This window comes from Streptomyces flavofungini (genome assembly GCF_030388665.1).
GTDB lineage: Bacteria > Actinomycetota > Actinomycetes > Streptomycetales > Streptomycetaceae > Streptomyces > Streptomyces flavofungini_A.
Map to the genome: position 1 here is coordinate 6,666,981 of NZ_CP128846.1, position 113,794 is coordinate 6,780,774.

Sequence of the window (113,794 nt, forward strand, 5' to 3'; positions counted from 1 at the left end):
CAGGGCGAGGCCCTCCTTCGCGGGCATGAAGCCCTTCGCGGCCTCGAAGGCGTCGAGAACGTCGGGACCGGGCTCGGCGGCCAAGGGTTCCTCCTCGGGGCGGGCGCGTGGAGGCCCGCGGGGTGCGCGTGGTGAACGGGCCCGCGTGTACGGACGCCCTGGGCGCCCGCTCACGGACATGGGGGCGCCCCATCGTGCACCACACCCCCGTCATGGGGGTGACGGGGGCGCGGTGGTCCGTGGGGTGGCCGGGTCGGCCCCGGCCGGGGCCTCCCCCTCAGGCCAGGACCTCGCTCTCGCCCGGCAGGGCCAGGTCGACCTCCACCGGCCGCTCCCCGCCGGGGTGCGCGGCGGACGCGGCGTGCGGGGCGTGTCCCGCGGCCGTCGCGGCGAGGACGTAGGGGCCGTCGGCCGGGACCTCCAGGGCGTAGCGCCCCTCGCCGTCCGTCAGCGCGGCGCCCGCCTGCCTGCCCCGGTGGTCGATCAGCGTGACCTTGGCCCGTGCGACCGGCGCCCCGGAGGCGGCGAGGACCCGGCCCTGGAAGCCGCCGAGGGCCCGCACGGCCCGCGCGGCCCGTTCGATGCCCGCGTCCTCCTCGCTGCTGGCCCGCAGCTGCGGCTTCTCCTGGGCGGGCGCGCGCCCCCGTCCCGGCAGGAACAGGGCGAGCAGCAGCCCGATGGCGACGGCGCCGGTGGCGATGAGGAAGGAGGTGCGGAAGCCCTCCATGGTGGGTATGTCGACCGGCCCCGCGTGGGTCGCGGTGTTGGCGAGCACCATGCCGATGACGGCGCTCGACACGGACGTGCCGATGGACCGCATCAGGGTGTTGAGGCCGTTGGCCGCGCCCGTCTCGGACGGGTCGACGGCGCCGATGATGAGGGCGGGAAGCGAGGAGTAGGCGAGGCCGATGCCCGCGCCCACGATCACCGAGATGACGATGGTCTGCCAGGCGGCGCTCATCAGGCCGAGGCCCGCTCCGTAGCCGACCGCGATGATCAGCAGGCCGAGGATGAGGGTGACCTTCGGGCCGTACTTCGCCGAGAGGCGCGCGTACACCGGAGCGGTGAACATCATCGTCAGGCCGAGCGGTGCCACGCACAGGCCCGCGACGACCATGGACTGGCCGAGGCCGTACCCGGTGGACGTGGGCAGTTGGAGGAGCTGGGGCAGGACGAGCGAGATGGCGTAGAAGGCGACGCCGACCATGATCGAGGCGAGGTTGGTGAGCAGCACCTCGCGGCGGGCGGTGGTGCGCAGGTCCACCAGCGGTGCCTGCAGGCGCAGTTCCATCACGCCCCACAGGAGCAGGACGGCGGCCGAGGCCCCGAAGAGCCCGAGGGTCAGGCCCGAACTCCAGCCCCAGTCGCTGCCCTTGGTGATGGGCAGCAGGAAGAGCACGAGTCCGGCGGACAGGCCGAGGGCGCCGGCCACGTCGAAGGTGCCCTCGGCGCGCAGCGGGCTCTCCGGCACCAGGAAGAAGATGAGCAGCATCGCGAGGACGCCGAGGCCCGCGGCCCCGAAGAACAGCGCGTGCCAGTCGGTGTGCTGGGCGACGAGGGCGGCGGCGGGCAGGGCGAGGCCGCCGCCGACGCCGATGGACGAACTCATCAGGGCCATCGCGGAGCCGAGCTTCTCGCGCGGCAGCTCGTCGCGCATCAGGCCGATGCCGAGCGGTATCGCGCCCATCGCGAAGCCCTGCAGGGCCCGGCCGACGATCATCACGAGCAGGTCGTCGGTGAACGCGCAGACCAGGGAGCCGACGACCATCACGGCGAGGCTGGTGAGCAGCATCCGGCGCTTGCCGAAGAGGTCGCCGAGGCGGCCCATGATCGGCGTGGAGACGGCGCCCGCGAGCAGGGTCGAGGTCATGACCCAGGTGGCGTTGGAGGGCTCGGTGCCGAGCAGCGTCGGCAGGTCCTTGATGACGGGGACGAGCAGCGTCTGCATGACGGCGACGACGATGCCCGCGAAGGCGAGGACGGGGACGACACCGCCGGTTCCGCGCGTGGCGCGGTCACCGCGGGGGTGGGTCGTCGCGTGGGACATGGGCGTGCGGCCTCCGGCAGGAAGAGTGGCGGTGGGTGGGGCACCCGCAGGTATATGCAGGATGAACCTGTATCCCTGGGCGACTATTCCGACGGATGTCGAACCAAGGGAAGTCTTGACCCGTCATTGACCGGTTCTGTACGCGAGGAGGGCCGTCGCCCTTCCGGTGAACTGAAACGTGTTCTAGTCTTGCCGCCCGCTCTCGGAAGGAGCCCCAGCGGTGCAGAGCTACATCGTCGGCGTCGGCATGACGAAGTTCGAGAAGCCCGAGACCCGCGACTGGCAGTACTGGGACATGGCGAAGGAGGCGGGCACCGCCGCGCTCGCCGACGCCCGGATCACCTACGAGCAAGTGGAGCAGGTCGTCGCCGGATACTGCTTCCAGGCGTCGACGGCGGGCCAGCGGGCGGCATACGAGCTGGGCCTGACCGGAGTGCCGGTCTACAACGTCAACAACAACTGCGCCACGGGCTCCACGGCCCTCATGATGGCCCGGCAGTTCGTGGCGGGCGGGCAGAGCGAGTGCGTCCTCGCGCTCGGCTTCGAGAAGATGAAGCGCGGCTCGCTCGGCGGCGGCAGCGACGGCGACTTCGCGACATCCCCGGTGGCCCGGCACTACGGCGTCATGGCGGCCCGGCACGGCTTCGAGGCCTCGCCGCCCACGGCCCAGCTCTTCGGCAACGCGGCACGCGAGCACATGGAGCGGTACGGCACCACGCCCGCGCAGCTCGCGGCGGTCGCCGCGAAGAACCACCGGCACTCCGTCAACAACCCCAACGCCCAGTTCCAGGACGCGTACACGACCGAGGAGATCCTCGCCGCGCGGACCGTGCACGCCCCGCTCACCAAGCTCCAGTGCTCCCCGACGTCGGACGGCGCCGCCGCCGTGGTCGTGGCGTCCGAGGCGTTCGTGGACCGGCACGGGCTCGGGGACCGCGCCGTCGAGATCACGGCCCAGGCCATGACGACCGACACCGCGGAGTCCTTCGCCTCCGGCAGCTGCCTCGACGTCGTCGGCACCCCGATGGCCCGCGCGGCCGCCCGCAAGGTGTACGACGCCTCGGGGCTCGGCCCCGACGACCTCGACGTCATCGAGCTGCACGACTGCTTCTCCGTCAACGAACTCCTCACCTACGAGGCCCTCGGCCTCTGCGAGGAGGGCGAATCCGGCAAGCTCGTGGAGTCCGGCGCGACGACGTACGGCGGCCGCTGGGTGGTGAACCCCTCCGGCGGCCTCATCTCCAAGGGCCACCCCCTGGGCGCGACCGGCCTGGCCCAGGCCACCGAACTCAGCTGGCAGCTGCGGGGCGAGGCGGGACCGCGCCAGGTCCCCGGGGCGCGGACGGCACTCGCGCACAACGTCGGCCTCGGCGGGGCGGCGATGGTGACGCTCCTCACGCGACCGCGGCTGTAGCGCCCGGGGTGAGACTGCTCACGCGGTGGTGGCCGCGACCGCGGCGGCCGCCCCGCGTTCGCCGCCCCGCGCAAGGACCTAGGACTCCCGACCCAGACCCCCTGCCCCCTATTTCCGATGTACGGGCCACACGCCCAGCTGTCAGCATGAGGGCCATGCTCCAGACCCCCGCCGACACCCCGACCTCCCGCATATCGGGTCGCCCCACTCCGCCCACCTGGCTCGTCGTGGCCGCCGCGTGCGCCGGACAGTTCCTCGTCGTCCTCGACGTGTCCGTCGTGAACGTGGCGCTGCCGTCGATGCGGACCGATCTCGGCCTGAGCGCCACGGGGTTGCAGTGGGTCGTGAACGCGTACTCCATCGCGTTCGCCGGGTTCATGCTGCTCGGCGGGCGGGCCGGTGACCTCTTCGGGCGCAAGCGGATGTTCCTGGTGGGCCTCGGGCTCTTCACGCTGGCCTCGCTCGCGGGCGGGCTCGCCCAGGAGGGCTGGCAACTGCTGCTCGCGCGGGCCGTGCAGGGCCTCGGCGCCGCCGTGCTCGCCCCCTCGACGCTGACGATCCTCACCTCCGCCGTGCCGGAGGGGCCCGCCCGGGTGCGGGCCATCGCCACCTGGTCCGCGGTCGGGGCGGGCGGCGGCGCCGCGGGCGGACTCGTCGGCGGCCTGCTCACCGACGGCCTGTCCTGGCGCTGGACGCTGCTCGTCAACGTGCCCGTCGGCGTCCTCGTCCTCGCCGCCGCGCTGCGCTGGATCAGCGAGAGCCGCGCGAGCGGCGCGCGCCGCCTCGACCTGCCCGGGGCCGTGCTCGTGACCGGCGGCATCGCCACCCTCGCGTACGGCATCGTGCAGACCGAGGTGGAGGGCTGGACCGCCGCCGCCACCGTGGTGCCGCTGGCCCTCGGGCTCGCCCTGATCGGCGCCTTCCTCGCCGTCGAGGCCCGCGCCAAGGCGCCCCTGATGCCGCTCGCGCTGTTCCGGGTGCGGTCCGTGTCGGCCGCCAACGCCACGATGTTCGTCTGCGGCATGGGCATGTTCGCCATGTGGTTCTTCATGACCCTCTACGCCCAGAACGTCCTCGGCTACACGCCGCTGGAGGCCGGGCTCGCCCTGATCCCCAGCTCGGTCAGCGTCGTCGTCGGCTCCAAGGTCGCCCCCCGCCTGATGCGCGTCCTCGGCGCCCGCAGCGTCACGGTCATCGGTGTCCTCGTCGCCGCCGTGGGCTTCCTCTGGCAGTGGCGGGCCCTCGACGCCGACGGGGCGTACGTCACCTCGATCATGCTCCCCGGCATCCTGATGATGCTCGGCGCCGGACTCGCGGGCACGCCCCTCGCCTCCCTCGCCACGAGCGGCGCCGACCCCGGCGACGCGGGCCTCGTCGCCGGACTCATCAACACCTCCCGCACCATGGGCGGCTCCCTCGGCCTCGCGGTCCTCTCCACCATCGCCGCGTCCCGCACCGGCGACCGCCCCGGCACCCACGCCCTGGCCGAGGGCTACGCCCAGGCGTTCCTGTGGGGAGCGGTGTTCCTGACGGCGGCGGTGGTGCTCGTGCTGGTGGCGATGCCGAAGCCGGACAGATCGAGCCCGTCCGGCGATTGAGGACGAGGCGCGGAGCGCCGACAGCGGGGGTCCCGGGGGCTGCAGCCCCCGGGGCAACCCCGCCCCACGGCGAGGAAGCGCCTACAGCCACCCCTCACGCCGAGCGACGCGAACCGCCTCCATCCGATTGCGGCTCCCCGTCTTGCCGATCGCCGCGGAGAGATAGTTCCGCACCGTCGACTCCGACAGACGCAGCGCCGCCGCGATGTCCGCGACCGTCGCACCGTCGACGGAGGCGTTGAGCACCTCGGCCTCCCGGGCCGTCAGCGGATTGGGCCCGGCCCCGAGCGCGGCCGCGGCGAGCACCGGGTCGACCACGGTCTCCCCGCGCAGCACGGCGCGAATCGCCTCGGCCAACTCCTCCACGGGCCCGTCCTTCACGAGGAACCCCGCGGCGCCCGCGTCCATGGCGCGGCGCAGATAGCCGGGCCTGCCGAAGGTGGTGAGGATCAGGACCCGGCAGTCGGGGACCTCCGTGCGCAGGTCAGCCGCCGCGTCGAGCCCGCTGCGCCCCGGCAGCTCGATGTCGAGCAGGGCCACGTCGGGACGTGCGGTGAGCGCGGTGTGCACGATGTCGTCGCCCGCCGCGACCTGCGCGACGACCTCGATGTCCTCCTCCATCCCGAGCAGCAGGGCCAGTGCGCCGCGCATCATGCCCTGGTCCTCGGCGAGCAGGACTCTGATCATCGAACGCGCTCCTCGTGGGCGCCCGCACGCGCGGGCGCCGCGTCGGTGACGTGGCCGGCGGCGGTGGCATCGTGGTCCTCGGTGACCGGCAGCACCGCCGTGACCCGGAAGCCACCGCGCGGCTCGGGCCCCGACTCCAGTGCGCCGCCCACCGCCGTGAGGCGTTCGGCCAGGCCCTTCAGCCCGCTGCCGGGCGTGGTCGAGCCTACGCCGCGGCCGTCGTCCGTGATCGTCAGCCGGGTCTGTTCGGAGGTCGCGGCGACCTCGATCTCGCACCGGCGGGCCCGCGCGTGCCGTACGACGTTGGTGGCGGCCTCCCGCACCACCCAGCCGAGCAGCGCCTCCGCCCGGGGGCCGAGCGGCGGCCCCGACTGCCGTACGACCGCCTCGACGCCGGCCGCGTCGAGCAGTTCGCGGGCCCGGTCCAGCTCGGCGGCCAGCGCCGCGTCCCGGTAGCCGGTGACGGCCTCGCGGATCTCGGTGAGCGCCTGGCGGCCCACGGACTCGATGTCGGTGATCTGCGCCAGGGCGGCGTCCATGCTCCGCGGGGCGAGGCGGCGCGCGGCCTCCGACTTCACGACGATCAGCGAGAGCGTGTGGCCGAGCAGGTCGTGCAGGTCGCGGGAGAAGCGCAGCCGCTCCTCGGCCACGGCCCGCCGCGCCAGCTCCTCACGGGCGGCGCGCAGGTCGCGCACCGCCTCCGACAGGGACAGGATCGCGGCCGTGACCATCGTGGACAGGAACGTGCCGTACGCGATGTTGATGCCGTCCCAGCCCTCCCGGAACCCGGCGACGGCGCCCGCGAGCGCGCTCAGCGAGAGGGCCACGGGACCGAGGCCGCGGCCCCGCAGGACGGCGCCCACGGCCAGGCCGAACAGCGGGAAGTACATCAGCCAGTTGCCGCCGTACCCGGCGGCGAGGCCCACGGTGAGCGCGCCCATCACGACCAGCATGGCCAGCGTCGTGCGCGACTCCCGGGCCCGCTTGTCGAAGGCGCGGAAGGCCACGCCGATGTAGAGGGAGTTGAAGACGAACAGGCCGATGCCGCCGATCCACGGGTTCGGGGTCTTGCCCTGGAGGAGGTGCGAGAAGGCGCCGAGGCCCATCAGGAGCCACGGGAGGAGCGCGAAGCCGTTGGGCGGTCCCGACTGCACGAGGGCGTCCTGATCACCCGCCCGCTTCCGCTCCCGCCAGTCGGCCTTCTGCTCCCGCCAGGAGTCCCGCTGCCCCCGCAGGCCGTGCAGTCGGCAGGTCACCCTGTGCTTCCAGGACATGTCTCGCTCCCCGATCGGGCGGGCCCGCGTCCCCCGCGGTCCCCGTGCCCTCGACAGTACGGAGCGGGGGTGCCGCCGCGGCAGTGAGGTCCGTACCGAGTCCGCCGGGACAAATGTCACCGCCGGCGGCCCCGGGCGGGCCCGCCCCGCCTTATCTGACGTGACGTCAGCACTCTTCCCAACCGTGGGGCGCTGGGCTATACATGGGGCCATCGGCCTAGAACGCGTTCTAGAACGACCGGCGGACCGGTGGACCAGCAGATCGGCGGACCGGCGACCGGGACGCCTTGGCCGCCGCAGACGACCTCGGTGCGGCCGACGGTGCGGACGGACGCACCGAGGTCTTCCCCGGAGCACACGGCACCACCGCCCGCACACCGCACGCGCCGCAGGACCGTCACCCGCAGCCCGCGAGGAGCCGTCACCCCATGCCCATCGATGCCGCGCAGGCCCTGGCCGCGAAGCCCCGCAGCGCCGAGATCACCTGGGACCACAAGGACATCCAGCTCTACCACCTGGGCCTCGGCGCGGGCGCCAACCCGGACCTCGCCGACCCCGCGACCGACCCCGACGAGCTCCGCTACACCCTGGAGTCCCGGCTGCACGTCCTGCCCAGCTTCGCCACCGTGGCGGGCGCGGGCATGGGCATGATGGGCGGCCTCGCCGCACCCGGCATCGACGTGGACCTCGCCGCCGTGCTGCACGGCGGCCAGAGCGTCGAACTGCACCGCCCGATCCCCGTCAAGGGCCGGGCCACCACGAGCTCCAAGGTCGCCGCCGTCTACGACAAGGGCAAGGCGGCCGTCCTCGTGCTGCGCTCCGAGGCCGCGGACGACGAGGGCCCGCTGTGGACCAGCGACGCGCAGATCTTCGTGCGCGGCGAGGGCGGGTTCGGCGGCGAGCGCGGCCCGTCCGGCAGCCCCGAGGCGCCGGAGGGCCCCTTCGACCACGTCGTCGAACGCCCGGTCCGCCCCGACCAGGCCCTGCTCTACCGCCTGTCCGGCGACTGGAACCCGCTGCACGCCGACCCCGAGTTCGCGAAGCTCGCCGGTTTCGACCGGCCGATCCTGCACGGCCTGTGCACGTACGGCATGACGCTCAAGGCCGTCGTCGACACCGTCCTCGGCGGCGACGTGAGCCGGGTACGGGCCTATCGCACGCGCTTCGCCGGGGTCGTCCTGCCCGGCGAGACGCTGCGCATCGGCATGTGGGAGTCGGAGAGCCGGGTGCGGGTCGCCGTCACGGTCGTCGAACGGCAGGACGCGCCGGTCCTCACGGACACGGTCGTGGAGCTGAACTGACGGGCGGAGCCGGACCGCTGACGGGTGGAGCCGAACTGACGTCACGTACCGGCGGTCACGCGCCGCCGGGATGAGAGGAGCCGCACAGCCATGCGCGCAGCCGTACTGCACGAGACAGGCCAGGACAAGCTCGATGTGCTCGACGACGTCGAGGCGGTGGGCTTCGGCCCGGGCAGGGCCAGGATCCGGGTGCGGGCCACCGGCCTGTGCCACTCCGACGTGTCCGCCATGAACGGCGTGCTGCCGCAGCCCGCGCCGTTCGTCCCCGGCCACGAGGGCGCGGGCGAGGTCCTGGAGGTCGGCGACGGCGTCGGCAACGTCAAACCGGGCGACCGGGTCCTGGTGTGCTGGCTCCCGGCGTGCGGGCAGTGCCCGGCGTGCCGCCGCGGCCAGACCCAGCTGTGCCTGGCCGGTTTCATGAACGCCGGAACCCCCAACTTCCGCCGTTCCGGGGACCGCTCGGACGTCTTCGGCTTCGCGGGCACGGGCACCTTCGCCGAGGAGATCGTCGTCGACGCGTCCTGCGCCGTGCCCATACCGGACGACGTGCCCTTCGACATCGCCGCGCTCATCGGCTGCGGCGTCACGACGGGGCTCGGCGCCGCCATCAACACCGCCGACGTGGCGGCCGGTTCGTCCGTCGCCGTCATCGGCTGCGGCGGCGTCGGCGTCTCCGCGATCCAGGGCGCGCGGCTCAAGGGCGCCGCGGAGATCATCGCCGTCGACCCGGTCGCGTCCCGGCGCGAGGCCGCGCTCCGCTTCGGCGCGACCCAGGCCGTCGCCCCCGACGAACTGTCCGACGCCCGCCAGCGCGTGACCGCGGGCGAGGGCTTCGACTACGTCTTCGAGGTCGTCGGCAAGTCCGCGACGACCCGCACCGCGTACGAGATGACCCGGCGCGGCGGCACCCTCTGCGTCGTCGGCGCGGGCGCCATGGACGACCAGGTGCAGTTCAACATGTTCGAGCTGTTCTTCGACGAGAAGCGGATCCTGCCCTCGCTGTACGGCGGCGGGGACGTGCTCCGGTCGTACGAGCGGGCCATCGCCCTGTGGCGCGCGGGGCGCGTCGACCTGGAGGGGATGATCACGCACCGGGTGCGCCTGGCCGAGATCAACGAGGCGCTGGAGCAGATGCGGTCGGGGACGGCGCTGCGGACGTGCATCGAGATCTGAGGCGTGCGTCGGCGGGAGCGGTCCGTGAAGTCAGGTGAGAGGAGCACGTACCCGTATGTCACTGCCACTTGAAGGTCTCGCCGCCGTCGTCACCGGGGCGGGCCGCGGGCTCGGCCGGGCCGAGGCGCTGGAACTCGCCCGGCTCGGCGCGAGCGTCGTCGTCAACGACTTCGGGCAGCCGGGCCGCGACGGCTCCGGCGAGGCGTCGGCCGCGCCCGCCGAGGAGGTCGCGGCACAGATCCGGGAGTCCGGCGGGAAGGCCGTGGCCCACACCGGGGACGTCGCCGACCTGCAACAGGCACGCGCCCTCGTCGAGTCGGCCGTCGACACGTACGGCAAACTCGACATCCTGGTCAACAACGCGGGCATCCTGCGGGACCGGATGATCTTCTCCATGTCGGAGGACGAGTGGGACTCGGTGATCCGCGTCCACCTCAAGGGTCACTTCAACACCATCCGGTTCGCCTCCGCCCACTGGCGCGAGCGCTCCAAGGAGGCCGGTGGGCCCGTGTACGGGCGCATCGTCAACACCTCGTCCGAGGCGTTCCTCGCCGGGTCCGCCGGGCAGCCCAACTACGCGGCGGCCAAGGGCGGGATCGTGGGGCTCACGACCTCCACGGCCCTTGCTCTCGCCAAGTACGGCGTCACCACCAACGCCATCTGTCCGCGGGCGCGGACCCGGATGACCTCAGACGTCTTCGCCGGGTTCGCCGAGCCCGGGGAGGGGGAGCTGGATCCGTTGGCGCCGGAGCATGTCGCTCCGCTGGTGGGGTATCTGGCTTCGCCCGCTGCGCGGCGGGTCAACGGGCAGGTGCTCGTCGTCCACGGCGGGATGGTCGCCGTCGTCGAACGGCCGCGGGTCGCGGCGCAGTTCGACTCCGCCGGCGGGGTGTTCGGCTTCGCCGAGCTGGACGAGGCGCTCTCGCCGTACTTCGCCTCCCGGCCGGAGGGGGAGACGTTCGGGGCGGCGGAGGTGCTGGGGTTGCGGCGGGGGTGAGGTGGGGCCCTGCGGGGCTTTCCCCGATCCCGCCCCTTCCCGAAACCGGGGGCTGCCGCCCCCGGACCCCCGCTGATCGGCGCTTCGCGCCTCGTCCTCAATCGCCGGACGGGCCAGAACCAGCCAGCCCGTCCGGCGATTGAGGAGGGGGGTCTGGGGCGGAGCCCCCACGCGGCGGAGCCGCACATTGACGCAGCCGGGAAGGGGCGGGACCGGGGAGCCCCCGGCGAGGCCCCGCCTCAGCCCCTGCCCGCCTCCCGGCGATGCCGCCCCCGAGGCGCGGTCTCCTCATCGTGCTCGGCCACCGGCCCCCGATGCCGCCCGGCCCCGCCGACCTCCGCGCTCCCGGAGAGCGAGACCCCCTCCCGAGGATCCACAACGCCCTCCTGCCGCGGCTCGGCAGCCACCTTCTCGGTCTTCATCAAACTCACCCCGTAGCAAAGATCGTTCGTACAGCCGGGCGAGTCTAACCGCCCACCCCCCGCCCGCCGAGAGGCGCCTGCTGCAACGGCACGGGCCGAGCCGCCCGCACACCCCCGACCACCCCCGTGACCTGCTCGGACGCCTCACTGTCCGGCTGCGGGGCGGGCACCGGCGAGGGCACCTGGACCCGGGCCATGCCGCAGGGGACGGTCCCCGTGACGTAGGGCAACTCAAGGACCCCGTCACGGGTGCACCGTCCGGAGCCGGACAACCACCCCTCGGGCGCGGTGAGTTGGTGGACCCGCCGCTCGGAGGGGCGCCAACCGCACAGCCGGGGCGAGGAGTCGCCGGACCCGTCGTCCACCCGGAGGGCCACCGTGCAGCTCTCCGGCATGAGCACCTGCCCGGGCTGGATCGCGAACGGCGTCACCGCCCGGCCGGGCATCCGCAGGCATTCGGGGAAGCGCACGGGCCGGGTGCTGCCGAGGACGCCCCAGCCGAGGCGGGTCTCGCCGGGCGCGTCGGAGCGGATGAGGAGCAGCCCGCTGTCGGCGTCGGCGAGGAGCAGCCGGTCGTCGCTGTCGGCGGCGATCTGGAGCAGGGGGGTGACCTCGCCGCCCCGTTCCAGATCGACGGCCACCGTCTTGGTGGGGCCGTCCAGTTCGCGGTCGAGGGCCAGCATGCGGTTGGTGCGGTCGAGCCAGACGCCGCCGGTGCAGCGGCCGGGGATCTCGGCGAGGTGCTCGGGCCCGAAGGAGCCGCCGGCGACCATCCACACGGCGGTGGAGCGGGCCCCGACGGCGAGGGCGTAGGCGTAGGCGCCGCGCGGGGCGGGCGGCAGCAGCGTCAGGTCGGCGCCCTCGCACTCCACGCCGCCGAGCGCGACCTCGCCGGTGCTCGGCCCGGTGGGGTACAGCAGGGAGAAGAGGTGCCGCCCGGCCGCGCGCCGGTGGACGAGCACCCGCCCGTCGGCCATCGGCAGCACCCGCGTACCGGGTTCCTCGGGCTGGTGCGAGGGCAGCGGCACCGCGTACGGCTCGGCGGTGTCCAGCGTCCACCGCTCCGGGAACCAGCACCCGCCGCGATGTGCGAGCCGGGCCGCGTAGGCGCCGTCGGCGGTGATGGCGGGGGGTGGGGGGCTGAGGGCGGGTGCGGGCGCGGGGGTCCGGCCGGGGGTGGCTGGTGGGCCCGGGGCGGCAGGGGGAGCGGGGGCGCTTGCCGCACCGGAGGGTGCCGGGCCGCGCTTCGCCCGCCCGGCACCCTCGCTCCGCGACGGCGCCGACGCCTCGGAGCCAGGGGCGGGCTCTGCCGGTACCGGTGCTGATCCGGGGGCGGGGGCGGGGCCGGGGCCGGGGGGCTGGACGACGGGGCCGGGGGCCTGTGTTCGGACAGGCACCTGGACCGAGGTCAGCCCCGTCACGCAAGCCGGGCCCGAAGCCGGGGCCCACGCGGGCGCCGAGCCCGGGACCGGCGTCGGAGCCGGACCTGACGCGGGAGCCGGACCTGACGCCGGGCCCGGAATCGACGCCGGACCCGGACCCGGAATCGACGCCGGACCCGGACCCGACGTCGATGCGGGGCCCGGGGCAGGGCCCGGTGTCGGAGCCGGACCCGGACCCGCCACCGGAGCGGACGCCGCCTCCGCCCCGGCCGTGCGCTCTGGTCGGATTCCGGCCGCGCCCCCGCTCCCCGGCAGGGCGGACGGCATGGGTGAGGGCTCGGCCACAGGGGCTGTCATCTGGGGTCACCTCCGTCCGCGACGCTAGTTTTCGCACGCTCTGGCGTGGCAGACGAGCCCCCCGGCTTCACGCGTACGTGTGGCGAAGTGACGATTCGCCTGAGAGGGAGGGGGCGACTGTGCTGGCTGGAAAACGGCGCTTATGGTTAGGCGAACCTAAGTTCTCCCGGACGGGATCCGTGTGCGGACCCACGCCCGGATCCGAGCCGGAGCCCGGTGCCGCTCGCCCCTCCCGGGGACGGACGGCACCCCCCGTACAGCCCCTGGAGCACCGATGTCCCCACGCCACCTGCCTCACCGCCCCCACAGAGGAGCTGCCGCCGTCGCGCTCGCCGTCGTCGGTGCGCTCGCCCTGTCCGCCTGCGGGTCGGGCGACGACGGCTCCGGCAAGTCCGACCGTGGCTCCGGCAGCAAGGCCGTCGCGCAGGGCGGCGACGACTTCGCCAAGGCGGCCGAGAAGACGGCGAAGATGGGCACGGGCGCCAAGCCGGGCCAGTTCCCGCGCACCATCGAGCACGCGCTGGGCAAGACGGAGCTGAAGCGGGCGCCGAAGCGGGTCGTGGTCCTGGACGTCGGCGAGCTGGACAACGTCGTGTCCCTCGGTGTGAAGCCCGTCGGCTACGCCCCCACCGAGGGCGACGACGGCATCCCCTCGTACCTGAAGAAGGACGCGGGCAGCCCGAAGAACGTCGGCACGATCAACGCGCTCAACCTGGAGGCGATCGCGAACCTCAAGCCCGACCTGATCCTCGGCAGCGAGCTGCGCGCCGCCAAGCTCTACCCGCAGCTCGCCAAGATCGCCCCGACCGTCTTCTCCGTGCGCCCCGGCTTCACCTGGAAGGAGAACTACCTCCTCAACGCCGCCGCGCTCGACAGGACCGCCGCCGCCGAGGCCAAGCTGGGCGCGTACGAGAAGAAGGCCAAGGCCCTGGACAAGGACCTCGGCGCCGACAAGCCCACCGTCACGATGCTGCGCTACATGCCCGACCGCATCCGGCTCTACGCCAAGGCGTCGTTCGTCGGCACCATCCTCCAGGACGCCGGCCTGCCGCGGCCCAAGAACCAGCAGGTCAACGACCTCGCCGTGGAGATCAGCCCGGAGAAGATCGACGAGGCCGACGCCGACTGGATCTTCACCGGCGTCTACGGCGACGCCAAGAAGACCGGCCGCTCCGGCGCCGAGAAGAACCCGCTGTGGAAGAAGCTCGACGCGGTCGGGAACGGCCGGGCCAAGGACGTCCCTGACGAGACCTGGTACCTGGGCCTCGGTGTGACGGCGGCGGACAAGGTCCTCGACGACCTCCGCGGCCACCTCGTCAAGTAGCCCGACGAAACGTACGTAGCCCCTTGTCACGGCACTTCAGCTGTACGTGACCCATGGCCTGCGGGGCGCGGCGGGAAGGTAGCCTTTCCCCGTGCCCCGTCTGTCTGAAGTCATCGCCGCTCTCGACGCCCTGTGGCCCGCGGAGCGGGCCGAGCAGTGGGACGCCGTCGGCACCGTGTGCGGTGATCCCGAGGCCGAGGTCTCGCGGGTCCTGTTCGCCGTCGACCCCGTCCGGGAGATCGCCGACGAGGCGGTACGCCTCGGCGCGGACCTGCTGGTCACGCACCACCCGCTGTACCTGCGGGGTACGACGACGGTCGCGGCCTCGACGTTCAAGGGCCGCGTCGTGCACGACCTGATCAAGCACGACGTCGCCCTGCACGTCGCCCACACGAACGCCGACTCCGCCGACCCGGGGGTGAGCGACGCCCTCGCGGGCGCCCTCGGCCTGCGCGTCGTGGGGCCGCTCGTGCCGGACCCGTCGGACGCCGCCGGACGCCGCGGCCTCGGCCGGGTCTGCGAGCTCGAACACCCGCTGCCGCTCGCCGAGTTCGCCGAGCTGGCCGCCGCCCGCCTGCCCGCCACCGCGCAGGGCGTCCGAGTCGCGGGGGACCCCGGGCAGACCGTCCGCAGGGTCGCTGTCAGCGGCGGCTCCGGCGACAGCCTCTTCGACGCCGTGCGGGCCGCGGGCGTGGACGCCTTCCTCACCGCCGACCTGCGCCACCACCCGGTGTCGGAGGCCCGCGCACAGGCGCCGCTCGCGCTGCTCGACGCCGCGCACTGGGCCACCGAGTGGCCGTGGTGCGAGCTGGCCGCGGCGCAGCTCGACGAGATCTCCGACCGGCACGGCTGGGGACTGCGCGTCCACGTGTCGAAGACCGTCACCGACCCCTGGACCGCCCACGCGGCGTCGTCCACCACCACCCTCGCAGCGAGCGCTACGCGCGCGCCTTCCGACCCCGATCCCCTTGGAGCCCCCAACTGAACGCCGCGCCCGCCGACCAGATCCGCCTTCTCGACCTCCAGGACCTGGACGTACGCCTCGCGCAGCTCGCGCACAAGCGCGCCTCGCTGCCCGAGCACGCCGAGATCGAGTCCCTGACGAAGGACCTCACGCAACTGCGCGACCTGCTCGTCGCCGCGACGACGGAGGAGAGCGACTGCGCCCGCGAGCAGACCAAGGCCGAGCAGGACGTGGACCAGGTGCGCCAGCGCGCCGCCCGCGACCAGAAGCGCCTGGACTCCGGTGCGATCAGCTCCCCGAAGGACCTGGAGAACCTCCAGAAGGAGATCGCCTCCCTCGCCAAGCGCCAGGGTGACCTGGAGGACGTCGTCCTGGAGGTCATGGAGCGCCGTGAGTCCGCGCAGGAGCGCGTGAGCGAGCTGACCGAGCGCGTCGGCTCGATCCAGTCGAAGATCGACGACGCGACGGGCCGCCGGGACGCCGCCACCGGCGAGTTCGACCGCGAGGCCGCGAACGTCACCAAGGAGCGCGAGGTCGTCGCCGGGTCCGTCCCCGCCGACCTGCTCGCCCTCTACGACAAGGTGCGCGCGAAGCAGGGCGGCATCGGCGCCGCCAAGCTCCACCAGCGGCGTTGCGAGGGCTGCCGCCTGGAGCTCGACATCACCGAGGTGAACGACATCAAGGCGGCGTCGCCCGACAAGGTCGTGCGCTGCGAGAACTGCAGCCGCATCCTGGTGCGCACCGCCGAGTCCGGCCTGTAAGGGGCGGGCGCGGTGCGGGAGTTCATCGTCGAGGCCGACGGCGGCTCCCGGGGCAACCCGGGACCCGCGGGCTACGGCGCGGTCGTCATCGACGCGGAGTCCGGGGAGACCCTGGCCGAGGCCGCGGAGTACATCGGCGTCGCGACGAACAACGTCGCCGAGTACAAGGGCCTGGTCGCCGGCCTCAAGGCGGCCCACGCGCTCGACCCGGAGGCGAGCGTGCACGTGCGCATGGACTCCAAGCTTGTCGTCGAGCAGATGTCGGGCCGCTGGAAGATCAAGCACCCCGACATGAAGCCCCTCGCCGCCGAGGCCGCGCGGGTGCTCCCCGGGGACCGGGTGACGTACGAGTGGATCCCGCGCGAGAAGAACAAGCACGCCGACCGGCTCGCCAACGAGGCCATGGACGCGGGCAAGCGCGGCGAGCAGTGGTCGCCGTCGGCGTCGACGGCCGAGCTCGACCGGCCCGCGCGCACGGCCGGCGCCACCGCGCCCGCCGGGCCGCCCGGGGACGCGGCCGCGGGCGCGGCGAAGGCGCGGGCCGCGCTGGCGGGAGCCTCCGCCGGGCGCGGTACGGGGGCCGGGGGCGGCGGCGAGGCCGGGTTCACGGCGAGTGCGCTCGGTGCCTCGGCCACGGTGGCCCGGGGCGGCGGTGCGGACGTGACCGAGACGGCCGGGGCGGCCGAGGTGGCCGACGTGCGGGCCGCCCGGTCCGTGGCCGCCGGTGGCGGTGACGGTGCCGCACTCGGGAGTACGACGGGTGGGGGCGCCGTCGCGGCGGACGCACCCGGTACGGCGGTTCCGCCCGTCGGCTGGGCCGCGCCCGCCGACCTGGGCGCCCCCGCCACCTTCGTCCTGCTGCGGCACGGCGAGACCCCGCTGACGCCCCAGAAGCGCTTCTCCGGCAGCGGCGGGAGCAACCCCTCCCTCTCCGACGTCGGCCGGGAGCAGGCCGTCCGCGTCGCCGCCGCGCTCGCCGCGCGCGGCACCGTCCAGGCCGTCGTCTCCTCACCGCTCCTGCGCTGCCAGGAGACCGCCCGTACCGTCGCCGCCCGGCTCGGCCTCGACGTGCACCTCGAAGAAGGCCTGCGCGAGACGGACTTCGGGGACTGGGAGGGGCTGACCTTCGCGGAGGTGCGCGAGCGGCAGCCCGACGAGCTGACCGCGTGGCTGGCATCGCCGGACGTCGCGCCGCCGGGCGGCGAGTCGTTCGCCGAGGTCACGACCCGCGTCGAGGCCGCCCGCGAGCGCCTCCTCGCCGCGTACGCGGGCCGCACCGTGCTGCTCGTCACGCACGTCACGCCCATCAAGACCCTCGTCCGGCTCGCCCTCGGCGCGCCGCCCGAGTCCCTGTTCCGGATGGAACTGTCGGCGGCCTCGCTGTCGGCGGTGGCGTACTACGGCGACGGCAACGCGAGCCTGCGGCTGCTGAACGACACGGGGCATCTGCGCTGAGGCAGGCGGTGGGGCGGGACGGCTGCGCGCGCTCGCGCGGCCGGGCCGACCCCGTCCGCTCCGGGCCGCCCCCGTCCGCTCCGGAGCCGCGCCCCGTCCGCTGTTGTATGCGTCCGAGCCGTGCCCGGTCCGCCGCCGCGCGCTCGTACGCGGCCTCAGCGCAGGGCCGCCGCCTCGCGGGCCAGGGACTCCACCCGTGTCCAGTCCTTCGCCGCCACCGCGTCCGCCGGGAGCATCCAACTGCCGCCCACGCAGCCCACGTTCCGCAACGCCAGGTAGGCCGGGGCGGACGCCGCAGTGATGCCGCCCGTCGGGCAGAAGCGGGCCTGGGGGAGCGGGCCCCCGAGGGACTTCAGATACGGCGTCCCGCCCGCCGCCTCCGCCGGGAAGAACTTCATCTCCTCGACGCCGCGCTCAAGGAGCGCCACGACCTCCGACGTCGTCGAGACGCCCGGCAGGAACGGCAGCCCCGACGCCGCCATCGCGTCGAGCAGCGTCGGCGTCCAGCCCGGGCTCACCAGGAAACGGGCGCCCGCGTCGGCCGCGGCCGTGACGTTCGCCGCCGAGACGATCGTCCCCGCGCCGACCACCGCGTCCGGGACGCCGGCCGCGATGGCCCGGATCGCGTCCAGGGCGACGGGCGTCCGCAGGGTCACCTCGATCGCCGGGAGGCCGCCCGCGACCAGGGCTCGCGCCAGGGGAAGCGCGTCCGCGGGGTCGTCGATGACGACTACGGGGATGACCGGGGCGAGGTCCAGCACGGAGGCCTTGGCGGCGGCAGCGGGGTTCATGAGGTCATCGTGCCCCCGGGTACGCGCCCTGCGCAAAGCCCGTTGCGCACGCCGCAACGCGCCCCGGGGTCGCCCCCGCAATCGGCGCTCCGCGCCTCGTCCTCAAACGCCGGACGGGCTCTCTCCCACCCACCAGCCCCCGCAATCACCTCGACCGGGGCCGTCCGCACTGCCTGCCCGGAACACCTTCAGTCCGCGACGCCGCATCCGACTCGGCCCGCAGCACCCCAGCCCGCCCCGGGGCACTTCCAGCCTGCCCCGGGGCCACCTTTCCAGCTCCGGTGATCGAGGACGAGGCGCGGAGCGCCGATTCGAGGGAGGACCCTCCCACTCGCCACGGGACACCCACCCCCGGGGCCCGGGGCGAAGCCCCGGTTTCGGGAAAGGGGTGGGACTGGGGCGCCCCCGGCAGGGCAACCGGCCCGCACCCTCAATGAATCTCCCGCACCACCACATCCAGCCCCCAGGCCCGCCCCGCCCGCGAGGGCGCCTCCGCCTCCACGACGTACCCGAGGTCCCGCAGCGCGACGACGAGCTCGGCGGGGGAGCCGGGAGAGATCCCCGCGGCGAGCAGAGCCCGCACGATCCTCCCCTTCGTGGCCTTGTTGAAGTGGGAGACGACGGACCGCCGCTCCACCCCGTCGACGACCTGCGCGTGCAGCACGCGCACCGTGGCGGTGCGCCCGGCCACCTCCCCCTTGGGCTTCCACGCGGAGGCGTACGCGGCGGACCGCAGGTCGAGGACGAGCCCGTCCCCCGCGGCGGCGGGCAGCACGTCCGCCATGGGCCCGCGCCAGTACGCGCCGAGCGCCCCGAGCCCGGGCAGCTTGACGCCCATGGAGCAGCGGTAGGAAGGGATCCGGTCGGTGACGCCGACGGCCCCCCAGAGGCCGGAGAAGACGAGGAGGGAGCGCGCGGCACGCCGCTTGGCGGCGGCGTCGAGGGAGGCGAGGTCGAGGGCGTCGTAGAGGACGCCGGTGTAGATCTCCCCGGCGGGCCGCGCCCCGGCGGTCCGCAGCTCGGCGTTCTTGGCGACCTCCCCGCGAAGCCCCTCACTGAGCCCGAGCACGGCCCGCGCCTTGTCCTCGTCGGCCGCGCACAGCTCGACGAGCTCGTCGAGGACGGCGGCGCGCGCGTCGGCGAGCCCGGGCAGGGACAGCGACTCCGGCTTCAGCGGCGCCCCCCGTCCGGACGGGGCCTTGCCTTCGGACGGCGGCAACAGGACGAGCACGATCGCTTCTCCGTTTTCGTTTCGGCCGGGTACGGGTCGTCGCCGGCCGGGGTGCGTTCAGGGGGTGCGGCCCCCGCGAAAGCGTACGGGGTGCCGACCCCCCGCCCCCGCCATACGCTCGGTGCATGCCCCGCCGCCACCTGCATGTGACCGGCGCAGCCGAGGCTCCGCTGCGGGCCGCGCTGCGCGACCTGCGCGCCGAGCTCGGCGTACCGGAGACGTTCCCGGCCGACGTGCTCGCGGAGGCCGAGCGCGCCGCGGCGGCCCCCCGCCTCCCGGACGAGGACGCGACCGGCGTCCCCTTCTTCACCGTCGACCCGCCGACGTCCGTGGACCTGGACCAGGCGATGCACCTGTCGCGGCGGCGGAGCGGCGGCTACCGGGTGCGGTACGCGATCGCGGACGTGGCCGCCTACGTCACCCCCGGCGGACCGCTGGACGCACAGGCGCACCACCGCGTCACCACCCTCTACTTCCCCGACGGGAAGGTCCCCCTGCACCCCACCCCGCTCAGCGAGGGCGCGGCCAGCCTGCTCCCCGACCAGACCTGCCCGGCCGTCCTGTGGACCCTCGACCTGGACGCGGGCGGCCGCACCGAACGGACCGACGTACGCCGCGCCCTGGTCCGCAGCCGCGCCAAACTCGACTACGAGGGCGTGCAGCGCGCCATCGACGCGGGCACCGCCGAGGAGCCGCTCGCGCTGCTCGCCGAGGTGGGACGGCTGCGCGAGCAACTGGAGGTCGAGCGCGGCGGCATCTCCCTGAACGTGCCCGAGCAGGAGATCACCGAGAAGGACGGCACGTACGAACTCGGCTTCCGCGCCCCGCTGCCCGCCGACGGCTGGAACGCCCAGATCTCCCTGCTCACCGGCATGGCCGCCGCCGACCTCATGATCGCCTCCGGCGCCGGCGTGCTGCGCACCCTGCCGCTCGCCCCCGACGGCGCCGTCGCCCGCCTGCGCCACACCGCGAAGGCCCTCGGCGTCGACTGGCCGCACCACGTCCCGTACGCCCGCCTCGTCCGCTCCCTCGACCCGCGCGACCCGCGTCACGCGGCGTTCCTGCAGGAGTGCACGACGCTGCTCCGCGGCGCCGGGTACACGGTGTTCAGCGGCGGCGAGGTGCCGGAGCTGACGACGCACGCGGCGGTGGCCGCCCCGTACGCGCACTGCACCGCACCCCTGCGCCGCCTCGTCGACCGCTACGCCGCCGAGCTCTGCCTCGCCGCGTGCGCGGGCGCCGGGCCGCCGGACTGGGTGCTCGCCGCCCTGCCCGAGCTGCCCCGGGAGATGGCCGAGGGCACGCGGCGCGCCAACTCCGTGGAGCGCGGCAGCGTGGACATCGTCGAGGCGGCCCTCCTGAAGGACCGGGTGGGCGAGGTGTTCGACGGGGTGGTGGTCGACGTGAAGGAGCGTGAACCGACCGTGGGGACCGTGCAGTTGGCGGAGCCCGCGGTCGTCGCCCGGATCGAGGCCGGGCCGGGCGGGGCGGGTGGCGCTGACGGGCAGCGCGGGCTGCCGCTGGGGGAGCGGCTGCGGGTGCGGCTCACACAGGCCGATCCGGGGCGGGCGGCGGTGCTGTTCACTCCGGCGTGAGGGGGTGCGGCGCGGTGTCGTCCGTGGCCGTGCGGGGGCCCGGGGCGGCGCCTGACGTGCGGGGGTCCGGTGCGGTGTCCGCGGCGGCGGGCCGCGTGAGCGCGTCGACCAGGGCGCGCGGGTCGTCGGCGTGCAGCCGCACTACGCGGGCCTCGCCGGGCAGCCCCAGCGGTCGTACGAAGGCGACGGGCCTGGCGAGTTCGACGGTGACGGTGGTCTGGTTGCCGACGGCGACGTCGAGGGTGCCGTCCTCGTGCGCCTGGACGGTGCGCCCCTCGGGGTAGCGCCGCTCCACCCGTACCCGCGCGATGTCGGCCGCCGCGATCCGCAGATCGAGGAACTGCCCGTACCGCACCCGCAACGACCCGTCCGCGCCCACCACATGAGGCCGCGTCACGGACGCCGCGTGCAGCGCGAGGATCTGCAGGACCGTGTAGACGTCCACGAACAGCAGCGCCGAGTGCACGAGCGGCCACGGCACGATGAGCGCCAGGACGACGGTCTCCACCACCGCCACGAACGCGAAGCCGAAGAGCATCGCGGTCTGCGGCCCGGTGTACGCGGCCGGGCGCGCCCCCGCCCCGAGCCCGTGCCGCCGCCGCGCCACCCACAGGGCGAGGCTGTGGAACCCCCGCAGCTCGTGCACGGTGAGCCGCCGCACGACCCGGACCAGGCGCTTCACGGCGTCCACCCCGTCCGGTCGCCGAGGTGCCTCAGCATGACGCGCACGGCGGCGGCCTGGGCGGGCGCGAAGTCGTCGAGGAAGGCCTCCCCGAAGGCGTCGCCGTGCGCGGGCCGCCCCGCGCCCTCCCCGCCTTCCGGGCCCTCGCCCTCCCGGGTGAGGGCGGCGAGGAAGTCCTCCGGGACGACGGCCGCGAGATCCCGGCCGAGCGGCTCGACCCGGGGGTCGTCCGGCGGGGCGTCGGCGAGTTCGTCGAGGCGGGCGTACAACGCGCGCATGCGGGCGGCGAGTTCGGTGTCGTCGGCGAGCCGGCGCAGGGCGCCGTAGACGACGTCACGGCGGGCCGGGTCGAGGGTGGCGTCGAAGAGGGCCAGGTGTTCGAGGTCCTTGGCGGCGGTGGGCGACCCGGCAGCGGCGGGCCCGAACCGCCCGAACAGCTCCGCGAGCCCCGCCGAGACCGGCCCTTCCCCGGTCAGGAGCCCCTCGTCGGCCAGCCGCAGCAACTCGGCGAGCCGGGCCCGCCGCGCCTTGATGTCCGCCTCCTGCCTGGCCAGGTCGTCGTCCAGCTCGGCGAGCACCTCGGTGAGCTCGCGCCCCGCGTCGTCCGCGAGCACGTCCCGCACCTCGTCGAGGCCGAGCCCCAGCTCGGTGAGCCGTTTGACGCGGGCGAGCACGATGGCCTCGCGGAGCCCGTAGTCCCGGTAGCCGTTGGGCCGCCGCGCGGGCTCGGGCAGCAGCCCGAGGTGGTGGTAGTGCCTGATGGCGCGCGTCGTGAGCCCGACGGCGGCGGCGATCTCTCCGATGCGCATGCCCTCAGTAGAAACGTTGACGCTGCGGCAAGGTCAAGCGGACACGGGTGGGGGCACCGGCACGGGTGAGGTGAGCGGACCCGGCGGGCGGACCCGGCGCGCGGGGGCATGAAACGCGGGCGGGCGAGCGTTCAACGAGAGCGAGACGAACTGCCGTGGGCGCGTACCCAGGCCAGGCACGGAAGAGGGGCCCATGGAGGAGAACCGCACCGACCCGCCGCACGGCACCTCGCCCGGCGAGCGCGCCCTGTGGACCCGGGCCGCCCTGGGCGGCGGCACCGCCCTCGACCTCCTGACCGCCCGCTTCGACCGCCACCGCTACGCGCCCCACGCCCACGAGGAGTTCACCGTGGGCGTCTGCGTCGGCGGCACCGAGATCATCGACTACCGGGGCGGCCGCCTCGACATAGGCCCCGGCTCCATCGTCGTCCTGGCCCCCGGCGAACCGCACACCGGCCGCCCCGGCACCGGCGGCGGCTACGCGTACCGCTCGATGTACCCCTCCCCGGACCTGTTCGCCGACGGCGCCCGCACCACGCCGCACTTCCGCGACGCGGTCCTCGACGACCCCCGGCTCGCGGCGGCGCTGCGGGCCGCCCACACCGGCCTGAGCGCGGCCGCCCGGACCCCGGGCCCGCGGGACCGGCTCGCCACGCTCACCGCCGAGAGCCGCCTGACCGGCCTGTTCACCGCCCTGGCCGACCGCTACGGCAGCACACGCCCCGCGCCCGACCCGGCCGCCCCCGTCCCCGGCGCGACCACCATCGCCCTCGCCGTCCGCGACCGCCTCGCCGACGAGGTCCTCACGCCCCCCACCCTCGCCCAACTCGCCGCGGAACTGGACCTGTCCCGCTACCAACTGCTCCGCGCCTTCCGTACGACGATGGGGATGCCCCCGTACGCCTGGCTGGCGCAGCACCGCGTCACCCGGGCCCGCGCGCTCCTGGAGAGCGGACTGCGCCCGGCGGCGGTGGCGGGCCGGGTGGGCTTCGCCGACCAGGCGCATCTGACGCGCTGGTTCCGGCGGGTGGTCGGGGTGACGCCGGCGGCGTACCGGAAGAGCGTGCGGGCGGGGGAGCGTGCGGGTGAGGCCGCCCGGGAGTAGTCGAGGCCGGGATCGAGGCCGGGGCCGCAACAACGTTCAAGACACGGCCCTCCCCCCTGTCCGAAACTCCCCCCATGACCGCACGAGGCTGGCTTCTCTTCTCTCTCATGGGCGTCCTGTGGGGCATCCCGTACCTCATGATCAAAGTGGCGGTGGACAGCGATCTGACACCGTCGATGGTGGTGTTCACGCGCTGTGCGCTGGGCGCCGCGCTCCTGCTCCCCTTCGCAATACGCCAGGGCGGCATGCCCGCCGTGCTGCGCACGCACTGGCGTCCGATGCTGGTCTTCGCCTGCGTGGAGATCCTCGGCCCGTGGTGGACCCTGACGGACGCGGAACGCCACCTCTCCAGCTCCACGGCGGGCCTCCTCATCGCCGCGGTCCCGATCATCGGGGCGCTCCTGGCCCGCTTCTTCGGCGACACGGAACGCCTGGGCCCGCGCCGGGTGACGGGTCTGGCGCTCGGCTTCGCCGGGGTCGCGGTGCTCACGGTCCCGCACCTGACGGGAGGCGACGCCTGGTCCCTGACGGAGGTCCTGCTCACGGCCCTCGGCTACGCCATCGCCCCCTTGATCGTGGCCCGCCACCTCAAGGACGTACCGACCCTGCAACTCATCGCGCCCTGCCTGACCCTGGCCGCCCTGGTCTACGCCCCCGCGGCCGCGGTGACCTGGCCCGACACCCTCCCGGACGGAAAGACCCTGGCGGCACTCGCGGGCCTGGGCGTCATCTGCACGGCCCTCGCCTTCATCGTCTTCCTCGAACTGATCCGCGAGGCGGGCCCGACGCGGGCGGTGGTCTTCACCTACATCAACCCCGCCGTCGCCGCCGCCGCGGGCTTCGCCTTCCTCTCCGAATCCCTCACCGCGACCTTCGCCGCCGCCTTCACCCTGATCCTCGCCGGCTCCTTCCTGGCCACGGCCGCCACCGGCGCCCGGCCCGCGCCCCGACGGGTACCATGGTCGACACGGCAGACGAGCCGGGCGGACGGCCGCGTGGAGGTCCTGGTGGACCTTCCCGAGGAACGTCCGGGCTCCACAGGGCAAGGTGGTGGCTAACGGCCACCCGGGGTGACCCGCGGGACAGTGCCACAGAGAACAGACCGCCGGGGACCTCGGTCCTCGGTAAGGGTGAAACGGTGGTGTAAGAGACCACCAGCGCCTGAGGTGACTCAGGCGGCTAGGTAAACCCCACCTGGAGCAAGGTCAAAAGGAGCGCCGTGAAACGCGCTCTGCGCGGACGACCGAGGGCTGCCCGCCCGAGTCCGCGGGTAGACCGCACGAGGCCTGCGGCAACGCAGGCCCTAGATGGATGGCCGTCTCCCCGGCCGCCGCGAGGCGACCGGGCGACAGAACCCGGCGTACAGCCCGACTCGTCTGCCGGTCGGCTGAGGAAAGGGCCCCTGCCCAGGCGTTTCGCCCGGGCGGGGGCCCTTCTCGTCGCACCGCCACCCAGCCCGGGCGGAGTCTCCGGCTTCTTCGTGGGGGGGGGGGAGGCTTTGGGAGGAGGGTGACCGGAGTCTGCGGCGGCTGTCCGACGGTCACAGTCGCATTCCGGCCGCTGCCCGGAATTCGGGGTGCTGGGGCCTGTGACCTGTTGGGACAGAGAAGTTCCGGGACGTGGATGTCCGGGGGTGAGGCCTTCGGTCAACTGCGCAGTCGGCCGACCGCGACGGCTCCGAACCGGCCTGACGCATCCGTTCTGTCTCGGCGGGCCCTGATGTCTGTCTCGGCAGGCGCTGATGCGGTCAGGTGCTGACCTGGTCAGGCGTTGATGCGGTTCTCGGTCACTTGTTCCCGATTCGACTTTCCGGTCCGTCTCGGGGGACGGGCGTGCCCACAATGGCGTTCACCGGCAGGAGGTGCCGCCGTGTGGAGTCGTCGTGGAGCCAGCTCACCCCCGAGGAGCGTCGTGCGCGAGCTTGTCTATCTGTCCGACCGGAAGTTGCGGCAGTTCATGCCGGACAGGCCCCGGCGCCTGGTCCGTGGCGGGTGGCAGGTGACCACTCCGGTGGGCGGTGTGGGGCTCGATCCGGAGGTGCCGGACGCCGAGCGGGAGCGTGGGGAGCGGCTGCGGCGGATCGTGCGGCATGTGTCGGCCGCCGCGGGGTGGTTCGCGGAACCGGGGCTCAGGGCCGGGAGCTGGGTGCAGTTCGAGGCGCCGCTGAACTTCCGCGCGCTGCGGGGTGCGGCGCCGGGGATGGTGCTGTTCGTCGATCCGCCGCGGGGCGTGGAGGGGTACGAGACCGGGGGCGCCGTGCGGCTGCTCCTGCACGGGTCCGTGGAGCATCTGGCGGGCGGCCGCGTGCCGGTCGTCGCCGAGCCGCCCGCCCTGTCGGAGACGGTGCACCACGCGGGCGGGTGGGACTGCAGCGGTGGCGACTGGGTCGAACTCCTCACGACCCAGGCTTCGGTGCTCCTCGGCTCCCTCACCAGTCAGCCCGACGCCACCAGTGAGGACGAAGCCCAGGAGCCCGTCAGCCCGGTGACCCTCCTCGAAGGCACCCGGCAGCTCCTGGCCGCCCTCGACCGGCAGCTGCCCGTGGAGACGGCCGCGTGGATGCGGGGGTACGCCCGTGTCACCGCGGCCCTCGAGTGCGGCGACGTGCGGTACGTCGTCGCGACTCCGTTGTACGTGGAGTACGTCGCCGAGTAGCGCAGGTGGGTACGTCGTCCGGCGTCGGGCCGACGCCGCACACCCGTCCGCCTCAGATCAGCGGCGGGCGCCCCAGCCGCGTCATCCGCCACACCGTCGCCCACCGCATCGGCTTCCGTTCGCCCCCGGACGTGCGGCAGCCCTCGACGAAGCCGCCCGCCCAGGCCTTCAGGCCGCCGAGGGAGCGGGTGCGGGCCACGGTCAGGAGCGTCCAGACGGTCAGGTAGAGGGGGATGAGGGGGAGGGGCAGGCGGCGGCGGGCGAGCCAGACGCGGTTGCGGGCCGTCATGCGGTGGTAGACGGCGTGCCGGGCGGGGGACGTCTTCGGGTGCTGGAGCAGCAGCGAGGGTTCGTACAGGACCTTCCAGTCCGCGTCGAGCGCGCGCCAGGCCAGGTCCGTCTCCTCGTGTGTGAAGAAGAAGTCCGCGGGCCAGTCGCCGGTCTCCGCCAGCATCTCCATCGAGAAGGCGTGCGCGCCGCCGAGGAAGGACGTGACGAGGCCGCCGCGCATCGGGTCCTTGGCGCGCAGCCGCGGTACGTGGCGGCGCTGCGTCTCGCCGTGCTCGTCGGCGATGCGGAAGCCGACGATGCCGAGCCGCGGGTCCTCGGCGAACAGGCGCTGGACCGTGCGGAAGACGTCCGGGTCGACGAGCAGGCCGTCGTCGTCCAGCTCGATCGCCACGTCCACGTCGCCGAACTCGCGCAGGCGGCGCAGGGCGACGTTGCGGCCGCCGGGGCAGCCCAGGTTCTCGTCGAGCTCGATCGTCGTGACCTCGCCGGGGTAGGCGGGGAAGTCCGGCAGCGGGGTGCCGTTGCCGACGATGACCAGGCGGGTCGGCGCGACGTCCTGCTTGGCCACGGCCGCGAGCAGGGCGTCGACGTCCTTCGGGCGGTTGCCCATGGTCACGATGGCCACACCCAGGCGCGGTTCGGACAAGGCGGGCCTCCAGGGCGGGTCGGGCCGGGGCGCGCGGGTCGGTCCCGGGGCCGGCGCACGAGTGGTGCGGCGGCGCGGTCATATGGTCTGACGTTCGCGATGGTAGCCGTTCACTGATGCGTTTCATCCGGGACGTGGCTCGTTCATGTCAGGGGATGTGGCGGGGTTCACCCCGGCGGCGTCGCGGGCATGGCCAGAATTGGCCGTGACATGTCAAAAATCATGAGGATGTGTCTTGTTCTCTCAAGGGTCCTGTGCCTCAATGACCCCAACCCAAATCGCTGACTGACCGTCAGTACTGGCGGGCGCGTCGCCCCTCGGGCAAGCGGGCGGCGGGCAGCCGGGCACCGGTGGCCGTCGGCGAGGCAGGCACCCCACACTCCCCCCATTGAAGGCAGGCCCCCATGAGGCATGGCAGATTCGTCCTCGGTTCGGCCGTCGGCGCCGGCGCGCTCGCCGTGAGCGCCCTGGTCCTCGCCCCGACCGCGGGCGCGGTGGAGCCGCAGGAGGCGACCATCGGCTTCGAGTGCGGTTCGTTCGGCTCGGGTTCGGCGACGCTCAAGGCGACGCAGAACGGCACCGCGGCCACCATCGAGGTGTCGACGTCGGCGATCACCGCGCCGATCGACGTCGGCGCCGGTGCGGTCAACTCCACGCTCACGCTCACCAAGAACGGCTCCGGCACCACGACGTTCAGCGGCAACTCCAACCCGGCGATACCCGCGGGCAGCCCCGTCTCCACCGGCCCCCTCGCCGGCACCGTCGCCGCGGGCGACAGCCTGGAGGCCGCCTCCCTGAAGATCGTCGTCTTCGGCATCACGGTGAACTGCACCGCCACATCGGCGCAGTCACCGGGCCCGTTCAAGTTCTGATCAAGTCCCGGCCCGGGTCCCGGGCGCTTACGTACGGTGTCGAGGGTGTCGCGGTCCGGACGGCGGACCGCGACACCTTTCCGCGTGGCGGCCTGGAGGCCGCGCCCCGCACCGGGAACCGGCTCCGCACCGGAGGCCGCGCCCCGCACCGGGAACCGGCTCCGCGCCGGGAACCGGCTCCGCCCCGGACGAAATCGCGTTGCCGCCCCACCCCCGGCCGCCTACCGTCCCGATCATGCTGCCCCCCGTGGACACCGACGAGGAGTGGGACGCCGTCGTCCCCGACGAAGCCGTCATGCGGCCCGCCGTCGAGGACCTGAGCGCCCGGCTCGGCCTCGCGGGCGCGCCCCTCGCGCGCTACGGCGAGGGCTCGCAGCCCGTGTACGCGGTGGGGGAGCGCCACGTCCTCAAGCTCTTCCCCGGCGCCGCGGCGGACGACGGCGCCACCGAGGCCCGGGTACTCGGCCACGTGCAAGGGCAACTCCCCGTCCCCACCCCGGAGTTGTACGACTTCGGGGCGTACGTCAACGGGTGGAGCTACGTCCTGATGTCCCGCCTCCCCGGCGAGGGCCTGCACCTCGCCTGGCCCCGGATCCCGGCGGCCGACCGGGAGCGCGTCGTGGCGCGGGCGGGCGAGGCGCTCGCCGCGCTGCACGCGCTCGGGCACGCGCCGCTCGCCGATGTCCTCGGGCCGGGCGACTGGCGGGAGTTCACCGCCCGGCAGCGCGCGGGCGCCCCCGACCGGCAGCGCGGGTGCGGGCTCCCGGAGAGCTGGGCCGAGCAGATCCCCGCCTTCCTGGACGCCGTCCCGCTGCCCGCCGCGCCCCGGACGGCGCTGCTGCACACGGAGTTCATGCGCCAGCACCTCCTTGTGGACCCGGACGACGGCCACCGCCTCACCGGCCTGTTCGACTTCGAACCCGCGATGATCGGCGACCCCGCCTACGACTTCGTGGGCGTCGGCCTCTTCGTCACGCGCGCGGAACCCCGGCTGCTCGCCCGGTTCATGGCCGCGTACGGCCGCACCTTCGAGCCGCGCCTGCTCCTCGCGTACACCCTGCTGCACGTGTACAGCAATCTGCCCTGGTACCTGCGCGAACTGCCCGCGCCGCCCGAACCGACGCTCGACGCGCTGGCCGAGGCGTGGTTCGGGCACTGAACCCCGCGCCGGGTGCGCCGCTCAGTGCGCGGCCACCGGGACCAGGGTGAGGTACGCGAAACCCAGCAGCCGGCGATATCCGCGCAGGAAGGTGGCGCGGTGCCGGTCGGCGCGCTCGCGCAGCTCCGCGGCCCGCGGGTGGCCGGGGTGCGCGGCCAGCCACTCCTCGGTGTCGGCGAGATACGCGGACTCGAACTCCTCCCACTCCTCCTCGCCCGCCGTCTCCACCCACAGCGGGCGGAACCCGGCGGCGACCGCCGCTTCGGCCAGGCCGCCCAGGTCGAGATGCTCGTCGGCGCGGGCGTCCGGCCACAGCGCGGCGAGGTCCGCGGCCGTGGGCGTGCGCTGCCAGAAGCTCTCGCCGAGCACGACTCGTCCGCCCGGCGCGACCAGGCCGCGCAGGGCGCGCAGGGCGTCGGCGGTGTACGGGGGCGGGGTGTCGGCCGGACACAGGGCATGCGCCGAGCCGAGGCACAGGACGACGTCGGCGGGGCCGCGCGCGGTGTCCGTGGCCGACTCCGCGGCGAACTCGACCCGTGCGCCGAGCCCGCGCGCCCGTGCGGAGGCGCGGCCCCGCGCCAGGTCCTCGTCGTTGAGGTCGACGCCGACGCCCGTGGCCCCGGGGGCCGCCTGCAGGACACGCAGCAGCATCTCGCCCCAGCCGCAGCCGAGGTCGAGGACGCTGCCGCCACCGGCACGCACCAGCGGCTCGGCGGCCCGCCGGACGACGCGGTCGGCGCGCGCCTGGGACAGGGGGCCGTGGAAGGCGAGGCGGGTGAGGCGGGGCGGGGCGGCGTCGGGGTCGGTGACGTGGGAGCCGGTGGTGTCGGTGTCCGGGGCGGTGCCGGTGGGGCCGGCTGTGGTGGTGCCCGTGTTCGCGCTGGTCCTTGAGTTCATGGCGGGTGACGCTAACCCGTCAGGTGCCGGGGCGCTCCTGGATTTCGGGCTCGGGGCGTACGGCAGCGGCGGGAGCGGGCTCCGGTGAGTGGGGTGAGTGGGGCGAGTGGGGTGACGACGTGGCCGCCGCCGACGTGGCCACCGCCGACGTGGCCGCCGACGGCGTGGAGCGGGCCGCGACCGTCCGCAGCCGGGCGGCGAGCGCGCGCTCCGGGTCCGGGGTGAGGGTGCGCAGGGCCACGAGGGCCGTGATGACCACGTCGCACAGCTCCGACTCCACGTCGTCCCAGGTGTGCGTGGTGCCCTTGCGCGGGTTCTGCCCGGTGGCGCCGACGACGGCCTGCGCCACCTCGCCGACCTCCTCCGACAGCTTCAGCATCCGAAGGAGCAGGGTCTCGCGGGCGGGGTGCCTGGTGTGGGACTCCAGCCAGCCGTGCAGATCGTCGACGGTCTCCCACAGGTCGGGTGCGGTCAGGGGCGGCGCGGGCGTCGGGTCGGACATGGGGTGCAGCCTGCCACGGTCACAGGGGCGGGGGTTCCCGGGTGGCGGGGCGGCGGGCCCGGTGCGAGCGTGGGCGCATGAGCATTCAGACAAACCGCCTCAGCGACCCCACGGTCCGGGCCTTCGTCACCGCGGTGAACTCCCACGACCAGGCCGCCTTCCAGGCCCTGCTCACGCCCGGCGCGACCATGTCCGACGACGGCTCCGACCGGGACATCGCCGAGTGGACCGACCGGGAGATCTTCTCCTCCAACGGCCACATGGACGTCGAGTCGGAGGCGGACGGCGGGCGCGCGCTCGTGGTCAGCTACCGCAACGACACTTGGGGCGAGATGCGCACGAAGTGGCAGTTCACGGTGGAGGGTGGGAAGGTGTCCCGGTTCGAGACGGGCCAGGCCTGACGCCGGTCCGCCGGAGGACCGCCGCTCCGGGGCGCGCGCGGTGCGCCCCGGGGCCCTCTGCGTCCCTCACTCCGGGATGCGCACCGCCGTCCCCGACACCCGCACCCGCGCGTCCCCGTCCCGCAGCGTCACCGTGAGCAGCCCGGGGCGCCCCATGTCCGCGCCCTGGTGGAGGGTCAGTTCGGCGGTGGCGGGGACCAGGCCCAGTTCGCGGGCGTACGCGCCGAAGGCGGCCGCCGCCGCGCCCGTCGCCGGGTCCTCGACGACGCCGCCGACCGGGAACGGGTCGCGGGCGTGGAAGACCGTCGCGCTCTGGCGCCACACCAGCTGGACGGTCGTCAGGTCGAGCCGGACCATCAGGGCCTTCAGCCGGTCGAAGTCGTAGTCGAGGTCGGCGAGGCGGGCGCGCGTCGCGGCGGCGAGGACCAGGTGGCGGGCGCCCGCGAAGGCGATGCGGGGCGGCAGGCCGGGGTCGAGTTCGTCGGCGCGCCAGCCGAGCGCGGCGAGCGCCTCCTCGACGTCGGCCGCCGCGGCCTCCTCTATGTGCGGCTCCACGCTGGTCAGGGTCGCCCGCAGCGCGCCGTCGGACTCGGTGACGCGCACCGGCACGGCTCCGACGCGGGTGGCGAACACCAGGTCACCCGGACCGTCGCGCTCCGCGAGGGCGACCGACGTCGCGACGGTGGCGTGCCCGCAGAAGGGGACCTCGGCCTGCGGGCTGAAGTAGCGCACGGTGAAGGAGCGGGTCCCGTCGTCGGGCACGGCCGGGCCGGGGGTGAGGAACGCCGTCTCGCTGTAGCCGAGTTCGGCGGCGACGGCGAGCATGGCCGCGTCGTCCATGCCGCGTGCGTCGAGGACGACACCGGCGGGGTTGCCGCCCGCGGGATCGGTGGCGAAGGCGGTGTAACGCAGCACGTCAGGGCGGTCCGGGGTGGGTTCACTGTTGCTCATGCCGGACGACAACCGCCGCGCGGCCGGGTCCATTCCCGGTCGCGCGGCGGCTGTCACCTCGTGTTTCTCAGTGGCAGTTCTTGGTCCCGCGGTCCCGGGTCGTCCAGGAGCAGGAGTCGAGCTGCGCGCCGCTCGGCTTGAGCAGCCGGGCCTTGTCGCTGGTGTTGTTCCACACGTACGAGCCCCGGCCCCAGTAGCGCACGCCCGAGGCGTTGGTGCCCTTGCCGGTGCGGACCTTCACGGTCTTGCCCGCGCCGATCTTGTAGCTGCCGAAGGTGTACGTGAAGCCGGTGTTGTCCTTCAGCTTGTAGCCCTTGAGCTGGATGGTGCTGCGGGTGTTGTTGTGGATGTTCACCCACTCCGCGTTGAGGGAGCTGTTGGAGCCGGTGTCACGGCCCGGGCTGTCGTACTGGATGTAGCCGAGGTGCAGGCCGCCCTGGTGGGGCGCGGCGGTCGCGGGCGCGGCGACGAGCAGCGGGGCCGTGACGGCGGTGGCGGCGAGGACGGCGGTGGCCATCGAACGTATGCGCAACGTGTGCTCCGTATGTGAAGTTCCCGTGGAGAGCAGTGAGCTTAGTCCGTCGTTCTACGACATCGGAGGCCGCTCCGGGCATATGACTGGAACTCAGCCCTCGTCGCCGTACTGCAATCGGCCCGGCCCGGCCTACGCACGGCCCGCGCCGCACGTCCGGGGAACGCGTCGTCAGCCGCGGCCGACGTACGGCATCGTCGTGGCCAGCACCGTCGCGAACTGCACGTTCGCCTCCAGCGGCAGCTCCGCCATGTGCCGCACGGTGCGGGCCACGTCCGCCGCGTCCATCACCGGTTCCACCGCGAGCTGCCCGTTGGCCTGGAGGATCCCCGAGCGCATGCGGTCGGTCATGTCGGTGGCGGCGTTGCCGATGTCGATCTGTCCGACGGCGATGCAGTACGGGCGCCCGTCCAGGGACAGGGACTTGGTCAGGCCGGTCAGCGCGTGCTTCGTGGTGGTGTACGCGACGGAGTGCGGGCGCGGGACGTGCGCGGAGATCGAGCCGTTGTTGATGATGCGGCCACCCTGCGGCCGCTGCTCCCGCAACTGCCGGAACGCCGCCTGGGCGCACAGGAACGCGCCGTTGAGGTTGGTGTCGACGACCTGGCGCCACTCGGCGTAGTCGAGGTCCTCGACGGGCGTACCGCGGGGGCCGAACGTACCGGCGTTGTTGAAGAGCAGGTCGAGGCGGCCGAAGCGGTCGGCCGTGGCGGCGAAGAGGGCCGCCACGTCGTCGGGGGACGTGACGTCCGTGCGCAGGCACAGGGTGCGGGCGGCGGGGACGGCGGCCAGGTCCGCGGTCTCGCGCAGGGTCTCCTCGCGGCGGCCCGCGAGCGCCACCGACCAGCCCGCGCCGAGGAGTTCGAGGGCGACGGCGCGGCCGATGCCGGAGCCCGCCCCGGTGACCACGGCGTTCTTCGACGGTGTCGTTGGCTCAGCGTTCATGGCCCCGCAGCGTACGGGAGGGTCCGCCACTCGGACCTCATCTGCCCGCCATATGGCTGTTGTGTACGTGACAGACGGGTGTCGTCCCCGACCACTCCAATGCATCTTGCAACCATCTCCAGGGGAGGGGCACATGACACCCGTAGGACAGCACGCACCCGAACTCCGCGCCGCCGCACGCCACTTGGGACGCCGTCGGTTCCTCACCGGCACCGGCGCGGCCGCCGCCCTGGCCTTCGCCACCAACCTGCCCACCGCCGGTGTCGCGGGCGCCGCCGAGATGGACGCCGCCCGCGTCCCCGCCGACCCCTTCACCCTCGGCGTGGCCTCCGGCGACCCGCAGCCGAACTCCGTGCTCCTGTGGACCCGGCTCGCCCCCGAGCCCTTCGAGCAGAACGGCGGCCTGCCCGCCCGGCGCATGACCGTCCAGTGGGAGCTGGCCCGTGACCCGCGCTTCCGGCGCGTCGTCAGACGCGGCACGGCCCCCGCGCACCCGGAGTTCAACCACTCCGTCCACGTCCAGGCCGACCACCTCGACGCCGACCGGACGTACTACTTCCGCTTCCGTGCCGGGAAGTGGCTCAGCGAGACCGGCCGCACCCGCACCGCACCGCCCGCCTCCAGCCGGGCCGGACTCACCCTCGCCGCCGTCTCCTGCCAGGCCTACCGCGACGGCTACTTCACCGCGTACAGACACCTCGCGGAGGACGATGTCGACGTCGTCTTCCACCTCGGCGACTACCTCTACGAGTACGCCGTGAACTCCGTCGGCGGCGCCCGCAAGTACACCGACCGCGTGCTGCCCGACGTCTTCAACCGCGAGACGCAGACCCTCGACGACTACCGCCGCCGGTACGCGCTCTACAAGTCCGACCCCGACCTGCGCGCCGCGCACGCCGCCCACCCCTTCGTCGTCACCTGGGACGACCACGAGGTCGAGAACAACTACGCCGACGACATCGACGAGAACGGCAACCCGCCCGAGGAGTTCCTGCTGCGCCGCGCCTCCGCGTACCGCGCGTACTGGGAGAACCAGCCGCTGCGCCGCCCGCAGCGGCCCACCGGCTCCGACATGCGGCTCTACCGCCGCCTCGGCTGGGGCCGCCTCGCCCAGTTCGACATCCTCGACACCCGCCAGTACCGCTCCGACCAGGCCTACGGCGACAAGGCGCACGTGCCCGGGCCCGAGTCCCTCGACCCCAAGCGCACCATCACCGGCGCCAGCCAGGAGCGGTGGCTCGTCGACGGGTGGCGCCGCTCGCGCGCCGTCTGGAACGTCGTCCCGCAGCAGGTCGTCTTCTCCCAGCGCAAGCTCGACCTGAACCCCGCCGCCAAGGTCAGCATGGACGCCTGGGACGGCTACGCCGCCTCGCGCGAGCGGGTGCTCGCCGGGGCCGAGTCCGCCGGTGTCGACAACCTCATGGTGCTCACCGGGGACGTGCACGTCGGGTACGCCTTCGACATCAAGGAGGACTTCGACGACCCCTCGTCCGACGTCGTCGGGACCGAGATCGTCGCCACCTCCATCGCCAGCGGCAAGGACGGTGCCGAGCGGCCCGCCAACTGGGAGACGTACCTGAAGGCCAACCCGCACCTGAAGTTCTACAACGGGCGCCGCGGCTATGTGACCGTCGCTCTCGACCGGCGGCAGGCCCGGGCCGACTTCAAGACCGTGTCGGCGGTCACCACTCCGGGGGCGCCGATCACCACGGCGGCCTCGTTCGTGGTGGAGGCGGGCTCGCCGGGGCTGAAGCCCGCCTGATCCACCGGACCGGGGAGGTCTCCGGCCGGGCTAGGCCCCGGCCGGCGGCCACGCGTCGCCCCAGGCCGCGTCCCGGGCCTCGCGGTACAGCGCCCCGTGCCGCTTCGTCACCGTCTCCCGGCGCAGCGCACCCCCCGCGTCGCACAGGTCGAGCAGGACCAGCCCCTTGCGGATCTGCGGCTTGCGGACGACACGGCCGGGCGAGGGGTCGGCCGCGACGGCGGCGGGGCGGACGGCGGCGACGTAGGAGAACTTCTCGTCCTCGTACGCGAGGGAGCCGCCCTTGACCTGCCGGTGCAGGGAGGAGCGGGCGACGCGGACGGAGAAGTGGCACCAGTCCTCACCGGGCACGATGGGGCAGGCGTCGCTGTGGGGGCAGGGCGCGGCGACCCGGAACCCGGCGCCGAGCAGCCGCTCGCGGGCGGCGAGGACACGGGCGTACCCGTCGGGTGTGCCGGGTTCCACGACGACGACGGCGTCCGTTGCGGCAGCGGCGGCGGCGTCGACGACGGCGGCACGGTCCTCGCCGGTCAGCTCACCGAGGACGTAGGAGACGGTGACGAGGGCGGCGGGCGGTACGTCGAGGGCGGCGCCGATGCGGGCGCGCTGCCACCGGGCGGGGGCCAGCTCCGGGTTGGCGGCGGCGATCTCCCGGCCGAGCGCGAGGGCGGGCTCGGCCCAGTCGAGGACGGTGACGGGCCGCTCACCGGGCCAGGTCGCGTTGACGGCCCAGGTGGCGGCGCCGGTGCCGCCACCGATGTCGGTGTGCCCGGCGGGGCTCCAGTCGGCGGGCACGGCGGCGGCGAGCGCGTCGAGGGCGGAGCGGGCGGCTTCGAAGGTCGCGGGCATGCGGTACGCGGCGTAGGCGCTGACGTCGGCGCGGTCCCGCAGGACGGGCGCGCCCGTGGGGGTGGCGCCCCGGTAGTTCGCGATCAGCCGGTCCACGGCCTGGGCGGCAGCCTTGGGAGGCAGGTCCTCCAGGAGGCCCGCGAGGGCGGTACGGAGGGTCTCTGCGGGGGAAGCTTGGTCGCGCACCCCGTGAGTTTAGTGGCCCGCGGGGCCGGAGGGCCGCCGGGCGGTCCCGGGTGACGGCCCGGCCGCCACCGCCCGCGCCAGCGTCGTGGCCGCGCGGACCCGGGGGCCGTTGTCCGGGGGCTGCCGCCGGGGGTGGACGGTGTTGGCGAGGAGCACGAGGAACGTGTCCGTGGCGGGGTCCAGGACGAGGGACGTCCCCGTGAAGCCGGTGTGTCCGGCCGCGCCCCGGCCCGCCAGCTCCCCCATGAACCACGCCTGGTCCACGCCGAAGCCGAGGCCGGGTGCGGTCAGCATCAGGCGGACGTGGTCGGGGCCGAGGATCCGGGCGGTGCCGTACGCACCGCCGTTCAGCAGGGTCCGGCACAGCACGGCCAGGTCGCGGGCGGTGCCGAAGAGCCCGGCGTGCCCGGCGACGCCCCCGAGCGCCCACGCGTTCTCGTCGTGCACCTCGCCCCGCAGCATCCCCCGGTCCGCCTTGGCCCAGGGCCGCCGCTGGTCCTCGGTCGCGGCGGCGCCGGGGCACGGCCCGAACCCGGTGGCGGTCATGCCGAGCGGCCGGGTGATCCCGTCCCGGATCAGCAGGTCGAGGCAGCGGCCCGTGACCCGCTGCAGGACCTGCTGGAGGAGCAGCATGTTCAGGTCCGAGTAGGCGTACGCGCCCACCTCGCCGGACGGCACCTCGGCCCACAGCGCCCGCAGCCGCGCCCGCACGTCGGGCAGTTCGTACAGCGGGAGTTCGGGCCGCAGCCCCGAGGTGTGCGTGAGCAGCTGCCGCACCGTGACGCCGTGCGCGGCGGCCCCCGTGCACTCCGGTGCGTACCGGGCGACCGGCGCGTCGAGGGCGAGGGCGCCGCGCTCCAGCTGCTGGACGGCGGCGACGGTGGTGCAGAGCTTGGTGAGGGAGGCGAGGTCGAAGGGGGTGCCGACGCGCATGGGGACGCGGTCGGCGGGGGGCAGGTCGACGGGGGTGGTGTCGGTGCTCCCGCCCGGCGCGGTGCTTCCGCCCGATCCGGCGTACCGCACGGCCCACCCCGTCGCCTCCTCCACCGCGATCACCGAGCCGCGCCCGGCGAGGACGACGGCACCGGCGCACCACGGGTGGGGCCCCTCGGGCAGGGCCCGTACGTCGTGGACGAGCCGGCGCAGTTCGTCCGGGTCGAGTCCGGCGCTCTCCGGGGAGCCGGGACGGAGCACCGGCGAGGCGGTCAGTGGTCCGGCTTCCGGGGCGGGGGCACGGCTCCGGTCCCTTCCCCCGCCACTGACGGCGTGCCGCCCTCCACCGGTGAGGGGGTGCCCGGCGCCGCCTCCGACGGAGTGCCCGTGCCCGGCCCCGTCAGCCGCGCGTTCTGACTCTGCTGCCACGGGCGGCACAGTCCCACGAAGCAGGCGACGGCCGCCAGCGCGCACGACAGCTGGACGACGGCCATCGGCACGGCTGTCCGCTCGCCCGCGATGCCGACCAGGGGCGAGGCGATCGCGCCGATGAGGAAGGACGACGTACCGAGCAGCGCGGACGCGGAACCGGCGGCGTGCCGGGTGCGCATCAGGGCGAGGGCGTTGGTGTTGGGCATGGCCAGACCCATCGCCGACATCAGCACGAACAGGCCGACGGCGACCGGGGCGAGCCCGACGTCGCCGAAGACGCCGCTGGTCATCAGGAGCAGCGCGGTCGCCGCGAGCGTGATGACCGCGAGCCCGAAGCCGAGGGCCTTGTCGAGGCTGACGCGGCCCACGAGCAGCTTGCCGTTGATCTGGCCGACGACGATCAGGCCGACCGAGTTCACGCCGAAGAGCAGGCTGAACGTCTGCGGCGACGCGCCGTAGATCTCCTGGATCACGAACGGCGACGCCGAGATGTACGCGAACAGCGCGGCGAAGGCGAAGCCGCCCGCGACCATGTAGCCCGCGAACACGCGGTCCGCGAGCAGTCCGCGCATCGTGCGCAGCGCCTCGACGGTGCCGCCGTCGTGGCGGTCCGCCGGTGCCAGGGTCTCCGGCAGGCAGCGCCACACGAGGGCGGTCAGCGCGATCCCGATGACCGTCAGGACGACGAAGATGCCGCGCCAGTCCGTCAGGCGCAGGACCTGGCCGCCGATCAGCGGCGCGACGATCGGGGCGACACCGGAGATCAGCATGAGCGTGGAGAAGAACTTGGCCATCTCCACTCCGTCGTAGAGGTCGCGGACCACCGCCCGCGCGATCACGATCGCCGCGGCGCCCGCGAGGCCCTGCAGGAGGCGGAAGGCGATGAGGAGTTCGGCGGTGGGGGCGAGCGCGCAGATCGCGGTGGCCAGGATGTAGACGAGGAGGCCCACGAGGAGGGGGCGGCGGCGGCCCCACTTGTCGCTCATCGGGCCGACGACGAGTTGGCCGAGGGCCATGCCGGTGAGGCAGGCCGTGAGGGTCAGCTGGATCGTGGCGGCGGGGGCGTGCAGGGCGTCCGTGACCTCAGGCAGGGCCGGGAGGTACATGTCCATGGACAGCGGGGGCATGGCGGTGAGGCCGCCGAGGATCAGGGTGACCAGGGCGCCTGTGGCCACGCGGAGGGCGGCGGGGTCCTTGGCTCCTGCGGGCCCCGCCGCCCCCGGTATCCGTCCCTCGGTCTGTCTCTCCGCCGCCTGCCCGCGCTTCGGCATCGCGCCCCTCCCTGGTAGTTGGTAGTGCCCTCTATCGTCTCAGGGCGCAACCCATGCTCTTGTCTCGCGTGGGCGCGTTCTGGGACGGGGGTGCCCCCCGCTTCCCGGCCCCCCGCTTCCCGGCCCCCCGCTTCCCGGCGCTCCGCGCCTCGTCCTCAGACGTCGGACGGGCTGTCTCCCACCCGCCCGCCCGGACTTGCACCGGCGTGCCCGACGGCCCGGCACCCTCAGCCCCGCCGGGGTCGCCCCCGGATCGCGCTGCGCGCTCGTCCTCAAGCGCCGGACGGGCTGTCTCCCACCCGCCCGCCCAGCCTTCTCCCGGGCCTGCCCGACAGCCCGGCACCTCAGCCCCGCCCGGGTTGCCCCCGCTGTCGGCGCTCCGCGCCTCGTCCTCAAGCGCCGGACTGGCTTTCTCCCGCCCGCCCGGACTTGGACGGGCTGGGCGACAGCTCGGCACCTTCGTCCCGCGCGGGTGTGTCTTCTGCCCGCCCCGCCGGGCACTCTCAGCCCGCTCGCAGTTCGTTTCAGCTCGCCTCGGGGAAGTTTCAGCCTGTCGTGGGGGTCCCCCCTGCTCCTTAAGAGCTTGGGGGAGTTTGAGGACGAGGCGCGGAGCGCCGATATCGGGGGCGTCCCCGGCCCACTTGGAGGGGAGGCTTGCCCCCCGGGGTCCAGGGGCGGAGCCCCGGTTTCGGGAAGGGGCGGGATTGGGGAGCACCCGGCAGGGCCCCGCACCCTGCCACCTCTTAGAAGCCTCTTAACCCCACCCACTATCCAATCCCCATGCCCGCCAAGCGAACCCTCGCCCTCGCCCTGGCCGTCGCGACGGCCGCCACCCTCACCACCGCGGCCGCCCCCGGAGCGGCCCCCGCCCCCCGAGTGACCCTCGCCGTGCGCGGCGGCACAGCGCTCATCGACCCCGCGACCCTCGCGGTCAGCGCCCGCACGGACGACGGCCGCACCCACCGCCTGACGGCCCCCGCGGCCACGCGGCTCGGCCGCCCCGGGCCCGTGCGCCGCGCGGGCGAGGGCGGGACGCGGTGGAGCTACCCGGAGAGGGGGCTGACGGCCACCGCGTACACGGACCACGGCCGCCTGGCCCTCACCCTCACCGCCGACCGGGACACCCGGCTCGACTGGCCCGTGACGGGGGCGAGGGGAAGTCTCCAACTCCCGCGCGGGGAGGGCCTGGACATCCCCACGGCCGACCCGTTCTGGACCTCCGGCGAGCAGCAGCTCACGGGCACCACGGCCGACGTGAGCGCGGACCTGACCCTGCCCCTGTGGGGGTACTCGGCGGGACGGCACGGCGTCAGCTATCTGATACCGACGGATATCGGGACGGAGCTCACGTTCGGCAAGGGCCCTGACGGCCACCTGCGGACCACCGCGGCCCACACCTTCGACAAGGGCGAAGGGACCCGCGCGTACACCGTCACCTTCGCCCTCACCGACGGCACCCCCGTGGCCCCGGCCGCCGACTACCGCGCGTACCTCTCCGAACGCGGCCGCCTCGGCAGCCTGAAGGAGAAGATCCGCCGCAACCCGGCGACGAAGCGGCTCCTCGGCGCCTCGCACGCGTACGTGTGGGGCGAGGCCCGCACCCCGGCGGGCATCCGGCGGCTGCGCGCCCTCGGCGTGGACGGCATGTGGCTCGGCTACGACGCCGGGCCCGACCCGATGGGGAAGGCGGCCGTCGCGGCGGCGAAGAAGGCGGGGTACCTCGTCGGCCCGTACGACACGTTCGCCAACGGGCAGGACCCGAAGACCGCCGACAGCCCCACGTCGGTATGGCCCGGCACCGTCTACCCGGACTTCTGCGTCCGCGACGCCGACGGCAGCCCCCGCACCGGATTCGGCGGCCGCGGCTGCTACTTGAGCTCGGCGGCCTTCGAGCGCGCCGAGCCCACCCGGCACCTCCTCGCGCACCGCACCCGCGCGATGGTGCGCAACGGAGCCGACAGCTACTTCCTGGACGTCGACGCCACCGGTGAGCTGTTCCGCGATCACGCGGCCGCGCACCCGATGACGAAGTCCGGCGACCGCGCCCACCGCCTCGCCCGGATGCGCCGCATCGCCGCCTCCGGCCTGGTGCTCGGCTCCGAGTCGGCCCAGGCCTGGGCCAACGAGGCGGTCGCCTTCGACCACGGCAGCGCCACCCCCGTCGCCGACGGGCTGTGGGCCCTGCAGAAGGACCGGGAGAAGTGGGGCGGCTACTACCCGGAGGGCGCCCCCGGCATCTTCTTCAAGCCGGTCCGGCTCCCGGCCTCGCTCTCCAAGGCCATGTACGACCCGCGCTACCGCGTCCCGTTGTACGGGACAGCCCTGCACGGGGCGACCGTGAGCGCCGAGCGCTGGGAGCTGTCGTACGAGAAGCTGCCCGCCGAGAAGACCCGCCGCGCGCTGCTCGCGATGCTCTACGACCGGCCGCTCAACCACGTCCTCGACGGGCCGACGCTCGCCCGGCACGGGCGTCAGATCGCGGCGCTGCAGAAGTACTTCGCGCCGCTGCACCGGGCCGCCGGGACCGAACGCCTCACGTCCTTCCGGTTCCTGAGCGAGGACCGGCAGGTCCAGCGGACGGTCTTCGGCGACGGCAGGCTGACGGTCACCGCGAACTTCGGCACGGCGGCCCGCGACGGGCTGCCCGGCGGGTGCGTGGACGCCCGGCTGCGCGGAGACGACCGGCCGCGGCGCCTCTGTCCGGGCGACCTCCGCTGACGCACGGGCCCACACGGGGGCCGACGCGCGCCCGGCCTGGAGACGCGAGAGGTGCGGGCGGTCCGTGACCGCCCGCACCTTGCTCGTGCCATGGGTGCCGTGCGCTACGCGGCGCGCAGCTCCTGCGTGCAGCACTTCACGCTGCCGCCGCCCTTGAGCAGTTCGCCCAGGTCCATGCCGATCGGCTCGTAGCCCCGCTCGCGCAGCGGCTCGAAGAGGCCGACGGCGGCCTGCGGGAGCAGCACGTGCAGGCCGTCGGAGACCGCGTTCAGGCCGAGGGCGAGGGCGTCCTCCTCCGTGGCGATCAGCGCGTCCGGGAACAGCCGGCGCAGGACCGCCTGGCTGCCGGGCGAGAACGCGCCGGGGTAGTACATGACGTCGTCCGTGGCGTCGTCGAGGACCGCGAGCGCCGTGTCCAGGTGGTAGTAGCGCGGGTCGATGAGGTCCAGGCCGATCACCGGGCGGCCGAAGACCTCCTGGGCCTCGCCGTGCGAGAGCGGGCTGGCCCTGAAGCCCCGGCCCGCGAGGACGTAGCCGGAGGTGACGGCGAAGTCGCCCTCGCCCTCGTTGATGTGGGTCGGCTCCTGGATCTCGGTGAAGCCGTTGGCCCGGAACCACTCCAGGTGCGCGGCCGCCTCGGGCTGCCGCTCGGGGTGGACGAAGCTCGCGCCCAGGACGCGGCCGTCGACGACGGTCGCGCCGTTCGCAGCGAAGACCATGTCCGGCAGGTCCGGGTGCGGCGTCAGCTCCTCGACGGTGTGGCCGAGCGAGCGGTAGCGGTCGCGCAGAATCTCCCACTGGGCGACGGCGAGCGGGACGTCGACGGGTTTGGTGGGGTCCATCCAGGGATTGATGGAGTACGTGACCTTGAAGTGTGCGGGTGCGCACATCAGGTAGCGCCGGGGTGTGGCGCGCCGGGCGACTCGATGCAACGAAGGCTCCTCACGGACCGCAGGGGCTGTTGCTGCCCATGGTGCGGTCTGAGGAGCCTTCGTGCAGCGGTCTGAGCCCTATCTGCTGCGATCTGGGTGGGTATTTGCTCATGAACCGGGTGCTTTTGGGGCTCTGAGTTGTATTTCGACCGGTGCTCGCGAGGGCGTGGGCCGCCCGCGGGGCGGGTGCTCGGCCCTCATGACGCGTTCTTCGCCGCCCGGCCTTCCTGGAGCCTGCGCAGCAGTTCGCGCTTCTGCTCCTGCGGGCTGAGGCCGCCGCCGACCCGTTCGGAGCCGCGGCCGCCGCGCAGCGCCTTGCGGGAGAGGTTGGTGCGCGTACCGCCGACGCCGAGCATTCCGGATCCGCCTCGTGACATGTCGTACCTCCAGGAGAGAGTTGCGGACGAGTGGCGAGACGTATCGTCTCGTCTTGGGTCGAGCTTAAGCGAGACGTGCCGTCTTGTCGAGTGGTTTTACTTGGGGTCGGGACGCTGGTGAGACGCTGCGTCTCGTGGCGCTGCTACATTCGTTGTCATGGCTCAGAAAACCGCCCCTGACTCCACGCGCCGCAGCGAGCGCTCCCGCCGCGCGATCTACGAGGCCGCCCTCTCCCTGGTCGGCGAGGTCGGCTACGGCAAGATGACGATCGAGGCCATCGCCGCTCGCGCCGGCGTCGGCAAGCAGACCATCTACCGCTGGTGGCCCTCCAAGAGCGCCGTCCTCCTCGACGCCTTCCTCGACCTGTCCGAGCAGGCCTCGGCCGAACTGAGCGCGAAGGCGGGACTCGACGAGGTCGCGACCGCCATCCCCGACACCGGGGACCTGGAGGCCGACCTCAAGTACGTCCTGCGCGCCACCGTCGACGAGATGACCAACCCCAAGTTCGACGCCCCGGCCCGCGCCCTGGCCGCCGAGGGCGTCGTCAACGAGGCGCTCGGCGCCGAATTCGTCGAGAAACTGCTCGAACCCCAGCTCCAGCTCTACGTCGACCGGCTGCGCGCCGCCCAGGAGCGCGGCCAGGTCGCCCCGCACGTCGACCCGCGCATCGCCCTCGAACTCTGGACCGGCCCGCTCGCCCAGCGCTGGCTCCAGCGCACCGCCCCACTCGGCTACGAGTACACCGACACCCTCGTCGAGTACGCCCTGTACGGCATCGCGCCGCGCTGAGCCGCCGCGGACGGCGCCCCGGCCCGCTCCGCCTTCGCCCGGTTCCTGACCGGCGTGCGCGAGAGCAGCCCGGGCGCGTCCGTGATCACGCCGCCGCAGCCGAGCCGGAGCACCCGGTCGCGCTGGCGCGGCGTGGTCACGGTGTGCGCCCACACCCGGGGGACGCCGGAGTTGACGGCCCGCAGCAGGTCCGCGTCCCGCGCCTTGTAGTCCACGTCGAGGACGTCCACGAACGACGCCCACTCCCGCGGCCGGTCGGTGCGCAGCTGCGTCCGGGAGCGCCACAGCTGGGCGAGCAGGCCCAGGTGGTGGGCGCGGCGGGCCACCCAGGGCTTGTTGGTGTTCACGAACACCGAGCGGGCGAGCCCCCGCGCGTGGATCATCGAGCCGAGCCGGGTCAGGCTCTGCGGGTCCTTGGCCTCCAGCATCAGCACCACGCGGCCGCCGAAGCGGTCGAGGACCTCCGCCACCGTCGGCGGCCGCTCGGCCCGCCAGCGGCCCGGTACGCCCTTCGGCGGCCGCAGTCGCACCCGCTGCCAGTCCCGCAGGGTCAGGTCGCGCACCGGCCCCCGCGAGAACGTGGTGCGGTCCAGGGTCGCGTCGTGCATCACCACCGGCGTGCCGTCGCGCAGCATCCTGGTGTCCACGTCGATGACCTGCGCCGTGCGCCGCTCGAAGGCGGCCATCAGGCCGGACATGCTGTTCTCCGGGACCTCCAGGGCGCCGCCCCGGTGCGCGGTGTAGACGATCCGGGGGAGCGCGTCGACGGTGAGCGGGCCGCCGCCCCACTCCAGGGGAGTCAGGAAACCGGCCGGGCCCGCGAGGGCGAGGGCGGTGAGTCCCGTCAGCACAGTCCTAGTGACCATGTCGAACACCGTAGGTGCGCGATTCGCCGCACAGCGTGAAATGACGCGTTATGTCACCCAGCGGCTGGCATCACCCCAGGTACCCCGGATGTGGACTACGGCCACCCGGGGCGCAGGATGGTGGGACCATAGGTCATGCTGTTCCGCACAATGGCGAGGTGAGGGGATAGATGGGCGCAGAGTTCGGCCGGACGTCCGGCGCGCAGGGCAGGATCTCCCAGTGGCTCCGTCGGCGTGCGCGTTCCGGCGCCGACGCGAGCGCGGGCGCGGAGAGCGCCCGCCGCGAGGACCTGCTGCTCGCCGTCGCCGCCGCGGGGCTGCCGCTGGCCCCCGCCGCCCACCCCGCCGGGTACCGATGTTCCTGCGACCGCATCGGCTGTCCCACCCCCGCCCGGCACCCCGTGTCCTTCGCCTGGCAGACGCAGTCCACCACCGACCGTGCCCAGATCGAGCGCTGGGCCAGGCACCAGCCGGGGGCCAACTTCATCACCGCGACCGGCATGGTGCACGACGTCCTCGACGTCCCCCTCGACGCGGGACGCGCCGCCCTCGTGCGGCTGCTCGCCGCCGATGTGGAGGTCGGCCCCGTCGCGGAGTCCGAGGGCACGGGCGACCAGGGCCGGATGCTGTTCTTCACGGCGACCCGCGGCACCCCCGAGGACGAGGACGAGTGGTGGCCGTGCGAGCTGGACTGCCACCCGGAGACGATGGACGAGCACCCCGGCCTGCGCTGGCACTGCCGCGGGTCGTACGTCCTGGTGCCGCCCGCGCGGCTGCCCGGTGACCTCGCCGTCGGCTGGGTCAGGGGACCGGAGTTCGCGCTGCCCGACCCGCTGACGCTCCTGGAGATCCTCACCGACGAGTGCGCGCGGTACGCCCAGGAGCCCGATGACGACACCGACGACACGGCGGGCGCGGGCGCCTGGCGGCTGCGGGGCTAGGGCGGGCCGACCCCGGGCCCGTCCTGGCGTCGCGTCATTCGCCCTTCGCCCCGACGAGGCCCTGCATCCGGCTGAGGATCCGCACCTTGCCCGTGCCCTTGGGATCGAGGGCCAACTGGTTCGAGACGCGCTCCAGCATCACGGACTGCTTCGCCTCGCCCTTCATCAGGGCCTTCACGTCCGCGTCCACGGTGACGTTGAGCCCCTTGGACGCGGTCTGCTTCTCGTAGTGGTGGGTGGCGAAGAACACCAGCGCGCCGCCGTCCTTCGTGCGCAGGCCGAGCGGGGCGAACGAGCCGCTGTCGCGCGGCTCGTCGATGTACTGCACGGCGAGGCCGAGGCGCCGCTTGTTGCGGTCGCGGGCCTCCTTCCACTGCGTGGTGTGCGGGCCGGGCCGGAAGGTGTCGCCGCCCGACTTCAGGAACGCGGTGTACTCCCCGCCGAGCCGCCGCGGCGCCACCGCGAGGCCCCCACCGCCCACGTCGACCGGCTCGACGTGGCCGTCCTCGTCCTTCTTCAGCTCGGGCAGCCGGTCGGGCTGCACCAGGTTCAGGTACGTCGCCTCCCACAGGGAGTCCGCGTCCGCGCGGGTGAAGGCGAGCAGCCAGCGGTAGCCGTGCGGCTTGCGGTTGGCCTCCGCGTCGACGACGAACCACCGCGGCCAGCCGGCCTTCTTGGGGATGGAGTACGTCACATCCGTCAGCTCCAGCGGCACGTACCGGGAGTTGCCGTCCGGGTTCTGCACGTGCCGTGCCTTCAGGCCCGCCTGGTTGATGGCGCCGAGCGGCCCGGTGACGCGGGAGGCGTTCAGCGCCGGGTCGTACGCCTTGTCCGCCTTGTTGTACGCGGTGAGGAAGTCCTTCAGCGCGCGGGCGGCCTCGGCCCTGGTGGCCGTGCGCACGACCTCACGCTCGCCGTGCACCGTCACGCATCCGCTCGCCGTCAGCGAGAGGACCGCCACCGCCGCCGCGTACGAGACCGGCCGGCCGAGCCTGCGAACCCTGCTCATCGGATACCTTCACCTACCCCTTCCCGGGCCCGAACCCTATCGGGGCCGCGAAGGCGCCGGACGCCGGGCTCCGGCAGCGCGGCACACGTCCTCAAGAGCCCGCGGTGTCCGCACTGGTCGCGGTGTCCGCACTGGCCCGATTCGCCGGTTCCGGGGCGGGCGTGCGCGGCCGGGCGGGGGCCAGGAACAGCGCGAGCACCGGCACCAGATACAGCGCCCACACCACGACCTGGACGACCGTCGGGTTCGGCTGGAAGTTGAACACGCCCTTCAGGAGCGTGCCGTACCAGCTGTCCGGCGGGATCGCCGTGCTGATGTCGAACGCCTTGTTCCGCAGGCCGCCGATGAACTCCGCCTCCTGCAGGTCGTGCACGCCGTACGCGAGCACGCCCGCCGCCACCACGACCAGCATCGCGCCGGTCCAGGTGAAGAACCTCGCCAGGTTGACGCGGACCGCGCCGCGGTAGAACAGCCAGCCGAGGACGACCGCGGTGAGCAGGCCGAGGAGCACACCGGCCAGCGGCGCGTGCGTGCCGTCGTTGGACGCCCGCACCGAGGCCCACACGAAGAGCGCGGTCTCCAGGCCCTCGCGTCCCACCGCGAGGAACGCCGTGGCGACCAGGGCCGCCGTGCCCATCCGGAGCGCCGCGTCGAGCTTGCCGTGCAGGTCGGCCCTGAGGTGGCGGGCGGTGCGCCGCATCCAGAAGACCATCCACGTCACCAGGGCCACCGCGACGATCGACAGCGAACCGCCCAGCGCCTCCTGCGCCTTGAACGTCAGCTCCTGGGAGCCGAACGTCAGCGCGCAGCCGAAGCCGAGCGAGATCCCCGCCGCGACCCCGACACCGGTCCACACCGGGACCAGCGCGTCCCGCCGCTCGGTCTTGACCAGGTAGGCGATGAGGATGCACACGACCAGGCTGGCTTCCAGGCCCTCGCGCAGACCGATCAGATAGTTGCCGAACATCGCCTCAGGCCTCCCCGGTGAACAGCGCGCGGCCCCACCAGTCGTTCTCGTCCCGCACCCCGGGCGGGATCGCGAAGACCGCCGAACCCACGTGCTGGATGTACTCGTTGAGCGCGTCCGACGCCGCGAGGGAGCGCTGCACCGGGATGAAGCCCTTGCGGACGTCGCGCTGGTAGGCCAGGAAGAACAGGCCCGCGTCGAGGCGGCCCAGGCCGTCGGTGCCGTCGGTGAAGGAGTAGCCGCGGCGCAGGATCGTCGCGCCGCCGTTGGTCCTCGGGTGCGCGAGCCGCACGTGCGCGTCCGGCTTCATCGCCCGCAGGAACGGCTCGTCGTGCTCCTTGGCCTTGCCGACGGCGGCACCCTCGCCCTTGTCGCGGCCGAAGATGTCCTCCTGCTCCTGGAGCGAGGTGCGGTCCCAGGTCTCGATGTTCATGCGGATGCGGCGGGCGACCAGGTAGGAGCCGCCGACCAGCCAGTCGGGACCGTCCTTCGCGCCGACCCACACATGCTCGGCGAGCGCCTTCTCGTCGGTGCCCGAGATGTTGCGGGTGCCGTCCTTGAAGCCCATCAGGTTGCGGGGGGTCTGGGCCTCGGGCGTCGTCGACGACGTCTTGCCGAAGCCCAGCTGCGACCAGCGGACGGCGACCTTGCCGAAGCCGATGCGGGCGAGGTTGCGGATCGCGTGCACCGCGACCTGCGGGTCGTCGGAGCACGCCTGGACGCACAGGTCGCCGCCGCTGCGGGCCCGGTCCAGATTGTCGCCGGGGAACTTCGGCAGGTCGACCAGGGCGTCGGGCCGCTCGCCGGTCAGGCCGAACGCCTTCCCGTGCTTCTCGAACAGGGACGGGCCGAAGCCGATCGTGAGGGTGAGGCGTGCGGGCTTCAGGCCGAGGGCCTCGCCGGTGTCGTCCGGCGGCGCCTCGGCGAGCCCGCCGAACGCGCCCTCGCCGACCGCGTGCCCGGCGGTGAGCCGCGCCGCCGCCCGCGTCCACTCCTTCAGGAGCGCCACGAACTCCTCGCGGTCGGTCGTCTTCACGTCGAACGCCGCGAAGTGCAGCCGGTCCTGGACCGGGGTCGCGATGCCCGCCTGATGCGTGCCGTGGAAGCCGACCGCGGCGCCGGTCGCGCCCGCGGGCACCACGTCGTCGCCGGAGTCCGAGCGTGCCATCGCCACCGCGCCGCCCGCCGCCGCGGCGCCGAGCGCGAGCCCGGCCCCGCCCCAGCCGAGCAGCGCGCGCCGCGAAGGGGCGCCGGAGCCGACGGTAGTGGTGGTGCGGTCGGCGGGCTCGGCGCGGTCGGCGGAATCGGTGGTGCCGGCGGTCCCGGCGGTGTTCTCTCGCTCAGCCATGGTGGTGCCTCCCCGAAGTGCGGCCGCGCCTCACTTGGACTTCTTGACCACGGCGGCGGCCAGCTTCGACAGCGGCTCCGCGAGCGCGTTCACGCCGTCCTGCAGCTCCTTGCGGTCCGCCTTGCCGACCGTGTCGTAGGAGACGAAGGCGTACGGCCCGTCGGTGGCATCGCCGCCCTTGTCCTCGCGGTGCTTGTCGAGCAGCTTGTCCAGGGCGGCGAACTGCTTGTCCAGCTCCTTGGCCAGGGCCGGGTCGTTCTCGGCGGCGACGGGCCTCAGGAGCGCGTACGCCTTCTCGGCGCCCTCGACGTTGGCCTTGAAGTCGACCAGGTCGGTGTGGGAGTAGCGCTCCTCCTCGCCGGTGACCTTGCCGGTGGCGACCTCGTCGAGGAGTTCCTTGGCGCCGTTGGCCATGGAGGTCGGCGTGATCTCGGCCTTGCCGACGCGCTTCTGCCAGTCCGTGAGGTCCTTGTCGAGCCGCGTCGCGAGGTCCTTCTCGCGCTGCCCGATCTTCTTGTCCTGCCACAGCGCCCGCTCCAGGCGGTGCCAGCCCGTCCAGTCCTTCTCGACGTCCTGACCCTCCTCCAAGCCGTCCTCACGCACGTCGACCTTCGGGTCGATGTCGCCGAAGGACTCCGCGACCGGCTCGGTGCGCTCCCAGCCGATGCGGGAGGGCGCGTACGCCTTCTTGGCGGCCACCAGGTCGCCCTTGCGCACGGCGTCGGTGAACACCTTCACCTTGGGCAGCGTCTCGTCGGCCTGCGCCTGGCTGTACGCGCGGTACTCGGCGACGGCCTTGTCCAGGCGCGGGTCGCGCTCGGCGAGCTTGCCGCCGCCGGTGGCCCTGACGTCCTGGCGGATGCCCTTGCCCTTCATGCCGGGCACACAGGCGATGCGGTACGCGCCCGCCTTCACCTCGGCGGTCAGGTTCTGCTTGGTGCCGGGGCCGATGTTCTCCCGCTCGGTGACGATGCGGTCGTCCGGGAACAGGATGTACACCTCGGTGACCTTGGAGCCCTTGTTCTCCACGGCCAGCTCGACGTGGCCGGCCGGGAACTCCTTCTTCGACACCTCGCACTTGTTGTCGCTCGCGGTGACCTTGACCGCGTCGTCGCCCGCCTTGCTCTTCTCCGTGCAGCCCGTGACGGCGGCCAGCGCCGCCGCCGTCGTGACAGCGGTGAGGGCGGTGAGACGGGCGCGGCGCACGGGAACTCCAAGGGGGGAACTGGCACGAAGGCACACAGAAGAACTGGCGTGTCGGGCCAGTGAGGTGGGCCTAACTTAACCGACCCTTACTTCGGACTTATTCATGGAGAGGTAAAGCGCAGGTCAAGTGATGGTGCGCAGCGGGGTGACCAGTGGTACCCCGGTCCGCGGGTGCGGGAGCACCTCGATGGGCTGCCGGTACACGTCCGAGAGCAGCCCGTCCTCGAAGACGTCGGCGGGCGCCCCGTCGGCCGCGACGACCCCGCCGTCGAGGATCACCACGCGGTCGGCGTAGGCCGCCGCGAGACCCAGGTCGTGCAGGACGACCACCACCGCGTCGCCCGCGGCGGCCCGTTCCCGGCAGACGCGCAGGACCAGCTCCTGGTGGCGCAGGTCGAGCGCGGCCGTCGGCTCGTCGAGCAGCAGCAGCGGGGCGCGCTGGGCGAGCACCCGGGCGAGGGCCACCCGCGCCCGCTCGCCCCCGCTGAGCGCGGAGAACGGCCGGTCCGCGAATGCGCCCACCTCGGTCGCCGCCATCGCCTCGCGCACGATCCGGTCGTCGTCGTCCGCGAGACGCGTCCCGGCCCAGGGTGCCCGGCCCATCCGGACGACGTCCTCGACCGGGAAGGGGAAGGAGAGGGCGGCCGACTGCGGCAGGACGGCCCGGCGCAGGGCGAGTTCGCGCGCGGGCCAGTTCGGGGCCGGGCGGCCGCAGACGGACACGGTGCCCCCGTCGGCGGACAGGTCGGCGGCGAGCGCGGCCAACAGGGTGGACTTGCCCGCCCCGTTGGGGCCGACGAGGGCGAGCACCTCGCCCGCGTGGGCCGCCACGCTCACGCCCCGCAGCACCTCGCGGCCGCCGAGCCGCACCCGCAGGTCCGCCGTCTCGGCGAGCACCTCGCCCGGCTCGACGGGGCCGGGCAGGACCCGGTCGCGTACCCCGAAGATCCGCTTGCTGAGTGCCGCGATCATGCCCAGCCCCCTTGCTTGCGGCGGGTCCTGCGCAGCAGCCAGAAGAAGAAGGGGCTGCCGAAGAGCGCGGTGAGTACGCCGAGCGGCAATTCGGCGGGCGCGGCGACCGTGCGCGCCGCCAGGTCCGCGCCGACCAGGACGACGGCCCCGCCGAGCGCGCTGCCCGGCACCAGGAACCGGTGCCCAGGACCCGCCGCCATCCGCAGCAGATGCGGCACGAGCAGCCCCACGAACGTGATGATCCCCGCGACCGCGACGGCCGCGGCCGTGAGCAGCGCCACCACGAGCACCAGCACCATCCGCAGCCGCTCCACGTCCACGCCCAGGTGGCGCGCGGGCCGCTCCCCGAGGGCGAGCAGGTCCAGCTTGCGGGCGTACAGCGGCGCGAGGAGGAGTCCGGCCGCCGCGCACGGGAGCACGGCGAGCACCTTCGGCCAGGTGGCCTGCGCCAGCGAGCCGAGCTGCCAGAACGTGATCTGGGTGACCTGCGCGTTGTCGGCGAAGAAGAGGAAGAGGCCGATGAGGGCACCCGCGAAGGCGTTCACGGCGATGCCGGTGAGGATGAGGGTGACGACTTCCGTGCGGCCTTTGTCGCGCGACAGGACGTACACGAGCAGCACCGTCGCGAGTCCGGCGACGAACGCGCAGACGGTGACGGTCCAGTTGCCGAAGAAGCTGAACCCGAGGGCGATGGAGGCGACCGCGCCGACGGCCGCGCCCGAGGAGATGCCGATGACGCCCGGCTCGGCCAGCGGATTGCCGAACACGCCCTGCATCAGGGCGCCCGCGCACCCGAGGGACGCGCCCACGAGCAGCGCGAGGACCACCCGCGGGAGCCGCACGTTCCACAGCACGCTCTCGCCGACCCGGTCCAGGGTGTGTCCGCCGAGGCCGACGCGGTGCTGGACGGAGGCGAGTACGTCGCCGAGGGGGATGTCGTACGCGCCGATCCCGGCGGAGAGCAGGGCGAGGAACAGGAGCGCGGCGGCGAGGGCGGTGGTGAGGAGGAAGGGGGCGCCGCGGCGGGCGGGGCGCGGGCCGGGGGAGGGTGCTTCGGCGGCCGTGCCCGGGGCCGGGTCCGTGTCCGTGGGGCCGGTCGTGGCGCGGGCCGGGTCGGTTTTCGGCCCGGTGTCCGAGCCCGCGCCCGGTCGTGCGGCGAGCGTCACTTGGCGTCCTTGTGGAGCTGGTCCACCAGGGACTTGAGGACCTGGTCGGTGCGGGGGCCGTAGTTGAGCAGGACGCCGTCCTCGATGGACACCACCCGGCGGTCCATGCCCGCGGGCGTCTCGGCCACGCCGGGGATCTTCACCAGGCCGTCGAGCCCGCCCACGGAGTCCAGGCCCTTCGACATCACCAGGACGGCGTCCGGCGCGGCTTTGGCAAGGGCCTCGCTGGTGATGGCCGTGAAGTCCTTCTTCAGGCCCGACGCCTTGCCCGCGTCCACCGCGCCCGCCGCCTCCAGGAGCGAGCCCGCGCCGGACTCGCGCCCGCCGAGCAGATAGACGGACGCGGAGCCGCGCAGGTAGAGGAAGGCGACCCGGGGCTTCTTCGACTGCTTCGGAACGGTCGCGCGCACCTTCGCGATGCGGTCCTCGGTACGGGACTTGAGCGCGGCGCCCGCCTTCTCGACGCCGAGGGCGCGGGCCACCGCCTCGATGCGGGGGCCCACGTCGGCGAGGCTCTTGGCCGGTTCGAGGACCACGAGGGGGACGCCCGCCGCGCGGATCTGGTCGATGGCCTCGGCGGGGCCCGTGGTGGTGTCCGCGAGGACGACCGTCGGCTTCAGGGAGAGGACGCTCTCCGCCGAGACGTCGTGGGCGCGCGTCACCACCGGCAGTTTCTTCGCCTGGTCGAAGGTGGCGGTGATGTCGCGCGCCACCACGTTCTCGCCGAGCCCGAGCGTGAACACGATCTCGTTCAGGCTGCCGGTCAGCGGCACGATCCGGCGAGTGTCCTCGACGGTGACCCGCTTGCCGTCGGCGGACTTCACGGTCGCGGGCAGCTTCGGCGTCGCCCTGGCCGCGAGCGGTTCGACGCGGTCGGCCGGCGCGGCCTTGGCCCGCGTACCGCCGTCCCCCGTGCCGCCGTCGCCGCCGGACGAGCCGCACCCGGCGAGGGTGAGCGCGAGCGCGGCGGTCACCGCGCTGACGAGACCACCGATACGGAGCGAGCGCGGCTTGCGCACCGAAGTCCACCGTCCTGTCGTGCTGTTGGGGGCCGAGGCACGCGCGGTGTCCCGAACGGCCGGGGTGGCTGTGGCGTGGGGTTCCGCGCCACGATGATCGTAGTTTAGGTTAGCCTTACCTTATTGGCCAGACCGGGAGGGGACCGATGCCGTCGCCCAGACAGCCGCGCACGCGCCGCGGCGCACGCGTGGGAGCCGTGGCCGTCCTGGCCGCGCTCCTGGGAGCGCTGCTCCCGATGACCGCCGCGCACGCGAAGCCGCGCACCGTGCAGGGCGGCAGGCTCGACTGGGGCATCAAGTCCTCCTTCCAGAGCTATGTCACCGGGCCCATCGCCCAGGGCAGTTGGAACCTCAAGGGCGGCGCGGCCACGGTCGGCGGCAGCCAGTTCCGCTTCCACTCCGCCAAGGGCTCCTACGACCCCGACACCGGCGCGTTCACCGCCGCCTTCTCGGGGGGAGTGCACTTCACCGGCCATAAGAAGGGCGGCTCGTACGCCCTCGACCTGACCATCAGCCGCCCCACAATCAAGGTCTCCGGCGGCTCCGGCACGCTCTACGCCGACATGGTCAGCAAGGAGAAGGGCACCGGCAAGGTCACCTCGACCGCCCAGGTGCCCCTGGCCGACCTGAACGTCTCGGGCATCGGCATGAAGGGCGGCACGGGTCCCATCGCCCTCACCGACCTGCCCGCCACGCTCACCTCGCGGGGTGCCAAGGCCTTCGCCGGCTACTACACGGCCGGCACCCGGCTCGACCCGGTGAGCCTGTCCACGGACCTGGTCACGGGCTCCGGCGGCGCCGACAAGCCCGGCGGGTCCGACGCGTCCGACGACAAGCCGTCGAAGAAGCCCGGCGAGAAGAAGTCCGGGGCCGACGGGAAGAAGGACCGGGCCGTCGGGCGCATCGAGGACGCCGCCGTCGACTGGGGCGTGCGCCGCACCTTCCGCGAGTACGTCTCCGGGACCATCGCCAAGGGCAAGTGGACGCTGTCGTCCGGTGCCGAGGACGGCGGCGCGCTGTTCCGCTTCCCCGCGGGCGAGGGCTCGTACGACAAGAAGAAGCACACCCTGGCCGCGGACTTCGCCGGTGCCGTCCGCTTCACCGGCGAGCACGGGCTCGACATCCGGCTGAGCGAGGTCGCCGTCGCCGTGAAGGGCGGCGAGGGCACGCTGTACGCCGACGTCGACGGCGGGAAGTTCCGGAAGAAGAAGGCCCCGCTCGTCACCTTCGCGGCCGCGGAGCTGAAGGAACTCAAGCCGCGCGACGGCCTCATCGCCGTCACCGAGGCCCCCGCGAAACTCACCGCCGACGGCGCCGAGGCGTTCGGCTCCCTGTACGAGCCGGGCACCGCCATGGACCCCGTCTCGCTGGCCGTGGCCGTCGACGACAAGGCGAAGCTGCCCGCGCTGCCGGACCTCGGTTCCGACCCGGCCCCGAAGAACGCCGCGTCCGACGGCGAGCAGAAGATGGCGGCGAAGCCGGAATCCGCCGACTCCGAGGACTCCGACGGCTCGTCCAAGGCGCTGCCCGTCACGCTCGCCGCGGTCGCGGCGCTGCTCGTCGCGGCGGCGTTCGCGTTCCGCTTCGAACGCCGCCGCCGGGCCGCGAGGGCGGCGGCTGCCGAGTCCGCCGAGTCCGCCGGGTCCGCCGAGTCCGCCGGGGGTGACGGAGGCGACGCTTCCGCAGGCCCCGGGGCCCCGACCGGCTGAGCGCCGCCGCCGCTCCCTCGCCCACCCGCTTCCCCGTCCCCACCCATCCCCTCCGCGACTCCCCGCCCCCGCTCCCTGTTCTCCCCACCCCCCACTCCCTGTTCTCCCTGCCCCCACTCCCTGTTCCCCTTATCCCTCCCCGAGGAGCACACAGACCATGGCAGTCACCCGTCGCCCCATAGCCCGCGCGGCCGCCGTCGCGACGGCCGTCGCCCTGGGCACCGCCGCGCTGGCCCTGCCCGCCGTCGCCGCCGACGCGCCCTCGGAGGCCGCGTCCGGCACGCCCCGCACGGCCGCCGAGCAGAAGGCGCCCCCGGCCTTCACGATCACGGACGGCACCCTGGACTGGGGCCTGAAGGAGTCCTTCCGGAAGTACGTCACGGGCATGGCGCACGGCAAGATCACGGCCGACGGCGGTGCCGAGCAGGCGCCGGACAACGGGGTGTTCACCTTCACCGGCGGCAAGGGCACGTACGAACTGGCCGACCACGCCCTGAAGGCCGGCTTCAAGGGCGCTGTGCGCTTCACCTCGACGCAGCACAAGTTCGACATCAGCATCGCCGACGTCAAGGTGCACACCAAGGGCAAGACGGGGGCCATCCAGGCCGACGTCACCCTCAACGGCGCCAAGCAGAACGACATCGACCTCGCGACCCTCGACCTCAGCGAGGTCAGGCCCGGTCAGGGCGCGGGCGGCGCGATGACGTTCAAGGACATCCCGACGGCGCTCACCGCCAAGGGCGCCAAGGCGTTCAACGGCATGTACCAGGAGGGCCAGGCGCTCGACCCGGCCACCCTGACGGTGAAGACCGGCGGCCCCGCCCCGCAGCCGACCCCCAAGCCCACGCCGACGAAGCCGACGTCCAAGCCGACGAAGCCGACCGCCAAGCCCACGCCCACGAAGCCGACGTCGAAGCCGTCGTCCGGCACGGGCGGCAAGGTCGTCGGCGGCAAGCTGTCCTGGGGCCTGAAGGAGTCCTTCCGCCGCTACATCTCCACGGGCGGCAGCGTGCAGACGTCCGGCGGCGCCAAGAAGACCTCGGCCGGGTACGCCTTCCCGCACTCCAAGGCGACCTGGAACGCCGGGGCCAAGAAGGTCGACGCGTCCTTCGGTGGCAGCGTGCGGTTCCTGTACAAGGGCCACGGCATCGACATGAAGTTCAGCGACTTCAAGGTCAAGGCACGCGGCAAGACCGGCACACTCACCGTGGACGTGAAGGCCCAGGGCCGCACGAGCGACGACGTGAAGTTCGCGACCCTCGACCTTTCCCGCGCCTCGTACAAGGCGAAGAACGACGTCGTCCAGCTCAGCAAGGTGCCCACGCGGCTCACGGCGGCGGGTGCCGAGCAGTTCGAGAGCGAGGAGGGCGGGGCGCCGTACAAGAAGGGCGACAAGTTCGACCCGCTGACGGTCGCGCTCACCCTGTCCGCCGGGGCCAACATCCCCGCTCCCGCGGGCGGATCCGGTGACGTTGCCGACTCGGGCGCGGGCGCCGACAGCGCGGCCGCCGGGGGCGGTTCGGTCGGCGGTTCGGTCGGCGACGACGGGTCGCTCGCCGCGACGGGGGCGAGCACGCCGTCGGGTGCGCTGCTCGGTGCCGCGGGCGCGGTGGTCGTGGCCGGGGCCGGGGTCGTGTACGCGGCGCGGCGTCGCCACGACGTCCAGCCGGGCCGCCACGCGTGAGCGGCACGGCGGGTCTGAGGGCCTGAGAGGTCTGAGGGGTCCGAGAGGTCCGAGAGGCAGCACGGTCCGTACCGGCTGAACTGACGGCGGGCACCCGGCGCTTGGGGCGCGGGGTGCCCGCCGTCGGGCGTGTGCGCGGGTGGGGCGCATGGGGCGCATGATGCTTCAATGCCCGGGTGAACGCAGCGAACGAACACGGCACGCGCGAGCAGCACGGCCCGCCGGACGGGTCCGGTGGACCGGAAGGACCCGGTGGACCGGGTGAGCCGGACGGACCGGGTGGGTCGGGCAGGTCGGGCAGTTCGGACAAGCCGGTGGCGTGGGACGTGACGGGCGCGTGGGGCGGGCCGGACACGCGGGACACGGCGGGCCTGCCCGACGTCCACCACGGCATCGACGTCCTGCGGGTCTTCTGCGCCCCGGACGGCCGGTACGGCAACGAGCTCGGCGTCGTACGGGACGGCTCACGGGTGCCCGAGCGCGCGGACCGGCAGGCGCTCGCCGCCAAACTCGGCTTCAGCGAGACGGTGTTCGTCGACGACCCCGAGCGCGGGGCCATCGACATCTACACACCCTCGACGCGGCTTCCGTTCGCCGGGTACCCGTGCGTCGGCGCGGCCTGGCTGCTCGACGTGCCCGAGATCGTCACCGCCGCCGGGGTCGTCGAGGCCCACCAGGACGGCGAGTTCAGCTGGATCGTGGCGCGGGCCGACTGGGTGCCGGAGCGGACCCTGCGGCGGTACGCGTCCGCGGCCGAGGTGGAGGCGCTCGCCGTGCCGCCCGCGGGGGTGGGGGCACCTCCCACGCCGTCAGGGCAGTGGGGGAGGATCTACGCGTGGGCGTGGGAGGACGAGGCGGCGGGGCGCGTGCGCGCGCGGGGCTTTCCCGGGCGGGGTGACGGCATCACCGAGGACGAGGCCACCGGGGCGGCGGCGCTGCTGCTCACCCGCGAGCTCGGCCGCGCCCTGAACATCACCCAGGGCCGCGGCTCCCAGCTGCTCACGGCCCCGGGCCCCGACGACTTCATCGAACTGGGCGGCCGGGTGACGTTCCCCCGGCAGCCGGATCTGATCTGATGCGCATGACCGCATACGTCGGGATACGTCGGGCGGGCGCCTGGAGCCTGTCCGCCGCTTGAGGACGCGCGCCCAGCGCGAGCCGTCCATCGGCAGGGGGCAGGGGGCAGGGGCGGGCGGTCAGGCGGTCAGGCCGACAGCGGGAACTCGGCCCCCAGCTCCCGGAAGACCGCCGTGTTCAGGGCGAACGCCCGCTTGCACTCGTCCACGATCCGCTGCTTCTCCAGCTCGTCCGGCACGACCACGTCGAGGCCGTCGAGCAGTTCGCGGTAACTCCGCTTGAAGGCGGCGGGGTTGGCGATGCCCTCGAAGACGTAGAACCGCACGCCGTCGCCCTTGCGGTCGAAGCCCCAGGTCTTCTCGGCCTTGCCGCGGATGATCTGCCCGCCGGACAGGTCCCCGAGATAGCGCGTGTAGTGGTGGGCGACATAGCCGCCGGGCCACGTGCGCGCGCACTCCTCGACCCGTGCCGCGTACGCCGCCGTGGCGGGCAGGGCCGTGAGGCCCGCGCGCCAGTCGGGGCCCCGGAGATGGGCGAGGTCACGCTCCAGCTCGGCCACCCGCGCCAGCTCGGGCCGTATGAACGGTCCCGCCACCGGGTCGTCGGCGAGGCCGGCGGCGCCGTCCTCCAGCGCGCGGTACACGAACCACAGCTGTTCCGTGTACCGCGCGTACGCGCTCACGTCGAGGCGGCCGCCGAGCAGGTCGCTCATGAACGTCGACGACTCCGCCTCGGTGTGCTGTTCGTGGGACGCGGTGCGGATGAGCGTCGAGAACGTGGGGGGCTGAGTGATCGCCGTGTCCATGGGACCTCCGGAGCCGAGGAAGGGCGGGAAAGCGGTGTGGCCAGGACCGATCATCCAAGGTTAGGCTTACCTAAGTCAACTGGTTCCCGACATCCTGTCGGTAAAAACGCTACCCCGTTCCCCGTCGGGGATGCGTAAACGATCAAAAAGGGGCCGCTCCGGGCGGCGGACCAGAACGTTCTGGTCCGCCGCCCGGAGCGGCCCCGGCCATGGCCTTCTTCGGCGCGCGCTCACGCGCACGCTCGTGGCTCACGGCAGCGTGAGGATCTCCGCGCCGGTCTCCGTCACCACCAGCGTGTGCTCGAACTGCGCCGTCCGCTTGCGGTCCTTGGTCACCACGGTCCAGCCGTCGTCCCACATGTCGTACTCGTGCGTGCCGAGCGTCAGCATCGGCTCGATCGTGAACGTCATGCCGGGCTGGATGACCGTCGTCGCGTGCGGGCTGTCGTAGTGCGGGACGATCAGGCCGGAGTGGAACGACGTGTTGATGCCGTGGCCGGTGAAGTCGCGCACGACCCCGTAGCCGAAGCGCTTGGCGTACGACTCGATGACCCGGCCGATGATGTTGATCTGGCGGCCGGGCTTGACCGCCTTGATCGCGCGGTTCAGGGACTCCTGGGTGCGCTCGACGAGGAGCCGCGACTCCTCGTCCACGTCGCCGACGAGGTACGTCGCGTTGTTGTCGCCGTGCACGCCGCCGATGTACGCCGTGACGTCCAGGTTGATGATGTCGCCGTCCTTCAGGACGGTGGAGTCGGGGATGCCGTGGCAGATGACCTCGTTGACGGACGAGCACAGCGACTTCGGGAAGCCGCGGTAGCCGAGCGTCGACGGGTAGGCGCCGTGGTCGCACATGTACGCGTGTGCGATACGGTCCAGCTCGTCGGTGGTCACGCCGGGCGCGATCGCCTTCGCGGCCTCCGCCATCGCGCGCGCGGCGATGCGGCCCGCGGTCCGCATCAGCTCGATGGTCTCCGGGGTCTGCACCTCCGGTCCGCTGTACGGAGTCGGCGCGGGCTTGCCGACGTACTCCGGGCGCCTGATGTTTCCGGGCACGGGGCGGGCGGGAGAGAGCTCCCCTGGTACGAGCAGTGACTGGCCAGACATGTCAGCGAGTCTAACGAGCGCCCGTGGGGCAGCATGGCGGGAGAGAGAGGAGCCGGACATGGCCCTGTTCAAGAAGCGGACCGTCGGCAAGCCGGGTGAGTGGTACTACTGCCTGGAGCACAAGAAGGTCGAGGAGGGGCCGGACTGTCCCGGCAAGGACCGCTTCGGTCCCTACGCCTCCCGGGATGAGGCCGTCCGTGCGATGGAGACCGCCGCTGAGCGGAACCTCGAATGGGACACCGATCCGCGCTGGCACGATTCCGCCGCGCGGGGCGAGGAGGACTGAGGCTCGCCGGCGGCGCGCCGGGGGTTTCCTGTCCCGCCGCCACCGCGGCGGGCATCTCCCACCCCTCCCCCCCAAGCTCTTGAAGAGCAGGGGGACCCCCCACCCCGTTGCCACCCGGCCGCACGGTGAACGCAGCCTGCGGGGGTTGCCCGCCGTCGGCGGCTGCGGGTTGGATTCCCGCTGCCGCCAGCGGCGTCGGTGCGGCTCGTCACCGTGGAATGCCGGGGGCGCCCCAGTCGGCCTAGGCGGCCGCCGCCTCCGTGGCCTCCCTGCGGCGGCGGGCGTCGGCGTCCGTCGACGCGTCGTACCGCAGGAGGGACGGCAAGGCGGCGGACAGGGCTGCCACCGCGCCGACGCAGACGAGGCCGCCGGACCAGATCGCCGGGCGCGTGCCGGTCCAGCCCGCCGCTGCGCCTGCGCGGACCTGGCCGAGCTGGGGGCCGACGCTGTAGGACAGGACCTCGATCCCGGCGAGACGCCCCCGCAGCTCGTCGGGGATCGTCTGGTTCCAGATCGTGGAGCGGGCCAGGCCGCTCAGCATGTCCCCGGCCCCGGCGAGAGCCAGACACAACAGGACCAGCCACACATTGCCGAGCACCCCGGCCAGGGTGATGGCGAGCCCCCACCCCGCGGCGCCGCACACGACGAGCACCCCGTGCCGCCGCACCCGGGACGTCCACCCACTGGTGAGGCTGAGGAGCAGCGACCCGACGGCCCCGGCGGCGTACATCAGCCCGAGCGACCACTCGGCGTCCAGATCGTCCGCGAGGAACGGGAAGATCGTGTTCGGGAAGGCGAACAGCATCGCGACCCCGTCGATGGCGTACGTACCGAGCAGCACGGGCCGCGACCACGCGTACCGCGCCCCCTCCGCGAGCCCTCGAAGGGACGGCTTCTGCGCCCCGTGCGTAGCGGGCGCGGGCGAGAGCCGGGTGCACAAAAGCACGGAGACGGCGAAGCCGACGACGGTCACCGCGTACGCCGACGCGTGCCCGGCGTAGGCGACGACGACACCCGCGAGCGCCGGACCGGCGATCGCGCCGACGTTCCAGCGCAGCGAGTTCAGCGCGGCGGCGGCCGTGAGCTGGTCGTGCGGCACGATCCGGGCCATCAGCGAGTCGAGCGCCGGCCGCTGGAGCCCGGCGAGGCCCGAGACCCCGGCCGCGACGACGTACAGCGGCCACAGCATCGGCTCCGGCAGCAGCGCGTTCACGAACAGGATCAGCGCCAGGAAACCGAGCGCCGCCTCGGTCAGCAGGATCACCTTGCGCCGGTCCACCGCGTCCGCGAGCGCCCCGCCGTACAGCCCGCAGACGATCAGCGGAATCAGCTCGACGGCCCCCATCGCACCGACAGCGAGCGGCGAGTCGGTGAGGTGCTTGATCTGGAGCGGCAGGGCGATCATCGCCATGAAGCTGCCGAAGTAGGTGACCAGGCCCTGCACCCAGAGGAGCCGGAAGTCGCGGGTGGAGTGCCACGGGGAGAGGTCGGGCAGGATCGCGGCGAAACGTTTCACGAAGGGACATGTTCAACGGGGGAGCGGGCACGGAGCAAACGAATTGTTCCAGGGCGGAGCCGGGCCGGGGCTCTGGCCAGGGGCCAGGACGCACACGCACTCGCCGACGGTGGGCAACCCCGCAGGCGGCGTTCCCTGCGCGGCCGGGTGGAAACGGGATGGGGGTCCCCTGCTCTTCAAGAGCTTGGGGGAGGGGTGGGAGATGTCCGCCGCGGTAGTGGCGGGACAGGGCCGGCCCCACCGGACCGCACCCGAAACGGCCGCGCTACCAACGCGCGGGCGGCGCCACCGTCAGCTGGTCCGCGAGCCGCGAGAGCCGGTCGCGGAACCGGCGCCGCCCCCGCGGCGCGGGCAGACTGTTCTCGCCCGCCGCCGCACTCACCAGGTGCTGGACGGTGTCCAGATCGAGGCCCGCCGCCTCCGGCACCGTCAGCGACTCATGGGCGAGCCCGCCCAGATCGCCGTCCCGCTCCCCGAGCGCGAACACCGCCGCCCCCGCCCGCCGCGCGTCGTGCACCCGCGACAGCAGCCCCGCCGGAGGCGCGGTCGGCGCCACCACCAGCAGCGTCTCCCCGCGCCGCGCCGCCTCGATCCTGCCGAGGCCCACCGACAGCTGCGCGGGCGCGTCCGGCCGCGGCCGGTGCCGCACGAGCGTGGGCGTCAGCTCCGGCGTGCCGGACCAGGCGGCCTCGTCCACGAGGTGCGCCGCCAGGTGCCACGGCTCGTACTCCCGCGTGCCCACGAGCAGCAGACCACCGCCGTGCGGCACGACGCTGGCCCGCAGCGCGCCCGCGAAGCGGCGGGTGGCGCCCGGCCATTCGGTCCCGGCGAGAACTTCGCGCAGCAGCGCGACGCGTACGGCGTCCACGGGGGCGCATACTGCCCCAACGGGAGATTCGTCAGCGGGAATTCACCCCGAATTCCCCCGTGTCGGGGAAGGGATACGCATGCCAGTGGAGACAGCTGAGACAACCGAGACCGTCGAGACGTCCGTCCCCTTCCGCGCCGGCCGCGAGGGGTACGCGAGCTTCCGTATCCCCGCCGTGGTCGTGACGCAGGCCGGTACGGTCCTCGCCTTCTGCGAGGGCCGCGTCGGCTCGCAGGAGGACTTCGGGAACATCGACGTGGTCCTGAAGCGGTCCGTCGACGGCGGCCGCACCTGGGGCCCCCTCCAGGTCGTCGGCGCCAACGGCACCGACCTCGCCGGGAACCCGGCCCCCGTCGTCCTCGACACCGGCCGGATCCTCCTCGTACACGTCAGGAACGCCGCCGCGGCCACCGAGGACGCCATCCGGCGCGGCCGGGTGAGCGCCGCCGACGGCCGCCGCGTCTGGGTGCGCCACAGCGACGACGACGGCCTCACCTGGTCCGCCGCCCGCGAGATCACCAAGCAGACGAAGAAGACCTCCTGGCGCTGGTACGCCACCACCCCCGGCCACGCCATCCAGCTCCGCGGCGGCCGCGTCGTCGTCCCCGCCAACCACTCCCTGCCGCCCACCGGCACCGACAACGGCACCGAGGGCAAGTACAACGGCGGACACTGCCTCCTCAGCGACGACCGCGGCCAGAACTGGCGCATCGGCTACGTCGACGACAACACCAACGGCTACATCAACGTCAACGAGACCACCGCCGCCGAACTCCCCGACGGCCGCGTCTACTTCAACACCCGCAACGACTCACCCGCCCCCGGCACCCGCGCCGACGCCCACTCCCACGACGGCGGCCAGAGCCTCGTCAAGCCCTTCCGGCCCCAGTCCTGCCTCACCGGCCCCGTCGTCGAGGCCAGCGTGCTGCAGCTCGTCGACCCCGACCTGCTGCTGTACTCCGGACCCGCCGACCCCGGCTTCCGCGCCCAGATGAGCATCCGCAAGAGCTACGACGGCGGCACCACCTGGCACCCCGCCCACACCGTCGACGGCCTGCCCGCCGCCTACTCCGACCTCGCCCGCCTCGACGAGGACGCCGTCGGGCTCCTGTACGAGACGGGGGACTTCAGCGCCTACGAGACCGTCACCTTCCGGCGTGTGCCGCTCCACTGGCTGGACTGAGCGCCGTCGGCCGGGCGGGGTGAGCGCGGTCGGCCGGGCGGGGTGAGTGCGGTCGGCCGGGCGGAGTGAGCGCGGTCGGTCCGGGTGGGTGCGGTCGGTCCGGGCGGTGCGGTGGTGCGGACGTAAGGTCTCACCATGACTTCCACGGAAAGTGTGCAGAAGGCGCCCGCCAAGGACCCCTGGGACCTGCCCGACGTGTCGGGGCTCGTCGTCGGCGTGCTCGGCGGCACCGGCGACCAGGGCCGCGGGCTCGCCTACCGCCTCGCCCGCGCCGGCCAGAAGGTGATCATCGGCTCGCGCGCCGCCGAGCGCGCCGCGTCCGCCGCCGGTGAACTCGGCCTCGGCATCGAAGGCCTGGACAACGCCGAGTGCGCGCGGCGCAGCGACATCGTCATCGTCGCCGTGCCGTGGGACGGGCACGCCAAGACCCTCGAAGCGCTGCGCGCCGACCTCGCGGGCAAGCTCGTCGTCGACTGCGTCAACCCGCTCGGCTTCGACAAGAAGGGCGCGTACGCCCTGAAGCCCGAGGAGGGCAGCGCCGCCGAGCAGGCCGCCGCCCTTCTGCCCGAGTCGCGCGTCACCGCCGCCTTCCACCACCTGTCCGCCGTGCTCCTCCAGGACGAGTCCATCGACGAGATCGACACGGATGTGATGGTGCTCGGCGAGAGCCGCGCCGACACCGACCTCGTGCAGGCCCTCGCCGGGCGCATCCCCGGCATGCGCGGCGTCTTCGCCGGGCGGCTGCGCAACGCCCACCAGGTGGAGTCCCTGGTCGCCAACCTGATCTCCGTCAACCGGCGGTACAAGGCGCACGCCGGGCTGCGCGTCACCGACGTGTAGTCCACGTGTAGTCCACGTGTAGTCCGCGTGTAGTCCACGCGCAGTCGACGTGCAGCCACCGCGTTCCTGCGCGCGCGGGGCATGGGGGACACTGGTGCGGTACGTCCGCCGGAATGCCGCAACAGGAGCCGCACCCCATGCCCCGCCTCGCCTTGTACGCCCTCGTCGTCTGCGTCCTGTCCGTCGCCGCCGCCGTGGTCTCCTTCGCGCAGGGCAGCCTGCTCGGCATCGTGTGGGTGCTCCTCGCCGGACTCTCGTCCAACATGACCTGGTACTACGTCCGCCGGGCCAAGGCCCTGCGGCAGCGCGACGAGGCCGCCTCCGCTAACCGTTGATCACGGGGATGTCCGGGGTGCCCTGCCAGAAGCGGTACAGACGCTGGCCCCAGTAGGTGTCCCAGTCCGTGACGCCGAGGCCCCGCAGGATCGCGTCCACCGCGTCGAAGAACACGTCGTTGACCTCCGGGATCCACAGGATGCCGAAGACCGCCAGCAGGCCGAACGGGGCGAACGGCTCCACCTGGCGGCGGATGTTGTACGACAGCCACGGCTCGATCACGCCGTAGCCGTCCAGGCCCGGGATCGGCAGGAAGTTCAGGATCGCCGCGGTCACCTGGAGCAGGGCCAGGAACCCGAGCGCGTACCGGAACGTGTCCGGGACGCCGTCCAGGGCGTCCAGCCAGAACGGCGCCGTGCAGACCACCGCGAACAGCACGTTCGTCAGCGGGCCCGCCGCCGAGATCAGGCTGTGCCGCCACCTGCCCTGGATGCGGCCCCGCTCGATGAACACCGCGCCGCCGGGCAGGCCGATGCCGCCCATGATCACGAACAGTACGGGCAGGACGATGCTGAGCAGTGCGTGCGTGTACTTGAGCGGGTTGAGGGTCAGATAGCCCTTCGCGCCGATGGAGATGTCGCCGCTGTGCAGGGCGGTGCGGGCGTGGGCGTACTCGTGCAGGCACAGCGAGACGATCCAGGCCGCCGTCACGAAGAGGAACACGGCGAAGCCCGGGTTGTCCGCGAAGCCGGTCCAGGCCGCCCAGCCCGAGGCCGCGGCGACCGCCGCGATCCCTACGAAGACGGGGCTGACCCGGTGGTCGCTCCGGGTGGGGGCGGTGGTCATGGTGCTCCTTCGTCCGCGGAACGGGGTGCCGTTGCTGCTGGAGGCTACATGTCCGGGCCGCCATCAGGGGGTTGCTGTCCTTCGCCCTCGCTCCGGTGCGTGGGTGCGGGGCCGTGCCGGTATGTCCGTGCTCGCGTGTGTGTCGTCGCCCACAGCTCCTGTACGCCCCTCGTGGTGGGCCGAGCTGCGCGCGGACATACCGGCACGGCCCCTCCCGTCCGGTTGGCGGCTTTCGGTTCGGGGGGCGGATGGTGGGGGTTCCGGGTGGCGCCTTTCGGTTCGGGGAGGGCGGATGGTGGGGGCTCCGGGTGGCGCCTTCCGGTTCGGGGAGGGTGGATGGTGGGGGTTCCGGGTGGTGGGGATCTGTTCTGTGGGTTCCTCGATTGGCCTTCGGTTTGGTGGGGTTTCCTGGTCCGGTCAGTGGTTCGGTGGGGTTCCTCGTTCGGCCAGTGGTTGGTGGGGCTTGCCGGTGGTCGGGAGGGGGCGGGGCGTGGGCGGGGGACAATGGGCGCGTGCGTTATCGCGTTCTCGGCGTGACCCGGGCCCTGCGCCCCGACGGCACCACCGTGCCCGTCGGCGGCGCCCGCCTGCGCGCCCTCCTCGCGGCCCTCGCCCTGCGCCCCGGCCGGGGCATCCCCGCGGCCGTCCTCGTCGACCAGGTCTGGGGCGGTGCACCCCCGGCCGACGCCCCCGCCGCCCTGCAGGCCCTGGTCGGCCGGCTGCGGCGTGCGCTCGGCGCCTCCGCCGTGGCCTCCGCCGACGGCGGCTACCAGCTGTGCGCCGCCCCCGACGACGTGGACGCCCACCGCTTCGAGCGCCTCGTGGGCGAAGGCACCCGCGCCCTCGCCGACGGCGACCCCGCCAAGGCCGCCGCCCTCCTCGACGACGCCCTCGGCCTCTGGCACGGCGACGCCTTCACCGACCTGCCCGACCACACCGCGGAAGCCACCCGCTGGTCCGCCCGCCGCCTCGACGCCCTGCGCGCCCGTCTCACCGCCGCCCTCGCCCTCGGCCAGGCCGAGAGCGCCCTTCCCGAGCTCGCCGCCCTGTGCGACAGCCACCCCCTGGACGAACCCCTCCAGGCCCTGCGCCTGCGCGCCCTGCGGGACGTCGGACGCCCCGCCGAGGCACTCGCGGCGTACGAGGACGTACGCCGCACCCTCGCCGACCGCCTCGGCGCCGACCCCGGCCCTGAACTTCGGGCTCTGCATGGGGAGTTGCTTCGGCCTGGGGCGGGGGCGTTCGGTGATGGGGTGGGTGCGGCCGGTTCCGGTGGTGAGAGTCCGGGGGTGGGTGCCGGCTCAGCGGTGGGCGTCCGTGGTGGTGCGGAGACGGGCTTCGATCGCGGTGGCCCCAGCGGTCTCGTCGGTCCGGGCGCCCGCCCCACCCGGCCTGCCCCCGGCAACCTCCGCGCCCGCCTCACCTCCTTCGTCGGGCGTACCGGCGACATCGACGCCATCCGGGACGACCTGGGCCGGGCGCGGCTCGTGACCCTGACCGGGCCCGGCGGCGCCGGCAAGACCCGGCTGTCGCAGGAAGCCGCGGAGGCCGTCGCGGACGCCTCCCCCGACGGGGTGTGGCTCGCCGAACTCGCGCCCGTGGACGACCCGGACGACGTACCGGAAGCCGTCCTCACCGCCCTCGGCGCCCGCGAGTCGGTGCTGCGCGGCGCGGGCGCCGAAGAACTGCGCGCCGCCGCCGAGCGGCACGCCGACGACCCGGTCGTACGCCTCACCGAGCACTGCGCTCCGCTCCGCATGCTGCTCGTCCTCGACAACTGCGAGCACGTCATCGACGCCGCCGCCCGCCTCACGGATCGGCTCCTCGCGGAGTGCCCGGGGCTCACCGTCCTCGCCACCAGCCGCGAACCCCTCGGCGTACCGGGCGAGTTGGTCCGCCCCGTCGAACCCCTGCCGGAACCCTTCGCCCTGCGCCTCCTCGCTGACCGCGGCGCCGCCGCCCGGCCCGGCTTCCGCATCGACGACGACGCCCGCGCCGCCGCCGAGATCTGCCACCGCCTCGACGGCTTGCCCCTCGCCATCGAACTGGCCGCGGCCCGGCTGCGGATGCTCACCCCGCGCCAGATCGCCGACCGCCTCGACGACCGCTTCCGGCTCCTGACCAGCGGCTCCCGCACCGTCCTTCCGCGCCAGCAGACCCTCCGTGCCGTCGTGGACTGGTCCTGGGACCTCCTCGACCCCGCCGAACGCGCCGTCCTGCGCCGCCTCTCGGTCTTCGCGGGCGGCTGCGACCTCGCCGCCGCCGAAGCCGTCTGCGTGGGGGAGGAAGCAGGGGGTGGTGGGGTGCGTGGTGATTTCGGAGGGTCCGGTGGTGAGGGCGCGGGGGGTGCGCGCTGTCGTGTGGAGCGTCGTGACGTCGCCGGCATTCTCGGCTCCCTCGTCGACAAGTCCCTCGTCGTCGCCGCCCCCGCCGCCCACGACGACGTGATGCGCTACCGGCTCCTTGAGACCGTCTCCGAGTACGCCGCCGAGCGGCTCGACGAGGCGGGGGAGCGGGCCGGGGTGACCCGGGCGCACCTCGTCCACTTCCGCGAGTTCGCCCGTGTCACCGACCCGGCGCTGCGGCGCCGCGGGCAGCGCGAGGCCATCGCCGCGTTCGAGGCGGAGTACGAGAACCTGCGCACCGCGCTGCGCCACGCCGTCGCCGCGCGCGACGAGCAGGAGGCGCTGTGCCTCGTCCTGTCCCTGTCGTGGTTCTGGCTGATCCGCGATCTGCGGCAGGAGGTGCGGAACTGGTCCCGGGAGGTCATCGCCCTCGGCCCCGACCCCTTCGCGGGCCCCGTCACGCCCGCCGCGCCGCTGTACGGGCGCTGCACCGACGTCCCGCCCCCGCTGACGGGCGAACTCCTCCAGGAGGCGCGCCGCGGTGTGCACCTCATCCAGCTGTCCTGCATGGACATGGACCCGGTGGGCTGGCACACCCCGGACGCCGACCGGAAGCTGCGCGCGATCCGGGACACCTACCGGCCCGGCCTGCCGCAGACCTGCCGGAGCCCGGGAAACCTGTGGTTCTTCGCCGTCCTGATGACGGGGGACGTCGACCGGCTGCACGACGCCGTCGACGCGACCGTCGCCGCCTGCCGCGATCTCGGCCTCGACTGGGAGCTGGCCGCCGCCCTCCAGCAGCGCGCCAACATCCTCGCCAACCGCGCCGACTGGGCGGGGGACGCCGTCACCGACGCGGACGAGGCCCTGGAGATCTGTACCCGCATCGGTGACTCCTTCGGCGCGGCCGAGGCGCTGTCGTCGCGCGGCGAGGCCCATGAGCGGCGCGGGGAGTACCTGCTAGCGGCCGACGACTTCCAGGCCGCGATGGACCACGCGGGGGAGGTCGGCGCGCGGGCCCAGGTGTCGCTGCTGACCGCCCGGCTCGGCACCGCCCTCATCGAGGCGGGCCAGGAAGAGCGCGGCGAGGTCCTGCTGCGGCAGGTGATCGACGACAGCGGCAGCCGGCTGAACGGGGCGCTGCCCGCCGCCAGGCTCTTCCTCGTCGGCCTGCTCGGGCGGACCGGCCGCGTCCGCGAGGCACGCGAGCAACTGGTGACCCTGCGCGAGGAGTTCGCGGTCTTCGGCTTCGCCCTCTTCGAGGGCTTCCTACTCGGCTCGCACGCCTGGCTCGACACCCTCGACGGCCGGTACGAGCGCGGGCTCGGCCATGCCCTCGAGGCCGTCGAGCGGGCCGCCGAGCCCTTGGCGCAGATCGTCGCCCCGCAGCTGCTCTCCGTCCATCTGGCGACCGCGGCCCGCGCCCTCGCCTCCCACGACCCCGGTCGCGCGGCGGACGCCGCCCGGCTCCTCGCGGTGGCCGACGCCCGGCTGCCGTCCGGCCATGTCCCCGTCGCCATGGAGCGGGAGGTCCGCGCCGCCGCCGAGCGGACGGTCCGCGCGGTGCTCGGCGACGCGGGCTACACCGCCGCGTACGCCGAGGGCGACGGCCTCTCCTGGGAGGAGGCCGTCGCCTCGGCGGGGCTGTGAGCACGCGCCGCGCCCGGGCGCGACGTCCGCGTCACGTCTTGGTGCGGAACTTGTGGATCGCGATCGGCGCCATCACGCCGGTCAGGACCACCGACCAGATGAGCGTCACCCACACGTCGTGGGCGACCGGCGTGTCGCCGTTCATCAGGCCGCGGGCGGCGTCGGCGAGCGACGACAGCGGGTTGTAGTCCGTGAACGCCTGGAGCCAGCCGGGCATGGAGTCCGTCGGCGCGAAGATGGACGAGCCGAACTGCAGCGGCATCAGGACCAGGAAGCCCATGCCCTGGATGGCCTGGGCGCTCTTCATCACGACACCCATGGTGAGGAAGATCCACATCAGGCCCACGCCGAAGGCCATCGCGAGGCCGATGGACGCGATCAGACCCGGGACGCTCTCCACCGAGAAGCCGATGATCAGGGCGACGACCAGCAGGATCGCCGTGGCGACCAGCATCCGCAGGAGCTCGACCACGATCTTGGCGATCATCACCGACGAGCGGCCGATGGGCAGCGACCTGAAGCGGTCCATCACACCGGTCTGGAAGTCCTGGTTGAAGCCGGTGCCCACACCCATGGCCATGTTCATCCCCATCATGGCCATCAGGCCGGGGATCACGTACTGCACGTACTCGTCGCGGCCGCCGCCGAGGGCCTGGCCCACGGAACCGCCGAAGACGTACACGAACAGCAGGGTGAAGATGATCGGCATCAGGACGGCGTCGAACATCGACTCCATGTCCTGCTTGATCCACAGCAGGTTGCGGCGGACGAGCGCGCTGGTGTGGCGCACGTGAGCGCGCAGGCCGATCCGGGTGTCCGGCCCGGGCTTGGGCCTGGGCCGCTCCTGCGCGGGCGGCGCGGAGGGCGCCTTGACGGTGGTGGTGCTCATGCGGCGACCCCCTCGAGATCGGTGGCCTGCGCGGCCGTGGAGTCCAGCGACTCACTGGTCTTGTGACCGGTGAGGGACAGGAACACCTCGTCCAGGCTGGGCAGTTCGGTGGCGATGTCGGAGAGCGTGATGCCGCGCGCGGTGAGCGCGCCCACGACCGCAGTGAGCTGTTCGTCGCTGAGGATCGGCACCAGGACCGTGCCGGTCTCGGTGTCCACCGTGGTCGTGGCGAGGCCGGTGAGACCCGCCTCGTCCAGGGCGGCGGCCGTGGGGTGCAGCTGCGCCGGGTCGGCCGGGCGGATGCGCAGGGTGCGGCCGCCGACCTTCGCCTTCAGCTCCTCGATGCCGCCGTTCGCGATGACCTTGCCCCGGTCGATGACCGTCAGCTCGCTGGCGAGTTGCTCGGCCTCTTCCATGTACTGCGTGGTCAGCAGGACGGTGACGCCGTCGCCGACCATGCGCTTGACCTCTTCCCAGACCTCGTTGCGCGTGCGCGGGTCGAGGCCGGTCGTCGGCTCGTCGAGGAACAGCACGGCCGGGCTGCCGATCATCGACGCCGCCAGGTCGAGCCGGCGGCGCATGCCTCCGGAGTACGTCTTCGCGGGCCTGCGGGCGGCCTCGGTGAGCGAGAAGCGCTCCAGGAGGCCGTCCGCGCGCGAGCGGGACTCCTTGCGGGACAGGTCGAGCAGCCGCCCGATCATGTAGAGGTTGTCCCAGCCGGTCAGCTTCTCGTCCACCGACGCGTACTGACCGGTGAGGCCTATGACGCGGCGCAGCTGGCGCGGCTGGCGCAGCACGTCGTACCCCGCGACGAAGGCGGTGCCGGAGTCGGGCGTGATGAGGGTGGAGAGGCAGCGTACGAGTGTGGTCTTGCCGGCGCCGTTGGGTCCGAGGACGCCGAGGACCGTTCCCTCGCGCACGTCCACGTCGACGCCGTCCAGCGCCTTGGTCTCGCCGTAGTGCTTGACCAGCCCCCGTACCGAAACGGCGCTTCCGGCGCCGTCCGCTCCCCGTTGGGGCTTGTTGTCGATTTCTGTCATGCCGTACATGAGAGCAGGTGCCACCGACAATCCACCGACAGCCGACCGACAGGAGCGGGAGCGGGGGGTGGCCGGTGGGCGGTCGCCCGCGGGGACGGGTGTGGAGGAAACGAGGTGAAGCGGGGCGAGCCACCTGCGGGGCGGGGTGGCGCGTTCTCGACGGTGGCAACCCGGTCAGGCCGGGAGGAGGCGGGCAGCCCGCCGACGGGGGACGGTCGGCGGACTGCCGTTGGTGCCGCGATGGTTCGGGTCGGCCGCGGGGCCCCGGCACGACGTGCCGGGGCCCCGCGGCCCGGGCGTCAGTGGACCGCGTGCTCCGCGGCCGGGAACGCGCCGCCCACGACGTCCTCGGCGAACGCCTTCGCGGCGTCGCCCATGACGCCGCGCAGGTCCGCGTACTGCTTCACGAAGCGCGGCATCCTGCCTCCGGTCAGGCCCAGCATGTCGGTCCACACCAGGACCTGGGCGTCGCAGTCGGAGCCCGCGCCGATGCCCACGGTCGGGATGTGCAGCGACCGGGTGACCTCGGCGGCCAGCTCGGCCGGTACGAGTTCGAGCACCACCGCGAAGGCACCCGCGGCCTCGGCCGACTTGGCGTCCCGCAGCAGTTGCTGGGCCGCCTCCTCGCCGCGGCCCTGGACGCGGTAGCCCATGGTGTTCACGGACTGCGGGGTCAGGCCCAGGTGGGACATCACGGGGATGCCGGAGCTGACGAGCAGTTCGGTCTGGGCCAGCGAGCGCTCACCGCCCTCCAGCTTCACCGCGCCGACGCCGGCCTCCTTGATCAGGCGGGTGGCGGACCTGAGTGCCTGGACGGGGCCCTCCTGGTACGAACCGAAGGGCAGGTCGGCGACGATCAGGGCGCGGCTCGTACCGCGCACCACGGCCGCGGACAGGACGGCCATCTCGTCGAGGGTCACGGGCACGGTCGTCTCGTACCCCAGGTGGCAGTTGCCCGCCGAGTCGCCGACGAGCATGACCGGGATCCCGGCCTCGTCGAAGACGGACGCGGTCATCGCGTCGTACGCGGTGAGCATGGGCCACTTCTCGCCGCGCTCCTTGGCGGCAGTGATGTCGCGGACGGTGATGCGGCGCGTGCCCTTGCCGCCGTACAGCGCCTTGCTGCTGTCGGTCTTCCGCTCCGTGGGGGCGGGGCTCTGGGCAGCCGAAAGCTGTGTCATCGCAACGGCTCCTTCTGTCGTCTCGAGGCGCCCTGACGGCGTCCCCGGATCACGTCCATGGTGGCATCGCGTGCCGCTCGGAAGCTAGGGGGTGTTCTTTCGGCCAATTCCGGCCCGTGTGTGGACCTGGTGGGGGCCGGGAGCGCGGAGGCTTCGGTTCCGGTGGATGGACGGAAAGATTCCACATGGTGGACCGGGAAAGGGCGCGTAAAGCCTTCCCCATCCTTTTCAATACGAGACGGTATCGTATCGAAATGGGGCTAGGGTGAGACCCATGACCACACCTGCCGTCCCCGACACGCCCCGGATACCGGAGGCGGTGCACCGGCGTCGCTGGGCGATCCTCGGCGTCCTCATGCTCAGCCTGCTCATCGTCGTCCTGGACAACTCGATCCTGAACGTCGCCATCAAGACCATCTCGACCCCCGAGCCCACCGGCCTCGGCGCCACCCAGGGCGAGCTCGAGTGGGCCATCAACTCCTACACGCTCGTCTTCGCCGGCCTGCTCTTCACCGCGGGCCTGCTCGGCGACCGCCTCGGCCGCAAGAAGGTGCTGCTCGCCGGGCTCGCCGTCTTCGGCATCGGCTCCGCGCTCGCCGCCCAGTCCGGCTCGCCCGCCGAACTCATCGGCTTCCGCGGCCTGATGGGGCTCGGCGCCGCCTTCGTGATGCCCGCGACCCTCGCCGTCCTCATGCACGTCTTCGAGCGCGAGGAGCAGCCCAAGGCCATCGGCATCTGGGCCGCGGGCGTCGGCCTCGCCGTCGCCATCGGGCCCATCACCGGCGGGGTGCTTCTCGACCACTTCTGGTGGGGATCGGTCTTCCTCATCAACGTACCGATCGTGATCGTCGCCATCGGCCTGATGATCGTGCTCGTCCCCGACTCCAAGGACCCGAAGCCGGGCCGCATCGACCTCGTCGGCGTCGTGCTCTCCGTCATCGGCCTGGTGCTGCTCGTCTACGGCATCATCAAGGGCGGCCAGCTCGCCGACTTCACCGACCCCGAGGCCCTCGCCACGATCCTCGCGGGCCTTGCCGTGCTCGTCGGCTTCGTCTGGTACGAGAAGCGCAGCGACCACCCGTCCATCGACATCTCGTACTTCAAGAACCGCGTCTTCTCCGCGGCCATCACCGCCATCGCGCTCGTCTTCTTCGCGCTGATGGGCGTCACGTTCTTCGCCGTCTTCTACACCCAGAGCGTGCGCGGGTACACCCCGCTGGAGACCGGCCTGCTCATGCTGCCGCTCGCCGTCGCCCAGCTGATCTTCGCGCCGCGCGCCCGGCTCGTCGTCGACCGCTTCGGGGTGCGGGCCGTCTGCGCCGGCGGGCTCACGGTGATCACCCTCACCCTGGTCGCCTTCACCCTCCTCGACGCCGACACGCCGATCTGGGTCATGGAGGTCATCTTCTTCTTCATGGGCGCGGGCATGGCGCACATCATGACGCCCACCAGCGTCGTCATCATGCAGGCGCTGCCCCGCGAGAAGGCGGGCTCCGCGTCCGCCCTCAGCAACACCTTCCGGCAGGTCGGCGGCGCGCTCGGCATCGCCGTCCTCGGGTCCGTCCTCTCCGCGGCCTACCGCGGGGGCGTCGAAGACGAACTCAAGGTGCTGCCGCCCGGGGCGCGGCACACCGCGGGGGAGTCCATCGAGGCGACGCTCGGGGTGGCCGGGCGGCTCGGGGGGCGGGGCGATGCCTTGGTCTCCGCGGCCAACGACTCGTTCCTGCACGCCATGCACGTCACCGCGCTGTGCGGGGCGGGGGTCGCCCTGGTGGGCGTGCTCGTCGTCTCCCTGTACTTGCCGGGCAAGCCGCCGAAGGAGGCGGTGGCCTCATCGGACGCTCCGGCCCCCGACCGGGTGGGCGCCGACCACTGAGGGCGCCGTAGGCCGGGGGCCGTGCCCACCCGTCCCGCCCAGCGGGCCGGGTGGACACAGCAGGCGTCCACGGCCGGTACGGCAGTGCCCCCCGGCCCCGCGGCGGGACCAGGGAGAATGCGGGGGACGCACACCGCAGAGGAGTCGAGACATCGTGGAGCAGGGCCGCATCGGCAAGGGGGAAGACGTCGTCGCCAAAGGGGCGGGTGTCCGGGGCCGTCCGCGGAGCGAGGCGGTGGAGCGCGCGATCATCGAGGGCGTCATCAAGCTCATCGAGGACGGCGTCCCCCTCGCGGAGCTGTCCATCGAGCGCGTCGCCCGCACCGCCGGCGTGGGCAAGGCCACCATCTACCGCCGCTGGACCGGCAAGGAGGCCCTGTTCGTCGACGTCCTGCGCACCCTGGAGGAGCCCCCCGCCGAACTCCCCGGCACCTCCATGCGCGACGACCTCGTCGCCCTCGTCGAACACATCCGCCGCCGCGGCCTCAACATGCGCTCGTCCGCGATCCTGCACAACGTCTTCGCGCAGATGAAGAGCCTGCCGAAGCTGTGGGAGGCCTACCACAGGACGGTCATCGACCCGCAGCGCCGCGTCTCCTACGAGGTGCTGCGCCGCGGCGTCGAGACCGGCGAACTCCGCGCCGACGTCGACATCGTGCTCGCCAACGAGCTGTTCGTCGGCCCCATGCTGGTACGCAGCGTGCTGCGCCCCGACGCCCCGCTGGACGAGGACCTGCCGGAGCGCATCGTCGACATGGTCCTCGACGGGCTGCGGCCCGTGAAGTGAACCCCCGGCCGCGCGCGTGGCGTTCGCCACCCTCGCCGCGGCCGTACGCCTCTTGCCCACCACCGGTCGCGTACGCCACGCTCCCTGGACGATGTGCGCGTTTCGTCACAGAGGCCGTGCCTCGCGCACACATCCGGAACCTCGCGAGTCCGCCCGGTCGTCCTCGTGCCCGTACGGCCGTCACCGGACGGCGGAGCAGACACGCGATCATCGCCTAGGGTGCAGGGGCGGGGAGACGGTGTGCACGGCAGTCAGTGAGGCGACGAGAGTATGGCGCAGGCGTACAAGGCGGAGACGGACAGCGGCGGCTCGCAGCACGACCGCCAGGGTTCGCGACTGCGACGCCTGGTCGGCGGATGGCGGGGCGACCCCGGCATCTGGCGGCGCGGGCTGATCACGGCGGGGATCGCGGTCCTCATCGGACTCGTGATGCTGCTGCACGCCCAGATCCCCAACGGGGTCGGCAACCTCGGCAGCCTCACCGAGACCTTCCTGCCCTGGCTCGGGGTGTTCGTCCCGGTCCTGCTCGTCATCGCCGTCGTCCGTAAGTCCGCGACGGCCCTGATCGCACTCGTGCTGCCGGTGGCCGTCTGGTTCAGCGCCTTCGGCGGACTCATCACCGACAAGTCCGGCAGCGGCGGCGACCTGACCGTCGCCACCCACAACGTGAACGCCGACAACCCCGACCCGTCCGGCACCGCCCGCGACGTCGCCGCGTCCGGCGCGGACGTCGTCGCCCTGGAGGAACTCACCGCCTCCGCCGTGCCCACGTACGAGAAGGCGCTCGCCGGCACGTACAAGTACCACTCGGTGCAGGGCACCGTCGGTGTGTGGAGCAAGTACCCGCTCACCGGCACCAAGCCCGTCGACATCAAGCTCGGCTGGACGCGCGCGATGCGCACCACCGTCGACACGCCCAAGGGGCAGGTCGCCGTGTACGTGGCGCACCTGCCGTCGGTGCGGGTCAAGCTCGACGCGGGCTTCACGGCCGGGCAGCGCGACGACAGCGCCGACGCGCTCGGCGAGGCCATCGGCGACGAGCAGCTCGACAAGGTCGTGCTGCTCGGCGACCTGAACGGCACGATGAACGACCGCGCCCTGAACGCCGTCACCTCCCAGCTGCGCTCCACGCAGGGCGCCGCGGGCGACGGGTTCGGCTTCAGCTGGCCCGCCTCGTTCCCGATGGCCCGCATCGACCAGATCCTGGTCAAGGGCGTCGAGCCGGTGTCCTCCTGGACGCTGCCGGAGACGGGCAGCGACCACCTGCCGGTGGCCGCGAGCGTCGACCTCTGACGGTCACCCGCGCTTCATCCCGCGGGGCGGTCGGCCTTAACCCCGCGGAATACGTGGGTCGGGAGCCTTTGTTTCGACGGTAAACTTACGGATTCGGCTTCGTATCGACCGGTGGTACGGATCCGCCGGTGGTACGGACCCGGATTCCGTACGCCCGCCGTCCCGCGCCCCCGTCCCCCTGGAAGGTACGTCCCTCATGCCCCTGGCCCTGCTCGCCCTCGCCGTGGGCGCCTTCGGCATCGGCACCACCGAGTTCGTGATGATGGGGCTGCTGCCCAACGTCGCGGACGACCTGCACATATCCATCCCCACCGCCGGGCACCTCGTCTCCGCGTACGCCCTCGGTGTCGTCATCGGCGCCCCGCTGCTCGCCGCCGTCACCGCGAAGCTGCCCCGGCGCCGTGTACTCATCGGCCTCATGGCCCTCTTCGTCGTCGGCAACGCGGTGTCGGCCGCCGCGCCCGACTACCACTGGCTGATGGCGGCCCGCTTCCTGAGCGGGCTTCCGCACGGCGCGTTCTTCGGCGTCGGCGCGGTCGTCGCCACCGGGCTCGTCGGGCCCGAGCGCAAGGCGCGGTCCGTGTCCCTGATGTTCCTCGGGCTCACCGTCGCCAACGTCGTCGGCGTGCCCGTCGCCACCCTCATGGGGCAGCAGCTCGGGTGGCGCGCCACCTTCCTCGCCGTCAGCGCCATCGGGCTCGCCGCCATCGTCGCGCTCGCGCTCCTCGTGCCCGCCGACCACGGGCACGGCCGGCACGCCGGGCTCCGCGGGGAGCTGCGGGCCCTCGGGTCGCTGCCCGTGTGGCTCGCCCTCGGCACCACTGTCGCGGGCTTCGGCGCCCTCTTCGCCGCCTACAGCTACGTCACCCCGATGCTCACCGAATCCGCCGGGTTCGCCGAGGCCAGCGTGACGCTGCTGCTCGCCCTCTTCGGCGTCGGCGCCACCGTCGGGAACCTGCTCGGCGGGCGGCTCGCCGACCACTCCCTGCGCGGCACCCTCTTCGGTGGGCTCGGGGCGCTCGTCCTCGTCCTGCTGTTCTTCCCCGTCCTCATGCGGGCCGAGTGGAGCGCGGCCGTCGGTGTGACGTTGCTCGGAACGGCCGCGTTCACGACGGGGTCGCCCCTGCAGTTGATGGTCATGGAGAAGGCCGCCGCCGCGCCCTCTCTCGCGTCCTCCGCCAACCAGGCCGCCTTCAACCTCGCCAACGCGGGGGGTGCCTGGATCGGGGGGCTCGCCCTCGCCGCGGGGTTCGGTGTCACGTCGCCCGCCGTGGCCGGGGCGGGGCTTGCCGTCTTCGGGATCGGGGTGGCGGCGGTGGCCTACGCGGTTGATCGCGGCCGGGAAAGCTCCTCCTGGCCGGGGGCCTCTGGGCGGCTGGTGGCCGAGCACGTGCCCGCGGCCGCGGCCGACGCCACCCGCTCGTGACCGGGAAGCGGGGGCGCCCCCCGCTTCCCGGCGCTCCGCGCCTCGTCCTCAAGTGCCGGACGGGCTGTCTCCCACCCGCCCGCCCGGACTTGCACCGGCGTGCCCGACGGCCCGGCACCTCAGCTCCGCCGGGGGCGCCCTCGTTTATCGGCGCTCCGCGCCTCGTCCTCAATCGCCGGACGGGCTGTCTCCCGCCCGGCCCCGTCGTTACCGCGGCCGGGGCGGTCCGCACTGCCTGCCCGGAGCGCCTACAGCCCGGCCCGCCGTACTTCAGCCCGCCTCGGGGAAGGTCTCAGCCCGTCGTGGGGGTCCCCCCTGCTCCTTAGACGCCATTTCGTTTGGTGTGATCTTGCGGCAGCCTGGGACGGTGACTTCTTCGCTTGTTGAGCGAATGGCTCCAGATGATCTGTGGGAGCTGTTCGAGCGGGTGGTGCCGCCGGCGCCGGAGCGTCCGCAGGGCGGCGGTCGCCGTCGGCATGGGGACCGGGAGGTGCTGGCCGCGATCATCTTCGTCGCCACCTCGGGCTGCACGTGGAACCAACTGCCGCCGGGCTTCGGCCCTTCGGGAGTGACCGCTTTCCGCCGGTTCACCGAGTGGTCCGAGGCGAGGGTGTGGGCCAAGCTCCATCGCCTTGTCCTCGATGAGCTCGGCTCCCGCGGTGAGCTGGACTGGTCGCGCTGTGCGATCGACTCAGTCAGCGTCCGCGCCCTCAAAGGGGGCGGCTGACGGGACCGAATCCGACCGACCGCGGCAAGAACGGATCGAAAATCCACCTGATCGTCGACCGTCACGGCCTGCCTCTCTCGCTCGGAATCTCCGCCGCCAACCTCCACGACAGCCAGGCCCTCATCCCGCTGGTCCGCGGTATCCCGCCCGTCCGCTCCCGCCGCGGCCCCAGGCGTCGGCGGCCCGCCAAGCTCCACGGCGACAAGGGGTACGACTACCCCCACCTGCGACGCTGGCTCTCTTTACGGCAGATCACCCACCGCATCGCACGCAAGGGCACTGAGTCTTCCCAGCGCCTGGGTCGGCACCGCTGGGTCGTGGAACGGACGGTGTCCTGGCTGTCGGGCTGCCGCCGACTCCACCGCCGATACGAACGCAAGCCCGAGCACTTCCTCGCCTTCACCGCCATCGCGGCAACCCTCATATGCCATCGCAGAATCGCCAAATGAAATGACGTCTTAAGAGCTTGGGGAAGTTTGAGGACGAGGCGCGAAGCGCCGATTCGGGGGTGCCCCCGTCCCACGGCAACGGGGACGCCCACCCCCGGGGTCCAGGGGCGGAGCCCCGGTTTCGGGAAAGGGTGGGACTGGGGCGCCCCGCGAGGAGGGCGTCAGCCTGTTTCGCGCCAGCGGTTCGTGATCGGGAGGCGGCGGTCCTTGCCGAAGCCCTTGGGGGAGATCTTGGTGCCGGGCGGGTACTGCCGCCGCTTGTACTCGGCGGCGTCCACCATGCGCAGCGTCCTCGTGACGAGTTCCGCGTCGAACCCCGCGGCAACGATCTCGTCGGCCCCCTGATCCCGGTCGACGTACAGCTCGAGGATCCCGTCGAGCACGGGATAGTCGGGCAGCGAGTCGGTGTCCACCTGGTCGGGCCGCAGCTCCGCGCTGGGCGGCTTGCTGATGGAGTTCTCGGGGACGGGCGGGGTCTCCCCGCGGGAGCGGGCGGCCTCGTTGCGCCACCGCGCCAGCCGGAAGACCGCGGTCTTGTAGAGGTCCTTGATGGGTCCGTACGCCCCGACCGAGTCCCCGTACAGCGTCGAATACCCCACGGCCAGCTCGGACTTGTTGCCGGGCGCGAGCACGATGTGCCCCTCCTGGTTGGAGAGCGCCATGAGCATGGTCCCGCGCAGCCGCGACTGGAGGTTCTCCTCGGCGAGTCCGGTGAGGCCGAGGGAGTCCATGTAGGCGTCGAACATCGGCGCGATGGGGATGTTGCGCAGGTTCAGACCGGTACGCCGCGCCAACTCCTCCGCGTCGCTCACGGAGTGCTCGGACGAGTACCGCGACGGCATCGCGACCCCGTACACGTGCTGCGCCCCCAGCGCGTCGCACGCGATCGCCGCCGTCAGCGCGGAGTCGATGCCTCCGGAAAGCCCGATCAGGACGGAGGAGAAGCCGTTCTTGGTGACGTACGCCCGCAGGCCCACGACGAGCGCCGAGTACGTCTCCTCGTCGTCGTCGAGCCGGTCCGCGTACCCGCCGTCGAACTCCGCCTCGTACGCGGGCAGCGGCTCCTCGGACAGCGTGACGTGCTCGACGCGCAGGCCGTCGTCCACGACGCCCTCCGGCACGGCGCCCGCGGCGGGCAGCTCCAGGTCGAGGACCACGCACCCCTGCGTGAACTGCGGCGCCCGCGCGACGACTTCGCCGTCCTTGTCCACGACGATGGAGTCCCCGTCGAAGACCAGCTCGTCCTGGCCGCCCGTCATCGCGAGGTACGCGGTCGTGCAGCCCGCCTCCTGCGCGCGCTTGCGCACCAGCTCCAGGCGCTGGTCGTCCTTGTTCTGCTCGTACGGCGAGGCGTTGATCGAGAGCAGCAGGCCCGCGCCCGCGGTGCGCGTCGCCGGGACGCGGCCGCCGTCCTGCCAGAGGTCCTCGCAGATCGCGAGCGCCACGTCGATGCCGTGCACGCGGACGACGGGCAGCGTCTCGCCCGGCACGAAGTACCGGAACTCGTCGAAGACGCCGTAGTTGGGGAGGTGGTGCTTGGAGAAGGTCAGCGCCACCTCGCCGCGGTGCAGCACCGCGCCCGCGTTGCGGGGGGCTCCGGCCGGCTGGCCGTAGCGCGGCTTGGCCTCCTCGGTGCGGTCCAAGTAGCCGACCACCACGGGGAGTCCGCCGAGGCCCTCGTCGTCGAGGCGGGCCGCGAGGGCGCGCAGCTCCCGGCGGGAGGCGTCGACGAAGGACGCGCGCAGGGCGAGGTCCTCCACGGGGTAGCCGGTCAGCGCCATCTCGGGGAACGCGGCCAGGTGCGCTCCCTGCTCGGCGGAGTGCCGGGTCCAGTGGACGATCGCCTCGGCGTTCTGGGAGAGATCGCCGACGGTCGAGTCGATCTGATTCAGGGCGAGGCGTAGTTGAGGCACGCCGCCCAGTCTAATCGTCAAAGCGACGCGATGCCCCTGCGGCCGGGTGTGGGGCGGCCCACGTGGGGCGTGGGACACGGCGGTCGGATGCGCCCCGGCGCCGGGCGGGCACGGGGGCGCACCCAGGCGGCTGCCGGGGGCGCACCCGGGGTGCGGGGGGCGGGGCCCCGCCCCCCGGGGCCGGTCAGGGCCGGCGACCGAGTGCCGTCACGGTCGGCAGCCGAGCGCCGTCACGGGCGGCAGTCCAGTGCCGTCACGGTCAGCGGCCGAGTGCCGTCAAGGGCGGGCGGCCGAGTGCCGTCGCGGTCGGCCGCCCGGGCCGGCAGGCCGGTGCCGGGACCCTGCCGGAGCAGCGGCCGTGCGCCCTCAGGAGCGATAGCCGAGCACCGTCATCATCCCCGCCTCCGCGTGGTAGACGTTGTGGCAGTGGATCATCCACAGGCCGGGGTTGTCCGTGTCGAAGTCCACCGTCAGCGTGCCGTTCGGCAGCACGACCGCCGTGTCCTTGCGGGGGCGTCCCGGGGTGCCCGCCAGGGCGAACGTGTGACCGTGCAGATGGAGCGGGTGCCACATCGTGGTGCCGTTGGTGAAGGTGATCCGGACCCGTTCCCCGGCGCGGACCGGGAGCCGCCTGTCGGGGGAGTAGGGCTTCCCGTCGAACGCCCAGTCGTACTTCGCCATGCCGCCCGTCAGCCGGATCCTGACTGTGCGGTCCGGCGCCCGGTCCTCGAGGGCCACGGAGTCGTCGGCCGTGAGCCGGTCGGCGAGGAGCACGCGGCCCGTCAGCTCCTCGGGGCGCGCCGACGCGGGCGGTGGCGCGCCCCCGCCCGTGCGGAGCAGCGCCCGGGCCGCCGCCTTCTTGCCCTCGGCCACCGCCGTCAGCGGAAACACGCCGTCCTTGACGGTGACCAGGACGTCGTACCGCTCGCCCATGCCGATGAGCAGCGCGTCGGCCTTCTTGTGCCGCACCGGGAAGCCGTCCGTGTGCGTCACCGTCAGCTCGTGGCCCCCGAGCGCCACCCGGAAGGCCGTGTCGCCGCCCGCGTTGATCAGACGGATGCGGACGCGGTCGCCGGGGCGGGCGCGGAAGGTCGTGGGGGCCTTGGGGGTGCGGCCGTTGAGCACGTAGTGGGGGTAGGCCACGTCGCCCGCGTCCGGGCCGAGGAGGTCGCTCTTGGCGCCCATCATCATCCGGGAGGGCCCCGTCGGGCGGCTCGGGTCGGGGGTGTCCTCGGACCGCGACATCGACATCGACATGTGGGACATGTCGTGCCCGCCCCCACTGGCTCCGGCGCTGTCCCCGCCGTCGCTCCCGCCGTGGTCCATCCCGGCCCGCAACTCCTTGAGGACGGCGTCCGGGGTGGAGCCGTCCACGCCGTCGACCCAGTCGTCCAGGACGACGACCCACTCCTTGTCGTACTCCAGGGGCTCCTTGGGGTCGTCGACGATCAGGGGTGCGTAGAGACCCCGGTCCTGCTGGGTGCCCGCGTGGGGGTGGAACCAGTACGTCCCCGGATGGGGGACCTTGAAGCGGTACGTGAAGTCGGCGCCGGGCCGGATCCCGCGCTGGGTGAGGGCGGGGACGCCGTCCATGTCGTTGCGCAGGGCGAGGCCGTGCCAGTGCAGCGTGGTGGGCTCGGGGAGGTGGTTGGCGAGGGTGAGGGCGAGGGTGTCGCCCGCCGTGACGCGGACCTCCTTGCCGGGCAGGTCCTCGCCGTACGCCCAGGTGCGGACCGTGGGGCCGCCCAGGTCGAGCGTGGCCGGGGCGGCGGTGAGCCGCACCTTCCTGATCCGGCCGCCGCCGGGGCGCCTGCGCTCGGCCGCGGCGACTTCCCGGCCGGTGGGCGTCACATAGCCCTTCGGGGCCGCGGAAGGACCGCCCTGGCCGCCGCCCGCGTGCCCGGAGTGGGAGCCGTCGCCGGAGCAGGCCGTCACCAGGCCCGTGCCGACGGCGGCGATCGCGGCGCCGAGCAGCGTCCGGCGCGACGTGTCGCAGATCCGGCGCGATGGGTCAGGGGCCCCGGACGTCCCCGAGGGCTGCGGGGTGCGTGAGATGGGTGTGCGCATGGTTGATGAACACCTCGTCTGTGTGGTGCGTGCAGAAGGGCGCGTCTGCTGCTTCTGGTACACCGCTCACCGCCCGGAGGTTCCCCTTCCGTCTCCGGGCGTGCGGGCAGCGCGAAACAGCCGGTACGGCGGCCTATACGCGCAGCACGGAGAGGCGGGTGAGGAGGGCGCGGGGCGGCGGAGGGTTCGGCCGCAGGGCGTCGAGGAGGCGGGCCCGGCCGGGCACGTACGCGGGGGCGCCCCACAGCCGGTGGCGTACCGCCGCGCGCAGCAGGACGAGGGTGAGGGCGGCGCCGAGGACGGCCAGGCAGACGGAGAGGGGGTCCATGCCGGAGTCGTGGCCGCCCGTCGGGCCGCCCGCGGCCGGACCCAGGACCTCCGGGCCGGTGCTGTTCGGGGCCGCGGCGGCCGCGTGGCGCACGGTCGTCGGGCTGACGCCCGCCGGAGTCGTGACCGTCGGGCTCACGTATGCCGGGCTCTTGGCCATCACCCCGCGCGCGTGCCCGCCACCGCTCTCCCCGCGCGCGTGCCCGCTACCGCTCTCCCCGCGCGCGTGGACCACGCGGCTCTCCCCGCGCGCGTGTCCACCATCCGCAGCCACCCCTGCGGCCCCACCCGCAATAGCCCGTTCGGCGCTCGCCCCGTGCTCCCGGGGGTGCCCCAGCGAATGCATCGCCACGATGCCGAAGAGGAGCGCGAGGAGCAGCGCGAGCTGGCTCGCGCGCGTCGTCGGGCTCTTCGGGGTCACGGCCCGGAGCCTACCCCGCCTGGGTATGGGGTGACATGCGGGCCCGGCACCCTCCGACGATCATGAGCCCATGACGACCACGGACGAACCCGGGCGGAACGGCGCGACGCCCGGGGCCGCGGTGGCGGCGAACGTGGCCGGCCTGCGCCCCTCCCCGTCGATGGCCCTGCACGGCCTCTACGTGGCCGTCGCCATCGTCGTCATCTACTGGACCGGGGTGGGGGGTGACCTCGCGCGGCACGAAGACCGTCGCGGGCCTCTCCTCGCTCGGCCTGGTGGTCGGCACGCTGGTGCCGGGCGTCGTGCTCGTCGCGCTCGGCGTCGTCCTCCTGGGGCAGGGCAATCCCTCCGAGGCGCCGATGAGCCCCGACCACTGGCTGTCGCCCTGGACGGGCCTGGCCGGCCTCGTCCTCATCGTCAACAACGTCCTGTCGTACGCGGGCACGGAGACGAACGGCGTGCACGTCTCCGCCTGCCGCCGTTCCTGCAGAAGTTCGACCGGCACGGCGTCCTACTCGACACCATGGTCGCGCAGGGAGTCGTGACCACCCTCATCGGTGTCCTGTACGCGTTCAGCGACGACGTGTCCAGCGCGTACTGGATGTTCTCCGTCATCACCGTGCAGATCTACCTCATCGCCTACCTGCTGATGTTCGTGGCCGCGGTGCGGCTGCGCGCCACGCAGCCGCACGTGCGGCGCGGCTTCGTCGCGCCCGCCGCCTTCCTCAAGTACCGCAGACCGGAGTGGATTCACCCTGACCACCAGCGCGCGAACACCACGGACTAGCCTTTGTCCCCCTATGTCACCCGAGCATCCCGACACCCGAGCCCGCGACGCCGCCCGCACGGCCGTCGCGGCCCTCCTCGTGCTCGGCGCCCTCGCCTACACCACCTGGGCCCTCGAAGCGTTCCTGCCGACCGGGCTCTCACCGCTGCGGTCCTACGTCAGTGAACTCGCCGCCGAGGACCAGCCGTACGGGACGTTCTTCCGCTCCCTGGACTTCGCGGCGGGCGTCCTCGTGTGTGCCGGGGCGGTCCTCGCGCTCCTCCGGCCCGCCAGGACCGCCGGGCTCCCGCGCGGCCTCGCCCTCCTGAGCACCCTCGGCTGGGTCGGCGTCGCGGTTTTCGGCGCGGCCACCGCGGCCGACTCACGGCTGCCGCTGAGCTGCGCGCCCACCGCGGACGCGGCCTGCGCGGCCAGGGAGCGGGCCGGGCTCGTGCCCACGGCGCACTCCGCGCACGCCGTCAGCAGCAGTGTCGCGGTGGCGGGAGCGCTGGTGGGCATGGTGCTGCTCACGGTCGTGGTGCGCAGAGCCGGCGCGCGGGGCGACGTCCGCACGGGCGGCCTCCTCGCCGTCCTCCTCGGCGTCGAACTGGCCGCCACCGTGTGGACGCTCGCGGCCGTCGCCGCCTTCGACGCCGGTCACGGGACGTGGGGGCTCGGGGTCGCGCAGCGACTTCAGTTGCTCACGATCGCGGTGTGGCTGGTGGTGGTGGCGTGGCCGGTACGGCGATCAGGGCCCCGGGAGTGAGGGCGGCGGCCATCGGGGCCATCGGTTCCGCCAGGGCCACCGGTTCCTTCGGGTCCGCCGGGTCCACAGGGTCCTTCGTCCGGATCGACGGGGTTCCGCATCACGTGGACGTGACCGGGACCGGGCCCGTGTGCGTGCTCAGCGCGGGCCTCGGCCTTGCCTGGCGCGAGTGGGACCCCGTGGTGGCGCTCCTCGCCCCCTCCCGTACCGTCGTCCGCTTCGACCGCCCCGGGCTCGGCTTCAGCGGGCCCGCGCGGGAGGCGCCCACGCTGGCGGGGGAGGCCGAGCGGATCGGCCTCGTGCTGGACGCGGTGGGGCTCGGCGGGGCGGCGGTGACCGTCGTCGGGCACTCGCTCGCCGGGTTCCACGTGGAGGCGTTCGCCCGCCTCTGTCCTCGGCGGACGGCCGGGGTGGTGCTGGTCGACTCCAGCGTGGCGGAGTCGGCGCGGGCCGTTCCCGCACGGGCCGCGCGGGTGGCCGCCGCCCGGGTCGGCGGGGCGGTGCTCGGGGCGGCCGGGGTGCCGCTCGCCGTGGGGCCGCCGGCGCGGTGGCTGGCGGGGCGCCCGGCGCCGCGGGAGCTGTGCTCGCTCTACGGGGCGAGTCGGGTGTGGCGGGCGGGACTCGTGGAGTACGCGACGTACGGCGACGTGGCGCACGGACTCGCGGTGCTGCGGCGCGGGACGCGGATGCCCGCCGGGGCTCCGGTGTCGGTCCTCGCGGCGTCCACCGCCCGCACCCCCGCGTCCGACCCCTGGCTGACCCGCCAACGCGCCCTGGCCACGGCACTGGGGGCGACCTACCGCGCCCTGACCCCGGCGGGCCACCTCCTGATGCGCGCACGCCCGGAGGAGGTGGCCGGGGCGATCCTCGCGACGAGCGAGGCGTGACGGCGTCGTCGGCGTGTGCTGTGCCCACCCTCCCCCCGAACCCCCGAACCCCAGCGACGCCACTCGACCAGTCGCCGCACCGGCCCCCCGGTCGGCGGGACAGGACAGAGCCTCGTGGGGCGGCGGCTCAGGCGGACCCCGGGACCACGGCAAGACGCCGCACGCTGGAGCGGACCACGATGTGGGTGCCGAGGACGTGCCGCTCGGGCCCCGACCGCGGCGGCGCCCCCGCGAGGGCGAGGCGGACGGCGGTGCGTCCCATCTCCTCGGCGGGGATGTGGACGGTGGTGAGCCCGGGCGTGATGTCGGAGGCGACGGGATCGTCGTTGTAGCCGACGACGGACACGTCCCCGGGGACGGAGAGCCCGTACTCCCCGAGGGCGACCACCGTGGCCGCGGCCACCCGGTCGTCCCCGGCGAACACGGCGGTGAACTCCGGCTTCCCGTCGGACTCCCGCAGCAGGTCCCGGATCGCCTCGTACCCGTGGTGCGGCCCGAACCCGACCCCGCGCACGATCGCGTCGGACCGCGGCACCCCGTGGTCGTCGAGGGCCCGCAGATAGCCGTGGACCCGGTCCTCCCCGGTGGTGTTGCCGGGCTGGTAGCCGATGAGGGCGATGCGCCGGTGCCCGGCCCCGAGCAGATGGCTGGTCACGGCGTAGGCGCCCGCCTCGTTGTCGTACTCGACGACGAGGGCGGGCACGTCGGGCGCGGGCGCGGGCCGCCCGCACAGCACCAGGCGGGAGCCCGCGGCGGCGAGGGCCTCGGCGTACCGGGCCATCCGCTGCCGGTACTCGTCGTCCTCGATGACCCCGCCGACGAGGACGACCGCCTCGGCGGCCTGCTCCCGCATCATCTGCACCAGCGCGAGCTCCCGCGCGGGATCGCTGCCGGTGGAGGCGACGAGCGTGAGCCGTCCGTGCCGGGCTGCCTCCATCTCGACGCCCTGCGCGACGTGCGCGTAGAACGGGCTCAGCACGTCGTAGGTGAGCACCGCGATGGTCTTGCGCCCGGCGCCCGCCAACGCGCGCGCGTGCGCGTTGACGACGTAGTCCAGTTCCTTCACGGCCCGCTGCACCTTCGCCCGCGAGGCCGCGGACGTCGGATAGTTGCCCGCGAGGACCCGCGAGACGGTCGCCACGGAGACCCCCGCGCGTGCGGCGACTTCGCGGATGGTGACCCGTTCCCCCACTGTTGCCTCTCCTCGACTCGCCCGGCCCCGGCCGCCCTTGGGCGGCGGACGAACGCGCGCACGACGTACGAGCGGCGCGCCCGGGACCATCATCGCGCCCCCGCCCCCGCCTCAGTGCGCCGCCTCGTACTCCTCCTCGAATTCCTCCGCGCACTTGTCGCCGCCCTGCGACCGCCACTTGCGGTACACGTCGTCCCAGGAGGACAGGCTCTTGCGGCCGGAGACGACGGCCGTCACGCCGTCCTCGACGATCTGCTGGAGCGAGGCGCCGACCCGGTTGAAGGTCGCCGACTGCAGCCCCCAGCGGTCGTTGCGAGCGAGCAGCGGCACGACCTTCTTCTCCCAGGCGTGCAGGCGCTTCGTGAGAGCGGCCTGCCCGGGGAAGTACAGCGGCTGCGGCGCGTCCATCAGGTACGGGAACGGCAGGTTCGTACGGGACTCGACGAGACCGCGCTCCGTGGGGATCGGGTCGCCCGCCTTGTCGAAGCGGAAGTGGGTGCCCTCCACTCCGTAGTGCATCAGCTGGTACTCCTTGGAGCCGAACGGCGAGGCCAGCCAGTCGAGGACGCGCAGCATGAGGCGGATGCGCTCCTTGGACGCCTTCTTGACGACGGTGTAGCCGAAGCAGCCGCGGTTCTGCTGGTAGACGGGGCTCGCGCCGGGCACTTCGTAGGGCACGGCGGCGTCCAGGGTGTACGCGTCCTTGATGCCCTGCGCGTTGGAGAGCACCGCGCCCCAGCCGTCCGTCATGGAGCGCACGGTGCCGTTGTAGAACTGCGTCTTGAGGTCGACCTGGGAGATCGAGGTGGCGTCGGAGTTGTAGGCGCCGTCGGCCCGCAGTCGCGCCATGAACTCCAGGGCGGCCTTGAACTCCTCGGTGCCGTACATGGGCGTGACCCTGCCGCCCTTGAACCGCCACTCGTTCGGCGCCCCGTGCCACATGGCGTGGTACAGGTAGCCGTAGTAGCCGACGGTCGAGGTGCCGAGCATGTGCTTGCCGCCGCCCGAGCCCTCCTTGACCATGGCCCGGAAGGCCGGTGCCGACATGCCCGGCCGGTAGCCCGCTTTGTCGAAGGCCTCACGGTTGATGAACATCGCGCCCTGCACCTTGGCCCGCTCCACCGGCAGGCCGTAAAGGCGCCCCCCGATCCGGCCCATGCCCTCCCAGGCGTAGGTGGGGATGCCCGCGAGGTTCGGGTAGTCCTTGACCGCGTCGCCCGACAGGTACTCCGACAGGTCGGCGCAGCGGGCCTTCACGAACTGCGCCTCGCGCGGCAGGACGTACCCGCCGCCGATGTTGATGAGGTCGGGCAGGTCCCCGCTGTCGCCCGCCATGAGCGTCGCCATCTTCGAGCGGAAGTCCGCGTCCGGCACGACCGTGAACTCCACCTCGACGCCGAGGGCTTCGTTCATCGCCTGCCAGTACTTGTTGGACCCCGCGGGCTTCGGCGGCGTGCCGTACGTGATGGTCAGGACGCGGATCTTCTCCTTGCCGGTGCCCGCCCTGCCGTCCGTCGCCGTCACCAGGCGCTGCGGATACGAGGTGAAGCCCGCCTGCACGCCCGCGGTGCTCGGGGCGAGGTCGGGCGCCGGGCCCCGGGTCGGGGTGAAGGTCGGCCAAGGGGCCATCTTCTTCCCGGCGTTGGACACGCCACCACCGCCGCCTGAGCCGGTGGCACAGCCGGTGAGGACGGCCGGGGCGGCGAGGGCGGCGCCGCCGACGGCGATCGAGCGCAGCAGCGCACGGCGCCCCATGGGGCGGCGCGAGGAACCCTGGGTACCTGACATGGGGTCAACCTTTCGGCGGGGACGGGGAGTCGGATCAGCTCTTGATGGCGCCGGTGAGCACGCCCTTGGTGAAGTACTTCTGCAGGAAGGGGTAGACGAGCAGGATCGGCACGGTCGCGATCACGAGGACGGCCATCTGGGTCGTCTGCGACGCGGAGACCTGGCCCGCCTCGCTCAGGCCCGTGTCGGCGATCTGGGAGCCGCCGATGACGTACGTACGGAGCACCTGGGAGAGCGGCCAGTGGTCGGACTCCAGGTAGATCGAGGCATGGAACCAGGCGTTCCAGTAGCTCACCGCGTAGAACAGCGAGACCACCGCGAGTGCCGCCTTCGACAGCGGGAGCACGACCCGCCACAGGATCTGCCAGTCGTTCGCGCCGTCCAGGCGCGCCGCCTCGTACAGCTCCTCGGGGATGCCCTGGAAGAAGCCGCGCAGGACGATCAGATTGAAGACGTTGATGAGCACGGGCGCGATCAGGGCCGTGTACGTGTCCATCATTCCCATGCCCTTGACCAGCAGGAACGCCGGGATCATGCCGGGCGGGAAGAGGAAGGTGAACAGGATCAGGAGCAGCACCGGCTTGCCGCCGAAGACGCCGGGGCGGGCGAGGGCGTAGGCGAGGAAGGTGGTGCAGGCGAGCGAGAAGAGGGTGCCCGCGGCCGTCAGGGCGACGCTCACGCCGAGCGCTTCGGTGACGATGCCGCCGCTGAGGACGGTGCGGTAGGCGCGCAGCGTCGGCTCGCTCGGCCACAGCACCCAGCCGCCGCCCGCGACGACCTCCCGGTTGGACGCGAGCGAGGTGGAGACGATCACCAGGAAGGGAATCAGGACGAGTGCGAGGACGACGGTGACCGCCACGCCCTTGGCGGCCCTGGTGAGCGGCCGGGGCCGCTCCATCCAGGCGGGGCGGACGGCGCTGTGGCTGCTCACTTGTAGACCCCCTGCTCGCCGAGCCGGTGTGCGATCCGGTTGGCCGTGAAGACGAGCGCCGCGCCGACGACGCCCTTGAAGAGTCCGGCGGCGGCCGCGTAGCCGGTGTCGCCGCCGACGATGCCCTGCCAGAAGACGAAGGTGTCCAGGACCTCGCCGGCCTCCGGGCCCACCGACTGCCGTTGCAGCAGCATCTGTTCGAAGCCGACGGACAGGATGTCGCCGAGCCGCATGATCAGGAGCAGGATCACGATGGGCCGGATGCTGGGCAGCGTGACGTGCCAGAAGCGGCGCCAGGGGCCGGCCCCGTCGATCGCCGCGGCCTCGTAGAGCTGCTCGTTCACCTGCATCAGCGCGGCGAGGAAGATGATCGTGCCCCAGCCCGCGTCCTTCCAGATCACTTCGAGGACGACGAGCGGCTTGTACGCGTCGGGGTTGCCGATGATGTCGACGGTGTGCAGGCCCGCGTCGCTCAGCGTGGAGTTCAACAGGCCGGTGTCACCGAGGACTTGCTGGAACAGCGCGACGACCACGACCCAGGACAGGAAGTGCGGCAGGTAGATCACGGACTGCGTGAAGCGGCGCAGCAGGTCCGAGGTCAGGCTGTGCAGCAGGAGCGCGAGGGCGAGCGGTGCGGGGAAGAAGAAGACGAGCTGGAGCACCGCGATGAACAGCGTGTTCCAGGTCGCCTGCCAGAAGTCCGGGTCGCCGAACATCCGGCTGAAGTTCTCGGTGCCGACCCAGGGGCTCGCCCACAGGCCGTCGAAGGGGACGTACTCCTTGAACGCCACGGCGTTCGCGATGAACGCGCCGTAGTGGAAGACCAGGAAGTACGCGAGGCCCGGCACCATGAGCAGCACCAGGAGCCGAGTGCGCTGAAACCGTTTCCACTTCTCACCACGCCCGCTTTTGCGGGCAATTGCCCCCTTGGTGGGCTCCGTCGGCGGTGTCACCGCCTCGATTTCGGCCCGGTCCTTCGTCACCGCTGACACGGAACCCCCAGTCTTGAACACTGCTGTCGGGACAAGGTGCCGGGAATCTAAAGCGGTTACTGTCGCCGGTCAACCCCCTTCGCAGCGCTCTCCCTTGGTGCTGCCTGCCCACTCTTGACCGCTGTCACGGTGGGGGCCTAGCCTCCTGACGCCTGTCAGTAACCGTTTTCTACGAGAGGTGGCGACGCGTGCCCGATCAGCTGGAGCAGCCGCGTGAGACCGCGGAGCCGGGGGAGCCCACCGGGTCCGCGGAGCCCACCGGGTCCGCCGGGCCGAAGCGGCGCAGGCCGGCCGCCGCGGTCGCCATGGGTGCCGACGTGGTGGACCGCGTCCTCGCCCCCGCCCTGCGCCAACGCCTCGCCCGCAGCGTGGAGTTGCCGCCCGGCGCGCTCACCGGCGGACTCACCGGCGCCGACGCCCGCGCGGCGCTCTGGCGGGCCGAGATCCTCGTCACCGGCTGGGACTGCCCCCGCCTCACCGCCGACGTGCTCGCCCACGCGCCCCGCCTCCGCGCCGTCGTGCACGCCGCGGGATCCGTCAAACCCGTGGTCACCGACGCCCTGTGGGACCGCGGCATCCTCGTCTCCTCCGCCGCCGACGCCAACGCGGGCCCCGTCGTCGCCTACACCCTCGCCGCGATCACCTTCGCCACGAAGGGAGCGCTGCCCGCCGCCGCCCGCTACGCCGAACGCTGGCCGCCCTTCACCGAGCGCACCGGCGCCGACGCCCGCACCATCGGCGTCGTCGGCGCCTCCCGCATCGGCCGCCGCGTCATCGCCGCCCTCAACGCCTCCGACGCCGGACACCGCGTCCTGCTCACCGACCCCTACGTCACCCCCGCCCAGGCCGCCGACCTCGGCGTCGACCTCGTGGACCTGCCCGACCTCTGCCGGGCCAGCAGCGTCGTCACCCTGCACGCGCCCCAACTCCCCGAGACCCGCGGCCTCCTGGACGAGCGCATGCTTGCCCTCATCCCCGACGGCGGCGTCGTCGTCAACACCGCGCGCGGCTCCCTTCTCGACACCGACGCCCTGACCCGCGCCTGCGCCGCCGGCCGCCTCGACGCCTTCCTCGACGTCACGGACCCCGAACCCCTGCCGTCCGGGCACCCCCTCCTCTCCCTGCCGAACGTCCTGGTCACCCCGCACATCGCGGGCGCGCAGGGCAGTGAGGTGCGGCGGCTCGGGGAGTACGCGGTGGCGGAGGTGGAGCGGTACGTGCGGGGGGAGGCGCTGCTCGGGCGGCTGCGGCGGGAGGAACTGGGCCGCCTCGCGTGACCCCCGCCCGCGCGGACGGGCGGTTGTCAGACCCTCGTGGTGGACTGAACCGCATGACTCAGAAGCTGACCGTGCGCCTGGTGGGCCGTGATCTGCCCGGGGCCGAGTGCGGGGACTATCGGGACGTGCACGTGGGGGTGCAGCGCGGCGCGGAGCCCGACCAGCTGGTCCGGGCCGACGCGGCCGAGGCGGTGTTCGAGTTCGAGGTGGCCGTGGTCGCCGCGCCCGACGGCGGCAGCGACTTCAAGGGGCCTCATGTCCAGGGGAAGCGGGGTGAGCGCTTCTTCTACCTCACCTGGGGCGATCTGCCTCCCGGCGGGACCTTCGCGATGTTCCGGCGGGCCAAGCTGTGGTTCGGTGATCTGCCGGAGGAGGCTGTGGCGGCGGGGGCGGTCTCGGGGGAGGTCGGGCTCACGGACGGGACGGGGATGCCGTTGTGCGCCGGGGTGCGGCCGCCGGGGGTGGTGTGGGGGTAGGCCCTCGCGGGTGCGCGCCCCGGTCCCGCCCCTTCTCCGGAACCGGGGGCTGGAGAAGGGGCGGGACCGGGGCGCACCGCGAAGGCGTCCCTACGGCTTCGCGCCCCGCGCCTTCAGGAGGTCGGACATCAGCTCGACCTCGGACTCCTGGGACTCGACCATCCCCTGCGCGAGCCGCCGCTCAACCGGCACGTCGCACCGCTCGACACACCCCTGAGCCATATGGATGCCCCCCTTGTGATGGGTGGTCATCAGCTTCAGGTAGAAGATCTCGGCCTGCTTGCCGTTCAGCTCCCCGAGCCGCTTCATCTGCGCGTTCGTGGCCATGCCGGGCATGAGGGAGCCGTCGCCCGCCGAGGGGGCGCCGCTCATGTCCATCCACTCCATGGGCTCGCCGGGCGGCACCTTCGGCAGCTCCCACAGGTCGAGCCAGCCGAGCATCATGCCGCGCTGGTTGGCCTGGGTCTGGGCGATGTCGTAGGCGAGACGACGGATCTCCTTGTTCCGGGTGCGGTCCCGGACGACGTAGGACATCTCGACGGCCTGCTGGTGGTGGACGGCCATGTCCCGGGCGAACCCCGCGTCGGCGGACGTGGTCGACGGCGCGTCGGCGGAACCGGAGGAGCCGGAGGAATCCGAGGAGCCGTCGGTGGACGCGACGGCGGCGGTGATGCCGCCCGCCGCGAGCACCGCTCCGGCGACGGCCCCGATCAGCCAGTCCCTGCGCTTCCTCACGCCATCACTGCCCCAGGCCGTTGGTGCAGGCGGCACCGGGCTCGGGGGTCTGCTTGCCCTGGACGTAGGTGGAGAAGAAGGAGTCGACCTGCTCGTCGGCCGCGTCCGTCACCACCCGCTGGTGCCCCCAGGCGGACAGCAGGATCGGGTCCTTCTGCTTCTTCACCGGGCTCATCAGGGAGTAAGGGGTCTTCTTGACCTTGGCTTCCAACTTCTTCAAGTCGGCAGGCTTCGCCTGGTCGTTGTACGTCACCCAGACCGCGCCGTGCTCCAGGGAGTGCACGGCGTTCTCGTTCGGGACTTCCTTGGTGTAGACGTCGCCGTTGCAGTTCATCCACACCTGGTTGTGGTTGCCGCCGACCGGCGGGGTCACCGGGTAGTTCACCTCGCCGCCGACGTGGGTGCGGCCGAGCTTCTTGGCGTCCCAGACCCGCTCGCCGTCGGCGGTCGTGGTGAACTTGGCGACCGCCTTGGCGTCACCCGCCTTGCCGGATTCCTTGTCGTCGTCGGCCTGCGAGATGAGGAAGTAGCCGCCGACGCCGAGCGCGGCGACGATGACGGCGCTCAAGGTGATGGTGAGCACGCTGTTGCGGCGCTCGCGGGCGCGCTCGGCACGCCGCATCTCCTCTATCCGGGCCTTGCGCTCGGCGCTGCTCGTCTTCTTGGCGGAACCCATGGTGTGTCCTTCTGCGGAATGCGGCGGAGTCGGATGGGTTGAACAAGGGGCGGGGCATGGAACAAAGCGGTGCGTGGAACCCGTGGAACCAAAGGGCGGTACGCGGCACTGCCGGGGCCTTGCGAGTGCGTTGATCGTAGCCTCCGCGTCGGCGGGCGGAGGAGGCGCTCTGTCAAATACTGCACGGGCGACATGCGGAAGGCCGCCGCCATCCGGCCGATCCCGGCCAGGCGGATGGCGGCCGCCCCGCCCCGGGAGCCCCGCCGGGCCCCCTGCCCCGTATCAGGAACCCGTCCCGGATACCCCGTGCCCGGGCGAACGTGCACTATGGGCAAGGAGCAGCCGCAACGCGCACGAAACCGTGTGGTGGGATGCTCGTGTGCCGGGGCGACGTCCCGAGGCTTGGGAGCAGCCGGTTCCGACCAGCAAGGATGGGTGGAAGTCGAGATGGACAAGCAGCAGGAGTTCGTGCTCCGTACCCTGGAGGAGCGCGACATCCGGTTCGTACGCCTGTGGTTCACGGACGTACTCGGCTTCCTGAAGTCGGTCGCGGTCGCTCCCGCCGAGCTTGAACAGGCCTTCGACGAGGGCATCGGCTTCGACGGCTCGGCCATCGAGGGCTTCGCCCGTGTCTACGAGTCCGACATGATCGCCAAGCCGGACCCGGGCACCTTCCAGGTCCTGCCCTGGCGCGCCGAGGCCCCCGGCACGGCCCGGATGTTCTGCGACATCCTGATGCCGGACGGCTCCCCGTCCTTCGCGGACCCCCGTTACGTGCTCAAGCGGGCGCTCGCCAAGACCTCCGACCTCGGGTTCACCTTCTACACCCACCCCGAGATCGAGTTCTTCCTGCTCAAGGACAAGCCCCTGGACGGCTCCCGGCCGAGCCCCGCCGACAATTCCGGCTACTTCGACCACACCCCGCAGAACGTGGGCATGGACTTCCGCCGCCAGGCCATCACGATGCTCGAATCCATGGGCATCTCGGTCGAGTTCAGCCACCACGAGGGCGCCCCCGGCCAGCAGGAGATCGACCTGCGCTACGCCGACGCGCTCTCCACGGCCGACAACATCATGACGTTCCGCCTGGTCATGAAGCAGGTGGCGCTGGAGCAGGGGGTCCAGGCGACTTTCATGCCGAAGCCCTTCTCCGAGTACCCCGGCTCCGGCATGCACACCCACTTGTCGTTGTTCGAGGGCGACCGGAACGCCTTCTACGAGTCCGGCGCCGAGTACCAGCTCTCCAAGGTCGGCCGCTCCTTCATCGCCGGTCTGCTCCGGCACGCCGCCGAGATCTCCGCGGTCACCAACCAGTGGGTGAACTCCTACAAGCGCATCTGGGGCGGCTCCGAGCGCACCGCGGGCGCCGGCGGCGAGGCCCCTTCGTACATCTGCTGGGGCCACAACAACCGCTCCGCGCTCATCCGCGTGCCCATGTACAAGCCCGGCAAGACCGGCTCGGCCCGCGTCGAGGTCCGCTCCATCGACTCCGGCGCCAACCCCTACCTGACGTACGCCGTCCTCCTCGCCGCCGGGCTCAAGGGCATCGAGGAGGGCTACGAACTGCCGCCGGGCGCCGACGACGACGTCTGGGCCCTCTCCGACGCGGAGCGGCGCGCCATGGGGATCGAGCCCCTGCCGCAGAACCTCGGCGAGGCGATCGCCCTCATGGAGCGGTCGGAGCTGGTCGCCGAGACGCTCGGCGAGCACGTGTACGACTTCTTCCTCCGGAACAAGAAGCAGGAGTGGGAGGAGTACCGGTCCGAGGTGACCGCCTTCGAGCTCCGCAAGAACCTGCCGGTTCTTTAGGGCTCAGCCCGGTAGAAGCCGCAGGCGCGTCTGCTCGGTGTCCCGGCAGACGCGCCTGCGGCTTTGTTCTGGTTGCTCGCGCAGTTCCCCGCGCCCTTTACAGGGCGCCTCACTCGGCGACCCGTCAGGGTGAAGGGTGAATCGCCTCGCGCAACGGCGTCTTCGCCCGGACTCTGTACTCCTGGACGGCCCAGCCGTTGCCGTCGGGGTCCGTGAAGTACATGAACGTCGCCCCGTCCTGCTCGGAGTACTGGACCGGCTCGCTCACGTCCAGGCCACGGGCCAGCAGCTCGGCGTGGGCCTGCTTGATGTCGGCCACGCACAGCTGGAGGCCGTGGTAGCTGCCGGGCTCGGGGGTGGGCCCCGGCGTGGTCTCCCAGATGGCGTCGCCCAGCATGATGGAACAGCCGGACCCGGGCGGCGTGAGCTGCACGATGCGCACGCCGGGCAGGACCTCCGCGTCGATGTCGACGTGGAAGCCGCACTTGCTCTCGTAGAACTCCTTGGCGCGGTCGATGTCGCTGACGGGCACGCCGATCACTTCGAGTGTGTAGTCCATGGGACGAGTACAGCAGCGATCGGGCGGCTTGTCCGGGCGAAGGGCTCCCTGCCTCAGGAGAAGCGGTAACGCGTCTGGCTGAACGGCTCGCCCTTGCCGAACCCGAACGCTGTTCGGGGCGCCACCGCGAAGACGTACGCGCGTCCCGACGGGTGCAGGAAGCAGCCGTCCCCCACGTCGTAGTGGAAGAAGCCGCCGTACTTCTCCTGCCAGGCCGCCGCGAGCTCCCGCAGCAGCGCCTCGTCCGTGGTCCGCACCGCCGTGCCCTCGACGACCACGTCCAGGCCCTCGTCCCAGAGGTTGGCGCCGGTCGTCAGGACGACCTCGGGGTTGGCTTCCAGGTTGCGGGCCTTGCGCTCCTCCGGGCCGGTGGAGAAGTACAGGTCACCCCCGTGCCACAGGGCGCTCAGCGGGGTGACGTGCGGGCGCCCGTCCGGACGTACCGTCGAGATCCAGAACAGCTCGGCCGCCGCGAGGGCGTCCCGGGCCTGTGACCAGGGGGTCGGGGCGACCCCCTCGCTGCTGTAGCGGGCATCGACATCGGTACGGGGGTCCTGGCTCGGCATGACGCGGCCTCCTGCTCTCCATGTTCCTGTCCCAGGGCGGACCGCGCACGCGGACGGAACCCATCGGCCGGGCCCTGGGTAGGCTCGGGGCCAGGAACAGGCGAGCGAAGGGCGCGGGGATGACGGTGCCGCAGGGGCGCAGGAGCAGCATGTTCACGCGGCTGCTGCGGTACGGGTTCACCGACCCCTCCGCCGCCGAACGCCTCCTGGCCGCGCCCGAGCTCGACGCCGTCCGCACCGACCCGGTGCTCCTCGACGCCCTGGGCGCCACCGCCGACCCGGATCTGGCGCTGCTCGGCCTGGTCCGGCTCGCCGAGGCCCAGCCGTCCGACGGCGCCGGCACCGCGCGCCGCGAGCTGCTCGACACCCTGATCAGCGCCAAGCCCCTGCGGGACCGCCTGCTCGGCGTCCTCGGGGCCTCCGAGGCCCTCGCCGACCACCTGGCCCGGCACCCGGGGGACTGGCGGGCCCTGGTCACCTACGAGGCCTCCGATCTGCACCCGGGCGTCGCCGAGTTCGAGCGGGGCCTCGCCGAGGCCGACGACCCGGTGTCGCTGCGCGTCGCCTACCGGCGCTGCCTGCTGTCCATCGCCGCCCGCGACGTCTGCGGCACCACCGACGTAGCCGAGACCGCCGCCGAACTCGCCGACCTCGCCACGGCCACCCTGCGCGCCGCGCTCGCCATGGCCCGCAGGGCCGCGCCCGCCGACGCCGCGCAGTGCCGCCTCGCGGTGATCGCGATGGGCAAGTGCGGCGGCCACGAGCTGAACTACGTCTCCGACGTCGACGTCATCTTCGTGGCGGAGGCCGTCGAGGGCGCCGACGAGGACAAGGCACTGCGGGCGGCGACCCGCCTCGCCTCGCACCTGATGCGGATCTGCTCCGAGACCACGGTCGAGGGCGCCATCTGGCCGGTCGACGCCAACCTGCGCCCCGAGGGCAGGAACGGCCCGCTGGTGCGGACCCTGTCCAGCCACCTCGCGTACTACCAGCGGTGGGCGAAGACCTGGGAGTTCCAGGCGCTGCTCAAGGCGCGGCCCGTCGCCGGCGACGCCGAGCTGGGCGCGGACTACGTGGCCGCCGTCGCCCCGCTGGTGTGGCAGGCCGCCGAGCGCGAGAACTTCATCGACGACGTGCAGAAGATGCGCCGCCGCGTCATCGAGAACATCCCCGCGGGCGAGGTCGAACGTGAGCTGAAGCTCGGCCCCGGCGGCCTGCGCGACGTCGAATTCGCCGTCCAGCTGCTGCAGTTGGTGCACGGCCGCGCCGACGCCTCGCTGCGCAGCGGCACCACGCTGGACGCCCTCGCCGCGCTCGCCGCGGGCGGCTACGTGGGGCGCGTGGACGCCGCCCAGCTCGACGACGCCTACCGCTTCCTGCGCTCCCTGGAACACCGCATCCAGCTCTACCGCCTGCGCCGCACCCACCTGCTGCCCGACGACGACTCCGACCTGCGCCGCATCGGCCGCTCCCTGGGCATGCGCACGGAACCCCTCACCGACCTCGCCCGCGCCTGGAAGCGGCACACCTCCGTGGTCCGCCGCCTGCACGAGAAGCTGTTCTACCGCCCGCTGCTCGACGCCGTCGCCCAGCTCGCCCCCGGCGAGTCCCGGCTCAGCACGGAGGCCGCCAGGGAGCGCCTGGTGGCCCTCGGGTACGCCGACCCCGGCGCGGCCCTGCGGCATCTGGAGGCGCTGGCGTCCGGCGTGACCCGCAAGGCCGCCATCCAGCGCACCCTGCTGCCCGTCCTGCTCGGCTGGTTCGCGGACTCCGCGGACCCCGACGCGGGCCTGCTCGGCTTCCGCAAGGTCTCCGACGCGCTCGGCAAGACCCCCTGGTACCTGCGGCTGCTCCGCGACGAGGGCGCCGCCGCGGAGAACCTGGCCCGGGTCCTCTCGGCCGGCCGGTTCGCCCCCGACCTGCTGCTGCGCGCGCCCGAGGCGGTGGCGCTGCTCGGCGACGCCCGCGGCCTCGAACCACGCGAACGCGCCCCCCTGGAACAGGAGGTCCTCGCCGCCGTGGGCCGCGCCGACGGCGGCGAGCAGGCGGTCGCGGCGGCCCGCGGGGTGCGGCGGCGCGAGCTGTTCCGCACGGCGGCCGCCGACATCATCGCCTCCTACGGCACCGAGGAGAGCCCCTTGCAAGGGGGTGTGCGCGAAGTGCTCGGGACAGGGGTGGTGGCGGGAGACGGGCGGGTCGACGGGGGCGCCCTCGTCGACCACGTCGGCACCGCCCTGTCCGACCTGACGGCCGCCACCATCGCGGGCACGCTGCGCGCGGTGGTCCGCGAGGGCTGGGGCGAGACCCTGCCGACCCGGTTCGCGGTCATCGGCATGGGCCGCTTCGGGGGCCGCGAGCTGAGCTACGGCTCGGACGCGGACGTGCTCTTCGTGCACCAGCCCCGCGAGGGCGTGGACGACCAGGAGGCCGCGAAGGCCGCGAACGCCGTCGTCGCCGAGATGCGGCGGCTGCTGCAACTCCCGAGCGCCGACCCGCCCCTGGTCATCGACGCGGACCTGCGCCCCGAGGGCAAGTCGGGTCCGTTGGTACGCACCCTGAAGTCGTACGAGGCCTACTACCGCCGCTGGTCCCTGGTCTGGGAGTCGCAGGCGCTCCTTCGCGCCGACCCGGTCGCCGGCGACGCCGACCTCGGCCGCGCCTTCATCGAGCTCGTGGACCCGCTGCGCTACCCCGCCGAGGGCCTGGGCGAGGACGCCGTCCGTGAGATCCGCCGCCTGAAGGCCCGCATGGAGTCGGAGCGGCTGCCCCGTGGCGCCGACCCCACCCTGCACACCAAGCTCGGCCGCGGCGGCCTCTCCGACGTGGAGTGGACCGTGCAGCTGCTGCAGCTCCAGCACGGCTGGGCCGAGCCGGGGCTGCGCACCACCCGCACCCGCGAGGCCCTGCACGCCGCGTGCGCGGCGGACCTGATCGCCACGGAGGACGCCGCGATCCTCGACGAGGCCTGGGTCCTCGCCACCCGCGTGCGCAACGCGGTGATGCTGGTGCGGGGCCGCGCGGGCGACACGTTCCCGTCGGACGGCAGGGAGCTGGCGGCCGTCGGGCGGTACTTGGGCTATGACGCGGGCCAGGTCGGCGTGATGCTGGACGACTACCGCAGGATCACCCGGCGGGCGCGGGCGGTGATGGAGGAGCGGTTCTACGGGGCGTGAGCGGCCGCAGGGCGCCCCGGGAGGGCTTCCGGGCGCCCTACCGGGCGAACGCCTTCTTCCGCGGCTCCGGCTCCGGCACGAGCTTCGGCAGGGCGTACGGCAGCTTCCCGTACCACAGGCGCGCCACCGCGTAGCCGAACGCCAGGCAGATCATGCCGCCCACCGCGTCCAGCCAGAAGTGGTTGGCCGTGGCCACGATCACGACGAGGGTGAGCGTCGGGTAGAGCAGGCCGAGGACCCTCACCCAGGGCACCGAGGCGAGCGCGAAGATCGTCAGGCCGCACCACAGGGACCAGCCGATGTGCATCGACGGCATGGCGGCGTACTGGTTCGACATGTTCTTCAGGTCGCCCGAGGCCATCGAGCCCCAGGTGTTGTGGACGACGACCGTGTCGATGAAGTCGCCGCCGGGCATCAGGCGGGGCGGCGCCAGCGGATACAGGTAGTAGCCGACGAGGGCCACCGCCGTCGTCGCGAAGAGGACCAGGCGGGTGGCCGCGTACCGGCCGGGATGGCAGCGGTAGATCCACACCAGGACACCGAGCGTCACGATGAAGTGCAGTGTCGCGTAGTAGTAGTTCATGCCGACGATGAGCCATGTCACCGAATCGACCGCGTGGTTGACCGAGCGCTCGAAGGCGAGGCCGAGGCTGTGCTCGACGTCCCAGATCCAGTCGGCGTTGCGCAGCGCGGCCGACTTCTGCTCCGGCACGGCGTTGCGGATCAGCGAGTACGTCCAGTAACTCACCGCGATCAACAGGATCTCGAACCACAGCTTCGGGCGCCGGGGCGTGCGCAGCCGACGCAGGAGATTCCGCCCATTGCGGTCATCTGCCTCGCCCGCGATGGGGGATGAGGTGGTGGGCCCCTGCTGGCCTTCCAGTGTCGTCACAGTCATCTCACCCATGGCACAGAGTCTGCCAGATAGCCACCACTGCTCAGATCATCCCCCGGTCGGGTCCCGGTCGCATCAGCTACGCCCCAGGGACGAGGAGATCCGCTCCGCCGCAAGGACGACGGACCCTAACCTTGGGGGGCCGCGCGCGCCGCCGTCGAGCCCCTGACCACCAGCTCCGGCATGAACACGAATTCGCTGTGGGGGGCGGGGGTACCCCCGATCTCCTCCAGGAGGGTGCGCACCGCGGCCTGGCCCATCGCGGGCACCGGCTTGCGGACCGTCGTCAGCGGCGGATCGGTGAAGGCGACGAGCACCGAGTCGTCGAAGCCGACCACGGAGACGTCGTCCGGGACCTCCAGGCCCCGCTCGCGCACGGCCCGGATCGCGCCGAGCGCCATCATGTCGCTGGCGCACACCACGGCCGTGCAGCCCCGGTCCAGGAGCGCCGCCGCCGCTGCCTGTCCGCCTTCGAGCGTGTACAGGGAGTGCTGGATCAGCTCCGCCTCGATGTCCTCGACGGCCTCGGAACCCAGCCGGAACGTCTCCCGCATCGACCGCGTGAACCCCTCGATCTTCCGCTGTACGGGGACGAAGCGCCGCGGCCCGAGGGCGAGCCCGACCCGGGTGTGCCCGAGCGAGGCCAGATGCGTGACCGCCAGGCGCATCGCCGCCCGGTCGTCGGGCGAGATGAAGGGCGCCCGCACCTTCGGCGAGAAGCCGTCCACGAGGACGAACGGCACGCCCTGCGCCCGCAACTGCTCGTAGCGCTCGGTGTCCGCCGTGGTGTCCGCGTGCAGGCCCGAGACGAAGATGATGCCCGCGACGCCGCGGTCCACCAGCATCTCGGTCAGCTCGTCCTCGGTGGAGCCGCCCGGCGTCTGGGTGGCGAGCACCGGGGTGTACCCCTGCCGGGTCAGGGCCTGGCCGATCACCTGGGCGAGGGCGGGGAATATCGGGTTCTCCAGCTCCGGCGTGATCAGGCCGACCAGGCCCGCGCTCCGCTGCCGCAGCCGCACGGGCCGTTCGTAGCCGAGGACGTCGAGGGCGGCGAGCACGGACTGGCGGGTGGCCGCAGCGACGCCCGGCTTGCCGTTCAGGACCCGGCTCACGGTCGCCTCGCTGACCCCCGCCTGTGCTGCGATGTCGGCCAGTCGCGCGGTCACAGGATGGGACTGTACCGGTCGTCCCGCACGCTGCCCACAAGGCGGGGTCTCACCGCTCCCACCAGACCGTCGCGTCGGGCGGCAGCACGGCGTCGGCCCCGGGCCCGCCCAAGTCGGCCGCAGGGGTGCGCGAGTTGAGGCTGCACAGCAGCGGGGTGCCGGGGGCGGGGAGGGTGACGGGGCGGTCGGTGAGGTTCGTGGTCACGACGAGGGTGCGGCCCGCGGCGGCCCTTTGGAACGCGAGCACGCCCGCGGGCGTCTCCTGCCACTCCACGTCCCGGCCCGCGCCGAGCGCCGGGTGCGCGCGGCGCAGCGCGAGCGCCGCCCGGTACAGCTCCAGGGTCGAGGCCGGATCGCCCTCCTGCGCCGCGACCGTGAGGTCCGCCCACTCCGCGGGCTGCGGCAGCCAGCTGGGGCCGCCCTCGACGGGCCCGAACCCGAACGGCGGCCGCGCCCCGGACCACGGCAGCGGCACCCGGCACCCGTCCCGCGTGCCCTCCTGCCCCGAGCCCTGCCGCCCTTCGTGCCCGTCCTGGCCGTCCTGCCCGGCGCCGCGGAAGAACGCCGGGTCCTGGCGCACCTCGTCGGGCAGGTCCGTCACCTCGGGCAGGCCCAGCTCCTCGCCCTGGTAGAGGTACGCCGAGCCCGGCAGGGCCAGCATCAGAAGGGTGGCGGCGCGGGCCCGGCGCAGCCCCCGTGCCGGGTCGCCGTCGGCGAGGCGCGTGGTGTGCCGCACCACGTCGTGGTTGGAGAGCACCCAGGTCGCGGGCGCGGCCACGGAGTTCATCGCGTCCAGGGAGCGGTCGATGACGGCGCGCAGCGCGGCCGCGTCCCAGCCCGTCGTCAGATACGCGAAGTTGAAGGCCTGGTGCAGCTCGTCGGGGCGCAGGTACAGCGCGCTGCGCTCCACCGTGGGCGTCCACGCCTCGGCGACGGCGATGCGCTCGCCGTCGTAGCCGTCGAGCAGCGCCCGCCAGTCCCGGTAGATCTCGTGCACACCGTCCTGGTCGAAGTAGGGCACGGGCGCGGCGCCCAGGAGCTTGACCTGCTCGCCGTGGCCGACGTCCGGCAGGCCCGGCGCCTTGATCAGGCCGTGGGCGACGTCCACGCGGAAGCCGTCGACGCCGAGGTCGAGCCAGAAGCGCAGGACGGAGCGGAACTCGTCGCGTACGGCGGGGTGTTCCCAGTTGAAGTCGGGCTGCTCGGGGGCGAACAGGTGGAGGTACCAGTCGCCGGGGGTGCCGTCGGGGTCGGTGGTGCGGGTCCAGGCGGGGCCGCCGAAGACGGACTCCCAGTCGTTGGGCGGCAGTTCGCCGCCCGGGCCCCGGCCGGGGTGGAAGTGGAAGCGCTCCCGCAGCGGTGACGCGGGCCCGTCGGCCAGGGCCGCGCGGAACCACTCGTGCTGGTCCGAGCAGTGGTTGGGCACGATGTCGACGATCACCCGCAGGCCGAGGTCATGGGCCCGGCGCACCAGTTCGTCGGCGTCGGCGAGGGTGCCGAAGACGGGGTCGACCGCGCGGTAGTCGGCGACGTCGTACCCGGCGTCGGCCTGCGGCGAGGCGTAGAACGGGGACAGCCAGACGGCGTCCGCGCCGAGATCCCTGAGGTGCGGCAGGCGGGCCGTCACGCCCGGCAGGTCGCCCATGCCGTCGCCGTCGGAGTCGGCGAAGCTGCGCGGATAGACCTGGTAGATGACGGCGTCGTGCCACCAGCCGCCGCGAGCGGCGCGGACGCCGTCGGTGGTGGCCTCGTCGGCTTCGGCGCGGACGCCGTCCGTGGCGGTGGTGACGTCGGCGGTGGCGTCGGTGATGTGCTGCGTCATGAAGTCCCTTGCCGGTACGGGGATCCCCTGCCGTTCCCCACAGTGTCGCCCCGACGGATCCGGGCACTGGGATGAACGTGCCGTGCGAGGCGAAGGTCACGAACGCCGGGCGGACCTCGCCCGGGAGAGGCGGATCCTAGCGCCGAGCCCGTGGCGGGCGCGCCAGGTCGGGTGATCTCCACCGTTCCAGGTCGTACCGCGGCCACGTACTCCCCGGTGGTGTGTTAGGGCGCTAGCGTGGACGGGCGGGCCTCAAAAAGGCCAGTTACCGTCCACCGCTCCTGGGGGATGTCCACGTGGGCGTCAGGGACAAAGCAGTAAAAGGTGAAAAAGGGGATGCCGGACCGGTGGCCACCACGGTCCTGGTCGTCGACGACGTGGCCGCGAACCGGTACGCGCTGGGCGCCGTGCTGCGCCGCGCGGGCCACCGGGTCGTCCTGGCCGCGAGCGCGGGGGAGGCGCTGTCCGAACTCGACGTGCGGCTGCGCGCGGGCGAACTGCCCGACGTGGCCCTCGTCGACGTGGGCCTGCCCGACATGAGCGGCTACGACCTGTGCCGCCGCCTGAAGGCCTCCCCGACGACCGCGTCCCTGCCCGTCGTGCACTTCTCCGCCGCCGCGCACGGCTCCGTGGACCGCTGCCGCGGCCTCGACGCGGGCGGCGAGGCCTACCTGACGGTGCCCGCCGAACCGGAGGAGATCGCCGCCGTCGTCCGCGCCGCCGCCCGCGGCGCCCGGAACCGCAGCGCCGCACAGACCCGGGCGGGCCGCCTCAGCCGCCTCGCCGAGACCGTCCTCGACGTGCAGTCCGCGAGCTCGGTGCCCGAACTGGTGGACGCGGCGGCGGCCGGCGCCGCGGCCCTCGCCGCCGCCCCCGCCGCGGCCTTCGTCCTCGGCGAGGAGGGCGAGATCCACTGCGGCCGCTCCCACCGCCCCGCCGCCGTGGAGCCGCCGGGGCCCGACGCGCACGAGAGCGTCGCCCACCTGATGTGGCGCCTGATGTCCGGCAGGAGCGGCGTCCACACCACGACCGTGCCGGGGCCGATGTGGCCCGCGGGGTTCGTTGGGCCGGCGCGGGGCGCGTCACGGCTCACGGCCGGACGCGGTGGGGAGCCGGGGCGGTCCGAGGCGGCCGGGGGCCGAGCGCGTGAGAGCGGCGAGGAGATCCTGGCCCGCCCGCGCGAGGGATGCCCGACCCCCTGGTCGGACGCGGGCGCGGCGGCGGTCGCCGGGCTCGTGGTGCCGGGGGAGGGAGCGCTGCTCGCCCTCGCCCGCACCCGCGAGGACCGCGCACCGGTGTGCCTGGCCACCGCCGCGGACGCCCAGACCTCCGCCCCCGACCTCGGCCGCCTGGCCCACGCCACGGCCCGCGTCGCGGAACGGCTGCTGATGTACGAGAAGGAACGCCACATCGCCCTGACCCTCCAGCACAGCTTCCTGCCGAGCGCGCTGCCCGAACTGCCGGACACCGAGATCGTCGTGCGCTACGAACCCGCCTCCCGGCAGGCGGAGATCGGCGGCGACTTCTACGCCGCGCTGCCCACGCCCGCCGGGGTGCTCACCGGCATCGGCGACGTCGTCGGCCACTCCCTCGACGCCGCCACGGTGATGGTGGAGCTGCGCCACGCGCTGCGCGCGTACTGCATCGAGGACCCCGACCCCGGCCGCCTCGCCACCCGCCTCGACCGGATGCTCCAGCGCTACCACCCCGACGTCACCGCCACCATGTGCCTGACCCTCGTCGACCCGCCCACGGGCCGCGTCCGCGTCGCGAACGCCGGACACATCCCGCCGCTCGTCGTGAGCAGCACGGGCCCGGCCGCGTACATCGAGGCGAGCGGCCCCCTGCTCGGCCTCGGCCTCGACCGGCCGCCGCCCGTGGAGACCCGCCTCACCCCCACGGACCGCATGCTCATGGTCACCGACGGACTCATCGAGACCCGTGGCACGGACCTCGCCGTGTCCCTGGAGCACCTGCGCCTCGCGGCCGCCGCCGCCCCGCCCGGCGTGACCGCCCTGTGCGACACGCTCCTGGAGAGCTTCGGCCGCGAACGGGACGACGACATCGCCCTGTTGGCGCTGCGCCTGACCGTCCCTCCCGGCGGCGCCTAGGACGGTCGGCCTTGCGCACGGAACGCGTACGGAGACAGGGTGATCACCGCACACCCGTATCCGTATCCGTTTCCGCACGCGCGCCGGAGAGAGCCCCATGCCGCAGATCACCGTCGACTACTCCGAGCCGCTCGCGGACTCCTTCGACCGGCGGGGCCTCGCGCTCGCGCTGCACCCGCTGCTGGTCGAGGAGACGGCCGCCACCCTGGAGAGCTGCAAGACCCGCTTCGTGCGCACCGAGGCGACCGTCGTGGGCGGCGACGAGGACGGGCACGCGGTGGTGCACGTGCTGATCGGCCTGCTCCCCGGCCGCACGGCCGAGGCCAAGGCACGGGTGACGGAGGGGGCGATCGCTCTCGTACGCCGTCATCTCAAGCCCGTCGAGGGGCGCGTGGTGCACGTCTCTGCGGAGGTGCGCGACCTCGACGCGTCCTACCGCAGGGCGACGGACACCTGACGTGCCGTGCGCCCGAGGGGCGTGAGCGGCGCCCGCTGGGCTAGGGCAGGGCCGCGCCGGGCGCCAGTGCGGCGAGCCGGGTGAGGAGGTCCGCGAACGGCCCGTCGGCGGGCTCGTCCGCGAGGATGCGGCCGAGCAGCAGCGCCATCTCGTCGTCGTAGGCGGCGCTCACCGCCGCCAACGCGGCGAAGTCGTGGACGAGTTGGAGCTCCAGCTCGGCACGCGGGATGCGGCGGCCGTCCAGCCAGATCAGCGCCGTCGACTCGGCCAGCGAGATCCAGGAGCGCACCACCAGTTCGAGCCGGGCGGGCGGCGCCGTCACGCCGAGGTGCGCGAGGATCTGGTCGTAGGCGGCCTGCCGCACCGAGTCGATGAGCGCGTTGGTCGTCGAGGAGCCCACGGCGGGGCCGCCGCGCATCAGCGCGGAGAAGCCCGGCCCGTGCTCGTCGACGAAGCCGAGGAAACGTCCCGTCACGCGCAGCAGCCGCGCCCCCAGCGGCCCTTCGTGCGGTTCGAGGAACCGCTCGGCCAGCTCGTCGGCGGCCCGCTTGAGCGCCGCCTCGTACAGGCTGAGCTTGCCGGGGAAGTAGTGGTACACGAGCGGACGCGAGATGCCCGCGGCCGACGCTATCTCGTCGATGGAGACGTCGTCGGGGGAGCGGTGGCTGAACAGTTCGAGCGCGACCCCGATCAGTTGCTGCCGCCGTTCCTCGACACCCATCCTGCGGCGCGTCCCCGTAGTCATGCGAACACTCTACCGATGCGATCCGGCCGCGAACGGACGCCCCCGCTCCGCCCCTTCGCCCGCGCGGTGTCCCCGCCGCGCCCGCCGCGCCGTCACGCGTCGAGCACGAGCCGCGCCCCGCGCGCCCGTGACACGCAGATCAGCATCGAGTCCGCGCGCTCGCCGTCGGTGAGCAGTTCGTCGCGGTGGTCGATCTCGCCCTCCAGGACCCGGTGTTGGCAGGTCCCGCAGAAACCCTGCTCGCAGGAGTACGGGGTGTCGGGCAGCTCGGCGCGGACGGCCGCGAGCACCGTGGTGTCCGCGCCCACGGTCACCGTGCGGCCGCTGCGCCGCAGTTCGACCTCGAAGGCGCTCTCGCCGCCCGCGGCCGCGACGGGCGCGAACCGCTCCAGGTGCGGCGCGCACCCCTCGGGCAGTGCCCCGGCGACGGCGTCCATCAGCCCCTCGGGCCCGCACACGTACACGGCACCCGCCGCGCCCGCCCCGAGAAAGCCCGCCACGTCGGGCCGCCCGCTCTCGTCCTCGGCGACGACGGTCACCCGACCGCCCGGCCCGCCCAGCTTCTCCAACTCCTCCAGGAACGGCATGGAGGCCCGGCTCCGCCCGCAGTACAACAGCCGCCAGTCGGCACCCGCCGCCTCCACCGCCCGCACCATGGCGAGGATCGGCGTGATGCCGATGCCGCCCGCGACGAAGGCGTACGACGCGGCGCCTTCGAGCAGCGGGAACCGGTTGCGCGGTCCGCGCACCTCCACCTCCGCCCCCGCGCACAGCTCCTCGTGCACCTCGCGGGACCCGCCGCGGCCGCCCTCGTCCACGCCGATGAGCCGCGTGGCCACGGTGTACGAGGAGGAGTCCTCGGGGTCCCCGCACAGCGAGTACTGCCGCACGAGCCCCGAAGGCAGCACGAGATCCAGATGCGCGCCCGGCTCCCAGGCGGGCAGCCCGTCCAGGTGCCCGCCCTCCAGGCGCAGTTGTACGACGCCGTCGGCGATCCGCTCGTGCCGGGCGACGCGCAGCCGCAGTGCCCGCGAGCGCGGCTGCCCGGAGACGGGTTCGTCGAGGGCGGGCAGCGGCCACAGCGGGGAGGCGCCGATGCGGCGGCGCAGGGCGCGGCGGGCGAGGAGTGCGGCGCCGGCCGCCAGGAGGGTGGCGCGGACGGCGCGGGTCAGGGGCAGCGGCATGTCAGGCGGCCCCGTTCGCGCGGGCCTCGGCGGCGGTGGCCGCGGGGGACGAGGCGAGGTAGGCGACGGCCTGTGCGGTGCTGCCCTCCTGGGAGGGGTGGTAGGCGCGGCTCAGATAGCGCGGGATGGAGCGGATCATGTCACCGGTGGTGGGCAGGGTGCCGGCCCGGCCGCTGCGGTGGAAGTCCCGGAAGGAGGCCTTGCCGTCGACGAGCGTCGGGTCGTTCGCCATGAAGAACCGGGCGCCGCGCTGCCACAGGAACACCAGCGCCGTGAAGGCCGTGGCCCAGGTGCGGGCGCGGCGGCGGTAGCCCCCGTCGACGTGCATGAACAGGTCGAAGGCGACGGCCCGGTGCTCGACCTCCTCCGCGCCGTGCCAGCGCAGCAGGTCCAGCATCGTCGGATCGGCCCCCCTGCGGTCCAACTCCTCGGCGTTCAGGACCCAGTCGCCAAGAAACGCGGTGTAGTGCTCGATCGCGGAGATCATCGCGACGCGCTCCATCAGCCACCAGTGCCGGGGCCTGCCCGGCGGCAGCGTGCGGTCGCCGAGCAGCTTCTCGAAGAGCCAGTCGACCTGGGCGGTGTACGGGGTGGGGTCGAGGCCCTGCTCCCGCAGGTGCGGCAGGACCTCGTCGTGGGCCTGCGAGTGCATGGCCTCCTGGCCGATGAACCCGATGACGTCCTCGCGGAGCCGCTCGTCGCGGATGAGCGGCAGCACCTGCTTGTACACGTGCACGAACCAGCGTTCGCCCGCCGGGAGCAGGAGGTGCAGCACGTTGATCGTGTGCGTCGTGAAGGGGTCCCCCGGGAGCCAGTGGAGCGGGGTGCTCTCCCAGGAGAAGGAGACGTTGCGTGCCTTGAGCGCTATGTGCTCGGAGGCGACGGGCTGCGGGCGCCGGGCCTTCGTATTAGACATGGCGTCAATGTACTGGTGGGTAGCTGGGGTGGTACAGGTGTGTGCGGCGACTTTCCCCGATCCCGCCCCTTCCCGAAACCGGGGCTCCGCCGCTGGACCCCGGGGGTGGGTGTCCCCTTCGGGTGGGACAGCCCGCCCCCGGATCGGCGCTTCCCGCCTCGTCCTCAAACTCCCCCAAGCTCTTAAGGAGCAGGGGGACCCCCCACGACGGGCTGAAGACTTCCCCGGGGCGGGCCGCAAAGGCGCTGCGGGGCGGGCCGGAGCGGTGCTGTGGGGCCAGGTGTTTCGGGGCTGATGGTGCCGGGCTGTTGGTGCGAGGTTGGGCGGGTGGGTGGGAGAAAAGCCTGTCCGGCGGTTGAGGACGAGGCGCGGAGCGGCGATCGGGGTCAGCGCAAGGTGGGGAGTTTCGTGCCGTCGGGCAGGGTGCCCGTCACCGTGGGGCGGGTGCCCTGGCGGGTGGGTGCGGCGAGCGTGTTGCCGGAGGCGCGTTCGCCGCCGGACACGGCCACGGACGACACGTCCTTGCTGCCCGCGGCGAGCAGATACCAGCCCCCCGCGGGGGACTTCCACAACACCCCGGCCAGCACCCGCGGCTCCCGCACCCCGCAGGCGGGCCCTCCCTCGGCCTTGGCGGCAACGGCTCCCGCCCCGGACCCGGGCGCGAGGAACTGGGCGAGCACCCGCCCGCCCCCGCCCCGCCAGGTCTCGGCCCGCGTGCACACCCACGCGGCCGCACCGCTCCCGTCGGGCATCGCCTGCCGGGCGTACTGCCAGGAGTTCACGGCCCGCACCCCGTGCGACCGGGCCGCGGCGAGGGAGCACGCGGTCCGCGCCCAGTCCCGGGGCGCGGCCTCCCGGGGCGCGTCGGGCCGCCCCGCGGTGAGGTGCGCGGGCGTCAGCTCACCGAGGTCGGTGGCGAGCCGCTCCGCCCCGGTGTGGTCGCGGAGCTGCAGGGTGTTCCAGGAGCGGCACTCGCGGGCGAGGGCGGGACTGCCGAAGGGGTCGGTGACCCCGTCGGCGGAGCGGCGCAGCTCAGTGGCGGCGGCGTCGGGCTTGAGCAGATCGCGTACGGAGGCGGTACGCACCCAGGGAGCCGTCAGATAGCGGACGTTGCCGTCGGCGCGGCCCACGACGACGGCCCCGGAGTCACCGGCGTCCGCGCCGTCGACGCGGGCGAAGTCGAGGGCCGCGCCGCCGGTCCCGTCCCGCGGCTCGGCGTACCGCACCACCCGCAGCCCGTCGTACAGGAGCACCACGCGGGCCCCGTCGACGGGTCCGGCGAACAGCAGTTGCGGGGCCCCGGGCGGCGCCCCCGACGCGGTGCCGGGCGTCGCGGACACCTGCACGGTCTCGCCGGGCCGCGCCCACACGGCGAGGGCGCGCCTGAGCAGCGCCTTGTCGTCGGTGAGTTCGCCGCGCGCGGGCCACACGGAGTAGTCGGTGCGGGCGGACTGCTTCCAGGCGGTGGGCGCCGCCCTGGTGAGCCGCCCGGGGTCGAGGGCGGCCTCGGCGGCAGGGTTCTTCGCGTACGGGGGCGCGGCGGCGCCGTCCGGGCCCCAGCCGTCGCCGGGCATCCCGAGCAGCGCCCCGCACACGAGGGCGGCGACGGCCGCGACCGCGGCGGCCTTCAGGTGCTGGCGGCGGCGCATCAGGTCGGTGGGCCGGGCCTGCAGGGAGCACGGGTCGAACTCGGGCGACTCCAGGAGCGCGGCGGGGCCCCGGCCGCCGGGCGGCCCTCCGGCGCCGGCCTCGGCGAGCGCGGCGGCGATGCCGTCGGCCTCCTCGGAGTCGGCGTCGGTGTCGACGCCGATGGCGTCGAGGATCCGCCGCGTCTCGTCGTCCGTGAGGCGTTCGAGCCCGCGCAGGACGTACGCGGCGCGGGCGGGCCCGGACAGGGCGGCGAGCCGCTGGTCCAGGGCGAGTTCGTCGGCGCCGCCGGAGCGCGGGAACAGCCTGAGGCCCCACACCTGCGGCAGCAGCGGCGGCAGTTGGGCGCGCTTGGGCCAGGCCCGCCGCTTCAGCGGGAGCCCGGCGTCCAGTGCGGCGCGCAGCACCTGGCAGCGGACGTAGGCGTAGCCGGGGTCGGTGCCCCGGCCCGCCTGCCTGCGCTGGTCGGGGACCACGGGGACGCTGGCGCGGCCGCGCGGGAGCGCGCGCTGGACCAGGGCGTGCGCGGTCAGGACGCGGCGGTTGCGGCCGAGGGCCGGGGGCAGCACCAGGTAGGCGAGGCGGACCAGGCGCGGGTAGTGCTCGACGAGGGCGGCCTCGGCCTGCTCCACGTCGACGACGGGTGATGCGGTGCCGCTCGGGGAGGCGGCCTTCGTGGACTGCGATGACGACACGTTCAGCAGAACGAGCGAATCGTCCGGCGGTCACTTCACGCTGGTGGGCGCGGGGCCTCCGGCGGGGGCGCGTGGGGTACGCGGGGTCACTCGGGCTCGACCAGGAGGCGTGCGTAGTTCGCCATCGAACGCTGGTAGCGCGGGAGATGGGGCGCCAGGGCGCCCACCGCCAGGGAGACGGCCTCGCGGCCGCGGTCCGCGTCGATCAGGCACAGGGCCAGGGTGGCGCGGACGGCGTCGTCCAACTCGTCGTGTTCCGCGTCCAGTTCCGGGGTGAGCAGGGCGATGGCCTCCTCCACTCGGCCCGTGTTCCGCAGGGAGCTGGCCAGTTGGATCGTGGTGCGGCGTCTGCGGTAGCCGTCGATGCCGCGGGCCAGGGCCTCCTGGTACAGGGGGACGGCCTTGTCCGAGTGGCCGGTCGAGTCGAAGGCGCAGGCTCGTTCGAAGGGGCCCACGGCGCCGGCCTCCGGCAGTTCCCGGACCAGTTCGTCGATCCGTTCCCTGAACTCCTCCGCTCGTTCCTCCCCGTACGTGTCGAACTCGTCCCACGCGGTGGCTATGCGCTTCTCCCAGGCTGCGTCCATCGCCACACTCTGGCACGACGCCTTTCCCCTGGCCTCGCATTTTGCGCCCGCCCGGGTGCCCCCCCGCTTCCCGGCGCTCCGCGCCTCGTCCTCAAGCGCCGGACGGGCTGTCTCCCACCCGCCCGCCCGGACTTGCACCGGCGTGCCCGATGGCCCGGCACCTCAGCTCCGCCGGGGGCGCCCCCGGATCGCGCTGCGCGCTCGTCCTCAAGCGCCGGACGGGCTCTCTCCCACCCGCCCGCCCCCGCCATTACCGCGGCCGGGGCGGTCCGCACTGCCTGCCCGGAGCGCCTACAGCCCGGCCCGCCGTACTTCAGCCCGCCACGCCGGTGCGTCCTCAGCCCGTCCGCAGGACCTTTGAGTCCGCCTCGGGGAAGTTCTCAGCCCGTCGTGGGGGTCCCCCCTGCTCCTTAAGAGCTTGGGGGCGTTTGAGGACGAGGCGCGAAGCGCCGATTCGACGGTGCCCTCGTCCCACGGCAACGGGGACGCCCACCCCCGGGGTCCAGGGGCGGAGCCCCGGTTTCGGGAAGCCCCGATGCTCGCTAGTAGGAGTTCTAGAGCGTAGTGCCTGGTCAGGGCCTAGGGAAGTGCTCTTCATGCCCCAGTGGTGGGCGGTTCGGTAGGCGTCGCTCCGCCCGGCATATAGACGCACTTCAGTTGCGAGAGCCCACCTGTCAGATTGACCCGCGTGACTGGCTCGTAGTACTCCCACCCTGCGCGCACGCTGCGCCCCTGGCCGGCTCGCTTCACGGTTCCGGTGCCAGGGTCGCGCTGCACGCCCCATCGGTACGGTGCGTTGCCGAAGTCGACCCACACAGGCATACCGTCGAGCTTGTGCCCGCCCTTGTACAGGACACACGAGTACACAGTCATACCTTTGATGTCTGCCCTTAACGCATGATCGCGTACCGAGCACGCCACAGCCCCACACGGCACATGTCCGGTGGGGCCGTGTGGTCGTTGCTCAGCCGCAGAACGACGACTTCACGGCGGTCACGATGTCGGCCGCCTGGTCGTCCGTGAGGCTCGGGACCGTGCCCCCCTCGTACCGGTACTTCGCGTTGGCCCGCACCGTTGCCGCGCCCTTGCCACCCTTGATGTCCGAGCACACGTTGCGGGCCCGGGACACAGCGCGGTCCTCCTTGGCGACCAGACCGGGCTCGATGGCCGACAGGGCGCGTATCAGCCTCGCTGTCTGCGCGGGGTCCGGCGAGGGGATGCCGCTGCCCGCAGCGGGCTTGGACGGCTTCTCGTCGGGCTTGCTCTCCTTCTTCACGGACTCCGTGACGGACGGCTTGGGCTTGGCTTCCGCCTCGCTGCTGTCGTCGTCCTGGAACAGCGAGCCCACAGCGCCGATAGCGAAGAGTGCTACGCCGCCGATCAACCAGTTGCGCGTCTTTCGTTTCATTGGTCCCTCCCCTGATCCT

Annotated in this window: 97 protein-coding genes, 1 other RNA gene and 2 pseudogenes (1 of these 100 running past the window's edge); 44 read left to right on the forward strand and 56 right to left on the reverse strand. The window is 73.3% G+C overall.

Features of this window, described 5'->3' with window-relative positions; translation table 11 throughout:
* Both QUY26_RS28465 and QUY26_RS28470 read right to left on the reverse strand, forming a co-directional pair.
* Window positions 1-27, reverse strand: partial view of a class I SAM-dependent methyltransferase gene (locus QUY26_RS28465; protein ID WP_289956132.1) — the beginning only. It extends 579 nt beyond the left edge of the window; the window shows 27 of its 606 coding nt (coding positions 1-27); it begins with the start codon at window positions 25-27; its stop codon lies off the left edge, out of view.
* 250 nt (window positions 28-277) lie between these two features.
* Window positions 278-2,047 carry an MFS transporter gene (locus QUY26_RS28470; protein ID WP_289951534.1) on the reverse strand — a complete coding sequence of 590 codons (1,770 nt, stop codon included), beginning with the start codon at window positions 2,045-2,047 and terminating at the stop codon, window positions 278-280.
* Between the two features lie 220 nt (window positions 2,048-2,267).
* Between QUY26_RS28470 and QUY26_RS28475 the strand changes: the two genes are divergently transcribed.
* Both QUY26_RS28475 and QUY26_RS28480 read left to right on the forward strand, forming a co-directional pair.
* Window positions 2,268-3,461, forward strand: coding sequence for a lipid-transfer protein (locus QUY26_RS28475; protein WP_289951536.1), 1,194 nt, complete (start codon window positions 2,268-2,270; stop codon window positions 3,459-3,461).
* 155 nt (window positions 3,462-3,616) lie between these two features.
* Entirely contained in the window at window positions 3,617-5,059 is a 1,443-nt protein-coding gene (locus tag QUY26_RS28480) for an MFS transporter (protein ID WP_289951538.1), read from the forward strand.
* Window positions 5,060-5,140: 81 nt separating this feature from the next.
* On the opposite strand, the gene QUY26_RS28485 is transcribed toward QUY26_RS28480, so the two are convergent.
* Window positions 5,141-5,746: a response regulator transcription factor gene (locus QUY26_RS28485; RefSeq protein WP_289951539.1), complete on the reverse strand. Its 606-nt coding sequence runs from the start codon at window positions 5,744-5,746 to the stop codon at window positions 5,141-5,143.
* On the reverse strand, window positions 5,743-7,020 hold the full coding sequence (locus QUY26_RS28490) for a sensor histidine kinase (RefSeq protein ID WP_289951541.1): 1,278 nt from the start codon (window positions 7,018-7,020) through the stop codon (window positions 5,743-5,745). The genes QUY26_RS28485 and QUY26_RS28490 overlap by 4 nt, the downstream gene beginning before the upstream one ends.
* A gap of 428 nt (window positions 7,021-7,448) precedes the next feature.
* Between QUY26_RS28490 and QUY26_RS28495 the strand changes: the two genes are divergently transcribed.
* The 3 genes from QUY26_RS28495 to QUY26_RS28505 all read left to right on the forward strand — a co-directional run bounded on the left by QUY26_RS28495 (window position 7,449) and on the right by QUY26_RS28505 (window position 10,491).
* Window positions 7,449-8,321 carry a MaoC/PaaZ C-terminal domain-containing protein gene (locus QUY26_RS28495; protein ID WP_289951542.1) on the forward strand — a complete coding sequence of 291 codons (873 nt, stop codon included), beginning with the start codon at window positions 7,449-7,451 and terminating at the stop codon, window positions 8,319-8,321.
* A 90-nt stretch (window positions 8,322-8,411) separates the two neighbouring features.
* Complete coding sequence (locus QUY26_RS28500) at window positions 8,412-9,494, forward strand: Zn-dependent alcohol dehydrogenase (RefSeq protein ID WP_289951546.1); 1,083 nt, start codon at window positions 8,412-8,414, stop codon at window positions 9,492-9,494.
* 55 nt (window positions 9,495-9,549) lie between these two features.
* Window positions 9,550-10,491, forward strand: a complete 942-nt coding sequence (locus tag QUY26_RS28505) for a 3-oxoacyl-ACP reductase (protein WP_289951548.1) — start codon at window positions 9,550-9,552, stop codon at window positions 10,489-10,491.
* Between the two features lie 466 nt (window positions 10,492-10,957).
* On the opposite strand, the gene QUY26_RS28510 is transcribed toward QUY26_RS28505, so the two are convergent.
* Window positions 10,958-12,310 carry a hypothetical protein gene (locus QUY26_RS28510; protein WP_289951550.1) on the reverse strand — a complete coding sequence of 451 codons (1,353 nt, stop codon included), beginning with the start codon at window positions 12,308-12,310 and terminating at the stop codon, window positions 10,958-10,960.
* Window positions 12,311-12,926: 616 nt separating this feature from the next.
* On the opposite strand from QUY26_RS28510, the gene QUY26_RS28515 reads away from it, so the two are divergent.
* From QUY26_RS28515 to QUY26_RS28530, 4 genes are all read left to right on the forward strand, one after another.
* A complete protein-coding gene (locus tag QUY26_RS28515) occupies window positions 12,927-13,976 on the forward strand; it encodes an ABC transporter substrate-binding protein (protein ID WP_436840422.1) in 1,050 nt (349 codons plus the stop codon).
* A 91-nt stretch (window positions 13,977-14,067) separates the two neighbouring features.
* Entirely contained in the window at window positions 14,068-14,961 is an 894-nt protein-coding gene (locus tag QUY26_RS28520; RefSeq protein WP_289951553.1) for a Nif3-like dinuclear metal center hexameric protein, read from the forward strand.
* On the forward strand, window positions 14,958-15,701 hold the full coding sequence (locus tag QUY26_RS28525) for a zinc ribbon domain-containing protein (RefSeq protein WP_289956136.1): 744 nt from the start codon (window positions 14,958-14,960) through the stop codon (window positions 15,699-15,701). Before QUY26_RS28520 ends, QUY26_RS28525 begins: the two co-directional genes overlap by 4 nt.
* A 12-nt stretch (window positions 15,702-15,713) precedes the next feature.
* Complete coding sequence (locus QUY26_RS28530; protein WP_289951555.1) at window positions 15,714-17,156, forward strand: bifunctional RNase H/acid phosphatase; 1,443 nt, start codon at window positions 15,714-15,716, stop codon at window positions 17,154-17,156.
* 155 nt (window positions 17,157-17,311) lie between these two features.
* Here QUY26_RS28530 and eda read toward each other — a convergent pair whose 3' ends face one another.
* Both eda and yaaA read right to left on the reverse strand, forming a co-directional pair.
* On the reverse strand, window positions 17,312-17,947 hold the full coding sequence (eda, locus tag QUY26_RS28535) for a bifunctional 4-hydroxy-2-oxoglutarate aldolase/2-dehydro-3-deoxy-phosphogluconate aldolase (protein WP_289951557.1): 636 nt from the start codon (window positions 17,945-17,947) through the stop codon (window positions 17,312-17,314).
* A 430-nt stretch (window positions 17,948-18,377) separates the two neighbouring features.
* Window positions 18,378-19,178: a peroxide stress protein YaaA gene (gene yaaA, locus QUY26_RS28540; protein WP_289951560.1), complete on the reverse strand. Its 801-nt coding sequence runs from the start codon at window positions 19,176-19,178 to the stop codon at window positions 18,378-18,380.
* Window positions 19,179-19,303: 125 nt separating this feature from the next.
* Here yaaA and QUY26_RS28545 point away from each other — a divergent pair, with 125 nt between their 5' ends.
* On the forward strand, window positions 19,304-20,773 hold the full coding sequence (locus QUY26_RS28545; protein ID WP_289951562.1) for an RNB domain-containing ribonuclease: 1,470 nt from the start codon (window positions 19,304-19,306) through the stop codon (window positions 20,771-20,773).
* Here QUY26_RS28545 and QUY26_RS28550 read toward each other — a convergent pair.
* Window positions 20,760-21,455 carry a hypothetical protein gene (locus QUY26_RS28550; protein ID WP_354670713.1) on the reverse strand — a complete coding sequence of 232 codons (696 nt, stop codon included), beginning with the start codon at window positions 21,453-21,455 and terminating at the stop codon, window positions 20,760-20,762. The two genes, QUY26_RS28545 and QUY26_RS28550, sit on opposite strands and share 14 nt — an antisense overlap.
* A complete protein-coding gene (locus QUY26_RS28555; protein WP_289951564.1) occupies window positions 21,452-22,264 on the reverse strand; it encodes a MerR family transcriptional regulator in 813 nt (270 codons plus the stop codon). The genes QUY26_RS28550 and QUY26_RS28555 overlap by 4 nt, the downstream gene beginning before the upstream one ends.
* A 193-nt stretch (window positions 22,265-22,457) precedes the next feature.
* On the opposite strand from QUY26_RS28555, the gene QUY26_RS28560 reads away from it, so the two are divergent.
* The 4 genes and pseudogenes from QUY26_RS28560 to QUY26_RS28570 all read left to right on the forward strand — a co-directional run bounded on the left by QUY26_RS28560 (window position 22,458) and on the right by QUY26_RS28570 (window position 26,024).
* Window positions 22,458-23,369, forward strand: coding sequence for a helix-turn-helix domain-containing protein (locus QUY26_RS28560; protein WP_289951566.1), 912 nt, complete (start codon window positions 22,458-22,460; stop codon window positions 23,367-23,369).
* 74 nt (window positions 23,370-23,443) lie between these two features.
* Window positions 23,444-24,274, forward strand: a pseudogene (locus QUY26_RS40980) (DMT family transporter); the annotation flags it as partial.
* Window positions 24,275-24,344: 70 nt separating this feature from the next.
* Window positions 24,345-24,748: RNase P RNA component class A (rnpB, locus tag QUY26_RS28565), an RNA gene on the forward strand.
* Between the two features lie 532 nt (window positions 24,749-25,280).
* Window positions 25,281-26,024 (forward strand): SAVMC3_10250 family protein, encoded by a 744-nt coding sequence (locus tag QUY26_RS28570; protein ID WP_289951567.1) that lies wholly within the window; start codon window positions 25,281-25,283, stop codon window positions 26,022-26,024.
* Window positions 26,025-26,076: 52 nt separating this feature from the next.
* Here QUY26_RS28570 and QUY26_RS28575 read toward each other — a convergent pair whose 3' ends face one another.
* Window positions 26,077-26,961, reverse strand: a complete 885-nt coding sequence (locus QUY26_RS28575) for a glycosyltransferase family 2 protein (protein ID WP_289951569.1) — start codon at window positions 26,959-26,961, stop codon at window positions 26,077-26,079.
* 404 nt (window positions 26,962-27,365) lie between these two features.
* Between QUY26_RS28575 and QUY26_RS28580 the strand changes: the two genes are divergently transcribed.
* On the forward strand, window positions 27,366-27,833 hold the full coding sequence (locus QUY26_RS28580) for a hypothetical protein (RefSeq protein WP_289951570.1): 468 nt from the start codon (window positions 27,366-27,368) through the stop codon (window positions 27,831-27,833).
* Between the two features lie 235 nt (window positions 27,834-28,068).
* Window positions 28,069-28,992: a phosphotransferase family protein gene (locus QUY26_RS28585; RefSeq protein WP_289951571.1), complete on the forward strand. Its 924-nt coding sequence runs from the start codon at window positions 28,069-28,071 to the stop codon at window positions 28,990-28,992.
* Between the two features lie 21 nt (window positions 28,993-29,013).
* Here the strand turns inward: QUY26_RS28585 and QUY26_RS28590 are convergent, their stop codons facing one another.
* Together QUY26_RS28590 and QUY26_RS28595 are read right to left on the reverse strand one after the other, a co-directional pair.
* A complete protein-coding gene (locus tag QUY26_RS28590; RefSeq protein WP_289951576.1) occupies window positions 29,014-29,889 on the reverse strand; it encodes an SAM-dependent methyltransferase in 876 nt (291 codons plus the stop codon).
* A 166-nt stretch (window positions 29,890-30,055) separates the two neighbouring features.
* Window positions 30,056-30,391 (reverse strand): annotated as a pseudogene (locus QUY26_RS28595) (MazG-like family protein); the annotation flags it as partial.
* Window positions 30,392-30,468: 77 nt separating this feature from the next.
* Between QUY26_RS28595 and QUY26_RS28600 the strand changes: the two are divergent.
* Window positions 30,469-30,792: a nuclear transport factor 2 family protein gene (locus tag QUY26_RS28600; RefSeq protein WP_289951577.1), complete on the forward strand. Its 324-nt coding sequence runs from the start codon at window positions 30,469-30,471 to the stop codon at window positions 30,790-30,792.
* Between the two features lie 66 nt (window positions 30,793-30,858).
* On the opposite strand, the gene QUY26_RS28605 is transcribed toward QUY26_RS28600, so the two are convergent.
* The 3 genes from QUY26_RS28605 to QUY26_RS28615 all read right to left on the reverse strand — a co-directional run bounded on the left by QUY26_RS28605 (window position 30,859) and on the right by QUY26_RS28615 (window position 33,220).
* The gene (locus tag QUY26_RS28605; protein ID WP_289951578.1) at window positions 30,859-31,743 is read right to left on the reverse strand and encodes a PhzF family phenazine biosynthesis protein; all 885 of its coding nucleotides are present in this window, start codon (window positions 31,741-31,743) and stop codon (window positions 30,859-30,861) included.
* A 67-nt stretch (window positions 31,744-31,810) separates the two neighbouring features.
* A complete protein-coding gene (locus QUY26_RS28610) occupies window positions 31,811-32,275 on the reverse strand; it encodes a lamin tail domain-containing protein (protein WP_289951579.1) in 465 nt (154 codons plus the stop codon).
* Between the two features lie 171 nt (window positions 32,276-32,446).
* Window positions 32,447-33,220 carry an SDR family oxidoreductase gene (locus tag QUY26_RS28615; RefSeq protein ID WP_289951580.1) on the reverse strand — a complete coding sequence of 258 codons (774 nt, stop codon included), beginning with the start codon at window positions 33,218-33,220 and terminating at the stop codon, window positions 32,447-32,449.
* Between the two features lie 133 nt (window positions 33,221-33,353).
* On the opposite strand from QUY26_RS28615, the gene QUY26_RS28620 reads away from it, so the two are divergent.
* A complete protein-coding gene (locus tag QUY26_RS28620) occupies window positions 33,354-34,982 on the forward strand; it encodes an alkaline phosphatase D family protein (RefSeq protein WP_289951581.1) in 1,629 nt (542 codons plus the stop codon).
* A 30-nt stretch (window positions 34,983-35,012) separates the two neighbouring features.
* Here QUY26_RS28620 and QUY26_RS28625 read toward each other — a convergent pair whose 3' ends face one another.
* Genes QUY26_RS28625 through QUY26_RS28635 form a run of 3 tightly spaced genes read right to left on the reverse strand, consistent with a single transcriptional unit; the run spans window position 35,013 to window position 38,653 of the window.
* Window positions 35,013-36,017 carry a small ribosomal subunit Rsm22 family protein gene (locus QUY26_RS28625; RefSeq protein ID WP_289951583.1) on the reverse strand — a complete coding sequence of 335 codons (1,005 nt, stop codon included), beginning with the start codon at window positions 36,015-36,017 and terminating at the stop codon, window positions 35,013-35,015.
* Between the two features lie 9 nt (window positions 36,018-36,026).
* Complete coding sequence (locus tag QUY26_RS28630) at window positions 36,027-37,211, reverse strand: serine hydrolase domain-containing protein (RefSeq protein WP_289951585.1); 1,185 nt, start codon at window positions 37,209-37,211, stop codon at window positions 36,027-36,029.
* A gap of 11 nt (window positions 37,212-37,222) precedes the next feature.
* Entirely contained in the window at window positions 37,223-38,653 is a 1,431-nt protein-coding gene (locus QUY26_RS28635; protein WP_289951587.1) for a multidrug effflux MFS transporter, read from the reverse strand.
* A gap of 780 nt (window positions 38,654-39,433) precedes the next feature.
* On the opposite strand from QUY26_RS28635, the gene QUY26_RS28640 reads away from it, so the two are divergent.
* A complete protein-coding gene (locus QUY26_RS28640) occupies window positions 39,434-41,371 on the forward strand; it encodes a glycoside hydrolase (RefSeq protein ID WP_289951589.1) in 1,938 nt (645 codons plus the stop codon).
* A gap of 104 nt (window positions 41,372-41,475) precedes the next feature.
* Here QUY26_RS28640 and ddaH read toward each other — a convergent pair whose 3' ends face one another.
* Window positions 41,476-42,303: a dimethylargininase gene (ddaH, locus tag QUY26_RS28645; protein WP_354670714.1), complete on the reverse strand. Its 828-nt coding sequence runs from the start codon at window positions 42,301-42,303 to the stop codon at window positions 41,476-41,478.
* A gap of 197 nt (window positions 42,304-42,500) precedes the next feature.
* A complete protein-coding gene (locus QUY26_RS28650) occupies window positions 42,501-42,680 on the reverse strand; it encodes a DUF6243 family protein (RefSeq protein WP_289951591.1) in 180 nt (59 codons plus the stop codon).
* 157 nt (window positions 42,681-42,837) lie between these two features.
* On the opposite strand from QUY26_RS28650, the gene QUY26_RS28655 reads away from it, so the two are divergent.
* A complete protein-coding gene (locus QUY26_RS28655) occupies window positions 42,838-43,470 on the forward strand; it encodes a TetR/AcrR family transcriptional regulator (RefSeq protein ID WP_289951593.1) in 633 nt (210 codons plus the stop codon).
* Here the strand turns inward: QUY26_RS28655 and QUY26_RS28660 are convergent.
* Window positions 43,413-44,336, reverse strand: coding sequence for a glycerophosphodiester phosphodiesterase (locus QUY26_RS28660; protein WP_289951594.1), 924 nt, complete (start codon window positions 44,334-44,336; stop codon window positions 43,413-43,415). The genes QUY26_RS28655 and QUY26_RS28660 overlap by 58 nt on opposite strands.
* A 170-nt stretch (window positions 44,337-44,506) precedes the next feature.
* On the opposite strand from QUY26_RS28660, the gene QUY26_RS28665 reads away from it, so the two are divergent.
* The gene (locus tag QUY26_RS28665; protein WP_289951596.1) at window positions 44,507-45,277 is read left to right on the forward strand and encodes a bifunctional DNA primase/polymerase; all 771 of its coding nucleotides are present in this window, start codon (window positions 44,507-44,509) and stop codon (window positions 45,275-45,277) included.
* A 34-nt stretch (window positions 45,278-45,311) separates the two neighbouring features.
* On the opposite strand, the gene QUY26_RS28670 is transcribed toward QUY26_RS28665, so the two are convergent.
* The 7 genes from QUY26_RS28670 to QUY26_RS28700 form a co-directional block, all read right to left on the reverse strand.
* Entirely contained in the window at window positions 45,312-46,286 is a 975-nt protein-coding gene (locus QUY26_RS28670) for a hypothetical protein (protein ID WP_289951597.1), read from the reverse strand.
* A gap of 91 nt (window positions 46,287-46,377) precedes the next feature.
* A complete protein-coding gene (efeU, locus tag QUY26_RS28675; protein WP_289951599.1) occupies window positions 46,378-47,253 on the reverse strand; it encodes an iron uptake transporter permease EfeU in 876 nt (291 codons plus the stop codon).
* 4 nt (window positions 47,254-47,257) lie between these two features.
* Window positions 47,258-48,601, reverse strand: coding sequence for an iron uptake transporter deferrochelatase/peroxidase subunit (gene efeB / locus QUY26_RS28680; protein ID WP_289951600.1), 1,344 nt, complete (start codon window positions 48,599-48,601; stop codon window positions 47,258-47,260).
* A 30-nt stretch (window positions 48,602-48,631) separates the two neighbouring features.
* Window positions 48,632-49,807, reverse strand: coding sequence for an iron uptake system protein EfeO (gene efeO, locus QUY26_RS28685; RefSeq protein WP_289951602.1), 1,176 nt, complete (start codon window positions 49,805-49,807; stop codon window positions 48,632-48,634).
* A gap of 123 nt (window positions 49,808-49,930) precedes the next feature.
* Window positions 49,931-50,779, reverse strand: a complete 849-nt coding sequence (locus tag QUY26_RS28690; RefSeq protein ID WP_289951603.1) for a heme ABC transporter ATP-binding protein — start codon at window positions 50,777-50,779, stop codon at window positions 49,931-49,933.
* Entirely contained in the window at window positions 50,776-51,945 is a 1,170-nt protein-coding gene (locus QUY26_RS28695; protein ID WP_289951604.1) for a FecCD family ABC transporter permease, read from the reverse strand. The genes QUY26_RS28690 and QUY26_RS28695 overlap by 4 nt, the downstream gene beginning before the upstream one ends.
* Window positions 51,942-52,964: a heme/hemin ABC transporter substrate-binding protein gene (locus QUY26_RS28700; protein ID WP_289951605.1), complete on the reverse strand. Its 1,023-nt coding sequence runs from the start codon at window positions 52,962-52,964 to the stop codon at window positions 51,942-51,944. The genes QUY26_RS28695 and QUY26_RS28700 overlap by 4 nt, the downstream gene beginning before the upstream one ends.
* Before the next feature lie 146 nt (window positions 52,965-53,110).
* Between QUY26_RS28700 and QUY26_RS28705 the strand changes: the two genes are divergently transcribed.
* From QUY26_RS28705 to QUY26_RS28715, 3 genes are all read left to right on the forward strand, one after another.
* Window positions 53,111-54,673, forward strand: coding sequence for an HtaA domain-containing protein (locus QUY26_RS28705; RefSeq protein ID WP_289951607.1), 1,563 nt, complete (start codon window positions 53,111-53,113; stop codon window positions 54,671-54,673).
* 157 nt (window positions 54,674-54,830) lie between these two features.
* Window positions 54,831-56,357, forward strand: a complete 1,527-nt coding sequence (locus QUY26_RS28710) for an HtaA domain-containing protein (protein WP_289951609.1) — start codon at window positions 54,831-54,833, stop codon at window positions 56,355-56,357.
* A 371-nt stretch (window positions 56,358-56,728) separates the two neighbouring features.
* Window positions 56,729-57,433, forward strand: coding sequence for a PhzF family phenazine biosynthesis protein (locus QUY26_RS28715; RefSeq protein WP_289956140.1), 705 nt, complete (start codon window positions 56,729-56,731; stop codon window positions 57,431-57,433).
* 128 nt (window positions 57,434-57,561) lie between these two features.
* Here QUY26_RS28715 and QUY26_RS28720 read toward each other — a convergent pair whose 3' ends face one another.
* Together QUY26_RS28720 and map are read right to left on the reverse strand one after the other, a co-directional pair.
* On the reverse strand, window positions 57,562-58,239 hold the full coding sequence (locus tag QUY26_RS28720; RefSeq protein WP_289951610.1) for a heme oxygenase (biliverdin-producing): 678 nt from the start codon (window positions 58,237-58,239) through the stop codon (window positions 57,562-57,564).
* A 249-nt stretch (window positions 58,240-58,488) separates the two neighbouring features.
* Entirely contained in the window at window positions 58,489-59,346 is an 858-nt protein-coding gene (gene map, locus QUY26_RS28725; RefSeq protein WP_289951611.1) for a type I methionyl aminopeptidase, read from the reverse strand.
* 58 nt (window positions 59,347-59,404) lie between these two features.
* On the opposite strand from map, the gene QUY26_RS28730 reads away from it, so the two are divergent.
* Window positions 59,405-59,632, forward strand: coding sequence for a hypothetical protein (locus QUY26_RS28730; RefSeq protein WP_289951613.1), 228 nt, complete (start codon window positions 59,405-59,407; stop codon window positions 59,630-59,632).
* Window positions 59,633-59,873: 241 nt separating this feature from the next.
* Here QUY26_RS28730 and QUY26_RS28735 read toward each other — a convergent pair whose 3' ends face one another.
* Window positions 59,874-61,148 (reverse strand): MFS transporter, encoded by a 1,275-nt coding sequence (locus QUY26_RS28735; RefSeq protein WP_289951615.1) that lies wholly within the window; start codon window positions 61,146-61,148, stop codon window positions 59,874-59,876.
* Window positions 61,149-61,413: 265 nt separating this feature from the next.
* Entirely contained in the window at window positions 61,414-62,016 is a 603-nt protein-coding gene (locus tag QUY26_RS28740) for a hypothetical protein (protein WP_289951618.1), read from the reverse strand.
* Between the two features lie 79 nt (window positions 62,017-62,095).
* Here QUY26_RS28740 and QUY26_RS28745 point away from each other — a divergent pair, with 79 nt between their 5' ends.
* The 3 genes from QUY26_RS28745 (at window position 62,096) to QUY26_RS28755 (ending at window position 64,374) form a co-directional block, all read left to right on the forward strand.
* Window positions 62,096-63,199: a sialidase family protein gene (locus QUY26_RS28745; protein WP_289951621.1), complete on the forward strand. Its 1,104-nt coding sequence runs from the start codon at window positions 62,096-62,098 to the stop codon at window positions 63,197-63,199.
* A 135-nt stretch (window positions 63,200-63,334) separates the two neighbouring features.
* Window positions 63,335-64,039, forward strand: coding sequence for an NADPH-dependent F420 reductase (gene npdG / locus QUY26_RS28750; protein ID WP_289951622.1), 705 nt, complete (start codon window positions 63,335-63,337; stop codon window positions 64,037-64,039).
* Window positions 64,040-64,176: 137 nt separating this feature from the next.
* Window positions 64,177-64,374 (forward strand): hypothetical protein, encoded by a 198-nt coding sequence (locus QUY26_RS28755; protein WP_354670715.1) that lies wholly within the window; start codon window positions 64,177-64,179, stop codon window positions 64,372-64,374.
* On the opposite strand, the gene QUY26_RS28760 is transcribed toward QUY26_RS28755, so the two are convergent.
* Window positions 64,364-65,161, reverse strand: coding sequence for a site-2 protease family protein (locus tag QUY26_RS28760; RefSeq protein ID WP_289951625.1), 798 nt, complete (start codon window positions 65,159-65,161; stop codon window positions 64,364-64,366). The two genes, QUY26_RS28755 and QUY26_RS28760, sit on opposite strands and share 11 nt — an antisense overlap.
* A 512-nt stretch (window positions 65,162-65,673) precedes the next feature.
* Between QUY26_RS28760 and QUY26_RS28765 the strand changes: the two genes are divergently transcribed.
* A complete protein-coding gene (locus QUY26_RS28765; RefSeq protein ID WP_289951626.1) occupies window positions 65,674-69,156 on the forward strand; it encodes an AfsR/SARP family transcriptional regulator in 3,483 nt (1,160 codons plus the stop codon).
* A gap of 31 nt (window positions 69,157-69,187) precedes the next feature.
* On the opposite strand, the gene QUY26_RS28770 is transcribed toward QUY26_RS28765, so the two are convergent.
* The 3 genes from QUY26_RS28770 to panB all read right to left on the reverse strand — a co-directional run bounded on the left by QUY26_RS28770 (window position 69,188) and on the right by panB (window position 72,266).
* Window positions 69,188-70,045, reverse strand: a complete 858-nt coding sequence (locus QUY26_RS28770) for an ABC transporter permease (protein ID WP_289951628.1) — start codon at window positions 70,043-70,045, stop codon at window positions 69,188-69,190.
* Window positions 70,042-71,085 (reverse strand): ATP-binding cassette domain-containing protein, encoded by a 1,044-nt coding sequence (locus QUY26_RS28775; protein WP_289951630.1) that lies wholly within the window; start codon window positions 71,083-71,085, stop codon window positions 70,042-70,044. The genes QUY26_RS28770 and QUY26_RS28775 overlap by 4 nt, the downstream gene beginning before the upstream one ends.
* Before the next feature lie 299 nt (window positions 71,086-71,384).
* The gene (panB, locus tag QUY26_RS28780) at window positions 71,385-72,266 is read right to left on the reverse strand and encodes a 3-methyl-2-oxobutanoate hydroxymethyltransferase (protein ID WP_289951632.1); all 882 of its coding nucleotides are present in this window, start codon (window positions 72,264-72,266) and stop codon (window positions 71,385-71,387) included.
* Between the two features lie 274 nt (window positions 72,267-72,540).
* On the opposite strand from panB, the gene QUY26_RS28785 reads away from it, so the two are divergent.
* The 5 genes from QUY26_RS28785 to QUY26_RS28805 all read left to right on the forward strand — a co-directional run bounded on the left by QUY26_RS28785 (window position 72,541) and on the right by QUY26_RS28805 (window position 78,824).
* Complete coding sequence (locus tag QUY26_RS28785; RefSeq protein WP_289951634.1) at window positions 72,541-74,142, forward strand: DHA2 family efflux MFS transporter permease subunit; 1,602 nt, start codon at window positions 72,541-72,543, stop codon at window positions 74,140-74,142.
* Between the two features lie 154 nt (window positions 74,143-74,296).
* Window positions 74,297-74,929, forward strand: coding sequence for a TetR/AcrR family transcriptional regulator (locus tag QUY26_RS28790; protein ID WP_289951637.1), 633 nt, complete (start codon window positions 74,297-74,299; stop codon window positions 74,927-74,929).
* A gap of 270 nt (window positions 74,930-75,199) precedes the next feature.
* Window positions 75,200-76,222: an endonuclease/exonuclease/phosphatase family protein gene (locus QUY26_RS28795; RefSeq protein ID WP_289951639.1), complete on the forward strand. Its 1,023-nt coding sequence runs from the start codon at window positions 75,200-75,202 to the stop codon at window positions 76,220-76,222.
* 196 nt (window positions 76,223-76,418) lie between these two features.
* Window positions 76,419-77,648, forward strand: a complete 1,230-nt coding sequence (locus tag QUY26_RS28800) for an MFS transporter (RefSeq protein WP_289951641.1) — start codon at window positions 76,419-76,421, stop codon at window positions 77,646-77,648.
* 391 nt (window positions 77,649-78,039) lie between these two features.
* A protein-coding gene (locus QUY26_RS28805; protein ID WP_289955696.1) for an IS5 family transposase occupies window positions 78,040-78,824 on the forward strand; the annotation gives its coding sequence in 2 pieces (ribosomal slippage) (window positions 78,040-78,373 and window positions 78,373-78,824; 786 coding nt in all).
* Window positions 78,825-78,985: 161 nt separating this feature from the next.
* Here QUY26_RS28805 and QUY26_RS28810 read toward each other — a convergent pair.
* The 3 genes from QUY26_RS28810 to QUY26_RS28820 form a co-directional block, all read right to left on the reverse strand.
* Window positions 78,986-80,737 (reverse strand): NAD+ synthase, encoded by a 1,752-nt coding sequence (locus QUY26_RS28810; protein ID WP_289951646.1) that lies wholly within the window; start codon window positions 80,735-80,737, stop codon window positions 78,986-78,988.
* Window positions 80,738-81,103: 366 nt separating this feature from the next.
* On the reverse strand, window positions 81,104-82,804 hold the full coding sequence (locus QUY26_RS28815; RefSeq protein WP_436840423.1) for a multicopper oxidase family protein: 1,701 nt from the start codon (window positions 82,802-82,804) through the stop codon (window positions 81,104-81,106).
* Window positions 82,805-82,937: 133 nt separating this feature from the next.
* The gene (locus tag QUY26_RS28820) at window positions 82,938-83,552 is read right to left on the reverse strand and encodes a hypothetical protein (protein WP_289951647.1); all 615 of its coding nucleotides are present in this window, start codon (window positions 83,550-83,552) and stop codon (window positions 82,938-82,940) included.
* Between the two features lie 224 nt (window positions 83,553-83,776).
* Here QUY26_RS28820 and QUY26_RS40985 point away from each other — a divergent pair, with 224 nt between their 5' ends.
* From QUY26_RS40985 to QUY26_RS28835, 4 genes are all read left to right on the forward strand, one after another.
* Window positions 83,777-84,097: a hypothetical protein gene (locus QUY26_RS40985; RefSeq protein ID WP_354670716.1), complete on the forward strand. Its 321-nt coding sequence runs from the start codon at window positions 83,777-83,779 to the stop codon at window positions 84,095-84,097.
* Entirely contained in the window at window positions 84,076-84,339 is a 264-nt protein-coding gene (locus tag QUY26_RS40990) for an amino acid permease (protein ID WP_354670717.1), read from the forward strand. Before QUY26_RS40985 ends, QUY26_RS40990 begins: the two co-directional genes overlap by 22 nt.
* A gap of 13 nt (window positions 84,340-84,352) precedes the next feature.
* Complete coding sequence (locus QUY26_RS28830) at window positions 84,353-85,084, forward strand: DUF998 domain-containing protein (protein WP_289951649.1); 732 nt, start codon at window positions 84,353-84,355, stop codon at window positions 85,082-85,084.
* A 110-nt stretch (window positions 85,085-85,194) separates the two neighbouring features.
* The gene (locus tag QUY26_RS28835; protein ID WP_289951652.1) at window positions 85,195-85,971 is read left to right on the forward strand and encodes an alpha/beta hydrolase; all 777 of its coding nucleotides are present in this window, start codon (window positions 85,195-85,197) and stop codon (window positions 85,969-85,971) included.
* A 127-nt stretch (window positions 85,972-86,098) separates the two neighbouring features.
* On the opposite strand, the gene QUY26_RS28840 is transcribed toward QUY26_RS28835, so the two are convergent.
* The 4 genes from QUY26_RS28840 to QUY26_RS28855 all read right to left on the reverse strand — a co-directional run bounded on the left by QUY26_RS28840 (window position 86,099) and on the right by QUY26_RS28855 (window position 90,733).
* Window positions 86,099-87,163, reverse strand: coding sequence for a LacI family DNA-binding transcriptional regulator (locus tag QUY26_RS28840; RefSeq protein WP_289951653.1), 1,065 nt, complete (start codon window positions 87,161-87,163; stop codon window positions 86,099-86,101).
* A gap of 111 nt (window positions 87,164-87,274) precedes the next feature.
* Window positions 87,275-88,951, reverse strand: coding sequence for an extracellular solute-binding protein (locus QUY26_RS28845; protein ID WP_289951655.1), 1,677 nt, complete (start codon window positions 88,949-88,951; stop codon window positions 87,275-87,277).
* A 34-nt stretch (window positions 88,952-88,985) separates the two neighbouring features.
* Window positions 88,986-89,849: a carbohydrate ABC transporter permease gene (locus QUY26_RS28850; RefSeq protein ID WP_289956144.1), complete on the reverse strand. Its 864-nt coding sequence runs from the start codon at window positions 89,847-89,849 to the stop codon at window positions 88,986-88,988.
* Window positions 89,850-89,878: 29 nt separating this feature from the next.
* Complete coding sequence (locus tag QUY26_RS28855) at window positions 89,879-90,733, reverse strand: ABC transporter permease (RefSeq protein ID WP_289956146.1); 855 nt, start codon at window positions 90,731-90,733, stop codon at window positions 89,879-89,881.
* Between the two features lie 446 nt (window positions 90,734-91,179).
* On the opposite strand from QUY26_RS28855, the gene QUY26_RS28860 reads away from it, so the two are divergent.
* Together QUY26_RS28860 and QUY26_RS28865 are read left to right on the forward strand one after the other, a co-directional pair.
* On the forward strand, window positions 91,180-92,151 hold the full coding sequence (locus QUY26_RS28860) for a hydroxyacid dehydrogenase (RefSeq protein WP_289956148.1): 972 nt from the start codon (window positions 91,180-91,182) through the stop codon (window positions 92,149-92,151).
* 53 nt (window positions 92,152-92,204) lie between these two features.
* Window positions 92,205-92,627, forward strand: a complete 423-nt coding sequence (locus QUY26_RS28865) for a DUF5990 family protein (protein WP_289951657.1) — start codon at window positions 92,205-92,207, stop codon at window positions 92,625-92,627.
* A gap of 90 nt (window positions 92,628-92,717) precedes the next feature.
* On the opposite strand, the gene QUY26_RS28870 is transcribed toward QUY26_RS28865, so the two are convergent.
* Window positions 92,718-93,362 carry a DUF305 domain-containing protein gene (locus QUY26_RS28870; RefSeq protein ID WP_289951659.1) on the reverse strand — a complete coding sequence of 215 codons (645 nt, stop codon included), beginning with the start codon at window positions 93,360-93,362 and terminating at the stop codon, window positions 92,718-92,720.
* A gap of 4 nt (window positions 93,363-93,366) precedes the next feature.
* On the reverse strand, window positions 93,367-94,038 hold the full coding sequence (locus QUY26_RS28875) for a DUF3105 domain-containing protein (RefSeq protein ID WP_289951662.1): 672 nt from the start codon (window positions 94,036-94,038) through the stop codon (window positions 93,367-93,369).
* A gap of 447 nt (window positions 94,039-94,485) precedes the next feature.
* On the opposite strand from QUY26_RS28875, the gene QUY26_RS28880 reads away from it, so the two are divergent.
* Window positions 94,486-95,847 carry a glutamine synthetase family protein gene (locus QUY26_RS28880; protein WP_289956150.1) on the forward strand — a complete coding sequence of 454 codons (1,362 nt, stop codon included), beginning with the start codon at window positions 94,486-94,488 and terminating at the stop codon, window positions 95,845-95,847.
* A 124-nt stretch (window positions 95,848-95,971) separates the two neighbouring features.
* Here the strand turns inward: QUY26_RS28880 and QUY26_RS28885 are convergent, their stop codons facing one another.
* Window positions 95,972-96,406: a VOC family protein gene (locus tag QUY26_RS28885; RefSeq protein ID WP_289951665.1), complete on the reverse strand. Its 435-nt coding sequence runs from the start codon at window positions 96,404-96,406 to the stop codon at window positions 95,972-95,974.
* Window positions 96,407-96,459: 53 nt separating this feature from the next.
* Window positions 96,460-96,972, reverse strand: coding sequence for a pyridoxamine 5'-phosphate oxidase family protein (locus QUY26_RS28890; protein WP_289951667.1), 513 nt, complete (start codon window positions 96,970-96,972; stop codon window positions 96,460-96,462).
* 119 nt (window positions 96,973-97,091) lie between these two features.
* Here QUY26_RS28890 and QUY26_RS28895 point away from each other — a divergent pair, with 119 nt between their 5' ends.
* Window positions 97,092-100,145 (forward strand): bifunctional [glutamine synthetase] adenylyltransferase/[glutamine synthetase]-adenylyl-L-tyrosine phosphorylase, encoded by a 3,054-nt coding sequence (locus QUY26_RS28895; protein ID WP_289951670.1) that lies wholly within the window; start codon window positions 97,092-97,094, stop codon window positions 100,143-100,145.
* A 37-nt stretch (window positions 100,146-100,182) separates the two neighbouring features.
* On the opposite strand, the gene QUY26_RS28900 is transcribed toward QUY26_RS28895, so the two are convergent.
* The 3 genes from QUY26_RS28900 to QUY26_RS28910 all read right to left on the reverse strand — a co-directional run bounded on the left by QUY26_RS28900 (window position 100,183) and on the right by QUY26_RS28910 (window position 104,028).
* Entirely contained in the window at window positions 100,183-101,052 is an 870-nt protein-coding gene (locus tag QUY26_RS28900; RefSeq protein ID WP_289951672.1) for a phosphatase PAP2 family protein, read from the reverse strand.
* Between the two features lie 116 nt (window positions 101,053-101,168).
* Entirely contained in the window at window positions 101,169-102,206 is a 1,038-nt protein-coding gene (locus QUY26_RS28905) for a LacI family DNA-binding transcriptional regulator (protein ID WP_289951674.1), read from the reverse strand.
* Between the two features lie 49 nt (window positions 102,207-102,255).
* Window positions 102,256-104,028, reverse strand: coding sequence for a glycoside hydrolase family 13 protein (locus tag QUY26_RS28910; RefSeq protein WP_289951677.1), 1,773 nt, complete (start codon window positions 104,026-104,028; stop codon window positions 102,256-102,258).
* 347 nt (window positions 104,029-104,375) lie between these two features.
* On the opposite strand from QUY26_RS28910, the gene QUY26_RS28915 reads away from it, so the two are divergent.
* Both QUY26_RS28915 and QUY26_RS28920 read left to right on the forward strand, forming a co-directional pair.
* On the forward strand, window positions 104,376-106,139 hold the full coding sequence (locus tag QUY26_RS28915) for a fused response regulator/phosphatase (RefSeq protein ID WP_289951679.1): 1,764 nt from the start codon (window positions 104,376-104,378) through the stop codon (window positions 106,137-106,139).
* 97 nt (window positions 106,140-106,236) lie between these two features.
* Window positions 106,237-106,596 (forward strand): 5-carboxymethyl-2-hydroxymuconate Delta-isomerase, encoded by a 360-nt coding sequence (locus tag QUY26_RS28920; protein ID WP_289951682.1) that lies wholly within the window; start codon window positions 106,237-106,239, stop codon window positions 106,594-106,596.
* A gap of 40 nt (window positions 106,597-106,636) precedes the next feature.
* Here the strand turns inward: QUY26_RS28920 and QUY26_RS28925 are convergent, their stop codons facing one another.
* The 6 genes from QUY26_RS28925 to QUY26_RS28950 all read right to left on the reverse strand — a co-directional run bounded on the left by QUY26_RS28925 (window position 106,637) and on the right by QUY26_RS28950 (window position 113,775).
* Complete coding sequence (locus QUY26_RS28925) at window positions 106,637-107,341, reverse strand: TetR/AcrR family transcriptional regulator (RefSeq protein ID WP_289951683.1); 705 nt, start codon at window positions 107,339-107,341, stop codon at window positions 106,637-106,639.
* Window positions 107,342-107,433: 92 nt separating this feature from the next.
* The gene (locus QUY26_RS28930) at window positions 107,434-108,525 is read right to left on the reverse strand and encodes a PDR/VanB family oxidoreductase (RefSeq protein WP_289951684.1); all 1,092 of its coding nucleotides are present in this window, start codon (window positions 108,523-108,525) and stop codon (window positions 107,434-107,436) included.
* Between the two features lies 1 nt (window position 108,526).
* The gene (locus tag QUY26_RS28935; RefSeq protein WP_289951686.1) at window positions 108,527-109,441 is read right to left on the reverse strand and encodes a metal-dependent hydrolase; all 915 of its coding nucleotides are present in this window, start codon (window positions 109,439-109,441) and stop codon (window positions 108,527-108,529) included.
* Window positions 109,442-109,827: 386 nt separating this feature from the next.
* Window positions 109,828-111,792, reverse strand: a complete 1,965-nt coding sequence (locus QUY26_RS28940) for a hypothetical protein (RefSeq protein WP_436840531.1) — start codon at window positions 111,790-111,792, stop codon at window positions 109,828-109,830.
* Between the two features lie 77 nt (window positions 111,793-111,869).
* The gene (locus tag QUY26_RS28945; RefSeq protein ID WP_289951689.1) at window positions 111,870-112,367 is read right to left on the reverse strand and encodes a tetratricopeptide repeat protein; all 498 of its coding nucleotides are present in this window, start codon (window positions 112,365-112,367) and stop codon (window positions 111,870-111,872) included.
* A gap of 964 nt (window positions 112,368-113,331) precedes the next feature.
* Window positions 113,332-113,775, reverse strand: a complete 444-nt coding sequence (locus QUY26_RS28950) for a DUF732 domain-containing protein (RefSeq protein ID WP_289951691.1) — start codon at window positions 113,773-113,775, stop codon at window positions 113,332-113,334.
* Between the last annotated feature and the right edge of the window lie 19 nt (window positions 113,776-113,794).

Coding starts and splice junctions, on each gene's coding strand:
- QUY26_RS28470 (WP_289951534.1), bottom strand. CDS start 2,047: ATGTCCCACGCGACGACCCACCCCCGCGGTGACCGCGCCACGCGCGGA.
- QUY26_RS28480 (WP_289951538.1), top strand. CDS start 3,617: ATGCTCCAGACCCCCGCCGACACCCCGACCTCCCGCATATCGGGTCGC.
- QUY26_RS28485 (WP_289951539.1), bottom strand. CDS start 5,746: ATGATCAGAGTCCTGCTCGCCGAGGACCAGGGCATGATGCGCGGCGCA.
- QUY26_RS28490 (WP_289951541.1), bottom strand. CDS start 7,020: ATGTCCTGGAAGCACAGGGTGACCTGCCGACTGCACGGCCTGCGGGGG.
- QUY26_RS28495 (WP_289951542.1), top strand. CDS start 7,449: ATGCCCATCGATGCCGCGCAGGCCCTGGCCGCGAAGCCCCGCAGCGCC.
- QUY26_RS28500 (WP_289951546.1), top strand. CDS start 8,412: ATGCGCGCAGCCGTACTGCACGAGACAGGCCAGGACAAGCTCGATGTG.
- QUY26_RS28505 (WP_289951548.1), top strand. CDS start 9,550: ATGTCACTGCCACTTGAAGGTCTCGCCGCCGTCGTCACCGGGGCGGGC.
- QUY26_RS28515 (WP_436840422.1), top strand. CDS start 12,927: ATGTCCCCACGCCACCTGCCTCACCGCCCCCACAGAGGAGCTGCCGCC.
- eda (WP_289951557.1), bottom strand. CDS start 17,947: ATGAACCCCGCTGCCGCCGCCAAGGCCTCCGTGCTGGACCTCGCCCCG.
- QUY26_RS28545 (WP_289951562.1), top strand. CDS start 19,304: ATGCCCCGCCGCCACCTGCATGTGACCGGCGCAGCCGAGGCTCCGCTG.
- QUY26_RS28555 (WP_289951564.1), bottom strand. CDS start 22,264: ATGCGCATCGGAGAGATCGCCGCCGCCGTCGGGCTCACGACGCGCGCC.
- QUY26_RS28560 (WP_289951566.1), top strand. CDS start 22,458: ATGGAGGAGAACCGCACCGACCCGCCGCACGGCACCTCGCCCGGCGAG.
- QUY26_RS28580 (WP_289951570.1), top strand. CDS start 27,366: ATGAGGCATGGCAGATTCGTCCTCGGTTCGGCCGTCGGCGCCGGCGCG.
- QUY26_RS28585 (WP_289951571.1), top strand. CDS start 28,069: ATGCTGCCCCCCGTGGACACCGACGAGGAGTGGGACGCCGTCGTCCCC.
- QUY26_RS28590 (WP_289951576.1), bottom strand. CDS start 29,889: ATGAACTCAAGGACCAGCGCGAACACGGGCACCACCACAGCCGGCCCC.
- QUY26_RS28600 (WP_289951577.1), top strand. CDS start 30,469: ATGAGCATTCAGACAAACCGCCTCAGCGACCCCACGGTCCGGGCCTTC.
- QUY26_RS28605 (WP_289951578.1), bottom strand. CDS start 31,743: ATGAGCAACAGTGAACCCACCCCGGACCGCCCTGACGTGCTGCGTTAC.
- QUY26_RS28615 (WP_289951580.1), bottom strand. CDS start 33,220: ATGAACGCTGAGCCAACGACACCGTCGAAGAACGCCGTGGTCACCGGG.
- QUY26_RS28620 (WP_289951581.1), top strand. CDS start 33,354: ATGACACCCGTAGGACAGCACGCACCCGAACTCCGCGCCGCCGCACGC.
- QUY26_RS28635 (WP_289951587.1), bottom strand. CDS start 38,653: ATGCCGAAGCGCGGGCAGGCGGCGGAGAGACAGACCGAGGGACGGATA.
- QUY26_RS28640 (WP_289951589.1), top strand. CDS start 39,434: ATGCCCGCCAAGCGAACCCTCGCCCTCGCCCTGGCCGTCGCGACGGCC.
- QUY26_RS28650 (WP_289951591.1), bottom strand. CDS start 42,680: ATGTCACGAGGCGGATCCGGAATGCTCGGCGTCGGCGGTACGCGCACC.
- QUY26_RS28655 (WP_289951593.1), top strand. CDS start 42,838: ATGGCTCAGAAAACCGCCCCTGACTCCACGCGCCGCAGCGAGCGCTCC.
- QUY26_RS28660 (WP_289951594.1), bottom strand. CDS start 44,336: ATGGTCACTAGGACTGTGCTGACGGGACTCACCGCCCTCGCCCTCGCG.
- QUY26_RS28665 (WP_289951596.1), top strand. CDS start 44,507: ATGGGCGCAGAGTTCGGCCGGACGTCCGGCGCGCAGGGCAGGATCTCC.
- QUY26_RS28670 (WP_289951597.1), bottom strand. CDS start 46,286: ATGAGCAGGGTTCGCAGGCTCGGCCGGCCGGTCTCGTACGCGGCGGCG.
- efeU (WP_289951599.1), bottom strand. CDS start 47,253: ATGTTCGGCAACTATCTGATCGGTCTGCGCGAGGGCCTGGAAGCCAGC.
- efeB (WP_289951600.1), bottom strand. CDS start 48,601: ATGGCTGAGCGAGAGAACACCGCCGGGACCGCCGGCACCACCGATTCC.
- QUY26_RS28690 (WP_289951603.1), bottom strand. CDS start 50,779: ATGATCGCGGCACTCAGCAAGCGGATCTTCGGGGTACGCGACCGGGTC.
- QUY26_RS28705 (WP_289951607.1), top strand. CDS start 53,111: ATGCCGTCGCCCAGACAGCCGCGCACGCGCCGCGGCGCACGCGTGGGA.
- QUY26_RS28710 (WP_289951609.1), top strand. CDS start 54,831: ATGGCAGTCACCCGTCGCCCCATAGCCCGCGCGGCCGCCGTCGCGACG.
- QUY26_RS28720 (WP_289951610.1), bottom strand. CDS start 58,239: ATGGACACGGCGATCACTCAGCCCCCCACGTTCTCGACGCTCATCCGC.
- map (WP_289951611.1), bottom strand. CDS start 59,346: ATGTCTGGCCAGTCACTGCTCGTACCAGGGGAGCTCTCTCCCGCCCGC.
- QUY26_RS28730 (WP_289951613.1), top strand. CDS start 59,405: ATGGCCCTGTTCAAGAAGCGGACCGTCGGCAAGCCGGGTGAGTGGTAC.
- QUY26_RS28745 (WP_289951621.1), top strand. CDS start 62,096: ATGCCAGTGGAGACAGCTGAGACAACCGAGACCGTCGAGACGTCCGTC.
- npdG (WP_289951622.1), top strand. CDS start 63,335: ATGACTTCCACGGAAAGTGTGCAGAAGGCGCCCGCCAAGGACCCCTGG.
- QUY26_RS28755 (WP_354670715.1), top strand. CDS start 64,177: ATGCCCCGCCTCGCCTTGTACGCCCTCGTCGTCTGCGTCCTGTCCGTC.
- QUY26_RS28760 (WP_289951625.1), bottom strand. CDS start 65,161: ATGACCACCGCCCCCACCCGGAGCGACCACCGGGTCAGCCCCGTCTTC.
- QUY26_RS28770 (WP_289951628.1), bottom strand. CDS start 70,045: ATGAGCACCACCACCGTCAAGGCGCCCTCCGCGCCGCCCGCGCAGGAG.
- QUY26_RS28775 (WP_289951630.1), bottom strand. CDS start 71,085: ATGACAGAAATCGACAACAAGCCCCAACGGGGAGCGGACGGCGCCGGA.
- panB (WP_289951632.1), bottom strand. CDS start 72,266: ATGACACAGCTTTCGGCTGCCCAGAGCCCCGCCCCCACGGAGCGGAAG.
- QUY26_RS28785 (WP_289951634.1), top strand. CDS start 72,541: ATGACCACACCTGCCGTCCCCGACACGCCCCGGATACCGGAGGCGGTG.
- QUY26_RS28795 (WP_289951639.1), top strand. CDS start 75,200: ATGGCGCAGGCGTACAAGGCGGAGACGGACAGCGGCGGCTCGCAGCAC.
- QUY26_RS28800 (WP_289951641.1), top strand. CDS start 76,419: ATGCCCCTGGCCCTGCTCGCCCTCGCCGTGGGCGCCTTCGGCATCGGC.
- QUY26_RS28815 (WP_436840423.1), bottom strand. CDS start 82,804: ATGCGCACACCCATCTCACGCACCCCGCAGCCCTCGGGGACGTCCGGG.
- QUY26_RS40990 (WP_354670717.1), top strand. CDS start 84,076: ATGGTCGCGCAGGGAGTCGTGACCACCCTCATCGGTGTCCTGTACGCG.
- QUY26_RS28830 (WP_289951649.1), top strand. CDS start 84,353: ATGTCACCCGAGCATCCCGACACCCGAGCCCGCGACGCCGCCCGCACG.
- QUY26_RS28845 (WP_289951655.1), bottom strand. CDS start 88,951: ATGTCAGGTACCCAGGGTTCCTCGCGCCGCCCCATGGGGCGCCGTGCG.
- QUY26_RS28850 (WP_289956144.1), bottom strand. CDS start 89,849: ATGGAGCGGCCCCGGCCGCTCACCAGGGCCGCCAAGGGCGTGGCGGTC.
- QUY26_RS28855 (WP_289956146.1), bottom strand. CDS start 90,733: ATGGTGCCGGGCCTCGCGTACTTCCTGGTCTTCCACTACGGCGCGTTC.
- QUY26_RS28860 (WP_289956148.1), top strand. CDS start 91,180: ATGGGTGCCGACGTGGTGGACCGCGTCCTCGCCCCCGCCCTGCGCCAA.
- QUY26_RS28865 (WP_289951657.1), top strand. CDS start 92,205: ATGACTCAGAAGCTGACCGTGCGCCTGGTGGGCCGTGATCTGCCCGGG.
- QUY26_RS28875 (WP_289951662.1), bottom strand. CDS start 94,038: ATGGGTTCCGCCAAGAAGACGAGCAGCGCCGAGCGCAAGGCCCGGATA.
- QUY26_RS28880 (WP_289956150.1), top strand. CDS start 94,486: ATGGACAAGCAGCAGGAGTTCGTGCTCCGTACCCTGGAGGAGCGCGAC.
- QUY26_RS28885 (WP_289951665.1), bottom strand. CDS start 96,406: ATGGACTACACACTCGAAGTGATCGGCGTGCCCGTCAGCGACATCGAC.
- QUY26_RS28890 (WP_289951667.1), bottom strand. CDS start 96,972: ATGCCGAGCCAGGACCCCCGTACCGATGTCGATGCCCGCTACAGCAGC.
- QUY26_RS28895 (WP_289951670.1), top strand. CDS start 97,092: ATGACGGTGCCGCAGGGGCGCAGGAGCAGCATGTTCACGCGGCTGCTG.
- QUY26_RS28900 (WP_289951672.1), bottom strand. CDS start 101,052: ATGGGTGAGATGACTGTGACGACACTGGAAGGCCAGCAGGGGCCCACC.
- QUY26_RS28910 (WP_289951677.1), bottom strand. CDS start 104,028: ATGACGCAGCACATCACCGACGCCACCGCCGACGTCACCACCGCCACG.
- QUY26_RS28920 (WP_289951682.1), top strand. CDS start 106,237: ATGCCGCAGATCACCGTCGACTACTCCGAGCCGCTCGCGGACTCCTTC.
- QUY26_RS28925 (WP_289951683.1), bottom strand. CDS start 107,341: ATGACTACGGGGACGCGCCGCAGGATGGGTGTCGAGGAACGGCGGCAG.
- QUY26_RS28930 (WP_289951684.1), bottom strand. CDS start 108,525: ATGCCGCTGCCCCTGACCCGCGCCGTCCGCGCCACCCTCCTGGCGGCC.
- QUY26_RS28935 (WP_289951686.1), bottom strand. CDS start 109,441: ATGTCTAATACGAAGGCCCGGCGCCCGCAGCCCGTCGCCTCCGAGCAC.
- QUY26_RS28945 (WP_289951689.1), bottom strand. CDS start 112,367: ATGGACGCAGCCTGGGAGAAGCGCATAGCCACCGCGTGGGACGAGTTC.
- QUY26_RS28950 (WP_289951691.1), bottom strand. CDS start 113,775: ATGAAACGAAAGACGCGCAACTGGTTGATCGGCGGCGTAGCACTCTTC.